Annotated in this window: 101 protein-coding genes and 3 pseudogenes (1 of these 104 running past the window's edge); 52 read left to right on the top strand and 52 right to left on the bottom strand. The window is 73.1% G+C overall.

What is annotated here, in order from left to right:
* The 4 genes from LG395_RS00505 to LG395_RS00490 all read left to right on the top strand — a co-directional run.
* Nucleotides 1–484 carry the 3' portion of a carbohydrate ABC transporter permease gene (locus LG395_RS00505; protein ID WP_171159541.1) on the top strand. It extends 356 nt beyond the left edge of the window, so only the last 484 of its 840 coding nucleotides appear in the window; the start codon falls outside the window, past its left edge; the stop codon is at nt 482–484.
* Between the two features lie 29 nt (nt 485–513).
* Entirely contained in the window at nt 514–1878 is a 1365-nt protein-coding gene (locus LG395_RS00500) for a GH1 family beta-glucosidase (protein WP_225808009.1), read from the top strand.
* A 127-nt stretch (nt 1879–2005) separates the two neighbouring features.
* On the top strand, nt 2006–3880 hold the full coding sequence (locus tag LG395_RS00495; protein ID WP_225808008.1) for a discoidin domain-containing protein: 1875 nt from the start codon (nt 2006–2008) through the stop codon (nt 3878–3880).
* Nucleotides 3881–3934: 54 nt separating this feature from the next.
* Nucleotides 3935–4429, top strand: a complete 495-nt coding sequence (locus tag LG395_RS00490; protein ID WP_225808007.1) for a hypothetical protein — start codon at nt 3935–3937, stop codon at nt 4427–4429.
* Here LG395_RS00490 and LG395_RS41595 read toward each other — a convergent pair.
* Nucleotides 4399–4605, bottom strand: a pseudogene (locus LG395_RS41595) (hypothetical protein); the annotation flags it as partial. The gene LG395_RS00490 and the pseudogene LG395_RS41595 overlap by 31 nt on opposite strands.
* A 90-nt stretch (nt 4606–4695) precedes the next feature.
* On the bottom strand, nt 4696–4917 hold the full coding sequence (locus tag LG395_RS00485) for a hypothetical protein (protein ID WP_171150005.1): 222 nt from the start codon (nt 4915–4917) through the stop codon (nt 4696–4698).
* A gap of 235 nt (nt 4918–5152) precedes the next feature.
* On the opposite strand from LG395_RS00485, the gene LG395_RS00480 reads away from it, so the two are divergent.
* Nucleotides 5153–5359 (top strand): DUF397 domain-containing protein, encoded by a 207-nt coding sequence (locus tag LG395_RS00480; RefSeq protein WP_171151004.1) that lies wholly within the window; start codon nt 5153–5155, stop codon nt 5357–5359.
* A 175-nt stretch (nt 5360–5534) separates the two neighbouring features.
* Here LG395_RS00480 and LG395_RS00475 read toward each other — a convergent pair whose 3' ends face one another.
* Together LG395_RS00475 and LG395_RS41085 are read right to left on the bottom strand one after the other, a co-directional pair.
* Complete coding sequence (locus tag LG395_RS00475) at nt 5535–6044, bottom strand: hypothetical protein (RefSeq protein ID WP_225808006.1); 510 nt, start codon at nt 6042–6044, stop codon at nt 5535–5537.
* A complete protein-coding gene (locus LG395_RS41085) occupies nt 6041–6169 on the bottom strand; it encodes a hypothetical protein (protein ID WP_263981965.1) in 129 nt (42 codons plus the stop codon). Before LG395_RS41085 ends, LG395_RS00475 begins: the two co-directional genes overlap by 4 nt.
* A gap of 27 nt (nt 6170–6196) precedes the next feature.
* On the opposite strand from LG395_RS41085, the gene LG395_RS00470 reads away from it, so the two are divergent.
* From LG395_RS00470 to LG395_RS00460, 3 genes are all read left to right on the top strand, one after another.
* Complete coding sequence (locus LG395_RS00470; protein WP_225808005.1) at nt 6197–6541, top strand: DUF8616 domain-containing protein; 345 nt, start codon at nt 6197–6199, stop codon at nt 6539–6541.
* Between the two features lie 22 nt (nt 6542–6563).
* A complete protein-coding gene (locus LG395_RS00465) occupies nt 6564–7553 on the top strand; it encodes a hypothetical protein (protein ID WP_225808004.1) in 990 nt (329 codons plus the stop codon).
* 292 nt (nt 7554–7845) lie between these two features.
* A complete protein-coding gene (locus LG395_RS00460; protein ID WP_225808003.1) occupies nt 7846–8262 on the top strand; it encodes a hypothetical protein in 417 nt (138 codons plus the stop codon).
* An 80-nt stretch (nt 8263–8342) separates the two neighbouring features.
* On the opposite strand, the gene LG395_RS00455 is transcribed toward LG395_RS00460, so the two are convergent.
* The 3 genes from LG395_RS00455 to LG395_RS00445 form a co-directional block, all read right to left on the bottom strand.
* Complete coding sequence (locus LG395_RS00455) at nt 8343–8945, bottom strand: HD domain-containing protein (protein WP_225808002.1); 603 nt, start codon at nt 8943–8945, stop codon at nt 8343–8345.
* 66 nt (nt 8946–9011) lie between these two features.
* A complete protein-coding gene (locus LG395_RS00450; protein ID WP_225808001.1) occupies nt 9012–11858 on the bottom strand; it encodes a type 1 periplasmic-binding domain-containing protein in 2847 nt (948 codons plus the stop codon).
* A gap of 683 nt (nt 11859–12541) precedes the next feature.
* A complete protein-coding gene (locus tag LG395_RS00445) occupies nt 12542–13306 on the bottom strand; it encodes a CDP-alcohol phosphatidyltransferase family protein (RefSeq protein WP_225808000.1) in 765 nt (254 codons plus the stop codon).
* A 107-nt stretch (nt 13307–13413) separates the two neighbouring features.
* Between LG395_RS00445 and LG395_RS00440 the strand changes: the two genes are divergently transcribed.
* The 5 genes and pseudogenes from LG395_RS00440 to LG395_RS41080 all read left to right on the top strand — a co-directional run.
* Nucleotides 13414–14397, top strand: a complete 984-nt coding sequence (locus LG395_RS00440; RefSeq protein ID WP_225807999.1) for a zinc-dependent alcohol dehydrogenase — start codon at nt 13414–13416, stop codon at nt 14395–14397.
* Nucleotides 14398–14511: 114 nt separating this feature from the next.
* Nucleotides 14512–14910, top strand: a complete 399-nt coding sequence (locus LG395_RS00435) for a 6-pyruvoyl trahydropterin synthase family protein (protein ID WP_225807998.1) — start codon at nt 14512–14514, stop codon at nt 14908–14910.
* Nucleotides 14907–16088, top strand: coding sequence for a glycosyltransferase family 4 protein (locus LG395_RS00430; protein ID WP_225807997.1), 1182 nt, complete (start codon nt 14907–14909; stop codon nt 16086–16088). Before LG395_RS00435 ends, LG395_RS00430 begins: the two co-directional genes overlap by 4 nt.
* Nucleotides 16089–16354: 266 nt before the next feature.
* On the top strand, nt 16355–17260 hold the full coding sequence (locus LG395_RS00425; protein WP_225808440.1) for a methyltransferase domain-containing protein: 906 nt from the start codon (nt 16355–16357) through the stop codon (nt 17258–17260).
* Nucleotides 17257–18300: pseudogene (locus LG395_RS41080) on the top strand (lysylphosphatidylglycerol synthase transmembrane domain-containing protein); the annotation flags it as partial. The gene LG395_RS00425 and the pseudogene LG395_RS41080, both read left to right, overlap by 4 nt.
* 212 nt (nt 18301–18512) lie before the next feature.
* Here the strand turns inward: LG395_RS41080 and LG395_RS00415 are convergent.
* Nucleotides 18513–19286, bottom strand: a complete 774-nt coding sequence (locus LG395_RS00415) for a creatininase family protein (protein ID WP_263981964.1) — start codon at nt 19284–19286, stop codon at nt 18513–18515.
* A gap of 38 nt (nt 19287–19324) precedes the next feature.
* Here LG395_RS00415 and ribA point away from each other — a divergent pair, with 38 nt between their 5' ends.
* From ribA to LG395_RS00395, 4 genes are all read left to right on the top strand, one after another.
* On the top strand, nt 19325–19996 hold the full coding sequence (gene ribA / locus LG395_RS00410; RefSeq protein WP_171150985.1) for a GTP cyclohydrolase II: 672 nt from the start codon (nt 19325–19327) through the stop codon (nt 19994–19996).
* Nucleotides 19997–20077: 81 nt separating this feature from the next.
* Nucleotides 20078–21223: an NAD(P)/FAD-dependent oxidoreductase gene (locus LG395_RS00405; protein ID WP_171150982.1), complete on the top strand. Its 1146-nt coding sequence runs from the start codon at nt 20078–20080 to the stop codon at nt 21221–21223.
* Entirely contained in the window at nt 21220–22278 is a 1059-nt protein-coding gene (locus tag LG395_RS00400) for a saccharopine dehydrogenase (RefSeq protein WP_225807996.1), read from the top strand. The genes LG395_RS00405 and LG395_RS00400 overlap by 4 nt, the downstream gene beginning before the upstream one ends.
* Nucleotides 22275–23432 carry a saccharopine dehydrogenase family protein gene (locus LG395_RS00395; protein WP_225807995.1) on the top strand — a complete coding sequence of 386 codons (1158 nt, stop codon included), beginning with the start codon at nt 22275–22277 and terminating at the stop codon, nt 23430–23432. The genes LG395_RS00400 and LG395_RS00395 overlap by 4 nt, the downstream gene beginning before the upstream one ends.
* Nucleotides 23433–23444: 12 nt before the next feature.
* On the opposite strand, the gene LG395_RS00390 is transcribed toward LG395_RS00395, so the two are convergent.
* From LG395_RS00390 to LG395_RS00380, 3 genes are all read right to left on the bottom strand, one after another.
* A complete protein-coding gene (locus tag LG395_RS00390; RefSeq protein WP_225807994.1) occupies nt 23445–24668 on the bottom strand; it encodes a serine hydrolase domain-containing protein in 1224 nt (407 codons plus the stop codon).
* A gap of 224 nt (nt 24669–24892) precedes the next feature.
* Nucleotides 24893–26248 (bottom strand): MFS transporter, encoded by a 1356-nt coding sequence (locus LG395_RS00385; protein WP_225807993.1) that lies wholly within the window; start codon nt 26246–26248, stop codon nt 24893–24895.
* Nucleotides 26245–26829: a TetR/AcrR family transcriptional regulator gene (locus tag LG395_RS00380; protein ID WP_171150975.1), complete on the bottom strand. Its 585-nt coding sequence runs from the start codon at nt 26827–26829 to the stop codon at nt 26245–26247. Before LG395_RS00380 ends, LG395_RS00385 begins: the two co-directional genes overlap by 4 nt.
* A gap of 94 nt (nt 26830–26923) precedes the next feature.
* On the opposite strand from LG395_RS00380, the gene LG395_RS00375 reads away from it, so the two are divergent.
* Nucleotides 26924–27361, top strand: coding sequence for a PPOX class F420-dependent oxidoreductase (locus tag LG395_RS00375; RefSeq protein WP_171150973.1), 438 nt, complete (start codon nt 26924–26926; stop codon nt 27359–27361).
* 31 nt (nt 27362–27392) lie between these two features.
* Here LG395_RS00375 and LG395_RS00370 read toward each other — a convergent pair whose 3' ends face one another.
* The gene (locus LG395_RS00370) at nt 27393–28271 is read right to left on the bottom strand and encodes an NAD(P)-dependent oxidoreductase (RefSeq protein ID WP_225807992.1); all 879 of its coding nucleotides are present in this window, start codon (nt 28269–28271) and stop codon (nt 27393–27395) included.
* A 102-nt stretch (nt 28272–28373) separates the two neighbouring features.
* Here LG395_RS00370 and LG395_RS00365 point away from each other — a divergent pair, with 102 nt between their 5' ends.
* Nucleotides 28374–28997 carry a TetR/AcrR family transcriptional regulator gene (locus LG395_RS00365; protein WP_225807991.1) on the top strand — a complete coding sequence of 208 codons (624 nt, stop codon included), beginning with the start codon at nt 28374–28376 and terminating at the stop codon, nt 28995–28997.
* A 12-nt stretch (nt 28998–29009) separates the two neighbouring features.
* Here LG395_RS00365 and LG395_RS00360 read toward each other — a convergent pair whose 3' ends face one another.
* From LG395_RS00360 to tkt, 9 genes are all read right to left on the bottom strand, one after another.
* Nucleotides 29010–29675 (bottom strand): TetR/AcrR family transcriptional regulator, encoded by a 666-nt coding sequence (locus LG395_RS00360; RefSeq protein WP_225807990.1) that lies wholly within the window; start codon nt 29673–29675, stop codon nt 29010–29012.
* 107 nt (nt 29676–29782) lie between these two features.
* Nucleotides 29783–31246, bottom strand: a complete 1464-nt coding sequence (locus tag LG395_RS00355; RefSeq protein ID WP_225807989.1) for a membrane-associated oxidoreductase — start codon at nt 31244–31246, stop codon at nt 29783–29785.
* Between the two features lie 122 nt (nt 31247–31368).
* Nucleotides 31369–31956 carry a histidine phosphatase family protein gene (locus tag LG395_RS00350; RefSeq protein ID WP_171150963.1) on the bottom strand — a complete coding sequence of 196 codons (588 nt, stop codon included), beginning with the start codon at nt 31954–31956 and terminating at the stop codon, nt 31369–31371.
* Between the two features lie 6 nt (nt 31957–31962).
* The gene (gnd, locus tag LG395_RS00345; protein ID WP_171150961.1) at nt 31963–32841 is read right to left on the bottom strand and encodes a phosphogluconate dehydrogenase (NAD(+)-dependent, decarboxylating); all 879 of its coding nucleotides are present in this window, start codon (nt 32839–32841) and stop codon (nt 31963–31965) included.
* Nucleotides 32842–32843: 2 nt separating this feature from the next.
* Nucleotides 32844–34496, bottom strand: a complete 1653-nt coding sequence (gene pgi / locus LG395_RS00340) for a glucose-6-phosphate isomerase (RefSeq protein WP_171150959.1) — start codon at nt 34494–34496, stop codon at nt 32844–32846.
* A gap of 1 nt (nt 34497) precedes the next feature.
* Complete coding sequence (gene opcA, locus LG395_RS00335) at nt 34498–35424, bottom strand: glucose-6-phosphate dehydrogenase assembly protein OpcA (RefSeq protein WP_171150956.1); 927 nt, start codon at nt 35422–35424, stop codon at nt 34498–34500.
* Nucleotides 35421–37010, bottom strand: a complete 1590-nt coding sequence (gene zwf / locus LG395_RS00330; RefSeq protein ID WP_171150954.1) for a glucose-6-phosphate dehydrogenase — start codon at nt 37008–37010, stop codon at nt 35421–35423. Before zwf ends, opcA begins: the two co-directional genes overlap by 4 nt.
* Complete coding sequence (gene tal, locus LG395_RS00325; RefSeq protein ID WP_225807988.1) at nt 37007–38152, bottom strand: transaldolase; 1146 nt, start codon at nt 38150–38152, stop codon at nt 37007–37009. Before tal ends, zwf begins: the two co-directional genes overlap by 4 nt.
* 61 nt (nt 38153–38213) lie before the next feature.
* Nucleotides 38214–40289 (bottom strand): transketolase, encoded by a 2076-nt coding sequence (tkt, locus tag LG395_RS00320; protein WP_225807987.1) that lies wholly within the window; start codon nt 40287–40289, stop codon nt 38214–38216.
* A 146-nt stretch (nt 40290–40435) separates the two neighbouring features.
* On the opposite strand from tkt, the gene LG395_RS00315 reads away from it, so the two are divergent.
* Entirely contained in the window at nt 40436–41326 is an 891-nt protein-coding gene (locus tag LG395_RS00315) for a helix-turn-helix domain-containing protein (RefSeq protein WP_171150949.1), read from the top strand.
* A gap of 142 nt (nt 41327–41468) precedes the next feature.
* Here LG395_RS00315 and LG395_RS00310 read toward each other — a convergent pair whose 3' ends face one another.
* The 3 genes from LG395_RS00310 to LG395_RS00300 all read right to left on the bottom strand — a co-directional run bounded on the left by LG395_RS00310 (nt 41469) and on the right by LG395_RS00300 (nt 46675).
* Entirely contained in the window at nt 41469–42863 is a 1395-nt protein-coding gene (locus LG395_RS00310; RefSeq protein ID WP_171150947.1) for a glycoside hydrolase family 16 protein, read from the bottom strand.
* Between the two features lie 871 nt (nt 42864–43734).
* Nucleotides 43735–45420 carry a carbohydrate binding domain-containing protein gene (locus LG395_RS00305; RefSeq protein ID WP_225807986.1) on the bottom strand — a complete coding sequence of 562 codons (1686 nt, stop codon included), beginning with the start codon at nt 45418–45420 and terminating at the stop codon, nt 43735–43737.
* 136 nt (nt 45421–45556) lie between these two features.
* Nucleotides 45557–46675 carry an ATP-grasp domain-containing protein gene (locus LG395_RS00300; protein WP_225807985.1) on the bottom strand — a complete coding sequence of 373 codons (1119 nt, stop codon included), beginning with the start codon at nt 46673–46675 and terminating at the stop codon, nt 45557–45559.
* Between the two features lie 349 nt (nt 46676–47024).
* Between LG395_RS00300 and LG395_RS00295 the strand changes: the two genes are divergently transcribed.
* Entirely contained in the window at nt 47025–47930 is a 906-nt protein-coding gene (locus tag LG395_RS00295) for a metallophosphoesterase family protein (RefSeq protein ID WP_171150941.1), read from the top strand.
* The gene (locus LG395_RS00290; RefSeq protein WP_171150939.1) at nt 47878–48570 is read left to right on the top strand and encodes a 4'-phosphopantetheinyl transferase family protein; all 693 of its coding nucleotides are present in this window, start codon (nt 47878–47880) and stop codon (nt 48568–48570) included. Before LG395_RS00295 ends, LG395_RS00290 begins: the two co-directional genes overlap by 53 nt.
* 74 nt (nt 48571–48644) lie before the next feature.
* On the opposite strand, the gene LG395_RS00285 is transcribed toward LG395_RS00290, so the two are convergent.
* From LG395_RS00285 to LG395_RS00275, 3 genes are all read right to left on the bottom strand, one after another.
* A complete protein-coding gene (locus tag LG395_RS00285; protein WP_225807984.1) occupies nt 48645–48872 on the bottom strand; it encodes a hypothetical protein in 228 nt (75 codons plus the stop codon).
* A gap of 313 nt (nt 48873–49185) precedes the next feature.
* Nucleotides 49186–49743 carry a toxin-antitoxin system, toxin component gene (locus LG395_RS00280; protein ID WP_225807983.1) on the bottom strand — a complete coding sequence of 186 codons (558 nt, stop codon included), beginning with the start codon at nt 49741–49743 and terminating at the stop codon, nt 49186–49188.
* A gap of 14 nt (nt 49744–49757) precedes the next feature.
* Nucleotides 49758–50414 (bottom strand): helix-turn-helix domain-containing protein, encoded by a 657-nt coding sequence (locus LG395_RS00275; protein ID WP_030643317.1) that lies wholly within the window; start codon nt 50412–50414, stop codon nt 49758–49760.
* 241 nt (nt 50415–50655) lie between these two features.
* Here LG395_RS00275 and LG395_RS00270 point away from each other — a divergent pair, with 241 nt between their 5' ends.
* From LG395_RS00270 to LG395_RS00230, 9 genes are all read left to right on the top strand, one after another.
* Nucleotides 50656–51327 (top strand): MmyB family transcriptional regulator, encoded by a 672-nt coding sequence (locus tag LG395_RS00270; protein WP_225807982.1) that lies wholly within the window; start codon nt 50656–50658, stop codon nt 51325–51327.
* 298 nt (nt 51328–51625) lie between these two features.
* Nucleotides 51626–52624, top strand: a complete 999-nt coding sequence (locus LG395_RS00265; RefSeq protein ID WP_171150930.1) for a LacI family DNA-binding transcriptional regulator — start codon at nt 51626–51628, stop codon at nt 52622–52624.
* A gap of 128 nt (nt 52625–52752) precedes the next feature.
* A complete protein-coding gene (locus tag LG395_RS00260; RefSeq protein WP_225807981.1) occupies nt 52753–54105 on the top strand; it encodes an ABC transporter substrate-binding protein in 1353 nt (450 codons plus the stop codon).
* A gap of 5 nt (nt 54106–54110) precedes the next feature.
* On the top strand, nt 54111–55064 hold the full coding sequence (locus tag LG395_RS00255; RefSeq protein ID WP_171150925.1) for a carbohydrate ABC transporter permease: 954 nt from the start codon (nt 54111–54113) through the stop codon (nt 55062–55064).
* A complete protein-coding gene (locus tag LG395_RS00250) occupies nt 55061–55942 on the top strand; it encodes a carbohydrate ABC transporter permease (protein WP_225807980.1) in 882 nt (293 codons plus the stop codon). The genes LG395_RS00255 and LG395_RS00250 overlap by 4 nt, the downstream gene beginning before the upstream one ends.
* Nucleotides 55943–55975: 33 nt before the next feature.
* Nucleotides 55976–57580 (top strand): glycoside hydrolase family 13 protein, encoded by a 1605-nt coding sequence (locus LG395_RS00245; protein ID WP_225807979.1) that lies wholly within the window; start codon nt 55976–55978, stop codon nt 57578–57580.
* A 114-nt stretch (nt 57581–57694) separates the two neighbouring features.
* Complete coding sequence (locus tag LG395_RS00240) at nt 57695–59872, top strand: discoidin domain-containing protein (protein WP_225807978.1); 2178 nt, start codon at nt 57695–57697, stop codon at nt 59870–59872.
* Between the two features lie 236 nt (nt 59873–60108).
* Nucleotides 60109–62157 carry a phosphocholine-specific phospholipase C gene (locus tag LG395_RS00235; RefSeq protein WP_225807977.1) on the top strand — a complete coding sequence of 683 codons (2049 nt, stop codon included), beginning with the start codon at nt 60109–60111 and terminating at the stop codon, nt 62155–62157.
* A 66-nt stretch (nt 62158–62223) separates the two neighbouring features.
* Complete coding sequence (locus LG395_RS00230) at nt 62224–63057, top strand: LURP-one-related family protein (protein ID WP_171150914.1); 834 nt, start codon at nt 62224–62226, stop codon at nt 63055–63057.
* Between the two features lie 91 nt (nt 63058–63148).
* Here LG395_RS00230 and LG395_RS00225 read toward each other — a convergent pair whose 3' ends face one another.
* Nucleotides 63149–64105 (bottom strand): DMT family protein, encoded by a 957-nt coding sequence (locus LG395_RS00225; RefSeq protein ID WP_225807976.1) that lies wholly within the window; start codon nt 64103–64105, stop codon nt 63149–63151.
* Complete coding sequence (locus LG395_RS00220; protein WP_225807975.1) at nt 64102–64902, bottom strand: phosphatase PAP2 family protein; 801 nt, start codon at nt 64900–64902, stop codon at nt 64102–64104. The genes LG395_RS00225 and LG395_RS00220 overlap by 4 nt, the downstream gene beginning before the upstream one ends.
* A gap of 228 nt (nt 64903–65130) precedes the next feature.
* Between LG395_RS00220 and LG395_RS00215 the strand changes: the two genes are divergently transcribed.
* Nucleotides 65131–65745 (top strand): TetR/AcrR family transcriptional regulator, encoded by a 615-nt coding sequence (locus LG395_RS00215; protein WP_171150908.1) that lies wholly within the window; start codon nt 65131–65133, stop codon nt 65743–65745.
* A gap of 137 nt (nt 65746–65882) precedes the next feature.
* On the opposite strand, the gene LG395_RS00210 is transcribed toward LG395_RS00215, so the two are convergent.
* Nucleotides 65883–67013 (bottom strand): DUF2510 domain-containing protein, encoded by a 1131-nt coding sequence (locus tag LG395_RS00210; RefSeq protein WP_225807974.1) that lies wholly within the window; start codon nt 67011–67013, stop codon nt 65883–65885.
* Between the two features lie 272 nt (nt 67014–67285).
* Here LG395_RS00210 and LG395_RS00205 point away from each other — a divergent pair, with 272 nt between their 5' ends.
* Nucleotides 67286–69967, top strand: a complete 2682-nt coding sequence (locus tag LG395_RS00205) for an ATP-binding protein (RefSeq protein WP_225807973.1) — start codon at nt 67286–67288, stop codon at nt 69965–69967.
* A gap of 46 nt (nt 69968–70013) precedes the next feature.
* On the opposite strand, the gene LG395_RS00200 is transcribed toward LG395_RS00205, so the two are convergent.
* The 5 genes from LG395_RS00200 to pcaH form a co-directional block, all read right to left on the bottom strand.
* Complete coding sequence (locus LG395_RS00200) at nt 70014–70805, bottom strand: SDR family NAD(P)-dependent oxidoreductase (RefSeq protein ID WP_225807972.1); 792 nt, start codon at nt 70803–70805, stop codon at nt 70014–70016.
* Nucleotides 70806–70882: 77 nt separating this feature from the next.
* The gene (pcaDC, locus tag LG395_RS00195; RefSeq protein ID WP_225807971.1) at nt 70883–72004 is read right to left on the bottom strand and encodes a bifunctional 3-oxoadipate enol-lactonase/4-carboxymuconolactone decarboxylase PcaDC; all 1122 of its coding nucleotides are present in this window, start codon (nt 72002–72004) and stop codon (nt 70883–70885) included.
* Entirely contained in the window at nt 72001–73341 is a 1341-nt protein-coding gene (gene pcaB / locus LG395_RS00190) for a 3-carboxy-cis,cis-muconate cycloisomerase (protein ID WP_225807970.1), read from the bottom strand. The genes pcaDC and pcaB overlap by 4 nt, the downstream gene beginning before the upstream one ends.
* The gene (pcaG, locus tag LG395_RS00185) at nt 73338–73940 is read right to left on the bottom strand and encodes a protocatechuate 3,4-dioxygenase subunit alpha (RefSeq protein ID WP_171150897.1); all 603 of its coding nucleotides are present in this window, start codon (nt 73938–73940) and stop codon (nt 73338–73340) included. The genes pcaB and pcaG overlap by 4 nt, the downstream gene beginning before the upstream one ends.
* A 5-nt stretch (nt 73941–73945) precedes the next feature.
* A complete protein-coding gene (gene pcaH / locus LG395_RS00180; protein WP_225807969.1) occupies nt 73946–74719 on the bottom strand; it encodes a protocatechuate 3,4-dioxygenase subunit beta in 774 nt (257 codons plus the stop codon).
* 226 nt (nt 74720–74945) lie between these two features.
* Here pcaH and LG395_RS00175 point away from each other — a divergent pair, with 226 nt between their 5' ends.
* Nucleotides 74946–75410, top strand: a complete 465-nt coding sequence (locus LG395_RS00175) for a MarR family winged helix-turn-helix transcriptional regulator (RefSeq protein ID WP_225807968.1) — start codon at nt 74946–74948, stop codon at nt 75408–75410.
* A gap of 40 nt (nt 75411–75450) precedes the next feature.
* Nucleotides 75451–75606, top strand: a complete 156-nt coding sequence (locus LG395_RS00170) for a hypothetical protein (RefSeq protein ID WP_225808463.1) — start codon at nt 75451–75453, stop codon at nt 75604–75606.
* Between the two features lie 14 nt (nt 75607–75620).
* Here the strand turns inward: LG395_RS00170 and LG395_RS00165 are convergent, their stop codons facing one another.
* Nucleotides 75621–76697, bottom strand: coding sequence for an ATP-dependent DNA ligase (locus LG395_RS00165; protein WP_171150891.1), 1077 nt, complete (start codon nt 76695–76697; stop codon nt 75621–75623).
* Between the two features lie 95 nt (nt 76698–76792).
* Between LG395_RS00165 and ligD the strand changes: the two genes are divergently transcribed.
* Together ligD and LG395_RS00155 are read left to right on the top strand one after the other, a co-directional pair.
* On the top strand, nt 76793–77812 hold the full coding sequence (ligD, locus tag LG395_RS00160; protein ID WP_171150889.1) for a non-homologous end-joining DNA ligase: 1020 nt from the start codon (nt 76793–76795) through the stop codon (nt 77810–77812).
* A 63-nt stretch (nt 77813–77875) separates the two neighbouring features.
* On the top strand, nt 77876–78952 hold the full coding sequence (locus LG395_RS00155; RefSeq protein WP_171150887.1) for a LacI family DNA-binding transcriptional regulator: 1077 nt from the start codon (nt 77876–77878) through the stop codon (nt 78950–78952).
* 167 nt (nt 78953–79119) lie between these two features.
* Here LG395_RS00155 and LG395_RS00150 read toward each other — a convergent pair whose 3' ends face one another.
* Complete coding sequence (locus LG395_RS00150; RefSeq protein ID WP_225807967.1) at nt 79120–79908, bottom strand: VOC family protein; 789 nt, start codon at nt 79906–79908, stop codon at nt 79120–79122.
* Between the two features lie 278 nt (nt 79909–80186).
* Here LG395_RS00150 and LG395_RS00145 point away from each other — a divergent pair, with 278 nt between their 5' ends.
* Nucleotides 80187–80432 carry a WhiB family transcriptional regulator gene (locus tag LG395_RS00145; protein WP_171150883.1) on the top strand — a complete coding sequence of 82 codons (246 nt, stop codon included), beginning with the start codon at nt 80187–80189 and terminating at the stop codon, nt 80430–80432.
* A 61-nt stretch (nt 80433–80493) separates the two neighbouring features.
* Here LG395_RS00145 and LG395_RS00140 read toward each other — a convergent pair whose 3' ends face one another.
* The 4 genes from LG395_RS00140 to ssgD all read right to left on the bottom strand — a co-directional run bounded on the left by LG395_RS00140 (nt 80494) and on the right by ssgD (nt 84991).
* Nucleotides 80494–81468 (bottom strand): acyl-ACP desaturase, encoded by a 975-nt coding sequence (locus tag LG395_RS00140; protein WP_225807966.1) that lies wholly within the window; start codon nt 81466–81468, stop codon nt 80494–80496.
* A 229-nt stretch (nt 81469–81697) separates the two neighbouring features.
* Nucleotides 81698–82474, bottom strand: a complete 777-nt coding sequence (gene ddaH, locus LG395_RS00135; protein ID WP_225807965.1) for a dimethylargininase — start codon at nt 82472–82474, stop codon at nt 81698–81700.
* 165 nt (nt 82475–82639) lie between these two features.
* Nucleotides 82640–84265, bottom strand: a complete 1626-nt coding sequence (locus LG395_RS00130; RefSeq protein WP_225807964.1) for an ABC-F family ATP-binding cassette domain-containing protein — start codon at nt 84263–84265, stop codon at nt 82640–82642.
* Between the two features lie 309 nt (nt 84266–84574).
* Entirely contained in the window at nt 84575–84991 is a 417-nt protein-coding gene (gene ssgD, locus LG395_RS00125; protein ID WP_171150879.1) for a spore wall synthesis regulator SsgD, read from the bottom strand.
* A gap of 218 nt (nt 84992–85209) precedes the next feature.
* On the opposite strand from ssgD, the gene LG395_RS00120 reads away from it, so the two are divergent.
* The gene (locus tag LG395_RS00120) at nt 85210–86463 is read left to right on the top strand and encodes a WD40/YVTN/BNR-like repeat-containing protein (RefSeq protein ID WP_225807963.1); all 1254 of its coding nucleotides are present in this window, start codon (nt 85210–85212) and stop codon (nt 86461–86463) included.
* Between the two features lie 75 nt (nt 86464–86538).
* Nucleotides 86539–86877, top strand: coding sequence for a plasmid stabilization protein (locus tag LG395_RS00115; RefSeq protein WP_225807962.1), 339 nt, complete (start codon nt 86539–86541; stop codon nt 86875–86877).
* A gap of 43 nt (nt 86878–86920) precedes the next feature.
* Here LG395_RS00115 and LG395_RS00110 read toward each other — a convergent pair whose 3' ends face one another.
* On the bottom strand, nt 86921–87217 hold the full coding sequence (locus tag LG395_RS00110) for a YciI family protein (RefSeq protein WP_171150876.1): 297 nt from the start codon (nt 87215–87217) through the stop codon (nt 86921–86923).
* A gap of 59 nt (nt 87218–87276) precedes the next feature.
* On the opposite strand from LG395_RS00110, the gene LG395_RS00105 reads away from it, so the two are divergent.
* Entirely contained in the window at nt 87277–87969 is a 693-nt protein-coding gene (locus LG395_RS00105; RefSeq protein ID WP_225807961.1) for an endonuclease V, read from the top strand.
* A gap of 126 nt (nt 87970–88095) precedes the next feature.
* On the opposite strand, the gene LG395_RS00100 is transcribed toward LG395_RS00105, so the two are convergent.
* Complete coding sequence (locus LG395_RS00100; protein ID WP_225807960.1) at nt 88096–89274, bottom strand: saccharopine dehydrogenase family protein; 1179 nt, start codon at nt 89272–89274, stop codon at nt 88096–88098.
* A gap of 370 nt (nt 89275–89644) precedes the next feature.
* Here LG395_RS00100 and LG395_RS00095 point away from each other — a divergent pair, with 370 nt between their 5' ends.
* The 3 genes from LG395_RS00095 to LG395_RS00085 all read left to right on the top strand — a co-directional run bounded on the left by LG395_RS00095 (nt 89645) and on the right by LG395_RS00085 (nt 94344).
* Nucleotides 89645–90808 (top strand): CaiB/BaiF CoA transferase family protein, encoded by a 1164-nt coding sequence (locus LG395_RS00095; RefSeq protein ID WP_225807959.1) that lies wholly within the window; start codon nt 89645–89647, stop codon nt 90806–90808.
* A gap of 94 nt (nt 90809–90902) precedes the next feature.
* On the top strand, nt 90903–92117 hold the full coding sequence (locus LG395_RS00090) for an acetyl-CoA C-acetyltransferase (RefSeq protein ID WP_171150871.1): 1215 nt from the start codon (nt 90903–90905) through the stop codon (nt 92115–92117).
* Between the two features lie 49 nt (nt 92118–92166).
* Nucleotides 92167–94344: a 3-hydroxyacyl-CoA dehydrogenase NAD-binding domain-containing protein gene (locus tag LG395_RS00085; protein WP_171150870.1), complete on the top strand. Its 2178-nt coding sequence runs from the start codon at nt 92167–92169 to the stop codon at nt 94342–94344.
* Nucleotides 94345–94350: 6 nt separating this feature from the next.
* Here the strand turns inward: LG395_RS00085 and LG395_RS00080 are convergent, their stop codons facing one another.
* Entirely contained in the window at nt 94351–95115 is a 765-nt protein-coding gene (locus tag LG395_RS00080; protein WP_171150868.1) for a MerR family transcriptional regulator, read from the bottom strand.
* 221 nt (nt 95116–95336) lie between these two features.
* Between LG395_RS00080 and LG395_RS00075 the strand changes: the two genes are divergently transcribed.
* Both LG395_RS00075 and LG395_RS00070 read left to right on the top strand, forming a co-directional pair.
* Nucleotides 95337–96803, top strand: coding sequence for an amino acid permease (locus LG395_RS00075; RefSeq protein ID WP_171150866.1), 1467 nt, complete (start codon nt 95337–95339; stop codon nt 96801–96803).
* A 115-nt stretch (nt 96804–96918) separates the two neighbouring features.
* Nucleotides 96919–97836, top strand: a complete 918-nt coding sequence (locus LG395_RS00070; protein ID WP_225807958.1) for an adenosine kinase — start codon at nt 96919–96921, stop codon at nt 97834–97836.
* Between the two features lie 31 nt (nt 97837–97867).
* Here LG395_RS00070 and LG395_RS00065 read toward each other — a convergent pair whose 3' ends face one another.
* Nucleotides 97868–99355, bottom strand: a complete 1488-nt coding sequence (locus tag LG395_RS00065; protein ID WP_171150862.1) for a M1 family metallopeptidase — start codon at nt 99353–99355, stop codon at nt 97868–97870.
* Nucleotides 99356–99530: 175 nt separating this feature from the next.
* Here LG395_RS00065 and LG395_RS00060 point away from each other — a divergent pair, with 175 nt between their 5' ends.
* Nucleotides 99531–101483 (top strand): Xaa-Pro dipeptidyl-peptidase, encoded by a 1953-nt coding sequence (locus LG395_RS00060; RefSeq protein WP_225807957.1) that lies wholly within the window; start codon nt 99531–99533, stop codon nt 101481–101483.
* A gap of 174 nt (nt 101484–101657) precedes the next feature.
* Here the strand turns inward: LG395_RS00060 and LG395_RS00055 are convergent, their stop codons facing one another.
* Nucleotides 101658–102572: an FAD-dependent oxidoreductase gene (locus LG395_RS00055; RefSeq protein WP_372463197.1), complete on the bottom strand. Its 915-nt coding sequence runs from the start codon at nt 102570–102572 to the stop codon at nt 101658–101660.
* Between the two features lie 139 nt (nt 102573–102711).
* Here LG395_RS00055 and LG395_RS00050 point away from each other — a divergent pair, with 139 nt between their 5' ends.
* Nucleotides 102712–104352 (top strand): ABC-F family ATP-binding cassette domain-containing protein, encoded by a 1641-nt coding sequence (locus LG395_RS00050; RefSeq protein ID WP_225807955.1) that lies wholly within the window; start codon nt 102712–102714, stop codon nt 104350–104352.
* Between the two features lie 153 nt (nt 104353–104505).
* On the opposite strand, the gene LG395_RS00045 is transcribed toward LG395_RS00050, so the two are convergent.
* Nucleotides 104506–106890 (bottom strand): Tex family protein, encoded by a 2385-nt coding sequence (locus tag LG395_RS00045; protein ID WP_225807954.1) that lies wholly within the window; start codon nt 106888–106890, stop codon nt 104506–104508.
* A 105-nt stretch (nt 106891–106995) separates the two neighbouring features.
* Nucleotides 106996–107123: pseudogene (locus tag LG395_RS41400) on the bottom strand (LPFR motif small protein); the annotation flags it as partial.
* A gap of 155 nt (nt 107124–107278) precedes the next feature.
* Here LG395_RS41400 and LG395_RS00040 point away from each other — a divergent pair.
* Nucleotides 107279–108238: a GlxA family transcriptional regulator gene (locus tag LG395_RS00040; protein ID WP_171150858.1), complete on the top strand. Its 960-nt coding sequence runs from the start codon at nt 107279–107281 to the stop codon at nt 108236–108238.
* Nucleotides 108239–108274: 36 nt separating this feature from the next.
* On the top strand, nt 108275–108925 hold the full coding sequence (locus LG395_RS00035; RefSeq protein ID WP_225807953.1) for a DJ-1/PfpI family protein: 651 nt from the start codon (nt 108275–108277) through the stop codon (nt 108923–108925).
* Here the strand turns inward: LG395_RS00035 and LG395_RS00030 are convergent.
* The gene (locus tag LG395_RS00030) at nt 108897–109652 is read right to left on the bottom strand and encodes an enoyl-CoA hydratase/isomerase family protein (protein WP_171150855.1); all 756 of its coding nucleotides are present in this window, start codon (nt 109650–109652) and stop codon (nt 108897–108899) included. The two genes, LG395_RS00035 and LG395_RS00030, sit on opposite strands and share 29 nt — an antisense overlap.
* Nucleotides 109653–109864: 212 nt before the next feature.
* Here LG395_RS00030 and LG395_RS00025 point away from each other — a divergent pair, with 212 nt between their 5' ends.
* A complete protein-coding gene (locus tag LG395_RS00025; RefSeq protein WP_225808438.1) occupies nt 109865–110362 on the top strand; it encodes an ATP-binding protein in 498 nt (165 codons plus the stop codon).
* 53 nt (nt 110363–110415) lie between these two features.
* Here the strand turns inward: LG395_RS00025 and idi are convergent, their stop codons facing one another.
* From idi to galE, 3 genes are all read right to left on the bottom strand, one after another.
* Nucleotides 110416–111009, bottom strand: coding sequence for an isopentenyl-diphosphate Delta-isomerase (gene idi / locus LG395_RS00020; protein WP_225807952.1), 594 nt, complete (start codon nt 111007–111009; stop codon nt 110416–110418).
* A 173-nt stretch (nt 111010–111182) separates the two neighbouring features.
* Nucleotides 111183–112124, bottom strand: coding sequence for a cation diffusion facilitator family transporter (locus LG395_RS00015; RefSeq protein ID WP_171150851.1), 942 nt, complete (start codon nt 112122–112124; stop codon nt 111183–111185).
* A 139-nt stretch (nt 112125–112263) separates the two neighbouring features.
* Nucleotides 112264–113235 carry a UDP-glucose 4-epimerase GalE gene (galE, locus tag LG395_RS00010; protein WP_171150849.1) on the bottom strand — a complete coding sequence of 324 codons (972 nt, stop codon included), beginning with the start codon at nt 113233–113235 and terminating at the stop codon, nt 112264–112266.
* Nucleotides 113236–113499: 264 nt separating this feature from the next.
* Between galE and LG395_RS00005 the strand changes: the two genes are divergently transcribed.
* Complete coding sequence (locus LG395_RS00005) at nt 113500–115332, top strand: DUF5941 domain-containing protein (protein ID WP_225807951.1); 1833 nt, start codon at nt 113500–113502, stop codon at nt 115330–115332.
* Nucleotides 115333–115343: the final 11 nt, after the last annotated feature.

The raw sequence follows: 115343 nt of genomic DNA, 5'->3' as shown, positions 1-115343 counted from the left end.
CTTCCTGCTCCCGCTCTTCCTCATCTACGTCAACATCGGCAACGCCACCGGCATCGCCCTGTTCGGCTCCCGCGGCGGGCTGATCCTGACCTACCTCACCTTCTCGCTGCCGTTCTCCATCTGGATGCTGATCGGCTACTTCGACTCGGTGCCGCGCGACCTGGACGAGGCGGCGCTCGTGGACGGCTGCGGCCCGTTCGGCGCGCTGTTCCGGATCGTCGTACCGGCCGCGATCCCGGGCATCGTCGCGGTCGCCGTCTACGCCTTCATGACCGCCTGGGGAGAGGTGCTCTTCGCCTCGGTCATGACCAACGACAACACCCGCACCCTCGCCGTCGGCCTCCAGGGCTACTCCACCCTGTACGACGTCTACTGGAACCAGATCATGGCCGCCTCACTGGTCGTCAGCGTGCCCGTGGTGGCCGGCTTCCTGCTGCTGCAGCGCTATCTCGTCGCGGGTCTGACGGCGGGCGCCGTCAAGTGACCCCCACCCCTGATCCCGAAGGGACTTCCGTGTCCAAAGCCATCGACCTCGCAGCCCTCCCGCACGACTTCCTGTGGGGAACGGCCACAGCGGCGTACCAGATCGAGGGGGCCGTCGCCGAGGACGGCCGTTCGCCCTCGATCTGGGACACCTTCTCCCACACCCCGGGGAAGATCGCGAACGGTGACAACGGCGACGTCGCCTGCGACCACTACCACCGCTGGCGCGAGGACATCGGCCTGATGCGGCAACTCGGCGTCAACGCCTACCGGTTGTCCGTGGCCTGGCCCCGGGTTGTCCCCGGCGGCACCGGCGCGGTGAACCCCAAGGGACTCGCCTTCTACGACGAACTGGTGGACGCGCTGCTGGAGGCGGGCATCACCCCGTCCGTCACGCTCTACCACTGGGACCTGCCGCAGGCGCTCCAGGACCGTGGCGGCTGGCCGGAGCGGGACACCGCCCTGGCCTTCGCGGAGTACGCCTCCGTGGTCGCCGAACGCCTCGGCGACCGCGTCAAGCTCTGGGCCACCCTCAACGAGCCGTCCTGCTCGGCCTGGATCGGCCACCTCGAGGGCACGATGGCGCCGGGCTGGACCGACCTCACCGCCGCCGTCCGCGCCTCCTGCCACCTGCTCCTCGGCCATGGCCTCGCCACCCAGGCGATCCGCGCCGCCGCCCCCGGCGCACAGGTCGGCATCGTCAACAACCTCTCCACCGTGCACCCGGCCGGCGACCGCCCCGAGGACCTGGCGGCGGCCCGCCGGCACGACGGCCACGTCAACCGCTGGTGGCTCGACCCGGTGCACGGCCGCGGCTTCCCCGCCGACATGGTGGAGACCTACGGCGTCGAACTCCCCGTCGACGAGGCCGACCTGGCCACCATCGCGGCCCCGCTCGACTGGCTCGGCCTGAACTACTACTTCCCCGCGTACGTCGCCGACGACCCCGAGGGGCCCGCTCCGTACGTCCTTTCCGTCCGCCGCGAGGGTGTCCCGCGCACCGGCATGGACTGGGAGATCGACGCCTCCGGCATCGAGACGCTGCTGCTGCGGCTCACCGAGGAGTACGGCGCCCGGAAGATCTACGTCACCGAGAACGGCTCCGCCTTCCCGGACGTGGTCCGCCCCGACGGCAGCGTCGACGACCCGGAGCGCCAGGACTACCTGGAGCGCCACCTCGCCGCCTGCGCCTCCGCCGCCCGCAAGGGCGCCCCGCTGGCGGGCTACTTCGCCTGGTCGCTGCTGGACAACTTCGAGTGGGCGTACGGCTACGACAAGCGGTTCGGCCTGGTCCACGTCGACTACCGCACCCAGGTCCGCACCATCAAGGGCAGCGGCCGCCGGTACGCGGACATCGTCCGCGTACACCGCGGCCAGACACGCCGGGCCGCCTGAGCCCCGGCCCGGACGGCCGGTGGACACGACTGGGGAGTTCGTGTCCACCGGCCGGCCCTCCCCGCGAATGTCATGTACCTGACAGCTTACGTCAGGAAGCGCACCTCCACCCCACAAGGAGAGCCGCATGCCCAGCCGCATCCCCCGCACCCTGCTCGCCGCCCTGGCCGCCACGGCCCTGCTCTGCTCCGGCCCGCTCCTGGCCGAGCCCGCCGCCGCGGCCCCCGCCGCCGCCGGCTGGGACACCGACCGCGCGGCCGCCGCCTACGCGGTGAACCCCGCGGCCGTCACCGCCTCCGGCAGCGAGAACGCCGGCACCGCGCCCGGCCTCGCCTTCGACGGCAACGGCGCCACTCGCTGGTCCAGCAACTTCGCCGACGACGCCTGGATCCGCGTCGACCTCGGCTCGGTGATCCGGGTCGACCGCGTCGTCCTCGACTGGGAAGCCGCCTACGGCAAGCGCTACGTACTGGAGGCGTCCCGCAACGGCACCGACTGGACGCCCTTCTACACCGAGACCGCGGGCACCGGCGGCTCGGTCACCGCGCACACCTACCCCCAGGAGGTCACCGGCCGCTACGTCCGCCTGCGCGGCCTCGAACGCGCCACGCCGTACGGCTACTCGCTGTGGGACTTCAAGGTCTACGGCGGCGAACCCGCGCCCGCGTCGACCACCCGCACCAACCTCGCCCTGAACCACCCCGCGTACTCCAACTTCTACCAGCACGCCGGGAACTCACCCGCGTTCGTCACCGACGGCGGCTGGCCCGCCAACCTCAAGGACGACGCGACCCGCTGGTCCAGCGACTGGAACGCGGACCGCTGGGTCTCGGTCGACCTCGGCGCCCCCTCGGTCATCTCCTCCGTCGACCTCTACTGGGAGGCGGCCTACGCCGTCGACTACCAGCTCCAGGTCTCCGACGACAACCGCACCTGGCGCACGGTCTACCAGCCCTCGGCCGCCGACGTGGCCGCCCGCCGCGCCAACGTGAAGTCCCCGGCCGATGCCGTGGGCCTGCACGACACCGTCACCCTGCCCGCACCGGTCACCGGCCGCTACGTCCGCATGCTCGGCAAGGAGCGCCGCTCCTTCTACAACCCCGCCCCCGCCACGGCCCAGTTCGGCTACTCGCTCTACGAGTTCCAGGTCTGGGGCACCGGCGGCAGCGCCTCCGCCGCCTACCCGGCCCTGCCCGCCGACCAGACGGGCACCTACCGCACCACCTTCTTCGACGACTTCACGAGCGCCTCGCTCGACCGCTCGAAGTGGCGTGTCGTGCGCACCGGCACCGAGATGGGCCCGGTCAACGGCGAGTCCCAGGCGTACGTCGACTCCCCGGACAACATCCGCACCGAGAACGGCGAGCTGATCCTCCGGGCGAAGTACTGCAAGGGCTGCACCCGGGCGGGCGGCGGCACCTACGACTTCACCTCCGGCCGCATCGACACCAACACCCACTTCGACTTCACCTACGGCAGGGTCAGCGCCCGGATGAAACTGCCCGTCGGCGACGGGTTCTGGCCGGCGTTCTGGCTGCTCGGCAGCAACGTGGACGACCCGTCCGTCTCCTGGCCGGCCTCCGGCGAGACCGACATCATGGAGAACATCGGCTACCCCGACTGGACCAGCACCGCCCTGCACGGCCCCGGCTACTCGGCCGACGGCAACATCGGCGCCCGCCAGACGTACCCGGGCGGCGGCACGGCCGACCAGTGGCACACCTACGCGGTGGAGTGGACCCCGACGGCGATGCGGTTCCTCGTCGACGACCGCCTGGTCCAGGAGACGACCCGCAACCAGGTGGAGTCCACCCGGGGCCAGTGGGTCTACGACCACAACCAGTACGTCATCCTGAACCTCGCCCTCGGCGGCGCCTACCCGGCCGGCTGGAACAAGGTCACCACCCCCTACTGGGGCCTGCCGCAGTCCAGCGTCGACCGGATCGCGGGCGGGGGAGTGCAGGCGGAGGTGGACTGGGTGCGGGTGGAGCAGAAGGGGTGACGGCGAACTGAGGCATCCTGGTACGACGAGCCGTGTAGGAGTGAAGGGCCGGCGATGGATCTGGTACTCGACCCGCCACGCGGAGTCGCGCCGGTCCTACTGGGCATGACGCTCGACGAGGCGCTCGCCGCGGTCCCCGACTGGGGCGAGCCCCGTGTGCTGCGACGCCCGAGCCGGAACTCGGCCAAGGCGTCCTGGACCCTCGACCACGTCGGCGTACAGGCCCTGGTCGAGGGTGGCACCCTCGTCACCGCGATCGAGCTTTGGTGGCCCGGCGAGGGCCGGACGTCCAGCACGCGCGTTCTGCTCCACGGGGACGAGGTCTTCACCACCCCCGCCGTTGACCTCTTCCGCCGTGCCGCCGGCCGGGGCTGGACGGTCGACACGTCGCGGCCGGAGTACCCGGTGATCGCCGGTGTGTCGCTCGGCTTCACCCGCCAGACCTCACAGGAGGTCGACCGGGACGCCGACGGTCTCCCGAGGTACGTCACCTCCGTGCTGGTGGGCGGGGAGGACTACTACGGCCACCGCTGCCCAGAGCGCCGTTGACCTCGCACGCCCGCCTCCGCGAGGAACCGGCTGGGCTTGCCGGACCGGGAGACGTACGGGCTGTCGCGGGCCCGGGTCCAGGCGAGGAAGAGCAGGCAGGGTTTGGACATCAGGTCCGTCTCGTGCTGCTTGGCGTCCAGCTCGGGCGGCGTGATCGCCTTCGGGAAGGGCAGTGCACGACAGGCCGGGGTGGGTAACGCTCAACAGGGGAAGGAGTGCAAGACCAACCGGTGCGAGGGGTGGAAGACTGGCGGCTGGGGGTCGCTTCAGTCCGTCCGCACGGCGCGGTAGCGGACCGGTCGATCCTCCACCTTCACCAGCAGCCCGTCGTTCGCGAGGCCGCGCAGGATCCGGCGGGTGTGCTTCTGTTGCGGCTCGTGCCCGGCGTCGCGCAGTGTGTGTAGGCCGCGCACGGTGTCCCAGTAGCCGCCGTACAGGCGCACGGCATTCTCCAGCGCGGCGCGCTGGCTGGAGGCCGATCCGGTCAACGCCCCGCTCCCCCGGCCTGCTCGGAGTTGGTGACTTCATAGAGTCAACGGTGTCGTACTCTGCGTAGCGTTGACCAGGAGTGATGCGCTGACGGGTACGGGCTGTAGACGCGGTCGGTGCGCTTGTACGTGGTCTTGGGCGTGGCCGGTTCCCGCGCCCCATGTTGGCTGACTGGTCGGTTGCACGAAAGGAGCTGCGGCGTGGACGACGAGGTTCGGCAGCCGGAGTACGAGGTTGGGGCGCGGGGAATGGGTTGGGTCGGGCTCCGATGGCCTGGCATGGTTCAAGAGCAGTCACAGCGCCGGTGATGGCGGCCAGTGCGTGGAAGTAGCCGCCACCCCCGACAGGGTCCACATCCGTGACTCGAAGGACACAACTCGCGCCGCACTCGCCGTGGACCCCACGGCCTGGACGGAGTTCGTCGCCTTCGCGGCACTCTGAACAGACGCGGGGCCCTCGGCAAGCGCACCGCTTGCCGAGGGCCCCGCGCACGTCCGCTCGCGCAACACCTTCAGTAGCCCAGGCGCCCTGCTCGCCGGATGCCCGGGCCGGCGCCGGCCGGTGCGGCGGTCAACGTCCGCCTCGGGCCCGGTGCCGTGCTCGGCTGAGACTGAGGTCAGAACGCCTTCAGATAGACCCTGGCCTGATCGTCCTTGAGCGCCTGGACGTAGATGTCGATCCACTGCACCTTCTTGCGGCGATCGTCCTTCACGCACGGAGGGCAGACACCAGCCGAGCGGGCTCCCTTCAGCGTCTGCGGCTCGGCCAGCCCAAGGTGCCGGAACAGCTCGCCATCCGGGGCGAAGTCGGCCTTCTTCAGCTTCAGCGGTTCTTCGGGCCGAAGGTCCGCCGCGATGCCCTCGGCGTTCTTCTCGCTGGTGACGAACGAGAGGAGGTAGATGTCCTCCTGCGGGTTGATCTGCACAGCTCCCTTGACCTCGGTTGCACCCTTGGGCGCCATCACGTGCATGAACGCCGACGCCTCGGGCGCGCCGGCGTTCTCGTCCCACCGCGAGGTGCGCCCGTCGGTCACACGGCGATCGTCCGTATCCGGGCTGGAGCAGGCGGAAAGCAGAAGAGTGGCTGCCACTGCCGCGATGAGGAGGGCACTTCGTTTGGTCGTCACCGGTTCTCCTCGTCGCCGCGCGAGACGTCGCCGCGGGTTCCTTCTCGTCCTTGGTCCGGCGGGTTCACTGTCGGTTTCGCATCGCTGTTCAGGTCGTAGGTGTACGTGGAGCTACTGCCTCGCATGTCGAACTCCTGAGCAAGTACGGTCTTGTGCAACCGTCCCATCTCGCGGACGAGGGGGTGTTCGTGCCCGGCCGCGTCAACGCCGCGGGAAAGACCCTCACGGACTTCGAAGTGCACCCCAATCACATCGCTGACGCCATCCGCAGCAATCCCAACTACCACGGCGAGCCGGTGCGCCTCATCTCCTGCTACTCGGGCGCGGACGCGAGACCGCCCGAGCTGCCTCTCGCGCAGTCCGTCGCCAACGAGCTCGGTGTGCCCGTGACGGCGCCGACGAGCAAGGTGGGAACGTCCCCCCAGCTCGGCCTCAACCAGACCCCCACCATCGGCAACAATGGCTACTGGCGCACCTACCTGCCCATGGCCCACTAGCGGCAAGCTCACAGGAGTAGAAATGATCAAGCGGGCGGGCTTCTACCGGGAGATCGGCGGTCAGGCCGCCACGGCGGACGATGCGCCGTCGCTGCGCGATGCCGTACAGGAGAATGGGCCCTGGGACGAGGACCGTATCCTCGCCTACCTGGAATCGGCCCTGGAGATCTACACCACGATGGGCGCCGAGCGTGACGTCCTCACCGGCGAAGAGTGGATCGTCGGCTCCGGATCTTTGATGACGGATGGCACCTGGCTCTGGCCCGTCGATCTCACGCACTACGTACGCCGTCACCACGCTGCTGTGCCACAGGAGTTCCTGGACCACATCCGGGCCAACAACTACACGGTCCCTGTGGTGCCCGACGAACGGGCCAGGAATATTTTCCAGGAGGAGTTCCCGGACCACGCTCCCGCTGCGGCCCCGTCCAAGGCTGAGGGCTTCTTCACCTGGTACATGCCGAAACTGGACAGCGCGCGTGCCCACCAGCTCCTCACGCATATGGAGGACGCCGGGCTCTCCGCCGTGCACCCGCTGACCAATGCTCTCTTCGGGTTCCGTGAGACGCCGGTCGGAAACCGTGAGCCGCTGATGGGGGATGGCGCAGCCCTGGCCGCCACCTTGGCCGCCGATCGATACGCGAAGGTTGAGTTCACCTGCTGGAAGGGCTACGACCAGCCCCTGACCGGTATCGTGCGACGCACGGACGAGACGACGCAGAGCATCACGCTGCGTCTCACCGACGTCCCCGTGTCCGACCGCGAGGAGGTGGTCGCGGCACTGGTGCGCACGCTCGATCAGGATGCGGCCGACTGCCGCGGGTTCGTCATCGACCGAGCCGGCGTTTCAGCTTCCCAGGACTGGGACCGCATCCTCGTCGGCAACGGTGGGCACTTCACCGTGTGGCCCGACACCGTCGGCATCCTCCGGGACCGCGTGGGCAGCCATCCCGAGCTGGACGACAGCGAGCCGACCGCTTATGGCCCGCTCGACGTGTTCCACCGCGTGTGAACCTTCGACTGCCCTACAGGTCCCAGGACTGGTCCGACGGTCCTGATCGGGGTTCCGTCCGTTCAGGGTGTGGGCGCCCGTCCGGTTCCCGGACGTCCCGGGCGCGGAAGTCGGCCTGCCGTCGCCGCCCGGAGCCGATGACCGGGGCAGACAGTGAGAACGAGCCACCGCTGTCCACGCTGCTCGCCGGTGCCGACTTCTCACCGCATGGATCTGTTCCGGCTCCACCGGCTCTGGCGTCACCGCTGATCCCGTTCATGCCGTCAGGCCTTCCCGCTCCGAGGAGTTCGTCATGCCGCCCCGCTTCGAGACCGCCCGCTTCCACGTCGACTCAGGCCCCGACTCCCTCTTCACACGAGTCCGGCACATCCTGAGCGAACCGGCACAGCTGAGGGCGCACGGCGCGCACGTGACCGAACGGCTCCAGCAACGAGACGCGCCCCTGCGGAGCCTCACGCGCTTCGATCCAGGCAGCTGGGAGTTGGTCTCGGCAGAGGTGCGCACGGACACCGGGAAGTGGGTGAAGTCGACCTGGCGGGTGCGGGCGGACGAGCGGTACTGGTGGGTGGTGATCGGACTGGGCAACGCGCTCGTCACCGTGATCGACGTCGATCCGTATCGCCGGGGTATGGGGGAGGGCATCATCACCGGAGGCGCCCTGTACGCACGTGTCGACGCCGTCAACGCGGAGCTGATGCGTGGCAAGTAGAAGCGGCCCGGCAGTCGCGGTTCCTGGCGAGTACCGGCCGGGTCTCCAGCGGCACCGCGCGGTGGCACGGCCCTACCCGGTCAGGCGCCGACGGACGTACCGCCGCACGGCACCGGCCCCGAGAGGTCCGGGTCGCCGAACTCCGCACGCAGCGCCTGGAACGCCGTGACCTTGTCCTCGCCGAAGCGGCGGACGTGGGTGGCGTACTCGGTGGCGGTGAGGAACGCCGACGGGCGGGACTTGGTGTGGAACTTGTCCGCGTACATCACCAGGCGTTCCTCCTCCGTCTCCGCCAGGTAGTCGGCGGGGGGCAGCGGGAGGCCCTGGCTGAGGATGTCGTGCCGGGTGAGGCCGACGCCGGTGTGGTGGGAGCAGAACCGGCGCAGGGGCTCGGGGTAGCCCTCCCGCTCCAGGATCGCGTGGCCGAGCAGTCCGTGCCGGATGTACTGCTTGTGGTCCAGCCGGCCGTCGGCGTCGTAGAGGCGGTAGACGCCGATGTCGTGGAGGAGGCAGCCGGCGCGGACCAGGCCGGCGTCGAGGTGGCTCAGGCGCGGGGCGGACAGGAGCTGTTCGGCGATGCTCCAGACGATCTCGCAGTGCGCGTGGACGAGGGCGAACGCCTCGGCGGTGGGCGCGTACTTCTCGTGCAGCGCACGGATCTCGTCGGGTCCCGGAATGCTCATCCGGCGAGCGTAACAACCACCCTGGGCCGGCCCGGGCCCGGCCCGTCCGGCCCGGGCCGGCTCCGCTCATCCGATCGAGCACTCCTTCGCGCTCAGCGGCTTGGTGCTGCCCGCCGGTCTGCTGCACAGCACCTTCGTCTCCGAGGTGCCCTGAGGGGTCCTGCGGACCCGCTTGATGACGATGCTGTGGCCGCGCCGTTCGCCGTACAGCGGCGCGTCGGTGAAGTCGATCGTCCCGGTGGCCATCCCGTCGAGCTTCACGCCCCTGAGGTTCACCCAGGTCGCCGCGCGGCTCTGGCGCACGTCGCCGAGGCTGGCCGCCCAGTAGAGGGCACGGGTGGCGTCGTGGGCGAGGGCCGTCTGGCCGCTGGCGAAGTCGGTGGAGTCGTACGTGACCGTCTTGCCCTCCAGCCAGGGCAGGTACTTGGCGGCTTCCTGGTAGAAGGCGGTGGCGGACGCCGCCTCCTTCAGCTCGGCCAGGGCGGCGTGGTAGAGCGTGATCCTCGGGGCCACGCCGTCGCGGCCGCCCGTGCCGGAGAACCTGGCCTTGCTCAGGTCGTCGCCGGTGAGGATGGAGATCTCCCGGTCCGCGCAGCCCGGTTCGGTGCCCAGCTGGGTCATCAGCGGACCGATGTCCTCGACCCGTCCGGCGAAGTAGATCACCGAGGGGACGTTCCCCGCCCGGCAGATGCTCTCCGCGCGCTGGCGCAGTTCGGGCTTGCCGTTCGCCACCCGGTAGCGCTGCTCGGGCAGCATCCGGAAGCCTTCCTTGAGCAGCATCTTCCCGCCGTAGGCGGCCTGTTCGCCGGTGTAGCGGTCCTGCGAGTCCTTGGTGTCGCGGGCCAGGACCAGCGCGTACGGGTCCTTCTGCCGGGTGCGCAGCTGCCGGGCGACGTAGCCGAGCGCCTCCGCCTGGTGCTCGTCGGGAGCCGCGAGGCTGAACCAGTTGGAGAACTGCTTCGGCAGGTAGGTCGCCGAGTTGGTGCCGGAGACGATGGGCAGTCCCACCGTGTGCAGCCGGCGCGTGACGTAGGTGCTGCTCTGCAGGTCGCGTCCGAAGCCGACCACCCCGACGACGGTCGGGTCCCGGTCGGCGTACCGGGCGATCGCGTCCGCCGCCACCCGCTGCTGTCCCATGTCCACACCCGCGTTGGCGAGCAGCACCCGGAGTTTCACCGTGTAGTTCTCGTTGACCACGCGCTGGGCGAGGTACACGCCGGCCAGCTCCTCGGCGCCCTTGACGAGGGAGGAGTCCGTCGCGGAGGAGCTCAGCGGTCCCGCGTACACGACGGTGACGTACGTGCCGGGGTGGTGCTGCAGCACGTCGGCGTTCTCGGCGCGCACCAGGTCCTCCAGCTCACGCATCCGCTTGCCGTCCCCGTCGGCCCCGCCCGTGAGGTACGCGCCGAACCGGACGTCCCCGGTGGCTATGCCGACGCACTCCGTACCGCCGCCGGGCGCGGGACGCCGTACGGTGTCGCGGTCGGCGCTCACCAGGCCCGCCGAGCAGTACGCACGGTGCAGTTCGAGGGAGTGGACGATCCCCGCGGTGCCGACGAGGACGAGGACGAGAGCGAGGCTGTACGCCGACCACACCACGCGGGCGAGCGGCGGACGGTGTCTGGCCCGCACGCACCGCCAGTCCGCCTGCCGCAGCTGCACCAGCTCGTCGCGGGGCAGCGGCACCCTGAGCACCCAGGGCAGGGCGTTGGTCCGGCTCGGCGACTGGTCGGCACGGAGGTTCCCCGCCCACTCGTCGTACCAGTGCCGCAACCGCTGCTCCAGGCGCCAGGGCGGGGGCTGCGGCGGGCCGGCCGGTGGCTCCGCGTCCGTACCGCGGTCGAGCAGCGCCGCGTCGCCCGTCGCCACGCCCGCCACGATCAGCAGCGGGTCCAGCTCGCTGCGCCGGCTGCGGACGTCGCTGACCGCCCTGATCAGTTCGACGCCGCCGTTCTCCCGGCTGATCCGGCGCAGGAACAGCACGGGCGGACGCGTCCGCTTGAGCCCCCGAAGGTCCCAGCTGCCGCGCCGGTGGTTGTCCCGCAGGTCCTCGAAGAGCGCCAGCACGTACAGCTGGAGCGGGAACGGGCCGCCCTCCCGCATCGCCTCGGCCACGTCGTAGGCGCGGGCGGCTATCGCCCTCCAGGAGTTGACGGGCCGCAGCAGCCGCACGCTGGTCGACCGGCGGCGGGCGGCGGACTGGAGGAACGTCGTGGTCAGGAACCACCGGCTCTCCCTGCGCAGCCACAGGAAGAGGGGTGCGCGTCCGGGTACGTGGTTGAGGCCGGCGAGCAGGATCATCAGCCCGATGCCCGCCAGAGCGGCGACGTACCACTCGGGGCGGGTGAGCAGCGCGGTGAACGCGCCCAGGATGCCCATGGGCAGGAACTGCTGCACGTCGTTGAGGAGCAACTGCCGGTGCCAGCGCGAGGGCCTGCGGGGCCGCCAGCGCTGCCGGGCCAGGATGCGCAGCAGGTGGGTCTGGGCCTGTTCCCGCTGCGCGTTGCCGTCCGGTGTGCCGGCGGGCGCGGCCGGCCAGTGCTCGCGCATCTCCGCGGCGTCGGTGGCCTCCTGGAGGGCGCGGACGAGGTTGAGGCGCGGAAAGGAGTACGGCCGGTAGGCGGCGGACCGGCCGCCCCACTTCCGCCAGTCGCCGAGGTCCCACAGCAGCCGCGTGGCCCTGGCCAGGGGGTCGACGTCCCCCGGCTGCGGCTCGGTCGGGGCGACGGCCAGGCGCGTCCCGTGGCGCTGCTGTCCCTCGCGCAGCTCGTCGACGAGTTCGGTCACGCGGTCGTCGTCCGCGGGGTCCTCGGCGTGCAGCACGATGACCGGCATCGGCCGGTCGCCGGTGCGGAAGTCCTGGATCAGGGACTCCAGCTGTCGCTGGACGTCGATTCCGGCCTCGGTCGACATGCCCGGGTGATCACCCGGGCAGTCCTGTGGGAAGCCGTGATCACGGCCTTGCATGGACACCCCCCGTGGTCTGAAGACACATGTGTCACAAGCGCTCTTGAGGATATCGCCCGGCAGTGACAATTCGTTCCCGGCGGAATGCTGCGCGGGCGGTGGCGGGGGGCTGTGCCTCTTCAGCGGGGGAGGGGTGCGCTCTTCTTGCGGGGGGTCGGAAGCCGCTGCCCCATGGACGCTGGTGCCGGGCGCATGCCTGAGCGGGGGCGTGCCCGGAGCACATCGGGGTGAGCGGTCGGGGGTCGGGGGGATCCGGGGAGAGCGGTGGTTCCGGCCGATGTGGGCCTGCGGGGGTGTCGGGCGCCGTCGGGGGCCCGGTGGGGGCGGTTCCGGGCAGGTGACGACCGTTCCTGGCGCAAGCCCGGGGGCCTCTTCCGCCGGGGAGGGGTGCGCTTTCTTACGGGGGTCAGGAGCCGCTGCCCCATGGACGCTGGTGCGGGCGCCTGTCCGGGGGAGCCGTGGGATCGGGGGAGACCGTTGGCCCCGGCCGGTGTCGTCGGCCTGCGCGGGTGCCGGGCGCCGTCAGCGGCCCGGCTGGGTCGGTACCCGGCGAGTGAAGACCGCTCCTGACGGAAGACCGGGGGCCGTACCTCCTCGACGAGGGGAGAGGCCCTCGGCGGTACCGCCGGTCAGCGGCCGGACGGGACGAGTTCCCGTGCCGGCCGCGTCGGTGCCGGACGCGGGGTCCGCGAGGTGCGCCACAGCCACAGCACGTCCCGTCCGAAGGACCACACCAGCGAACCGAGGGCGAGCAGGACGACGGCGAGGCTGGCCGCGGCCGGCAGCAGCTGCGCGCCCGCGACCAGCAGGCAGACGCCCTGGATCGCGGCCACGGTCTTGCGGGCGAACGACGGCGGCAGCGGGGCCGTCAGCCAGGGCGCGAGCCGGGCCGCGGCGACGAACGCGTACCGCATGCCGCCGATCAGCAGCACCCACGGGCCGAGCTGCGTCGACACGTACACGCTCAGCACCAGGATGAGGAACGCGTCCACCTCCATGTCGAAGCGCGCCCCGAGCGCGGAGCAGGTGCCGGTGCGGCGGGCGACCTTGCCGTCCACGCCGTCCAGCAGCAGGGCCACGGCGGTCAGCGCGACCAGCAGCGTCACCGGCGGCGCGCTCTCGAAGGAGTCCGCGACGAGCGCGGTCACCCCGCCTACCAGGGTGGCCCGGCCCAGCGTGACCCGGTTCGCGGGGCCGAAGGAGCGCAGCCGGGAGCGGTGCACGGCGCGGGAGAGGACCGCCCAGGTGGCGATCGCGAAGGCGAGCCCCGTCAGCCAGCCCACCGGCCCCATGCCGATCGCCGGGCCGAGCAGGGCCAGCAGCAGGATCTGCGCCCCGGCTCCCAGAGCGGTCTCCTGCTGGAGCCTCGCGTCGTACGTGTTGTTCAGGGCCACCGCACATCCTCCGGCCGAGTGACAGAGTCGATCAACGCCGCGTACTGTGCGCGGCCTGTGCACAACTCGGTACGTGAACAACTTCCCGATCGTTCAGGAGGATGCCGATGAACCGTTCGGCCCGCGCGTTCTGGCTCCGCTCGCCCGGCCACGGAGAGCTGCGCGACGTCACCCTCGCGGAGCCCGGCGAGGACGAGGTCCTGGTACGGGCGCTGTACTCCGGGGTCAGCCGGGGCACGGAGACCCTCGTCTTCCGGGGCGGCGTGCCGGAGAGCCAGCACACCGTGATGCGGGCGCCGTTCCAGGAGGGCGACTTCCCGGCACCGGTGAAGTACGGCTACCTCAGCGTCGGCGTGGTCGAGGAGGGACCGGCCGCGCTGACCGGCCGTACCGTCTTCTGCCTCTACCCGCACCAGAGCCGTTACGTCGTTCCGGTGAGCGCCGTCACCGTGGTGCCCGAGCGGGTGCCCGCCGGACGGGCCGTGCTCGCCGGGACCGTCGAGACCGCCGTCAACGCCGTGTGGGACGCCACCCCGCTGCTCGGCGACCGGATCGCGGTCGTCGGCGGCGGCATGGTCGGCTGCTCGGTCGCCGCGCTGCTCGCCCGCTTCCCGGGCGTCCGCCTCCAACTGGTCGACGCCGACCCGGCCCGCGCCAAGACCGCCGAGGCACTCGGTGTCGACTTCGCCGCACCGGCCGACGCCCTCGGCGACTGCGACCTCGTCGTCCACGCCAGCGCCACCGAGGCCGGCCTCACCCGGGCCCTGCAGCTCCTCGCCCCCGAGGGCACGGTCGTGGAACTGAGCTGGTACGGCGACCGGCGCGTGAGCCTGCCGCTCGGCGAGGCCTTCCACTCCCGCCGGCTCACCGTGCGCGGCAGCCAGGTCGGCACCGTCTCCCCGGCCGCCCGCTCCGGCCGCACCTACGCCGACCGGATGGCGCTCGCCCTCGACCTGCTCGCCGACCCGGCGCTGGACGCGCTCATCACCGGGGAGAGCGCCTTCGAGGAACTCCCGGACGTGATGCCCAAGCTGGTGTCCGGTGAGATCCCCGCCCTGTGCCACCGGGTCACGTACACGGGGACGGCCTGACCTGAGAAAAGAGTGAGCGACGGCTGAACAGGGGACGGCGGGGAGCCGTACTACACGGCATCCCCCGGCGGGCAAGGCGGGGGACCAGACGCGCCGCACCTGGAGGGTCGTCCGTTGTTCAGCATCACCGTCCGCGATCACATCATGATCGCCCACAGCTTCCACGGCGAGGTCTTCGGACCCGCGCAGCGCCTGCACGGCGCCACGTTCCTCGTGGACGCGACGTTCCGCCGCGAGCAGCTGGACGAGGACGACATCGTGGTCGACATCGGCCTGGCCACGCGGGAACTGCGCGCCATCACCGCGGAGCTGAACTACCGCAACCTGGACGACGAACCCGAGTTCGCCGGCGTCAACACCTCCACCGAGTTCCTGGCCAGGGTCATCGCCGACCGGCTCGCCGAGCGGATCGCGAAGGGCGCGCTCGGCCAGGGCGCCAAGGGCCTCGCCGGGATCACCGTCACGCTCCACGAGTCGCACATCGCCTGGGCGAGTTACGAGCGTGGCCTGTGACCGACCTGACCGTGGAGCGGGCCCGCCTCACGTACGTGCCCGCGCAGCCCACCGCCGCCCCGAACGCCGGAATCATCCCCATGTCCCTGCGCAGTGTGCACTTCGTGATGCCGGGCGGCGTCGACGACCCGGCCGCGCCCAGCGGCGGCAACGCCTACGACCGCCGGGTCTGCCTGGACCTGCCCGGCTTCGGCTGGCAGGTCACCCGGCACGCCGTGCCCGGCACCTGGCCGCGCCCGGACACCGCCGCCCGCGAAGCGCTCGCCCGTACGCTCCGGAGCCTCCCGGACGACTCCGTCGTCCTCCTGGACGGCCTGGTCGCCTGCGGGGTCCCGGAGACCGTCGTCCCCGAGGCGCGGCGCCTGCGCCTCGCGGTCCTCGTCCACCTCCCCCTCGGTGACGAGACCGGCCTGGACCCGGACGTCGCCGCCGGCCTGGACGCGCGCGAGCGGACGGTGCTGCGGGCGGTCCCCGCGGTCATCGCCACCAGCGACTGGGCGGTCCGCCGGCTCGTCTCCCACCACGGACTCGCCCCCGACCGGGCGCACGTGGCCGCGCCCGGCGCCGACATCGCGCCCCTCGCCCCCGGCACCGACGGCGTCTCCCGGCTGCTGTGCGTGGCCGCCGTGACCCCGCGCAAGGGCCAGCACCGCCTGGTGGAGGCGCTCGCGGCGGTGCGGGACCTGCCGTGGACCTGCGAGTGCGTCGGCGGCCTCGGCCACGACCCCGCGTACGTGGCCCGCCTGCGGGAGCTGATCGACGGGTACGGTCTCACCGACCGCCTGCGCCTCACCGGCCCCCGCTCCGGCGCCGACCTGGACGCCTCCTACGCCGCCGCCGACCTGATGGTCCTCACCTCCTACGCCGAGACCTACGGCATGGCGGTCACCGAGGCCCTCGCCCGGGGCATCCCCGTCCTCGCCACCGACGTCGGCGGACTGCCCGAGGCGGTCGGCCGCGCACCGGACGGCGGGGTGCCCGGCATCCTCGTCCCGCCGGAGGACCCCGCCGCGCTCGCCGCCGAACTGCGCGGCTGGTTCGGCGAACCCGACGTGCGCCGCCGCCTCAAGGCCGCGGCCCGCGGCCGCCGTGCCGCCCTCGACGGCTGGGCCGCCACCGCCCGCAGCCTGGCGGCGGTCCTCGGCCGTCTCCCGGAAGCACCGCGGAGGACGGCGTGAGCGGGCACCGGGACGCGGGCGAGGAGCGGGTGCAGGTCCGGGCGGAGACCAGTGGGCCGGGTGACGGAGAAGTGGCCGTCCGACCGGGTGCGGACGGCCTGATCCCGGCTCAGCCCGGGCCCCGGGCCGGGCAGTTCGTACGGGGAGCCGCGCGTGCGCGGAGCGAGGAGGTACCGGGCGTGGAGACCGTGGGCACGCGGGGGGACGCGCGGGAGCGCGCCGGGGACCCTGCCGGTCAGGGGGCGCCCGGCGCCGCCGGTCCGGTCATCGCCGGAGCCGGACCCGTGGCCGGCCCGGGCGAGCAGGCCACCGTACGGCTGCGGGACGGCGACCCGGAGGAGCCGGCGCGGTACGCGCCCGAGTGGCTCAGGCTGCGCGAAGGCGCCGACGCGGCGGCCCGCGCGCAGGAACTGCTCGACCCGCTGCGGATCCGGCTGGCCAACCTGCCGGGCCGCTCCGGCGGACTGGTCGTGCACGACCTGGGCTGCGGCACCGGCTCGATGGGCCGCTGGCTCGCACCCCGGCTCGACGGCGCCCAGCACTGGATCCTGCACGACCGCGACCCCTACCTGCTGCACTTCGCCGCCGTCGCCTCCCCGCGCGCCGCCGCCGACGGCAGCCGCGTCACGGTCGAGACCCGGCGCGGTGACGTCGCCCGGCTCACCCCGGACGCGCTGGCCGGGGCCTCGCTGGTGACCGCGTCCGCGTTGCTGGACGTGCTCACCCGGGAGGAGATCGAGGCCCTGGCGGACGCCGGCACGGGCGCAGGCTGCCCGGCGCTGCTCACCCTCTCCGTCGCGGGACGCGTCGAACTGACCCCCCAGGACCCCCTGGACGCCGAGATCACCGAGGCGTTCAACGCCCATCAGCGGCGCGCCGGGCTGCTCGGCCCGGACGCGGTCACCTTCGCCTGCGAGGCGTTCGCCGAGCGCGGGGCGACGGTCCGCGTGCACGCGAGCCCGTGGCGGCTCGGTGCCGCGGAGGCCGCGCTGACCGAGCAGTGGCTGCGCGGCTGGGTGGGCGCCGCCGTCGAACAGCGGCCGGAACTGGGCGACCGGGCCGAGGCGTACCTGAACGCCCGGCTCGCCGCCTGCGCGGCCGGCACGCTGCGGGTCACCGTCCACCACACCGACCTGCTGGCCCTGCCCCGGCCGAGGGGCGCGGCGACGTGAACGGGCGGACGACGGCCGCGGGCACCAGGGTGCCGGCGGGCGAGGTCACCGCCGCGGACGCGCGTACGGCGACGGCACGCGAGGACACCGGTACGCGCGCGCGTACGGCACCGGCGGAACCGGCGTGCGCGGTACCCGGCCCGGCTCCCGCGCACACGCGCGTGGCGCAGGCGCTCCGCGCGGACGCGACGCCCCCGCAAGCACCCCCCACCCCCCGGCGCCGTGACCCCCGAGCCCTCCGTACCCACGTCGGCACCCTCGTCGGGGCCGGCATCCTCGGCGCGCTCCTGTGGCGGCTCGGCACCGGTGCCCTGCTGGACGGGCTGCGGCGGATCGACACCGTGTCGGTGCTGGCTGCCCTGGTCATCGGCGGGGTCACCACCGTGTGCAGCGCGTGGCGTTGGCAACTGGTGGCCCGGGGCCTGCGGCTGCGGCTGCCGCTGGGACCGGCCGTGGCCGACTACTACCGGGCGCTCTTCCTGAACGCGGCACTGCCCGGCGGGATCCTGGGCGATGTGCACCGGGCGGTGCGGCACGGGCAGAGCGCGGGCGACGTACGGCGCGGGGTGAAGGCGGTCGTACTGGAGCGGGTCGCCGGACAGATCGCGCTGGCCGTGGCGGGCGCGGCGGTGCTGCTGACCCTGCCGTCGCCGGTGCGCGCCGAGGTCCGTGCCTTCGCCCCGCTCGCGGTGGCGGCCGCGGCCGGCGCGCTGGCCGTCGTCCTCGCCGTACGGATGAACCGCCCGCCGGCCCGCCGGCACGGCGCGCTGCGCCGGGCCCTCGGCGAGGCCCGCCGGGGACTGGCGTCCCGGCGCAGCGGGCCGGGTGTGGCGCTGTCCTCCGCCGTGGTCCTGGCCGGGCACCTGGTCATGTTCGTCGTGGCGGCCCGGGTGGCCGGCTCGGCCGCTCCGGTCGCGGTGCTGCTGCCGCTCGCGGTGCTGGCGCTGCTGGCCATGGGGCTGCCGCTGAACGTCGGCGGCTTCGGCCCCCGCGAGGGCGTCACCGCGTGGGCGTTCGGCGCGGCGGCGCTGGGCGCGGACACCGGTGTCGCCGTCGCCGTCGTCTACGGCGTACTGAGCTTCGTGGCGAGCCTGCCCGGCGCCGTGGTCCTCCTCCTGCGCTGGTACGAGACCCTGCGCACCGGGCCGGCCGCGCCGGCCCCCGCACCGTCCGCCACCGCCGCCCCCGACGACCGCCCGCCGACCGGGGCCGCCCCCACGGGTCCCGGTCGGCAGGCGGCCGCCGGCCGGGGTCAGTCCCGGTCCGGCGCCGGGCTGAGCAGCCTGACATACGAGTCGAAGGATTCCGCCAGGCTCGCCAGCAGTTCCTTCCCCTTTTCCGCCGAACCCAGGGAAGGACGGCCGATGACACCCGATTCGGTATAGGCGGACATTCCCACGGTGAGCAGATGACGACGATCGTCGGCGACGAAATCGGCGGACTCGTGACCAGGTCGGACGAATTCGGGGTGAGCGTGCAGCAGAATCGAGGTCTCGATTTCTCCCGCGTGCATGTCGGTGAGCAGCGAGGTGACCACCCCGGCCCGTTCCCGCGCCGTCTCCCAGTCCTCGGCGGCCGGGAACAGCGCCATCCGCTCACCGCGCGCGGAGGCCTCCTGGACGACGTTGCCCAGCACGTAGTTGCCGCCGTGCCCGTTGACGACGACCAGTGCGTCGACGCCCGAACGGCGCAGCGACGCCGCGATGTCCGAGACCACCGCGTGGAGGGTCACGGCGGAGATGCTGACGGTCCCCGGCCAGGCCGCGTGCTCGTGCGAGCAGGAGACCGTCACCGGAGGGAGGAGGTGCACCGGGTACGCGGCGGCGATCTCCCGTGCCACGGCGCAGGCGACCAGCGTGTCGGTCGCCAGCGGAAGGAACGGACCGTGCTGTTCGAAGCTCCCGACGGGAAGGACGGCGACCTGTGCTGACACGCCCGCCCCCCGGGTCCGTACGTCCTCGGTGGTGTCCGCCGGCAGCACGCCGCCCACCGCCCCGTACGCCGTCCGCGCGCCCGAACCACTCATCTTTTCACGGCCTTTCGTCTCTGTTGAGGAATCAGATCATGACAGAAAACACCGGCGTCAACATCGGCGTACTGGGCAAGAAGTCCCCGCGGCGTTCCGGCGCGGAACGTGTCGTGAATGCACCGCTGCCCACCGTGTACGGGAATTTCCAGGCGGTCGGTTACCTGGACCACGACCGCGGTGACGAACAGGTGGCCCTGGTGTACGGCGAGATCGGCACCGAGAACGTGCTGACCCGGCTGCACTCGGAATGCCTGACCGGGGACGCGTTCGGCTCCCGGCACTGCGAGTGCGGGGACCAGCTGGAGGCCGCCCTGCGCGCGGTGGCCGCCGAAGGCAGCGGCATCGTCGTCTACTTGAGGGGGCACGAGGGCCGCGGCATCGGTCTGCTCGCCAAGCTGCGCGCGATGGCGCTCCAGGCGGAGGGCCTGGACACGGTGGAGGCGAATCTCGCGCTGGGCCTGCCGGTCGACGCCCGCGACTACGGCGTGGCCGCCGAGATCCTGCGCGACCTCGGGGTCCGCTCGGTACGGCTGATGTCCAACAACCCGCGCAAGCGGGAGGCGCTGGTCCGGCACGGCGTCCAGGTCGCCGAGCAGGTGCCGCTGCTGATCGAGCCGTGCGAGAGCAACATCACGTACCTGCGGACCAAGCGGGAGCGGATGGACCACCACCTGCCCCACCTGGACGCCGTCGCCCACGGCTCCTGAGCGCCCGGTCGCCGGTTCGGCGGGCCGCGTTCCGGAAAGGATCAGACGACGGGCGTGCGGCGCGGTGGAGGAGGCGGCGGCGTGGACCTTCGGGCCGAGGTGGTCATCGTCGGCGGCGGGGTGATGGGCACGAGCATCGCCTGGCACCTGGCGCGCGCCGGAGTCCGCGACGTCGTCCTCGTCGAACGGGACGAGCTCGCCGCCGGCTCCACCTCGAAGGCCGCGGGCGGAGTGCGGGCGCAGTTCTCCGACGAGCTGAACATCCGGCTGGGGGCGCGCAGCCTGGAGGCGTTCGGCCGGTTCGAGCAGGAGGTCGGACAGGACATCGGGCTGCACCGGACCGGCTACCTGTTCCTGCTCACGACGCCCGGGCAGGTGGCCTCCTTCGAGGCGGGGGTGCGGCTGCAGAACTCCCTCGGGGTGCCCAGCCGCCTGCTCACCCCCGAGGAGGCCCGCCGCCTCTCCCCGCTGATCCGCACCGACGGCCTGCTGGCCGCGGCGTACTCCCCGGACGACGGCCACTGCACCCCCGAGGCGGTCGTCCACGGCTACGCGGCCGCCGCCCGCGCCCACGGCGCCCGCATCCTGCGCCACACCGAGGTCACCGGCATCGAGGTGCGCGGCGACACCATCACCGCGGTCGCCACGACCCTCGGCCGGATCGCGGCCGGCACGGTGATCTGCGCGGCCGGTGCCTGGTCTCGCGCGGTCGGCGCCATGGTGGGCGTGGAACTGCCGGTACGGCCGCTGCGCCGGCAGATCGCCGTCACCGGACCGGTGCCGGGCCTGCCGCCCACGCTGCCCATGACCATCGACTTCACCACCAGCCTGTACTTCCACCGCGAGGGCCCCGGCCTGCTGCTCGGGATGTCCGACCCCGACGAGCGGCCCGGATTCGCCACCGACACCCACGACCGGTGGATCCCGCGACTCGCCGAGGCGATGCGGCGGCGTGCCCCCGCCCTCCTCGATCTGCCCCGCACGGGCGGCTGGGCGGGCCTGTACGAGAACACCCCCGACCACAACGCCCTGATCGGCGAGGCGCCGCACGTGTCCCGGTTCCTGTACGCGACCGGCTTCTCCGGGCACGGCTTCCTCCAGGGCCCGGCCGTCGGCGAGGTGATCCGGGACCTGTACCTCGGCCGCGTACCCTTCCTGGACATCAGCCCGCTGAGCGCCGGCCGGTTCGCGGCCGACGCCCCGCGCCCGGAGGCCAACCTGGTATGACCGAGCTGCATTTGTGGCTGCGCCACGAGCCCCGTACGACCGAACGGCGCACGCCTGTCGTCCCCGCCGACGCCCGCCGCCTGGTCGACAGCGGGATCGCACTGACCGTCGAGGAGTCCCCGCAGCGGATCTTCCCGATCGAGGAGTACGAGGCGGCCGGCTGCCGCCGTGCCCCGGCGGGCTCCTGGGTGACGGCACCCCGCGACGCCGTGATCCTCGGCCTCAAGGAACTCCCCGACGAACCGGCCGAGTTGGTCCACCGGCACATCTTCTTCGGGCACGCCTACAAACAGCAGCCGGGCGCGGCCGGGCTGCTGCGCCGGTTCGCGGCCGGCGGCGGGGCGCTGCTCGACCTGGAGTACCTGGTGGACGACGAGGGCCGCCGGCTCGCCGCCTTCGGCTACTGGGCGGGATATCTGGGCGCCGCGCTCGCCGTGCTGCGGCACCGCGGCCGGCTGGCGGCACCGCTCACCCCCACGACGAAGGACGAGCTGGACGCCGTACTGCGCCCGGCGGCAGGGGACACGGAGTTCACGGCGCTGGTGATCGGCGCCCTCGGGCGCAGCGGGCGCGGCGCGTCGGCGGCCTTCGGCACGGCGGGTGTCGAGGCGACCCGCTGGGACCTCGCGGAGACCCGCGACCTGGACCGGCGGGCCCTGCTCGGGCACGACGTGATGGTGAACGCGGTCCTCGCCACCGGCCCGGTCCCGCCGTTCCTGCGCGAGGAGGACCTGGACTCCCCGGCCCGCCGGCTGCGCACCCTGTGCGACGTCACCTGTGACGTCGGCGGCCCGTTCAACGTCCTGCCGATCTACGACCGTACGACCGACTGGGCCGAGCCCGTGCGCCGCCTGCGCGCGGAGCCGCCGCTGGACCTGATCGCCATCGACAACCTGCCGTCGCTGCTGCCCCGGGAGTCCAGCGTCGACTTCTCGGCGGCCCTGCTGCCGCACCTGCTCGCCTTCGGCCCCGGCGGTGCCTGGGGCCGCAGTCTCGAACGGTTCCACCAGGCCTGCCGCGAACTCGGCGTCCACCAAGGGGAGTCGCACCCATGACCGACCGTGTCCCGGCGAGCGGAACCGTCCACTGGATCGGCGCAGGGCTGTCCACCGGCAGCGGGCTCGCCGCCCTGTGCCGTACGGCCGGCCGGGTGCTGCTGTGGCACCGCACCGAGGACCGCGCGGCCGAGGCGCTGGCCGGCCTCGGCCTGAGGGGACGGGCCGAGCCCCGCGCCCTCACCGCCCCGGCCGCCCTCGGCGCCGCGCTGGAGCCCGGCGACGTCGTGGTGTCGATGCTGCCGGCGCCGGAGCACGCCGGGCTGCTGGCCGTCTGTGTGCGGGCCGGGGCGCACTTCGCCTGCTCCAGCTACGTCTCACCGGAGCTGCTGGCGCACGCGCAGGCGGCGCGGACGGCGGGCCTGGTCGTGCTCACCGAGACCGGCCTCGACCCGGGCATCGACCACCTCTTCGCGCACAGCCTCATCGGCCGGGCCCGGGCGCGCGTCGGCGAGCACACCCCGGCCGCCTACCGGCTCACCTCGTACTGCGGCGGCGTCCCGGCCGTGCCGAACGACTTCCGCTACCGCTTCAGCTGGGCGCCGCTCGGCGTGCTGGGCGCGCTGCGCTCGCCCGCCCGGTACCTGGAGGACGGCGCCGAGACCACGGCCAACCGGCCCTGGGAGGCGACCCGGCCGCTCGTCCTGGACGGCGAGACCTTCGAGGCCTACCCCAACCGCGACAGCATCCCCTTCGTCGCCCAGTACGGGCTGCCCGCCGCCTGGACCCCGCGCACCTTCGTCCGGGGCACCCTCCGGCTGGACGGCTGGCTGAAGGCGTGGGAGCCGGTCTTCGCGGAGCTGACGGCGGGCGACGACGAGCGGATCGCCGCGCTGGCACGGCGGCTGGCGGCCGCCCACCCGACCACGGACGCCGACCGCGACCGGGTGGTGCTCTCCGTCGCCCTGACGGTCGAAACGGGCGGGGGCCGGCCCTGGACCGGCGCCTACCTGCTCGACCTGACCGGTGACGCCGAGGAGTCGGCGATGGCCCGCTGCGTCTCCCGCCCGCTCGCCCTCGGCGTCTGGCACATCCTGGACGGCAGCCTGCGGGCCGGACTGCACCGGGCTGCGGGGTCCGCCCAGCGCGCGGACCGGTGGCTGGCCGAACTCGCCGACGACGGACTGGAGTTCACCTTGACCCTGGGCCAGTAGCCGGCCGCCGGGTCAGTTCCTCACCGCCTCGTGCACCAGCCGCCGCAGCTCGGGGAAGACCTTCAGCCTCTTCGGGCGCACCTGGCTCATGAACTGCACGGTGAGGTCGTGGGCCGGGTCGACCCAGAACGCGGTGGTGGCCACGCCGGTCCAGCCGTACGTGCCCGGGTGGGACGGGGCCAGCGTGCGGGCCGGGTCGGTGACGACGGAGACGTTGAAGCCGAAGCCGAGGCCGTCCATGGCCGGTTCCCGGTGGACCGGAGCGCCGAAGGAGCGGATGGTGGCCCCGGCCGGCAACTGGTTGCGGGTCATCGGGGCGAGCGTCTCCGGGGCCAGCAGCCGTACGCCGTCCAGCTCGCCGCCGCGGCGCAGCATCTCCATGAACCGGTGGAAGTCGTACGCGGAGGAGACCAGGCCGCCGCTGCCGGACAGGAACCGCGGCCGGCCGCGCACCGGCAGGCCCGGCACCGGTTCGATCCCGCCCTCGTCCGTCTCGCCGTACAGCTCGGCCAGCCGGTCCGCCTGTCCGGGCGTGATGTGGAAGCCGGTGTCGGTCATGCCGAGCGGGCCGAGGATCCGCTCGGCGAAGAACGCGTCCAGCGGCTGCCCCGAGACCACCTCGACGACCCGGCCCAGCACGTTGGAGGCGACCGAGTAGTTCCACTGGGTGCCCGGGTCGGCCTGCAACGGCATGCGCGCGTAGACCTCGACGGTCTCCGCGAGGTCCTTGCCCGGCGGCACCGAGTACTCCAGGCCCGCCTCGCGGTAGAGCGCGTCCACCGGGTGGCGGTGGTAGAAGCCGAAGGTGAGACCCGCGGTGTGGGTGAGCAGATGCCGGATCAGGATCGGACCGGCGGCCGGGCGGGTGCGCACGCCGGCGCCCGAACCCTCGACGTACACACGGGGGTCGGCGAAGGCGGGCAGATGGCGTTCCAGCGGGTCGTCCAGGGACAGCCGGCCGTCCTGCACCAGCAGCAGCACCGCGACCGCGGTGACCGGCTTGGTCATCGAGTAGATCCGCCACAGCGTGTCCGGCTCGACCGGCAGCCCGGCGGCCACGTCCCGCAGACCGTACGTGGTCAGATGCGCGACCCGGCCGCCGCGGGCCACGGCCACCAGACAGCCGGGCAGGCGTCCGGCGTCGACGTGTTCGGCGAAGTGCCGGTCCAGGCGGTCCAGCGCCTCGGCGTCCAGCCCCGCCTCGGCCGGCTCCACGTCCTGTCGCAGCAGTCCCATCGCTCTCCTCCGGTCGCGTCGTCCCCGGTGCGTCCCGACTCCCGCGCGGGCCCGCACCCACCTCTCATCGTCGCGCAGGACCGCTGGTCGGGACGGGCCCGTCCGGGGTCTGTGTGATCGATTCGACGCCGGACCCGGGGCGGGGAGCGCCGGCCGGGGCGCTGCCCGTGGGCCGGTCGGCGCTGCGGACGGGGTGCCGGGCCCGCCTCTCGCGGCGGTCCTTGTCAGGGGGGCGGGGGAGCGCCGGCCGGGGCCGGTGTGCGCGGGGGCGTGTTCGCTGCCGGCGGGGTGGGGCGGGCGCGGGCGGGCAGCGCGAGGGCCGCCGGGACGGCGAGGGCGGCCAGGGCCGCCAGGGCGAGCAGGGCCGGGCCGGTGCCCGTGCCCAGCAGGGCGGTCGCACCGGCCACGCCCACGGCGGGGCCCACGTTCAGCACGGTCTGCTGCAACCCGCCCGCGACCCCGGCCACCGTCACCTCCGCCCGCCGCACGATCACCTGCGTGGCCGCCACCATGACCGTGCCGAACCCGGCGCCCAGCAGCGCGAACCCGCACCCGAGCGCGGGCGTGCCGCCGGCCCCGGACAGCACGAGGACGCCGAGCGTGAGCACCGCCGTCGCCCCCGCCGTCGTCGCCCGCGCCCCGCACCGGCGCAGCAGGGCCGGGCACAGCGAGGCCGAGGCCACCATGAGCACGGCCAGCGGCAGGCTGCGCAGGGCGCTGTCGAACGGTGCGAGGCCGAGACGGCGCTGGAGGACGTACGTGGCGACGAACAGCGTGCCGAACAGGGACGCGGAGACGGCGGTCAGGATGCCGAGCGCCGCCCCGACCGCACGGGAGCCGATCACCTCGGGCGGCAGCAGCGGGCTCGCCGTACGCCGCTCGTGCCGGACGAGGGCGGCGGCGGTCACCGCGGACAGGGCGAGGCCCACGCCGGAGACCGGTCGGGCGGTGACCGCGTACACCAGGCCGGCCAGGGTCACGGCGAGCAGGGCGGCCCCTGGCAGGTCCAGCGGGGTGCGGGCGGGTGCCGGGCGCCGCTCCGGGCGGAGCAGGGCGGGCAGCCCGAAGGCGAGCGCGGGCGGCACGTTGACGAAGAACACCGCCCGCCAGCCCAGGCCGGTCACGAGCGCCCCGCCCACCAGCGGTCCCGCTGCCGCCGCCAGCCCGATCGCGGCGGTCCGCACGGCCAGCGGCGACGCGAGCCGGTCCGGTGGCCAGGCGGCCCGCAGCATGCCCAGCGTGGCCGGTTGGAGCAGGGCCCCGAACACGCCTTGCACCGCCCGCAGTCCGATCACCCACCCCACCCCGGGCGCGAGGCCGATGCCGGCCGAGGCGGCGCCGAAGCCCAGCACGCCGAGCCCGAACACCCGCCGCTGCCCGTAGCGGTCACCGAGCCGCCCCGCGAACACCAGCAGGCTCGCCACCGCGACGAGATACGCGGTGCTGGTCCACTGCACCTCGGTGAACGACGCGTCCAGTTCCCGTTGCAGACTGGGCTGGGCGACGGTGAGGACCGTGCCGTCCAGCGCCACGACCACCGCACCCGCCACACTGCTCGCCAGTGTCCAGTGCCGGTTCACCGGCCGTTCCCGGCAGCACCCAGGTGCGCGGCGAGGACGGTGTCGAGCAGCGGGCCGATGTCCTCCTCGCCCAGCGCGAGTTGCAGGCTGCGCCAGCGCCACAGCTGGGCCGTTCCGTGCAGGTTCGCCCACAGGGCGCCCGCCACCCGACGGGCGTCGGCATCCGGGTCCGCCTCACCGATCAGCCGCGCCAGCAGGGTGAACAGCGGAAGGCTCGTGTCCCGCAGGCCCAGATGGCCGCTCTCCAGCAGGTCGTGACGGAACATCAGCTCGTACATGCCGGGGCGCTCCAGCGCGAACTCCAGGTACGTCCGCGCCAGCGCCGCCACTCGGGCGCGTGGCCCCGCGGGCTCCTGTTCCAGCGCCCCGTGCGCCCGTGCGCCCAGCTCGGTGAAGCCCCGCCGGGCGATGGCGGAGAGCAGTTCCAGGTGGGTGGGGAAGTGGCGGCGCGGCGCCCCGTGGGACACGCCCGCGCGCCGGGCGATCTCCCGCAGGGTCAGCGCCTGCGGGCCCTCGGCGGCCAGCAGTTCCACGCCCACGTCCACCAGCCGGGCCCGCAGGCCCGCGTCGGCATCGGTCATGGGCAGTGTCTACCAGGGGCGCGTAGACACTGTCTACTACGCCGTCGGTGGCGGGGAGGGAATGCACGGGGAACCGCCGTGGGTTGACCCGGGCATGACCCAGGACTCCTCGCAGGACGCGCTGCTCGGCCTCCTCTCCGCGGGACACGCCGGCGTACTGGTCACCCTCAGGCGCGACGGCCGCCCCCAGCTGTCCAACGTCAGCCACGCCTACTACCCCGACGAGCGGATCATCCGGATCTCGGTCACCGACGGCCGCGCCAAGACCCGCAACCTCCGCCGGGACCCGCGCGCCTCGTACCACGTCACCAGCGACGACCGCTGGGCGTACACCGTCGCCGAGGGCACGGCCGAGCTGACGCCGGTCGCCGCCGACCCGCACGACGAGACCGTCGAGGAACTGATCCGGCTCTACCGGGACGTCCTCGGCGAGCACCCGGACTGGGACGACTACCGGGCCGCGATGGTCCGCGACCGCCGGCTGGTGGTACGGCTGCGCGTCGAGCGGGCGTACGGCATCCCGAAGGGCTGACCCCGCGGCGGTCCCGAGGCCGCCCGCCCGCTCACGGCTCCTCGGCGGTCCGTGTCTCGATCGCCCGCAGGACGGCGACCATGTCCTCGCCGCCGTGCCCCTGTGCCACCGTCTCCTCGAACAGGGTGTGGCAGACGTCGAGGAGCGGCGAGGCGATACGGGCCTTGCGGGCGGCCTCGGCGATCAGCCGGTTGTTCTTGAGCACGTCCAGCGCCGCCGCCTGCACCGCGAAGTCCCGCTCACGCAGCTTGGGCGCCTTCATCCGGGACACCGCGCTGGCCATCGGGCCCGCGTCCAGGACGTCCAGGAACAGCCGGCGGTCCAGGCCCTGCCGCTCGGCGAAGTGGAACGCCTCGGTCAGCCCGGTCACCTGGGTGATCAGGAAGATGTTCACCGCCAGCTTCATCAGCAGCGCACCCGGCACCGCACCGCACGCGAACGCCTCCCGGTACACCGGTGCCAGCAGTGGCCGTACGGCCGCCACGGCGGCCTCCTCCCCGGCGAGCATGGCCACCAGTTGCCCCTGCTCCGCCGGCACCCGGGACCCGGAGACGGGTGCCTCGACGTACCGCCCGCCGGCGGCGCGGATCTCGGTCTCCAGGGCGTGGGAGTACTCCGACGAGGTCGTGCCCATGTGGACGACGGTCCGGTCCGCCACCCGCGCGGCCAGTTCGGGCGTGCCCCGGCCGAGCACCCCGTCCGTCGCCGCCTCGTCGGCGAGCATCAGCAGCACCACCTCGGCCCGCGCGAACACCTCCCCGGCGTCCGCGGCGACCTCGGCGCCGGCCGCGCGCAGCGGCTCCGCCCGCTCGGGGGTCCGGTTCCAGACCAGCAGGGGTGTGCCGGCCGACGCCAGGCGCAGGGCCATGGGCCGCCCCATCACTCCGAGACCGATGAATCCGACGTGCATGGCTGGCCGCCCTCCGCGCCAGGGGTCGACTATGACAGCGGTCATAGTAGCCGTTGCTATGACGCCGGTCATAGAGTGGCGGCGGAGGAACGGAGGTCGACGATGACGCAGGCCCGGCGCGGACCGCGGGAGCGGATGGTGTTCAGCGCGGCTCAGCTCATCCGGCGGCAGGGGGTCACCGCGACCGGCATGCGCGAGGTCGCCGCGCACGCGGACGCACCGCGCGGCTCCCTCCAGCACTACTTCCCGGGCGGCAAGGAGCAGTTGGTCAACGAGGCGGTCGCGTGGGCCGGCCGGTACGCGGCCAGGCGGGTCGCCCGCTTCCTCGCGGGGCTCGACCGGCCGACGCCGAGCGGCCTCTTCGCGGCCATGGCCGCGCAGTGGACCGACGAGTACGCGGCCGACGGCTTCACGGCGGGGTGCCCGGTCGCCGCCGCCACCGTCGACTGCGCCACGTCCGGCGACTCGACCCGCGAGGCGGCGGCCACCGCGTTCGCGACCTGGCGGGGCCCGGTCGCCGAGGCGTTGACCGGCATGGGCGTCCCCCCGGTCCGCGCGGACTCCCTGGCCACCCTCATGATCAGCACGCTGGAGGGGGCGATTCTGATGGCACGCGCCGAACGGGACGTACGCCCCCTCACGACGGTCGTGGAGGAACTGGGCCCCCTGCTGGACGCCGCCACGGGAGAGGGACGAGCGGGAGAAGCAATCGCGGCGGCCGACTGATCCGCCGGGCCGTCAGCCGGTCGCCCGCTCCGCCGTCAGATAGGCGATCACCATGTCCCCGAGCATGGTCCGGTAGTGCTCACGCCGCGCCGGGTCCACCAGGTCCCGGCCGAACAGGGCGCCGAACGTGTGCCGGTTGGCGACCCGGAAGAAACAGAACGAGCTGATCATCGCGTGCAGGTCGACCGCGTCCACGTCGGCCGTGAACAGCCCGGACTCCTGCCCGGCGGCGAGGACGCGGCGGATCACGTCCAGCGCCGGGGAGCCGCTCCCGCCCAGCTTCCCGGAGGCCGTGATGTGCTCGGCGCCGTGGATGTTCTCGATGCCGACCAGCCGGATGAAGTCCGGGTGCCGCTCGTGGTGGTCGAAGGTCAGCTCGGCCAGCCGCCGGATCGCGGCCACCGGGTCCAGGTGGTCCACGTCCAGCTCCCGCTCGGCGTCCCGGACCACCCCGTACGCCCGCTCCAGCACGGCCGTGAACAGCTGCTCCTTGCCGCCGAAGTAGTAGTAGATCATCCGCTTCGTGGTACGGGTGCGGGCGGCGATCTCGTCCACGCGGGCGCCGTCGTAGCCGGCCCGCGCGAACTCCTGCGTGGCCACGTCGAGGATCTCGGTCCTGGTGCGGGCGGCGTCGCGCGCCCGCCCGCCGGGTCGTACCGGTTCGTCGACGCTGGTCATCGCTGTCCTTCGGGCCGTGAGGCGCCGCAGCGGCGCGCTCGTTCGCGTGCCGGTGATTGTAGGAGCAGGGTCCCGGCGCGCGACGGGGTCCGCCCCGGTGCGCGACCTCACTGGCGGCTGACCGCGCGGGTGACGCCGGCGATCACCGTCGTCGCCAGGATCCAGCCGGTGAGGACGAGGACGTAGGCGAGCACCTGGTAGCCGCCGCGCGGCGCGAACGCGGAGTCCTGCCCGAAGGAGATCACCGGCAGCAGCAGGTCGAGCGTGTAGAACACCGGCTGGAACGGCGGTGCCTCGTCCGCCTTCAGCGGCAGGGGGTGGTGCAGCGCGAAGGCGACGGAACCGATCGCGAGCAGCGACAGCAGCCAGCCGGCGGCGCGCAGCGGCCGGAAGCCGTAGCCGACGGTGACGTCCTGGACCAGGCCCCACAGCCGGCCGTACCAGGGGAGCGTGCGGCGGTGCCGGCGCTGCTTGGCGAGCTGCACCAGGCGGGCCGCGTGGTCGTCGCCGACGCGGCGGTAGGCGGCCGTCAACTGCTCGTAGGCGTGCGGGATGTAGCCGTCGCGGTCCCGCTCCAGCACGGGCAGGCGGCGCTCGGCGCCCTCGTGCGGGACCAGGGAGGTGTACGACAGGTGGTTGAGGAGCACCTCGCCGGGCGCGCACTCCGGCTCCAGGAACAGCACGTCGATCTGTGCGCGGCGCAGGTTGAGGGCGCCGTCCATGGGCGGCCCCTTGCGCAGCCACAGCTCGCCGATGGCCGTGCTGCTGGCCCGCAGCGCCGAACCGCCCGGATGGGACAGGGCGGTGTACGACAGGTCGAGCCGCCCGGCTATACGGGCGCCGCGCAGGCCCATCGAGCCGCGCACCCGCGCGTACCGCACCAGCATGTCGCCGCCCACGGCGAACGTCTCCGCCTCCAGCGCGGCGTTGCCGGGGTTGTCGAGCCGCGCCTCGCCGAGGTTGACCGATCCGGCGACGGTCGCGCCGCTCAGCCGCGCCTGCCCGCGGGTGCGCAGCCCCGGCGCCCACAGGTCGGCGCCGATCACGGCCTGGTTGAGCTGGAGCACCGGCTCTTGCGCGTCCGGCGCGGCCACCTCGGCGCCCTCCAGGTACAGGCTGCCGGCGATCCGGGCACCGCCCAGCCGCACGATCCCCGTGCAGCGGGCCCGGGTCAGCCGCACGGCACCGTCGACCTGCATGGCGTGCGCGACCAGTCCGGGCAGGACGGACTCGCTGAGGTTGAGTTCGCGCAGCCGGGCGGCGTGGTACCGCGGGGCCTCCTCGAAGTGGCAGTGCCGCAGCCGCACCGGGTGGTCGACGGTCGCGTACTGCAGGTCCAGCCGGCCCGTGATCCGGGCGCCCGCCAGACTGAGCGCGGCCGTCTCGCCGTCCTGCCGCGGCCCGCCGAGGAGCAGGGCCCGCACCACCCGGGCCCGTACGGTCCGCGCGGCGCCCCAGTCCGCCCCGTCGGCGGGGTCCTCGTCGGGTGACTCCCGGAAGTCCACGGCCTCCCCGCGCGGGAAGGCCCGCCACAGCCGTTCCTCGGCCGCCGTCAGATCGCTGATGTCCACCGGCGGGACTCTCACCCGGGGGGCGGGCGGCTGTCAATCCGCCCGGACGGGCGGCGGGTTGAACGCGAGCGCCCCCGGTTCCGCCGTCGGCGGACCGGGGGCGCTCGGCCGTGCGGTGCCGGCTACGGCCGGACGTTCCACTCCGTGATCACCGGGCGGTCGTGTTCCGTCGACAGACGGCTGACCGTGCCGGTGGCCAGCTGGAACAGCCGGCCGTCGGCGGGCGGCAGGCCCAGCCGGCGCGCGGTGAGGACGCGCAGGAAGTGGGCGTGGGCGACGAGGACCACGTCGCCCCCGGCCAGGGCCGGGGCCAGGCGGGCCAGGACCCGGTCGGCGCGGGCGCCGATCGCCTCCGGCGACTCGCCGGGGTGCCCCTCGGGGCCGGGCGGCACGCCGTCGGTCCACAGGTCCCAGTCGGGGCGGGAACGGTGGATCTCGGCGGTGGTGATGCCCTCGTAGCCGCCGTAGTCCCACTCGTGCAGGTCGGGGTCGGGCACGACCCCGGGTATGCCCGCCAGTTCGGCGGTGCGCAGGGCGCGGCTCAGCGGGCTGGCGAGCGCCAGGGCGTAGGTCCGGCCGGTGAGGAGCGGGGCGAGGGACTTGGCCTGTTCCTCGCCGTGCTCCGTGAGGGGCAGGTCGGTCCAGCTGGTGTGCTGTCCCGACAGGCTCCACTCCGTCTCACCGTGGCGGACCAGCAGGAGGTCCCCCACGGCAGGTCAGTCCTTCTTCTCGACCGCGTGGCCGCCGAACTGGTTGCGCAGCGCGGCGATCATCTTCATCTGCGGGGAGTCGTCCTGCCGCGAGGCGAACCGGGCGAACAGGGACGCGGTGATCGCGGGCAGCGGCACGGCGTTGTCGATGGCCGCCTCGACGGTCCAGCGGCCCTCGCCGGAGTCCTCCGCGTAGCCGCGCAGCTTCTGGAGGTGCTCGTCCTCGTCCAGGGCGTTGACCGCGAGGTCCAGCAGCCAGGAGCGGATGACCGTGCCCTCCTGCCAGGAGCGGAACACCTCGCGGACGTTCTCCACCGAGTGCACCTTCTCCAGCAGCTCCCAGCCCTCGGCGTAGGCCTGCATCATCGCGTACTCGATGCCGTTGTGGACCATCTTGGAGAAGTGCCCGGCGCCGACCCGGCCCGCGTGGACGTAGCCGTAGGGGCCCTCCGGCTTGAGCGCGTCGAAGATCGGCTGGAGCCGGTCCACGTTCTCCTTGTCGCCGCCGACCATGAGCGCGTAGCCGTTCTCCAGGCCCCACACACCGCCGGAGACGCCGGCGTCGACGAAGCCGATGCCCTTGATGCCGAGCGCGGCGGCGTGCTTCTCGTCGTCCGTCCAGCGGGAGTTGCCGCCGTCGATCACGGTGTCGCCGGGGGACAGCAGGTCGCCGAGTTCGTCGATGACGGTCTGGGTGGCCGTGCCGGCCGGGACCATCACCCACACGTGGCGGGGCGCGTCGAGCTTCTCGACCAGTTCGGCGAGGCTCTTGACGTCGGAGACCTCAGGGTTGCGGTCGTAGCCGATGACGGTGTGGCCGGCGCGGCGGATCCGCTCGCGCATGTTGCCGCCCATCTTGCCGAGACCGATGAGACCGAGCTGCATGATCACTTCTCCGATGCGTTCTTGAGAGTGCGGTAGGCGGCGACGAGGGCCGTGGTGGACGGGTCGAGACCCGGCACGTCCGCGCCCTCGGTGAGGGCCGGTTCGACGCGCTTGGCGAGGACCTTGCCCAGCTCCACGCCCCACTGGTCGAAGGAGTCGATGTTCCACACCGCGCCCTGGACGAACACCTTGTGCTCGTAGAGGGCGATCAGCTGGCCGAGCACCGACGGGGTCAGCTCGGTGGCGAGGATGGTGGTGGTGGGGTGGTCGCCGCGGAAGGTGCGGTGCGCGACCTGCTCCTCGGCCACGCCCTCCGCGCGGACCTCCTCGGCGGTCTTGCCGAAGGCGAGCGCCTGGGTCTGGGCGAAGAAGTTGGCCATCAACAGGTCGTGCTGGGCCTTGAGTTCGTCACTCAGCTCGCCGATGGGGCGGGCGAAGCCGATGAAGTCGGCCGGGATGAGCTTGGTGCCCTGGTGGATCAACTGGTAGTAGGCGTGCTGGCCGTTGGTGCCCGGGGTGCCCCAGACGACCGGGCCGGTCTGCCACTCCACCGGGTTGCCGTCGCGCTGCACCGACTTGCCGTTGGACTCCATGTCCAGCTGCTGGAGGTACGCGGTGAACTTCGACAGGTAGTGCGAGTACGGCAGCACCGCGTGGGTCTGGGCGTCGAAGAAGTTGTCGTACCAGATGCCCAGCAGGCCCAGCAGCAGCGGCGCGTTGGCCTCGGCGGGCGCGGTGCGGAAGTGGTCGTCGACGGTCCGGAAGCCGTCCAGCATCTCGCGGAACCGGTCCGGGCCGATGGCGATCATCAGGGAGAGGCCGATGGCGGAGTCGTAGGAGTACCGGCCGCCGACCCAGTCCCAGAACTCGAACATGTTGTCCGGGTCGATGCCGAACTCGGTGACCTTCTCCGCGTTCGTGGACAGCGCCACGAAGTGCTTGGCCACGGCCTTCTCGTCGCCGTCGAAGGCCCTCAGCAGCCAGGAGCGGGCGGAGGTGGCGTTGGTGATCGTCTCGATCGTGGTGAACGTCTTGGACGCCACGATGAACAGCGTCTCGGCCGGGTCCAGGTCGCGGGTGGCCTCGTGCAGGTCGGAGCCGTCCACGTTCGACACGAACCGGAACGTCAACTCCCGTGCGGTGTACGGGCGCAGCGCCTCGTAGGCCATCGCGGGTCCGAGGTCGGAGCCGCCGATGCCGATGTTGACCACGTTCCTGATGCGCTTGCCGGTGTGGCCGGTCCACTCGCCGGAGCGGACGCGGTCGGCGAAGCCGGCCATCTTGTCGAGCACGGCGTGCACCTTCGGCACGACGTTCTCGCCGTCGACCTCGACCACCGCGTCCCGGGAGGCCCGCAGCGCGGTGTGCAGCACCGCCCGGTTCTCGGTGAGGTTGATCCTCTCGCCGCGGAACATGGCGTCCCGCAGCGCGAACACGCCGGTGGCGGTGGCGAGTTCCTGGAGCAGGGCCAGGGTCTCGTCGGTGATCAGCTGCTTGCTGTAGTCGATGTGCAGGTCGCCGACCCGCACGACGTACCGCTCGGCGCGGCCGGGGTCCGCCGCGAACAGCTCGCGCAGGTGCGGCTGGCCCTGGGCGCGGTGGTCGGCGAGGGCCGTCCACTCGGGCCGGTGGGTGAGCTTCGGGTACTCGGCCATCTCAGGCGTTCTCCTTGGTGCCCTCGCCCTGCAGGGCGATGGCGTACATCTCGTCCGCGTCGAGGCGGCGCAGTTCCTCGGCGATCAGTTCGGAGGTGGGGCGGACCTTCAGGGCGAGGGTGCGCGGCGGCTGGCCCGGCAGGGTCAGCGTGGCCAGCGGGCCCTCGGGGCGGTCGACGACGATCTCGCCGTTCGCGGTGCCGAGGCGTACGGCCGTCACGAACGGGCCGGCGCTGTGCACCCGGTCCACCGGGACGCCCAGGCGGACCTGGAGCCAGCGGGCGAGCAGCTCGGCGCTGGGGTTGTCGGCCTCGGCCTCGACGGCGGCCGAGGTCACCTTCACACGGGCCTGGTCCAGGGCGGCGGCCAGCATCGACCGCCACAGGGTCAGCCGGGTCCAGGCGAGGTCGGTGTCGCCGGGGGCGTAGGTGCGGGCCCGGGCGTCCAGGACCTCCAGCGGCCGCTCGACGGCGTACAGGTCGGTGATCCGGCGCTGGGCGAGCGCGCCCAGCGGGTCCTTGGACGGGGCCTCGGGCGCGTCCACCGGCCACCACACGACCACCGGGGCGTCCGGCAGCAGCAGCGGCAGCACCACCGAGTCGGCGTGGTCGGACACCTCGCCGTAGGTGCGCAGCACCACCGTCTCGCCGGTGCCGGCCTCGGAGCCGACCCGGACCTCGGCGTCCAGCCGGGAGTGGGTGCGGTCGCGCAGGGTGCGGGCCTGCCTGCGGATGACGACCAGGGTGCGCGAGGGGTGCTCGTGCGAGGCCTCCTCGGCCGCCTTGATCGAGTCGTAGGCGTTCTCCTCGTCCGTGACGATGACCATCGTCAGGACCATGCCCACGGCGGGCGTCCCGATGGCGCGGCGGCCCTGCACCAACGCCTTGTTGATCTTGCTTGCCGTGGTGTCGGTCAGGTCGATCTTCATGGCCTGCGCCAGCTCCGTCCGTCTCGTGCGAGCATCTCGTCGGCTTCCCTCGGTCCCCAGCTGCCCGACGCGTACTGCGCCGGCCTGCCGTGCGACGCCCAGTACTCCTCGATCGGGTCGAGGATCTTCCAGGACTCCTCCACCTCCTGGTGGCGGGGGAACAGGTTGGCGTCGCCGAGCAGTACGTCCAGGATGAGCCGCTCGTACGCCTCCGGGCTCGACTCGGTGAACGACTCGCCGTAGGCGAAGTCCATCGACACGTCCCGGATCTCCATCGACGTGCCCGGCACCTTCGAGCCGAACCGCACGGTCATGCCCTCGTCCGGCTGGACGCGGATGACGATCGCGTTCTGCCCCAGCTCCTCGGTGGCGGTGGAGTCGAACGGCGAGTGCGGGGCCCGCTTGAAGACCACCGCGATCTCGGTGACCCGGCGGCCCAGGCGCTTGCCGGTGCGCAGGTAGAAGGGGACGCCCGCCCAGCGGCGGTTGTCGATGCCCAGCTTGATCGCGGCGAAGGTGTCGGTCTTCGACTTGGGGTCGATGCCGTCCTCCTGGAGGTAGCCGACGACCTTCTCGCCGCCCTGCCAGCCGGCCGCGTACTGGCCGCGCACGGTGTGCCGGCCCAGGTCCTCCGGCAGCCGCACCGACTTCAGCACCTTCAGCTTCTCGGTGAGCAGCGCCTCGGCGTCGAACGCGATCGGCTCCTCCATGGCGGTCAGCGCCATGAGCTGGAGCAGGTGGTTCTGGATGACGTCGCGGGCGGCGCCGATGCCGTCGTAGTAGCCGGCCCGGCCGCCGATGCCGATGTCCTCGGCCATCGTGATCTGCACGTGGTCGACGTACGACCGGTTCCAGATCGGCTCGTACATCTGGTTGGCGAAGCGCAGCGCCAGGATGTTCTGGACGGTCTCCTTGCCGAGGTAGTGGTCGATGCGGAACACCTGGTCCGGCTCGAACACCTCGTGCACGATCGTGTTCAGCTCACGCGCGCTGTCCAGGTCGTGCCCGAACGGCTTCTCGATGACCGCGCGGCGCCAGGAACCCTCCGGCGGGCTGGCCAGGCCGTGCTTCTTCAGCTGCTGCACGACCTTCGGGAAGAACTTCGGCGGCACCGAGAGGTAGAAGGCGAAGTTGCCGCCGGTGCCCCGGGAGGAGTCCAGCTCGTCGACGGCGTCCTTCAGCTGCTTGAACGCGGTGTCGTCGTCGAAGTCACCGGGGATGAACCGCATGCCCTCGGCGAGCTGCTGCCACACCTCCTCGCGGAACGGGGTGCGGGCGTGCTCCTTCACGGCGTCGTGCACGACCTGCGCGAAGTCCTGGTCGGCCCAGTCCCGGCGGGCGAACCCGACGAGCGAGAAGCCCGGCGGCAGCAGACCGCGGTTGGCCAGGTCGTACACGGCCGGCATCAGCTTCTTGCGGGACAGGTCGCCGGTCACTCCGAAGATGACCAGGCCCGACGGCCCGGCGATGCGGGGGAGCCGGCGGTCCCGGGCGTCCCGCAGCGGGTTCTCCCAGTCGGCGGCCGGGGCCACCGGCACGCGCACCTCCTCGGGTGCGGGCGCCTGGGCGGGTGCGTTCTCGGTCATCGGGCGTCAACTCCCTTGCTCTTCAGGGACTTCGCTACGGCGTCCAGGAGGTCCTGCCAGGCCACCTCGAACTTGGCGACACCCTCGTTCTCCAGCTGCCCGACGACCTCGTCGTAGGAGATGCCGAGCCGCTCGACGGCGGCCAGGTCGGCGCGGGCCTGCGCGTAGCCGCCGGTCACGGTGTCACCGGTGATCTCGCCGTGGTCGGCGACCGCCTTGAGCGTGGCCTCCGGCATGGTGTTGACGGTGCCCGGCGCGACCAGCTCGTCCACGTACAGGGTGTCCTTGTACGCGGGGTCCTTCACACCGGTGGACGCCCACAGCGGGCGCTGCTTGTTCGCCCCGTCCGCGGCGAGTGCCGTCCAGCGGCCGGACGTGAAGACCTCCTCGTACGCCTCGTAGGCGAGGCGGGCGTTGGCGAGGGCCGCGCGGCCCTTGAGGGCGAGGGCCTCGTCGGTGCCGAGGGCGGTCAGCCGCTTGTCGATCTCGCTGTCCACGCGGGAGACGAAGAAGGACGCCACGGAGTGGATCGTGGCGAGGTCAACGCCCCGCTCGCGGGCCTTCTCCAGGCCGGCCAGGTAGGCGGCCATGACCTCGCGGTAGCGCTCCAGGGAGAAGATCAGGGTCACGTTGACGCTGATGCCGAGCCCGATGACCTCGGTGATCGCCGGCAGGCCCGCCTTGGTCGCCGGTATCTTGATCATCACATTGGGCCGGTCGACCAGCCAGGCCAGCTGCTTGGCCTCGGCGACGGTGGCCTCGGTCTCGTGGGCGAGACGGGGATCGACCTCGATGGAGACCCGGCCGTCACGGCCGGCGGAGGCGTCGTACACCGGACGCAGGATGTCGGCGGCGTCCCGCACGTCGGCGGTCGTCATCATCCGTACGGCCTCGTCGACCGTCACCCCGCGTACGGCGAGGTCGGTCAGCTGCTCCTCGTAGCCCTCACCGGAGCCGATGGCGGCCTGGAAGATGGACGGGTTGGTGGTGACACCGACGGCGCTTCCGCTCGCCACCAGCTCGGCGAGGCTGCCCGAGGTGATCCGCTTGCGGGACAGGTCGTCCAGCCAGATCGACACGCCCTCGTCGGCGAGGCGCTTGAGGGCTCCCGGGGTCGGGATTGCTTCGGTCACTGTGCTCATCTCTCTTTTTGTGCGTCTGCGGTGCGTCGGTGTGCTTGGTGTGCTTGGTGGTGCGTCGGTGTCAGGCGCGCGTGGCGGCGAGCGACTCGCGGGCCGCGGCGGCGACGTTCTCGGGGGTGAAGCCGAACTCGGCGAACAGGGTCTTGGCGTCGGCGGAGGCGCCGAAGTGCTCGAGCGAGACGATGCGTCCGGCGTCACCGACGAACCGGTACCAGGTCAGGCCGATGCCGGCCTCGACGGCGACCCGGGCCTTCACGGCCGGCGGCAGCACCCGCTCGCGGTACTCGCGCGGCTGCTCCTCGAACCACTCCACGGACGGCATGGACACCACGCGCGTGCCGGTTCCCTCGGCCTCCAGCCGCTCCCGCGCGGCCACGGCCAGCTGCACCTCGGAGCCCGTCGCGATGATGATCACCTCCGGGACCTCCGTCGAGGACTCGCGCAGCACGTAGCCGCCCTTGGCCGCGTCCGCGTTCGGCGCGTACACCGGCACGCCCTGGCGGGTGAGCGCGAGCCCGTGCGGGGCGGGGTGCGTGGCGTGCCTCTTCAGGATCTCGGCCCAGGCGACCGCGGTCTCGTTGGCGTCCGCCGGGCGGACGACGTTCAGGCCCGGGATGGCGCGCAGTGCGGCCAGGTGCTCGACCGGCTGGTGGGTGGGGCCGTCCTCGCCGAGGCCGATGGAATCGTGCGTCCACACGTACGTCACCGGCAGCTGCATCAGCGCCGACATCCTGACGGCGTTGCGCATGTAGTCGGAGAACACCAGGAAGGTGCCGCCGTAGATCCGGGTGTTGCCGTGCAGGGCGATGCCGTTCATCTCCGCGGCCATGGAGAACTCGCGGATGCCGAAGTGCACGGTACGGCCGTACGGGTCGGCACCGGGCAGCGGGTTGCCCTCCGGCAGGAAGGAGCTGGTCTTGTCGATGGTGGTGTTGTTCGACCCGGCGAGGTCGGCGGAACCGCCCCACAGCTCGGGGAGGACCGGGCCGAGCGCCTGGAGCACCTTGCCGGAGGCGGCGCGGGTGGCGACGGACTTGCCCTCCTCGAAGACCGGGATGCTCTCCTCCCAGCCCTCGGGCAGCTCGCCCTTGCTGACGCGGTCGAACAGCGCGGCCCGCTCGGGGCTCGCGGCACGCCACTCGGCGAGCCGCTTGTCCCAGGCCGCGTGCGCCTCGGCACCCCGGTCCAGGGCCCGCCGGGTGTGCTTCAGGACGTCGTCGGCCACCTCGAAGGTCTGCTCCGGGTCGAACCCGAGGAGGCGCTTGGTGGCGGCGATCTCGTCCTCGCCGAGCGCGGAACCGTGGGAGGCCTCGGTGTTCCGGGCGTTCGGGGCCGGCCAGGCGATGATCGTGCGCATCGCGATGATCGAGGGCCGCTCGGTCTCGGCCTGGGCGGCCTTCAGCGCGGCGTGGAGGGCGGGGACGTCGATGTCGCCCTCGGCGGTGGGCGCGACGCGCTGGGTGTGCCAGCCGTAGGCCTCGTACCGGCCCAGCACGTCCTCGGAGAAGGCGGTCGCGGTGTCGCCCTCGATGGAGATGTGGTTGTCGTCGTAGAGGAAGACCAGGTTGCCGAGCTTCTGGTGGCCGGCGAGCGAGGAGGCCTCGGCGGAGACGCCCTCCTCCAGGTCGCCGTCGGAGACGATGGCCCAGACGGTGTGGTCGAAGGGGGAGGTGCCGGCGGGGGCCTCCGGGTCGAACAGGCCGCGCTCGTAGCGGGCGGCCATCGCCATGCCGACGGCGTTGGCGACGCCCTGGCCGAGCGGGCCGGTGGTGGTCTCCACGCCCGCGGTGTGCCCGTACTCGGGGTGGCCCGGGGTCTTCGAGCCGTGCGTGCGGAAGGCCTTCAGGTCGTCCAGCTCCAGCTCGTAGCCGGCGAGGAACAGCTGCGTGTAGAGGGTCAGCGAGGTGTGGCCGGGGGAGAGGACGAACCGGTCACGGCCGGTCCACTCCGGGTCGGCCGGGTCGTGTCGCATCACCTTCTGAAAGATCGTGTACGCGGCAGGCGCCAGGCTCATCGCGGTGCCCGGGTGTCCGTTGCCCACCTTCTGCACCGCGTCGGCCGCCAGAAGTCGGGCGGTGTCCACGGCACGCCGGTCGAGGTCGGTCCACTCGAAGCTCTCGGAAGTCTGCGTAGTCATCTTCAAGAAGTCCTCGTTCAGTGCGGGATGGCTGGCCGGACGCGTTCAAACTTAAAAGTCTGACTTTTTCTGGGAAAGGTCGGGGTGTGTCAGCCTGTGGTGAATCTGGGACAGTGATCACGCGACAGAGATAGGACGAACCGGGCATGACGGGCATAGGACACCAAGCTGAGGGTGACGTGATCAGAACGTTCCCCTTCCCGGCCGATCTGGCCGTCGGCGGCGTCGGCATGCAGATCGGCCCGATGGGCACCGACCACCGCTGGCACGTCGACGCCCCCCTGCACCGCGTCCACCGTATCGACTTCCACGTCGTCATGCTCTTCACCGGCGGCCCGGTACGGCACATGATCGACTTCGCCGAGTACGAGGCCACGGCCGGCGACCTCCTGTGGATCCGCCCCGGACAGGTCCACCGCTTCTCCCGGGAATCCGTGTACCGCGGAACCGTCCTGACCATGCAGCCGGGCTTCCTGCCCCGCGCCACCGTCGAGGCCGCCGGTCTGTACCGCTACGACCTGCCGCCGCTGCTGCACCCCGATCCCGCGCAGCTGGCCGCGCTCCACGCGGCCCTCGACCAGCTGCGCCGCGAGTACGAGGACACCGAGACGCTCCCGTCCGGCCTGCACACGGCCGTCCTGAGACACAGCCTCACCGCCTGCCTGCTGCGCCTGTCCCATCTCGCCGCCAGCGCGGCCGAGACCTCCCGGCAGCACGCCGACAGCACCTTCACCCGCTTCCGAGACGCCGTCGAGCGGGGCTTTCCCACCAACCACAGCGTCAGCGCCTACGCCGACTCCCTCGGTTACTCCCGCCGCACCCTCGTCCGCGCCGTCCGCGCGGCCACCGGCGAGACACCCAAGGGCTTCATCGACAAGCGCGTCGTCCTGGAGGCCAAGCGCCTCCTCGCCCACACGGACCTGCCGATCGGCCGCGTCGGGGTGGCCGTGGGCTTCCCCGACGCGGCGAACTTCTCCAAGTTCTTCCACCTGCACACCGGCCAGACGCCGGTGGCGTTCCGGGCGGAGCTGCGCTGAGCGCCCGCGTGGGCGGCGGCCCCGGCTGGTGCCGGACCAGGTGCCGTCTTGTGCGGGCACGGCCGGCGGGGCCCTCATGACGGCGGCGCCGGGGGCCGACGTCCACGTGCACGTCGGCCCCCGGCGCCGCGGGCCCGCCCGGTCAGTGACCGAAGTCGAACCAGTTCACGTTCACGAAGTCGGCCGGCTGGCCGCTGGTGAAGGTGAGGTAGACGTCGTGGGTGCCGGTCACCGCGCCGATGTTGGCCGGGACCGTACGCCAGGACTGCCAGCCGCCCGTGTCGCCCACGGCGAAACTGCCGACGGGCGCGTTGCCGCGGCTGTCCAGGCGCACCTCGACCAGGCCGCTGACCCCGCCGGCCGCACCGCTCGCGACCCGGGCGTAGAACTGCCTGGCCGCCGTGGAACCGAAGTTCACGCCCTTGTACAGCGCCCAGTCGCCGTTCGCCAGGCTCCCGATGTCCTGGCCTCCGCCGGTGTCCGTGGTGGTCTCCGTGACGACGCCGGACTGACTGTCGTAGGACTCGGCCTGCACGGGGCTGTAGGCGTCCCGGTTGCCGGTCGGCGGGGGAGTGGTGCCGCCGCCCGAGGACCGCAGGACCTGGACGTAGTCGACGGCCATCGGGTGGCCGGGCTCGGTGCCGCCGTCCGGGCCGCCGCCGAACGCGGCCGGGAAGCCGCCTCCCATCGCGACGTTGAGGATGAGGAAGTAGCCGTGGTTCGTGGCGTTCGCCCACGTCGTCGCGTCGACCTGGTTCGCCCGCACCGTGTGGAAGTTGACGCCGTCGAGGTAGAAGCGGATCTCCTCGGGGCTGGTGGAGCGGTCCCACTCCATCGCGTAGGTGTGGAAGCCGGCCTGACAGGTGGTGCCGGCGCAGGAGGTGGAGTTGCCGATGCCGGAGGTCTCGTTGCAGGGGCCGCCCGGGTTCGTGCCACAGTGCATCGTGGCCCAGTCGGTGTTCAGGCCCTGGACGTTCTCCATGATGTCCAGCTCGCCGATGCCCGGCCAGTTCCAGTAGTTGCCGCGGAACGGGGCGCCGAGCATCCAGAACGCCGGCCAGTAGCCCTTCGCGGCGGCTCCGGTGACGTTCGGCATCTGGATGCGCGCCTGGACGCGCAGCTTCCCGCCGGCCGGGGGCTGGAAGTCGCTGCGGGTGGTCTCGATCCGGCCGGAGGTCCAGTGGCCGGAGGCGTCACGGCGCGGGGTGATGAGCAGGTTGCCGTTCCCGTCGAGCGCGACGTTGCTCGTGCTCGACGTCATCGTCTCGACCTCGCCTGTGCCCCAGTTGGCGGCCCCGCCGGGGTAGGAGGTTCCGGTGTCGTACTGCCAGTCGGCCGTGTTGACGCCCGAGCCGGCCGCGCCGTTGAAGTCGTCCACGAAGACCTGCGTCCAGCCCGAGGGCGGGGTGGGCGCGGAGGCGTCGGCGGGTGCGGTGGCGGCCGTGGCGAGGGCCGCGGCCAGGCCGAGCGTGGCGACGGCGGCGGTGAACGCGCGCCGCAGCGGGCGGGGTCTGGGGATGCCGGAGGATGCGCTCATGGGGAGCCTCTCGGTACGGGGAGTGTGCGGGGATTTCGTGAGAGCGCTCTCACGCAGACTTCCCTGCGCTGCTTGAGAGCGCTCTCACGGTGCCGCCAATGTGCTCCCCGGCCCGAGGACCGTCAAGAGTTGAAGCAAGGAAAGTCCTTGCCGCGCACGGCAGTTCACGGGGTGAAGCCACCCGTACCGGCGCAGACCGCGCCGCCCGCCACTCGGCGCCGGGCCCCTTCCCGGGCCGGCTCGTGCGAGGTCCGCCGCACGGCCGGGCCCCGCTGCCGCCGGGCCGGCGGAGCGGGCCGCCACCGGAAGGCGACCGGCATCGGTCTCCGGCTCGGCTCGCGCACCGCCCGCCGCGGTTCGCGTACCGCCGCCCGCAGGGGCGCGCGGCGCACACCTCTCCGTACCGAACGATGCTCCCGGCCGGTCCTCGCCGTCACCGCGCGCGGTGTCAGCCGGGCCGGACCGCTGCCCCGCTGCGGTCCCACGGCAGGGGGACGGCCGTGATCCCGTCCGGGCGCGGATGCGCAAGCCCGGCGGCGGGCCGACAGCCGTTCGCCGGGGCCGGCTCCCGGGTGGCCGCCGGCCACGCGGGGTGCCGTACCGGGCGTCGCAGCGGGCGTGACCCTCCACGGCCGGCGCACCGCTGCCCGTCGAGGCGAACCACGCGCCGGGTGATGCCGGGGGCCGTCCGTTCGCCGGCGGGCCGGGTCCCCCGGGCGGTCGCCGTGGCGGACTACGTGCCGCACGCGACTCAGGTCACCGTCGCCCGTGGACCGGTCGGCGCTGCGCCGAGGCCCTGCGGCCCGGCGTACCGCACACGACAACGGAGGGTCGCTCCGCCGAGCGGCCCTCCGTGTCGCTCACCGGCGCGTCAGCCGGTGAAGCCGGCCGTGATCGAGGTGAACTGCCAGTTGTTCTGGCTGATCCCGGAGCAGTTCTCGGCGACACCGCCGCCCGGGCAGGGCCGGTCGCGGTTGACCGACCAGAACGCAAGGCGCGCGATGTGGTGCGCGTTCGCCCAGTCCCGGATCTGCGTCCAGATCGCCGTGGTCGTGGTCTCCTGCTGGTCGGACAGGCCGTTCATGCCGGAGATGCCGATGTGCGCGTAGGCGGTGGCGTCGTCCCAGCCGAAGGTGGACTTCAGCTTGTTCTTCAGCCCCTCCGCCGCGTTCACCGTGTTGCCGTACATGTCCGAGCCGCCGCCGAAGTCGAACGGCATGATGGTGAACACATCGATGTTCGCGCCCAGCGCCTGCGCCTGCTCGATGAGCCGGTTGCCGTAGTACGTCGGCCCGGTGGTGGACGTGCCGAAGGTGACGATGGTCTTCAGGCCGGGGTTGTTGGCCTTGACCGTCTTCAGCGCGGTGAGGATCTTCGCCTGGACGGCCTCGTTCTCGAACTCGTCGGTGTTCTCGATGTCGAAGTCGATTGCCTTCAGGCCGTAGGCGTCGACGACCTTCTGGATCGCCCCGGCGAGCGCGCTCGCGGAGGAGCAGTTGGCGCCCAGCTTGCTGCCCGACCAGCCGCCGAACGACGGCACGATGTCGCCACCGGCGGACCGGATCTGGTTGATCGCCGACTGGTCCACGCCGCCGGTCAGCGGCCGGCTGCCGTCCCACGCCGGGGTGCAGCCGCCCGAGTCCAGCACGAACGCCATCGTGAACCACTTGGCGCCGGTCGCGTTCATCACCGTGGCCGGGTTCGGCGGATCGCCCCAGCCCTCGTACAGGTAGGGCGCCGCCTGCTTGAAGCCGGTGCCGCCGCCGGTGCCCGCGTCGGTCGTCACGGTGACGGAGTTGGAGGCGGGCGAGGTGTTCCCGGCCGCGTCCCGCGCCTTCACGGTGAAGGTGTAGCTCGTGCTCGGCGACAGCCCGCTGACCGTGGCCGACGTCCCGGAGACGCTCAGGAGCTGGTTGGCCCCGCTGTAGATGTCGTACGCCGTCACGCCCGTGTTGTCCGTGGCCGCGTTCCACTTCAGCGACACGCTGGAGGACGTCTTGCCGGTGGAGGTGAGCCCGCTGGGCGCGGTCGGCGCCTGGGTGTCCCCGCCGCCTCCGCCGCCCGGGCCGTCCAGGCTGATGTCGTCGGCGTAGTAGGTGCCCTGGCCGTACCAGCCGTGCACGTAGATGGTGGCGCTGGTCTGCGAGGCGCCGGTGGTGAAGGAGACGCTGAGCTGGCTGTACGCCGACGGGGACGACGTCCAGGTGGAGGCACCGCCGTTGACGCCCAGGTACACGTAACTGCCGCGCACCCAGCCGCTCAGGCTGTACGTCGTGTTCGGCTGCACGGCGACCGTCTGGCTGCACTGCGCGTTGTCGCTGGACGTCACCGCGCCCTGGAGCGCCTTGGCGCCGCCGTGCACGGGGGAGGAGACGACCGAGCCGAGGTTGCCGGTGCAGGACCAGGGGGAGAGGCCGCCGGACTCGAAGCCGGGGTTGGTGAGGATGTTGGCCGCCTGGGCCGTGCCGGGGAGGGCGATGGCCCCGCCGACCGCCAGGGCGGCGGTGCCGAGCAGGGCGAGGAGCCGGCGTCTGGGACGCCCGAGTGTGTCGCGCACGCGATCTCCCTGTCAGGGGTGGGGTGTTCGGGAGTGCTGGGGAGTGCGGAAGCGTTGCGTCAACGAATTTGGTATGGACCAATCGCCCTGTCAAGGAGAAGAGCGGAATTGGTCCATACCGGTGGCCGTGCGCGCCTCAGAGGGGGAGCACCTCACCCGCCGGGGCGGCCCGCACGGGCGCCGGCACGGCGGGCAGCAGGACCTCGGAGTCCACCCGCTGCCGCGGCAGGGTCGCGGGCGCCAGCGGACGCGGCCCCGACACCACCGTGTAGTCCTGTCCCAGGAACGGCGGCTCGATCACCCCCGGGTCCTCGCCCAGCGCCACCTGCACGGCGGCCCACGGCGCGTTGACCCCGCAGAGCGACAGCTGGTGCAGGCCCCCGGCGGGCCTGGTGTTGACGTCCAGCAGCACCGGCCGGTCGCCGAGCATCCGGAACTGGATGTTGGACAGGTGGTGCAGTCCGAAGCCCTCCGCGATCAGCCGGGCCGGGGCCAGCCACCGCTCGTCCAGGGTGAAGCCCCGGCGGCGGCCGTTCTTGGTGCGGCCCACCGCGAGCCGGACCCGGTTGTCCGGCCCGGTCAGGCAGTCGACGGACACCTCGGGCTGCTCCAGACGCGGCATCACCAGCCAGTCCACCGGCTCCTCGGCCCGCCGCAGCGCCTCCACGACCAGGTCCAGCTGGACGTACGGGCCCGGGAAGCCGGTCAGGTCCGCGAGCGAGAACGGGGCGCGAGTGATCATCCGGAAGCCGACCCCGCCGGCGCCGGCGGCCGGCTTGAAGCACGGGCGGTGCCCGGCCGCCTCCAACTCCTCGACCGCGGCGAGGAGTTCGTCCGCCGTGTGGACCCGGTGCCACGGCGGCACCGGGACACCCACCGAGCGGACCGCCTCGTACGCGACCGCCTTGTCCTCGAACACGGCGACCGCCTCGGGCGTCGGCGCCAGCAGCGCCGTGCCGGCCGCCGCGAACTCGGCCCGGTGCGCCACGATCGCGGCCTGGTGCAGCCGGGGCACGAACACGTCGATGCCGCGCCGGGCGCACTGGTCGAGGGCGTACTCGACGTACGCCGCCGGGGACAGGCCCTCCGGCTCCAGCTCGGCGGTGTCGGCGGCGGCCAGCACGGGGGAGTCCGGGTCGCCGTGCGTGGCGTGGATCTCCACCGCGCGGTCGCTGGGATTCCTCCGCAGCTGATCCATGAAGAACACGTTCTCCGCGTACGTGCGGTTGAGCCAGACGCGTACGCGAGAGGGCATGCAGGCCGCCTTTCGGGTGTGCGGGCAGGGCGGAGCGGCCCGTGCCCGGGCAGGAGGGAGGAAGGGTCACCAAACAGCCCCGGAAAAAGGGGGGTTGAGGGCGCTGGTGTCGGGGCGATCATACGGCTTTCCCAGGGTCCCTCGTGCAACGCGGGTGTTACGGATTCGCGGCCCGTCCGGTCGCGGATCCACGGGCCGCCCGGTCGCGGACGCGCGCGAGGCGGACCGGTCACGGACGCGCGAGGCGGACCGGGTCCTGATCGCGACACGCGGCGGGGGGAACCTCTTGTCCGGTGCCCGCGGCATGTGGTCTCGTTGTGCCATCGGATGATCGGAAGGGGTGTGCGGGGTGGAGTCGACGGCCGGGGCCGGACAGCTGCTGGCCATCAGCGACCTCCACATCGGTTATCCGGACAACCGCGCCCTGATCGACGGCATGCGCCCCGGGAGCGACGACGACTGGCTGATCGTGGCCGGCGACGTCGCGGAGACCGTCGCCGACATCCGCTGGGCCCTCGGCACGCTCGCGGGCCGCTTCAGCAAGGTGCTGTGGGCACCCGGCAACCACGAGCTGTGGACACATCCGAGCGACCCGGTCACGCTGCGTGGCGTCGCCCGCTACGAGCACCTGGTCGAGGTGTGCCGCGAGCTGGGCGTCGTCACCCCCGAGGACCCCTACCCCGTGTGGCGCGGCGCCGGCGGCCCGGTCGCCGTGGCCCCCCTCTTCCTGCTCTACGACTACTCGTACCTGCCGGCCGGCTCCGCCACCAAGGCGGAGGGCCTGGCCTACGCGGAGAGCACGGGCATCGTCTGCAACGACGAGTTCCTGCTGCACCCCGACCCCTACCCGACCCGTGAGGCCTGGTGCCGGGCCCGGGTCGCCGAGACCGAGCGCAGGCTGGCCGAGCTGCCCGAGGACCTGCCGACCGTGCTGGCCGGGCACTGGCCGCTGGACCGGCACCCCACCGAGGTCCTGTGGCACCCCGAGTTCGCCATGTGGTGCGGCACCACGCTGACCGCCGACTGGCACCGCCGGTTCCGGGTCGCCACCATGGTCTACGGCCATCTGCACATCCCCCGCACCACCTGGCACGACGGAGTCCGCTTCATGGAGGTCTCCGTGGGATACCCCCGTGAGTGGCGCAAGCGTCCGGATCCGCCGGGAAGGCTGCGCCGCGTCCTGCCGATGGAGGTCGAAGCAGGTGATCGAGGAGCTGCTCCCGGAGTCGGTCGTGGCCGTGGAGGCGCGCGCTGACGACCCCCTGTGGGACTCCCCGCTCCACCCGGCGGAGGAGGCGCTCGTCGTGCGCGCGGTGGCCAAGCGGCGCCGTGAGTTCGCGGCCGTCCGGGGCTGTGCCCGGCGCGCCATGGAGAAGCTCGGCGTGCCGCCGCAGCCGGTGCTCACCGGCGAGCGGGGTGCTCCGAGCTGGCCGGACGGGCTGCTCGGCAGCATGACCCACTGCGACGGCTACTGCGCCGCCGCGCTGGTCCGCGCCACCGACCTCGCCTCCCTGGGCATCGACGCCGAACCGCACGGCCCGCTGCCGGAAGGGGTGGGCCCCTCCGTCTTCCTGCCCGCCGAGACCGAGCGGCTCGACCGGCTGGCCGCGCGGTGGCCCGCCGTGCACTGGGACCGGCTGCTGTTCAGCGCGAAGGAGTCCGTCTACAAGGCGTGGTTCCCGCTCACCCGCCAGTGGCTGGACTTCTCCGAGGCCGACATCACCGTACGGCCGGACGCCGAGAGTGGAACCTCCGGCACCCTGCACGCCGAGCTGCTCGTCCCCGGCCCCCTGGTCGGCGGCACCCGGCTCCAGACCTTCGAGGGCCGGTGGGCCGTGCGCCACGGCGTCGTGGCCACCGCGGTGGTCATACCCCGCCCCGCCCCGCACCCCTGACGGCGATCCCGCCGGCCCCCACCGCCGCCGCCCGTCGTCCGGGTGACGGCGGCGGCACCGCGCCGGCACGGCGCTCAGCCGGGCCGGCACCAGTCGCGCAGGAGCCGGAAGAACTCCGCCTCGTTGCCCGCGAGCCCCGCCAGGGCCAGTGCCTGTTCCGCCTCCGCGAGCACGACGGGCGGGACGACGGCGGGCCGGTCCTCGCCCGGCGGTCCGTCGAAGGCGGCGCGCACCGTGTGCAGCAGACGCAGGTAGGCCTGTACGGCGGTGCGCTCGCGGTCGGTCAGTACGGCGGTGGGCATCGGTCGGCTCTCCCCGAGTAGGCGTCACGGTCACGCGCCCTGCGGCGCCGTGCACCGCGTCGTACGGCGCACACTCCCAGCTTGCCGCCCACCACTGACAACGCCGCCCGGCTCCGCGCCGGTTAGCCCGCTTAGCCGAGGCGGAACCGCCCCGACCACCGCACCCGACATGTCGCCTGACCTCGGGTGAAACGTTTCTCAACTTCCCTGCCCCGTACCCCGTTCCGGCGCCGCCGGTACGGCCTCCCGGCGTGCGCGGGCGTCGAGCGCGCCCCGGTGGCACGGACCGCCCGTCCGGCGAGCCCGGTCCGGTTCAGCCCTGCGGGCCCGGATACCCCAGCGACGCCTCGATGCGGCCGGCCACCCCGTCCCGCTGCACCGGCCCGCGCAGAGCCGAACCGGCCAGCCAGGTCCGGCACTTGCTGGCCAGGAGCAGCCCGAACGTCTCGGCGTCCCGCTCCTCGGCGACGTCGAAGCGGCTGCGGGCCGCGACGCGTTGCACCGCCGCCTGGAGCGCCTCCCGGTCGGTGTGGTCGCTCAGCAGCCGGGTGGCGGCGCCGACGCCGTCCATGTGGAGCCCGCAGTGGTCGGCCTGCATGTGCCACAGCTCGTGCCCGAGGATCACCAACTGGTGGTCGGGCGCGGTGCGTTCCTCCACCACGACGACGTCCCGGTCGGTCAGGTCCAGCCACAGTCCGCTGGCCGTGCCGGGCGGGAAGGCGGCCGTACGGAAGTGCACCGGACGCCCCCGCCGGCGGCCCATCGCCTGGCACAGCGCGCGGTACAGCTCGTCCGGGGGTGCGGGCACGGGCAGCGTGAGCCCGCCCACCAGTTCGTTGCACAGCCGGCGCATGTCCCTGCCGATGCCCACAGTTCTCCCCCGGCTCACGACTCGGGCCGCTTGACGCTCTCCAGGAGCATGTCGAGCCACTCGGCGACCTTGTCCCGGTGCTGGTCGGTGGGCAACTGCGCGGCACGCCACGCGATCCCGCGCACGCCGTGGTCCTGCAGCAGCCGCTCCAGCGGGTCCTCCGGGTCCTCGGCGGCGGCCCGCTCCCGGTCCGCGAGCTTCTGCAGCAGCTCCTGCTCCGTGCGTTGCAGCGCGCCCGCCAGTGCCTCGGGGTCCTCCGCGGTGAGGAAGCCCGCGTGCACGCGGAAGAAGCGCTGGAGGGCGTCGCAGTGCTCCATGGTGGGCCGCCGGTCGCCGTTGATGAGGGCGCCGGCCTGCTGCCGGGACATGCCCGCGCCGTCGGCGATCTCCTGCTGGGTGTACCGGCGTCCGCCCGGCTTCAGCCGGGTGCGGCGCAGCAGGTCCAGGCGCTGCAGGAAGCGGGCCTGTACGTCCGGCTCGCCCGCGGGCCGACCGCTGAGCAGGGCCTTGACCACCGGCTCCGGCACCCCGCAGGCGATCGAGAGCCGGCCCACGTCGAAGACCTCGGCGTGCGGGACACCGAGGCGGTCGGCGAGCGCGGTGACGCGGGCGACGACGGCCGGCAGCTGGGCGGTCGCCGAGGCGCCCGGATCCTCGTAGCCATCCGTCACCGACAGAACTCCTACGTCTCTAGAGGGCTTCAGATGCGTCCGTGCTTCTCACGAGCGGTCGCCGTGAACTTCCCGGAGAGTAGCCGGTGTCTCGAACTCACATCCAGGTGTCGCCACAACTGTGGCGAATTTCAGCCGTCGACCGGCACGAAATGCCACGATAGTTGACATGGCTCTTGCCTGGGCACCAGGATCGCATCGCCGCGAGAAAGGCCGCAGAGGCAAGAGGGGTGACCTCCCGATGGCACATCAGGCAGGAGGGCAGCGGCCGGCACCGCGGCCCGTCCCCGACACCTGCGAGATCCAGGCGTACCTCCAGGACTACGGAGCGCTGCTGGAGTCACAGTCCTGCCCGTCCCTGGTCGTCGACCACCACTGGAACGTGGTCATGGCCAACAGCGCGTTCGAGACACTTTTCCACGGTGTGCGCCCCCACCCCACGGCCATGCCGGGGGAGAACTTCCTCCGGTTCGTGCTCTTCCACCCCGACGCCGGCGAGGTCCTCGGCGAACACGAGCCCGGCTGGTGCCTGCCGATGCTGGCCCAGCTCCGCACCGCCCTGGAGACCCACGGGCACGACCACGAACTGCAGTCCGTGCGCCGGGAGATCGCCCAGGACCCGATCATGGAGGCCGCCTACCGGCAGGGCCTGCCGCACTGGATACGGGCCGTCGGCGAGGCCGCGACCCGCCTCGACGGCGCCGTACGCCTCCTGCACCACCCGGACCCGCGGCGCGGGCGCACCGAGTGCCGCATCGTCGAGGAGATCCCGCAGCCGCTGCGGGAGCTGGGCTACCGGCGGCTGACGATGATCCTGCGCGATCCCCGCCGGCCCGCCGTACCGGTGCGCCGTCCGCGCCGCCCGCGGGACGCCGCCTCGCACCTGACGGTCGTCCCGCCCACGCAGGACTGACCCGGCACCGCCGGCGTTCAGGTCGCCGACGGCGCCGGGCCGGCACGGCGTTCCCCGCGGGGCCGGGCGGTGTCTACCCCGGACGCACCACGGAGCCCCTGCGCGCACCCCGCCGCGTCCGGCAGCCACCGACTGCTTGCGCATCCCTCGACGCGTCCGGCACGCCACCGGCTGCTCGCGCACCCCCACTTCTCCGACTGCTCGCGCACCCCCACTGCTCCGGCACGCCACCGAGTCCGCCGGTCCCACTGGGACCGCTACGCAAGCCGCTTGCATGGTTTGCGATACGCTTGCGTCCATGACGCGACGACTTGCGGAAGTGGCGAAGAAGGTCGGGGTCAGCGAGGCCACGGTCAGCCGGGTCCTCAACGGCAAGCCCGGAGTCTCCGAGGCCACCCGGCAGGCGGTGCTGACCGCTCTCGACGTCCTCGGCTACGAGCGCCCGACCCAGCTGCGCGGCGAGCGCGCCCGGCTCGTCGGTCTCGTGCTGCCCGAGCTGCAGAATCCCATCTTCCCGGCGTTCGCCGAGGTCATCGGCGGCGCACTGGCCCAGCTGGGGCTCACCCCGGTGCTGTGCACCCAGACCAAGGGCGGGGTGTCGGAGGCGGACTACGTTGAGCTGCTGCTCCAGCAGCAGGTCTCCGGTGTCGTCTTCGCCGGCGGCCTGTACGCCCAGGCCGACGCGCCGCACGACCACTACCGGCTGCTCGCCGAGCGCAACATCCCGGTCGTGCTGGTCAACGCGGCCATCGAAGACCTCGGTTTCCCCGGTGTGTCCTGCGACGACGCCGTGGCCGTCGAGCAGGCCTGGCGGCACCTGGCCTCCCTCGGCCACGAGCGCATCGGACTGGTGCTCGGCCCCGGCGACCACGTGCCGTCGGCGCGCAAGCTGGCGGCCGCCCGGGCGATCGCCGGCGAGCTGCCGGACGAGTTCGTCGCGCGGGCCATCTTCTCCCTCGAGGGCGGCCACGCCGCCGCCGCACGCCTGATCGACCGGGGCGTCACCGGCATCATCTGCGCCTCCGACCCGCTGGCGCTCGGCGCCGTCCGGGCGGCGCGCCGCAAGGGCCACGACGTCCCGGGCCGGATCTCGGTCGTCGGCTACGACGACTCGGCGTTCATGAACTGCACCGAGCCCCCGCTGACCACCGTCCGCCAGCCCATCGAGGCCATGGGACGCGCGGCCGTGGAGCTGCTGAACGCGCGGATCGGGGGCACCGCCGTACCCGCCGAGGAGCTGCTGTTCGAGCCGGAACTGGTGGTGCGCGGCTCCACCGCGCAAGCTCCGCGCGACTGAACTCCGGAAGATCCAGCCTCCTGTCGAACAATTGCAGATTCCGCGCGACATCTTGCGCGCCGATGTCCACGGTGCTTGAGTGTGCGACGCCCACCGCTCCTGCCATGAGTGCCATGAGGGGTCCACCGATGAGACACACCGGGTTCCGCCGTACCGTCCTCGCGATCGGCGTCTGTTCCTCCCTCGCCCTCGCCGCCACCGCCTGCGGGTCCGGTGACGACGATTCGGCGAGCGGCAAGACCCGCATCACCGTCAACTGCGAACCGCCGAGGAGCGCCAAGCTCGACCGCTCCTTCTTCGAGGCGGACACCGCGGCCTTCGAGGAGGCCAACCCGGACATCGACGTCGTCGCGCACGACGCCTTCCCCTGCCAGGACCCCAAGACCTTCGACGCCAAGCTCGCCGGCGGCCAGATGGAGGACGTGTTCTACACGTACTTCACGGACGCGCGGCACGTCGTCGACGTCCGCCAGGCCGCCGACCTCACCCCGTACCTGAAGGAACTCAAGAGCTACGACAGCATCCAGAAGCAGCTGCGGGACATCTACACCGTCGACGGAAAGGTCTACGGCATCCCGCGCACCGGATACTCCATGGGGCTGATCTACAACCGCGCGCTCTTCCGGAAGGCCGGCCTGGACCCCGACAAGCCCCCGGTGACCTGGGACGAGGTCCGCGCCGCCGCCAAGAGGATCGCCGCCCTCGGCGACGGCACCGTCGGCTACGCCGACTACAGCGCGCAGAACCAGGGCGGCTGGCACTTCACCTCCGAGCTGTACTCCCAGGGCGGCGACGTCGTCAGCGCGGACGGCAAGAAGGCCACCGTCGACACCCCCGAGGGCCGCGCCGTCCTGGAGAACCTGCACGACATGCGGTGGACCGACGACTCGATGGGCAGCAAGCAGCTCCTCGTCATCAACGACGTGCAGCAGATGATGGGTTCGGGCAAGCTCGGCATGTACCTCGCCGCCCCCGACAACATCCCGATCCTCGTCAAGGAGAAGGGCGGCAACTACAAGGACCTCGCCCTGGCTCCCATGCCGGGCGGCAAGGGCACCCTCATCGGCGGCGACGGCTACATGTTCAACAAGAAGGCCACGCCCGCCCAGATCCGGGCCGGCCTGAAGTGGCTCGACCACATGTTCCTCACCCCCGGCAAGGGCTTCCTCGGCGACTACGCGCGCGCCAAGAAGCACGACGCACCCGTCGGCCTGCCCGAGCCGCGCCTGTTCACCGGTGCCGCCGACGCCACCGACCAGCGGGTGAAGAAGGCCAACGCCAACGTCCCGGTGGAGAACTACCAGGCGTTCCTCGACGGCAACCACCAGCTCCAGCTGAAGATCGAGCCGCCGCACGCCCAGCAGATCTACTCCGTCCTCGACGGCACCGTCTCCGCCGTGCTGACCAAGAAGGACGCCGACATCGACCAGCTCCTCAAGGAGGCGTCCGGCAAGATCGACAGCATTCTGGCCCGGAGCTGACCGCCATGACGAAGACGGCCGAGCGACGGCCGGCGGCACACGCCGCCGTCCCCCCGGTCCCGGCGCCGCCCCCGGCAGGGGACCGGAGGCGGCGCCGCCTGGCCGACCAGGTCCGCGCCTACGGCTTCCTCCTCGGCGGCCTGCTCTGCTTCGCCCTGTTCTCCTGGTACCCGGCGATCCGCGCGGTCGTCATCGCCTTCCAGAAGTACACCCCGGGCTCCCCGCCCGAGTGGGTCGGCACCGCCAACTTCACCCGGGTCCTGCACGACCCCGAGTTCACGGCCGCCTGGCGCAACACCCTCACGTTCACCCTGCTGGCCCTCCTGATCGGCTTCGCGATCCCCTTCGTCCTCGCCCTCGTGCTCAACGAACTGCGGCACGCCAAGGCCTTCTTCCGGGTCGTGGTCTACCTGCCGGTGATGATCCCGCCGGTGGTCAGCGCCCTGCTGTGGAAGTGGTTCTACGATCCCGGGGCCGGCCTCGCCAACGAGACGCTGCGCCTGCTGCACCTGCCCACCTCGAACTGGTCCAACGGCACCGACACCGCGCTGGTCTCCCTGGTCATCGTCGCCACGTGGGCCAACATGGGCGGCACCGTCCTCATCTACCTGGCGGCCCTGCAGTCCATCCCCGGCGAGCTGTACGAGGCGGCCGAACTGGACGGCGCCAGCCTCCTCCAGCGCGTCCGGCACGTCACGGTCCCGCAGACCCGCTTCGTGATTCTGATGCTGATGCTGCTCCAGATCATCGCCACCATGCAGGTGTTCACGGAACCGTTCGTCATCACCGGCGGCGGCCCCGAGAACGCCACCGTCACCGTCCTCTACCTCATCTACAAGTACGCCTTCCTCTACAACGACTTCGGCGGCGCCTGCGCCCTCAGCGTGATGCTCCTGCTGCTGCTCGGCGCCTTCTCCGCGGTCTACCTGCGGCTCACCCGCTCCGAGGGGGACGCATGACCACCGGCACCCGCACCCTGATCTCCCCGGCCACCCTCGCCCGCCCCCGCGGCAAGGCCCTGTACTGGACGGTGTTCACGGCCGTCGTGGTCCTGTTCACCCTCGCCTTCCTCTTCCCGGTGTACTGGATGGTGACCGGCGCCCTGAAGTCCCCGGACGAGGTGGCCCGCACCCCGCCGACGCTCCTCCCCGAGCACTGGCACCTCAGCGGCTACACCGACGCCTGGGACCTCATGGAGCTCCCGCGGCACCTGGGGAACACGCTCGTCCAGGCGGCCGGCGCCTGGGCCTTCCAGCTGGTGTTCTGCACGGCCGCCGCCTACTCCCTGTCCAAGCTGAGGCCCGCCTTCGGCAAGGTGGTCCTCGGCGGCATCCTCGCCACCCTCATGGTCCCGGCGCAGGCGCTGGTCGTCCCGAAGTACCTGACCGTCGCCGACCTGCCGCTGATCCACACCAGCCTGCTCAACGACCCCCTCGCCGTCTGGCTGCCGGCCGTCGCCAACGCCTTCAACCTCTACCTGCTCAAACGCTTCTTCGATCAGCTGCCGCGCGATGTCCTGGAGGCCGCCGAGATCGACGGCGCCGGCAAGCTCCGCATCCTGTGGTCCGTCGTCCTGCCCATGTCCCGGCCGGTGCTCGGCGTGGTGTCGATCTTCGCGCTGGTCGCCGTGTGGCAGGACTTCCTGTGGCCGCTGATGGTCTTCTCCGACACCGGCAAGCAGCCGATCAGCGTCGCCCTGGTCCAGCTGTCGCAGAACATCCAGCTCACCGTGCTCATCGCCGCGATGGTGATCGCCAGCATCCCGATGGTGGCGCTGTTCCTCGTCTTCCAGCGGCACATCATCGCCGGGATCAGCGCGGGCAGCACCAAGGGCTGACGCCGCCGACCCGTCTACAGAAAGGCAAGCCCAGTGGGACAGCCCAGCCATGCCCGGAAGGACCCTGACTGGTGGCGCTCGGCCGTCATCTACCAGGTGTACGTCCGCAGCTTCGCGGACGGCGACGGCGACGGCACCGGCGACCTCGCGGGCGTCCGCGCCCGGCTGCCGTACCTCGCCGGACTCGGCGTGGACGCCCTGTGGTTCACGCCGTGGTACGTGTCCCCGCTGAAGGACGGCGGCTACGACGTCGCCGACTACCGGGCCATCGACCCCGCCTTCGGCACCCTCGCCGAGGCCGAGAAACTCATCGCCGAAGCCCGTGAGCTGGGCATCCGTACCATCGTCGACATCGTGCCCAACCACGTCTCCGACCAGCACCCCTGGTTCCGGGCCGCGGTCGCCGCCGGACCGGGCAGCCCCGAGCGCGAGCTGTTCCACTTCCGGCCCGGACGCGGCGCGCACGGCGAACTCCCGCCGAACGACTGGCCGTCCCAGTTCGTCGGCTCCACCGACCCGGTGTGGACCCGGCTGCCCGACGGCGACTGGTACCTGCACCTGTTCACCCCCGAACAGCCCGACCTCAACTGGGCGCACCCGGTGGTCCGCCAGGAGCACGAGGACATCCTGCGCTTCTGGTTCGAGCGGGGTGTCGCCGGCGTCCGCATCGACTCCGCCGCCCTCCTCGCCAAGGACCCGGACCTCCCGGACCTCGCCGCGCACCCGCGGCCGCACCCGTTCGTCGACCGCGACGAGCTCCACGACATCTACCGCTCCTGGCGCCGGGTCGCCGACGAGTACGGCGGTGTGTTCGTCGGCGAGGTCTGGCTCCCCGATCCCGAACGCTTCGCCCGCTACCTGCGCCCCGACGAACTCCACACCGCCTTCAACTTCTCCTTCCTGTCCTGCCCGTGGGACGCCGGCCGGCTGCGCGCCTCCATCGACACCACCCTCGCCGAGCACGCCCCCGTCGGCGCCCCGGCGACCTGGGTGCTGTGCAACCACGACGTCACCCGCACGGTCACCCGGTACGGCCGCGAGGACACCGCCTTCGACTTCGCCACCAAGGCCTTCGGCACCCCCACGGACCTGGCGCTCGGCACCCGGCGGGCGCGGGCCGCCGCCCTGCTGTCCCTGGCGCTGCCCGGGTCGGTGTACCTGTACCAGGGCGAGGAACTGGGCCTGCCGGAGGCCGACATCCCGGCCGACCGCGTCCAGGACCCGATGTACTTCCGCTCCGGGGGCGCCGACCCCGGCCGTGACGGCTGCCGGGTGCCGCTGCCGTGGGCCGCCGGTCTGCCGTACGCCGGATTCGGTTCCCGCGAGGAGCCCTGGCTGCCGCAGCCGGCCGACTGGCCCTCGTACGCGGTCGACCGCCAGGAGCGCGAGCCCCACTCGATGCTCTCCCTCTACCGCGAGGCCATCGCACTGCGCCCACAGTTCGGCGACGGCCCCCTGACCTGGCTGCCCGCCCCCGACGGCGTGCTGGCCTTCTCCCGCGCGGACGCGCTGTGCGTGGCCAACCTCGCGGCCACGCCCGCCGTACTGCCCGCGCACTCGCAGCTCCTGCTCAGCAGCGGCCCGCTGGACGACGCGGGACGGCTGCCGCGGGACACGGCGGCCTGGCTGCGCGCCTGAGCCGCACGGCGGCCCGGCGGCGCGGCCCAGCAGCACGGCGGCCGGCCGCGCGTCCGAGCCGCGCCCGTACGCACCTTGCTATCCCACGCACCCCCACCACGAAGGGATCAGCACATGCACAGCAGCACCGCAGGACACCTCCGGCGCATGCCGGCCATCGGGGCGGTCGTCGCCCTCGCCGCGGGCATGCTCGTCAGCATCGCCCCGGCCGCCCACGCGGCCGCGGGCGCCACCCTCCCCTTCACCTCCGTGGAGGCCGAGTCGGCGGCCGGCAACGGCACCAAGATCGGTCCGGACTACACGCAGGGCAGCCTCGCCTCGGAGGCCTCCGGCCGGCAGGCCGTCCGGCTGTCCGCCGGGCAGCGGGTGGAGTTCACCGTGCCGCGCGCCGCCAACGCGGTGAACATCGCCTACAGCGTGCCGGACGGCCAGTCCGGCGCCCTGAACGTGTACGTCAACGGCACCAGGCTCGCCAAGACCCTCCCGGTGACCTCCAAGTACTCGTACATCGACACCGGCTGGATCCCCGGCGCCAAGACGCACCACTTCTTCGACAACACCCGGATGCTGCTCGGGCAGAACGTCCAGGCCGGCGACAAGGTCGCCGTGGAGGCGGCGGGCGTCCAGGTCACCGTCGACGTCGCCGACTTCGAACAGGTCGCCCCGGCCGCGGGCCAGCCCGCCGGTTCGGTGTCCGTCGTCTCCAAGGGCGCCGACCCCAGCGGCAACGGCGACTCCACCCAGGCCTTCCGGGACGCCATCGCCGCCGCCCAGGGCGGCACCGTGTGGATACCGCCGGGCGACTACCGCCTCACCTCCTCGCTCAGCGGCGTGCAGAACGTGACCCTCCAGGGCGCGGGCAGCTGGTACTCGGTCGTGCACACCTCCCGCTTCATCGACCAGTCCGGCTCGGCGGGCAACGTCCGCGTCAAGGACTTCGCGGTCATCGGCGAGGTGACCGAACGGGTCGACTCCAGCCCGGACAACTTCGTCAACGGCTCGCTGGGGCCGAACAGCTCCGTGTCCGGGATGTGGATCCAGCACCTGAAGGTCGGCCTGTGGCTCACGGGCAACAACGACAACCTGGTGGTGGAGAACAACCGCATCCTCGACACCACCGCCGACGGACTCAACCTCAACGGCACGGCGAAGGGCGTCCGCGTCCGCAACAACTTCCTGCGCAACCAGGGCGACGACTCCCTCGCCATGTGGTCGCTGTACTCCCCGGACACCGACTCCAGCTTCGAGAACAACACGATCTCGCAGCCCAACCTCGCCAACGGCATCGCCATCTACGGCGGCACCGACATCGCCGTACGCAACAACCTCATCTCCGACACCAACGCCCTCGGCAGCGGTATCGCCATCTCCAACCAGAAGTTCCTCGATCCGTTCAACCCCCTCGCCGGCACCATCACGGTCGACGGCAACACCCTGGTGCGCACCGGTGCGATGAACCCCAACTGGAACCACCCCATGGGCGCGTTGCGCGTCGACTCCTACGACAGCACGATCAACGCGACCGTCAACATCACCAACACGACGATCACCGACAGCCCCTACAGCGCCTTCGAGTTCGTCTCCGGCGGCGGGCAGGGCTACCCGGTGCGGAACGTCAACGTCACCGGCGCGACCGTGCGGAACACCGGCACGGTCGTGGTCCAGGCCGAGGCGCAGGGCGCGGCGACCTTCAAGAACGTCACCGCCACCCAGGTCGGCGCGGCCGGCGTCTACAACTGCCCCTACCCGGCGAACTCCGGTTCCTTCAGCCTCACCGACGGCGGCGGCAACTCCGGCTGGTCGAGCACCTGGTCGGACTGCTCCACCTGGCCGCAGCCCGGCCAGGGCAACCCGGATCCCGACCCGAACCGCAACCTCGCCAAGGGCCGCCCGGCCACCGCGACCGGCTCCCAGGACGTCTACACCCCCGGCAAGGCGGTCGACGGCGACGCGAACTCGTACTGGGAGTCCACCAACAACGCCTTCCCGCAGTCCCTCACGGTCGACCTCGGCTCCTCCTACGCCGTGCGCCGCCTGGTGCTGAAGCTGCCGCCGTCCTCGGCCTGGGGCGCCCGCACCCAGACCGTCACGGTGCTCGGCAGCACCGACGGCTCCGGCTACTCGACCGTACTGGGAGCGCAGGGCTACCGCTTCGACCCGGCCACCGGCAACACCGCGACCGTGACCCTGCCGAGCGGCACGAACCTGCGCTACCTGCGCCTGACCGTCACCGCCAACACGGGCTGGCCGGCCGGCCAGTTCAGCGAGGTGGAGGCCTACCAGACCCCCTGACCGACCCGTCCCGCACCCAGGACCGGGCGCCCCGGCACCACGACGGGCCGGGGCGCCCGCGCGCCCCACGGGGCTGGTGAGGGTGCGGACGGCACCCGGTTTCCTCCCGTACCCACGACTTCATGTGCGCGCCACCGCACCCTTCCCTGACGTTCGCTGCTCTTGGAACACTCGCTCCGCGCGGATTCCGTCATCTGGCGGGTATCGCGTACGTCAGGACGAGAGGACCCTCACCCATGCCCGAAGTCAACCGGCGGCGCTTCCTCCAGATCGCGGGCGCCACCACGGCGTTCACGGCGCTGTCCAGCAGCATCCAGCGCGCGGCCGCCCTGCCCGCCCACCACCGCACCGGATCGGTGGAGGACGTCGAGCACATCGTCGTCCTGATGCAGGAGAACCGTTCTTTCGACCACTACTTCGGTTCGCTCCGAGGAGTCCGCGGCTTCGGCGACCCCCGTCCGGTCACCCAGAACGGCAGGTCCGTCTGGAAGCAGTCCGACGGCACGAAGGACGTCCTGCCCTTCCACCCGGACGCCGACGACCTCGGCCTGGCCTTCATCCAGGACCTCCCGCACGGCTGGAACGACGGACACGCCGCCTTCAACGGCGGAAAGTACGACAAGTGGGTACCCGCCAAGTCCGCCACGACGATGGCGTACCTCACCCGCGACGACATCCCCTTCCACTACGCGCTCGCCGACTCCTTCACCATCTGCGACGCCTACCACTGCTCCTTCATCGGCTCCACGGACCCGAACCGCTATTACATGTGGACCGGGTACACCGGCAACGACGGCAAGGGCGGCGGCCCGGTCCTCGGCAACGACGAGGCGGGCTACGGCTGGACCACGTACCCCGAGCGCCTGGAGCGGGCCGGGGTCTCCTGGAAGATCTACCAGGACGTCGGCGACGGCCTCGACGCGAACGGCGGCTGGGGCTGGATCGACGACGCCTACCGCGGCAACTACGGCGACAACTCGCTGCTGTACTTCAACCAGTACCGTGACGCCAAGCCCGGCGACCCGCTGTACGACAAGGCCCGCACCGGCACCGACGCCCGCAAGGGCGAGGGCTTCTTCGACCAGCTGAAGGCGGACGTCCGGGCCGGCAAGCTGCCCCAGGTCTCCTGGATCGTCGCCCCCGAGGCCTTCACCGAGCACCCGAACTGGCCCGCCAACTACGGCGCCTGGTACGTCTCCCAGGTCCTGGACGCGCTCACCTCCGACCCCGACGTGTGGGGGAAGACCGCGCTGTTCATCACCTACGACGAGAACGACGGCTTCTTCGACCACGTCGTCCCGCCCTTCCCGCCGGCCTCGGCCGCCCAGGGCAAGTCGACGGTCGACCCCGCGCCGGACCTGTTCAAGGGCGACGCCGGCCACCCGGCCGGCCCCTACGGGCTCGGCCAGCGGGTGCCGATGCTGGTGGTCTCCCCCTGGAGCAAGGGCGGGTACGTCTGCTCGGAGACCCTCGACCACACCTCGATCATCCGGTTCATCGAGCGTCGTTTCGGTGTCCAGGAGCCGAACATCTCGCCCTGGCGGCGGGCCGTGTGCGGCGACCTGACGAGCGCCTTCGACTTCTCCCGCAAGGACACCGCGCGGGTCGTGCTGCCTTCCACGGCCGGCTACCTGCCCAAGGATCACGACCGCCACCCCGACTACGTGCCCAAGCCTCCCGCGAACGGCACCCTTCCCCGGCAGGAGCGGGGCAGCCGGCCCACCCGCCCGCTAAGGTACGCCCCGGTGGTCGACGGTTCGGCGGACACCGCGGCCGGCAAGTTCACGCTCACCTTCGCCTCGGGCGCGCACGCGGGTGCGGTCTTCCTCGTCACGTCCAACAGCCGTACCGACGGCCCCTGGACGTACACCACGGAGGCCGGCAAGACGCTCTCGGACACCTGGAACTCGGCGTACTCCGGCGGCGACTACGACCTCTCCGTGCACGGCCCCAACGGCTTCCTGCGCGTCTTCAAGGGCCGCAACAAGGTCGCCGGCCCCGAGGTCACCGCGCGGCACAAGGGCGACGACGTCGAGCTCACCTTCACCAACCAGGGCTCCGGCACGGCGAAGCTGAAGCTGGCCAACGGCTACGGCGGCAAGCCGGTGACGGTGTCGGTCCGGCCCGGAGCGACCGTGCGGCACACCGTGGCGCTCGCGGGCAGCAAGCGCTGGTACGACCTGACCGTGACCTCCGAGGCCGACCCGGCCTTCGTGCGCCGCTTCACCGGGCACGTGGAGAACGGGCGGCCCGGCGTCAGCGACCCGGCCATCGTCACGGGGTGAGCGGGCGATGAGCACCGCTCCGTGCGGACTGGTCAGGTACCGGTCATATCAGGGTAGTGTGCCCCGGTGACCACGCAATCGAACACTCCTGCTGGCTGGTACCCGGATCCGCACGGAGCGGCGCAGACGCTCCGTTACTGGGACGGCACGCAATGGACCGAGCACACCAACCCGGCCCAGCAGCAGGCCGGGCAGGTTCCGCCGCCGCAGGCGGCCTTCCCGCAGCAGCAGGCCGGTGACGCCAGGGTGCAGCGCCAGGTGCAGCAGCAGGCCGGCGTCGCGGGCGGCGGGCCCGGTGGGGGCACCCTCTTCACCGAGCCCGTCCTGGTCGTGAACCAGAAGGCCAAGCTGATCGAGCTGACCAACGAGTACAAGGTCATGGATCAGAACGGCCGGGAGATCGGCTCGGTCACCCAGGTCGGTCAGGGCGTACTGCGCAAGATCCTGCGCTTCGTCTCCAGCCTGGACCAGTTCCTCACCCACAAGCTGGAGATCCGCGACGCCCACGGCCGGCCGCAGCTGCTGCTGACCCGGCCCGCGAAGATCTTCAAGTCGCGGGTGGTCGTGACCCGCCCGGACGGCTCGCCGGTCGGTGAGATCGTCCAGAAGAACATGATCGGGAAGATCAACTTCGCGATGACGGCGGACGGCCGGCAGGTCGGCGCCATCAAGGCGGAGAACTGGCGGGCCTGGAACTTCGCGATCGTCGACCACGCCGACAACGAGGTCGCCCGGATCACCAAGACCTGGGAGGGCCTCGCCAAGACGCTGTTCACCACGGCGGACAACTACGTCCTGCAGATCCACTACCAGCTGCCCGAACCGCTGCTGAGCCTCGTGGTGGCCACGGCGCTGACGGTGGACACCGCGCTCAAGCAGGACGCGCGCGGCTGGGGCTGACCGGCGCGAGCGGACGGGGCGCGAACAGCACGGCGACGGCGGCCGGTGCCCGCGGAAGGTTCCGCGCACCGGCCGCCGCCGTACGCCCCGGTCACAGTGCCGTGAGGTGCCCCGGCTGCTCCGGCTGCCGGGGCAGCAGCACCGGTTCCGCGGTCGCCGTACCCGGCTCCAGCGCCAGCACGGCCGCCACCGGGTGCTCGTCGCCGGCCTCGTCCTCGCCGGCGGGCGCGGGTGCCACCCGGGTCAGCAGCACCACGCCCCAGGAGGCCAGTCCCGCCCCGGCGAGGGCCAGCAGCACCCCGGCGGCGCCGCCCCGCAGGCCCTGCCCCAGCAGGGTCAGCCCGATCACCGCCGCGGCCACCGGGTTGGTCAGGGTGACCACGGCCAGCGGGGCGCCGAGGCCGCCGCGATAGGCCGTCTGGGACAGCAGCAGCCCGCCGACGGCGAACGCGGCGACGAGCACCGCGACCACGATCACCTCGGTGCTCAGCGCCGGGCCCGAGCGGTCCGTCGCCGCCACCGTCACCGTCTGGGTGAGCGCGGAGGCGACCCCGGAGGCGAAGCCGGACGCGGTGGCGTGCCGCAGGCCCGGCCGGGCGCCGGGCCGGGACAGCACACCGATCGCGGAGGCGGTCGTACCGGCGACCACGAGGGCCTCGGTCAGCGACAGCACCCGGGCGGGCGCCGGGCCGGAGGCGGTGACCAGCAGCGCGGCGAGCCCGAGCAGCGTGAGCGCCGTACCGCGCCACTCCGCCGCGCTGACCCGCCGTCCCGCCGCCCGCGCGCCCAGGGGTACGGCGGCGACCAGGGTGAGCGCGCCCAGCGGCTGTACGACGGTCAGCGGGCCGTACTTCAGGGCGACGACGTGCAGCAGCGCGGCGGCGGCGTTCAGCCCGACCGCCGACCACCAGGCCCCGGTGCCCAGCAGCCGCAGCAGGCCGGTGCCGGCGCTGCGCGCGGCGAGCCGTTCCTGGGCGACGGCGGCGAGCGCGTAGGCGACGGCCGACACCAGCGACAGGCCGAGGGCGGCCAGGGCGGCGGCGCTCATCGGCCCGCTCCCGCCAGGACGGCCTCGCGCGGCTTCGGCAGGCCGCTGCCGCGACCCGCCGTACGGGCCGTGCGATGCGGCGCGGGGACGACGGCGAGGGCGAGGCCGAGCATGGCCGTGGCGACGATCGCGTCGAGCCAGTAGTGGTTCGCCGTGCCCACGATCACCAGCAGGGTGACCAGCGGGTGCAGCAGCCACAGCCCGCGCCATCGGGACCGGGTGGCGGCCATCAGGCCGATCGCCACCATCAGCGCCCAGCCGAAGTGCAGCGAGGGCATCGCCGCGAACTGGTTGGAGAGGTGGTCGCTGGTCGGCGGGCCGTACACGGACGGGCCGTAGACCCGGGCGGTGTCGACCAGGCCCGTCCCGCTCAGCATGCGCGGCGGGGCCAGCGGGAACGTGAACGGCAGCACGAGGGCGGCCGTGGTGAGGACCGCGAGGACCCGGCGGGCCCAGACATAGTGCGCGGGCTGCCTCAGGTACAGCCAGACCAGGAAGGCGAGCGTGGCCGGGAAGTGGACGGTCGCGTAGTACGTGTTCGCCAGGTGGACGAAGGTGCCGTCGTGCAGCAGGGCGGACTGCACGGCGGTCTCGTGGGGGAGGTGGACGCCGCGCTCCAGGTGCCAGACGTGCCGGGCGTTGCGGAAGGCCTCCGCGGTGTGCCCGGTGGCCAGTTGGCGGCCCAGTTTGTAGACCAGGAAGAGCCCGGCGACCAGCAGGAACTCACGTATCAGAGACGGACGGGCCGGAGTCTCCGGTTCTCCGTCCGCCTCCGCAGGCTCGGTTCGGGAATTCATCCCCCGGCCCCCTCGCTGACGGTGGTGCGTGTGGTGGTGCGAGCCCCGGTCCGCACCGGAACTCATCGATACGTCGCCGTACCGATACGCCAGTGTACCGATACGGTCGGGTACCGGTACACTGGCGTATCGATTGATGTGCGCCACACTGGAAACAGCACGGGACACACGCGGGCACCAGGCACCGCACGAGCACGGCAGACAGACACGAGTGAAGGGAAGCACCGCATGACGTCGCAGGCCGCGGACGCACCGGACACGGTCGTCGCCTCGCGCCGCTCCAAGATCACGCCGGAGCGTGAGCGGGAGTTCTTCGACGCCGTGCTGGAACAGATCCGCCAGTGCGGCTATGACTCCGTCACCATGGAGGGCATCGCCGCCAGCACCCGGTGCAGCAAGTCCACGCTCTACCGGCAGTGGAAGACCAAGCCGCAGTTCGTCGCTGCGGCGCTGCGCGCCAGCCGCCAGGTGAAGTTCGCCGGCATCGACACCGGATCGCTCGCCGGGGACCTGCGCCGGGCCGCGCGGGCCGCGGGCGACTGGTCCGGCAAGGACACCCGACTGCTCCAGGCGCTGGGGCACGCGGTGACGACGGACCAGGAGCTGGCCCAGGCGCTGCGCGAGGCGCTGGTGGACCCGGAGATCGCCGCGCTCCAGGAGATCCTGGCCCGGGGCGTGGCCCGGGGCGAGGTCCGGGCGGGCCACCCCGCGCTGGAGTACATCCCGGCCATGATGTTCGGCGTCCTGCGCGTGCGCCCGATGCTCGACGGCCAGTACGCCGACTCCGACTACCTCGTCCGCTTCGTGGAGGCCGCCGTGCTGCCCTCGCTCGGACTGACATGAGAACCAGGCCGCCGTTCACGGGATGACTGGACGGTGACCTGCCCGCGCCGCACCGTGGGGACGGGGGCGGCGCGCACCCCCCGGCCGGGTGGGGTTCCCCTTGAGCGGAGGGGAATCCCACCCGGCCGATCCGTCTCTCAGACGTCCTGGCCGCTTCCGCCGCCGGACGAGACCTTGATCCCCTCGAGTATCTCGTCGATCACGGACAGCTTCTGCCCGACGTCCACGCCGAAGCGGACCACCACGATCTGCCGGGCGTTGTCGGGGGAGGGGAAGGCGACCGACTCGACATAGCCGTCGGACCCCTTGCTGGTGACGGCCTTCCAGCGCACCAGGTAGCCCTTCTGCCCGGCCACCGTCACCGCCCGGGAGGCCAGCACCTCGTGCGAGGTGATGCTGCCGTAGGTGGTGCCGCCGTACGACTGCTTGGCGTTGGCGGCGATGTCCGCCTTCGCGACCGCCTCCGCCGTGTCGGCCTCGATGCCCAGCGCCACCGCCGGGGCCGTGTAGGCGCCGCCCGCGGTGCACGTCTGGGCCGAGTTGCCCGGGCACTTGTAGGCGTCGTCGGAGGTCACCTGCGCCCCGACGCTGATCGTCTGCCCGGTCCAGCCCTTCGGCACCGGCAGGCTGATGCCGTTGACCGGGTCCGTCACGGTGCCGCCGCCCTTGACCTTCGGCGCGTCCGACCGGCCCGGGGACGGCGAGGCCCCACCGGAGCCGCCGGACCCGCCCGGGCCGCCGCTGCCGCCCGAGCCGCCGCCGGGCCCGCCGAACGTGCCGCCCTGGCCGCCGTCCTGCCCGCCGCTCGGTGCCTGCCGCGACCCGGCGCGGTCGCCGCCGCCACCGCCGTCGTCGGTGAGGGCGTACACGCCGACCCCGATGCTCGCCAGTACCGCGGCCGTCACCGCGACGGCTATGCCCGTGCGCAGCCGCCGCCGGGAGGGGGCGGGCGCCTGGGCGGGATAGACCGGGTAACCGGGCCGGCCCGGATACCCCCGCTGCGCCGGATACCCCGGGTAGGCGCCGAACCCGGCGGGAGCCGAGGGCGCCGGGCCCGCCGGGTGGGGCGGGCCGGCCGGGTGGGGCGGGCCGGCCGGCTGCGGTCCGCCGTCCGCCGCCGGGCCCCCCGGGGGACCCCACGCGGCGGCCGTGCCGGCGGGGCGGGTCTGGTCCGTCCAGGCCTTGCCGTCCCACCAGCGCTCGGTGGGCGGACCGTCGTTCGTCTGCCCGGGGTCGGGGTACCACCCGGGAGGAGTCACCTGCGTCATGCCCCCACCGTATGAGGCGAGCGTGAAAGCGGGATGAGAGCATCCGCCGCCAAGGGGGCGAAGCGCAATATTTCTCCCCGGATTTCTCGGTGGCCGCCTCGGGCGGGCGCCGTTGACACCCCGTCCGCTGGTGGCGCGGGCGGCGGCGTCGTCCGCCGGCCCCTCACTTCACCCGGCCGGGCAACAGCTGCCGCGAGGCGCCACCAGAGGCTCCGTCCGACGGCTACGCTCGGGTTCCGTACGTCATTCGGGCGACCTGGGGAGGTAACGGGATGACGGAGGGACGGCCGGCGGCGGCCGGCTCGGCTCCCCTGTGGGAGCGGGACGCCGAGCTCGCCACCGTCGCACAGGCGCTCGACGTCCTGTGCGCGGACCAGTCGTCCGCCGGCAGCCTGCTGGTCATCCGGGGCGAGGCGGGACTCGGCAAGACCGCGCTGCTGGCCGAGATCCGGCGCGTCGCCGAACGCCGCGGCTGCGCCGTCTGGTCCGCGCGCGGCGCGGAGACGCTGCGGTCCGTGCCGTTCCACGTCGTACGGCAGCTGCTCCAGCCCGCGCTGCTGTCCCTGCTGCCCGAGGAGGCCCGCGAGTACCTCGGCGACTGGTACGACATCGCCGGTCCCGCCCTCGGCATAGCGGAGCCGCAGGCCGACAACGCCGACCCGCAGTACGTCTGCGACGGACTCGTCGCCGCCGTGCGCCGGCTCTCCCGCCGCCAGTGGCCGCTGGTCCTGCTCCTCGACGACGCGCACTGGGCCGACCAGGAGACCCTGCGCTGGCTCGCGGCCTTCGCCGAGCGCCTCGACGACCTGTCCGTCCTCGTCGTGGTCGCGCGCCGGCCCGGCGAGGCCGGCGGGGACAGCGCCCGCCTGCTCGACGCGGTGGCCGCCGCGGGCCGCCCCGCCCACAACCTCAGCGCCCTCACCCCGGACGCCACCGCCGGGCTCACCCGCGCCACCGTCGGCCGGCACGCCGACGACGCGTTCTGCCGCGAGGTCTGGGCCGTCACCGGCGGCAACCCGTACGACACCGTCGAACTCCTCGCCAAGGTCCAGGACAGCGAACTCCAGCCCGTCGAGGCGCGGGCGGGCGAGCTGCGCGCCCTCAACCGCGCCGCCCGCGGCGGCGGACTGGTCGACCGGCTCAAGGGCCTCGGCCTGGAGGCCACCCGGTTCGCCTGGGCCGCCGCCATCCTCGGCACCGGCATCACCGTCGACATGGTCGCCGAACTCGCCACCATGGACGGCGAACTGGCCCGGACGTGCGCCGACCTCCTGTGCAGCGCCCGTATCCTCACCGAACCCCGGCCGCCCGCCGGCACCGGACGCGGCGACGGCGAGCTGGAGTTCGTCCACCCCCTCATCGCCACCGCCGTCTACCACTCCATCCCGCCCGGGGTGTGCACCGCCATGCACGGCGTCGCCGCGCAGATGATCACCGAACGCGGCCGCGGCGCCGCCGAGGCCGCCCGGCACCTGCTGAAGGTGCATCCGGACGACGACGAGGAACTGGTCGAGCAGCTGCGCGCGGCCGCCCGCGAGCACCTCGCCGTCGGCGCGCCCGATGCGGCCCGCCGCTGCCTGGAGCGCGCCCTGGCCGAGCCGCCCCTCCCCGAGGTGCGCGCGCACGTCCTGTACGAACTCGGCTGCGCCACCCTGCTGACCAACCCCGGGGTCACGATCGACCATCTGCAGAGCGCCCTCGGCATGCCCGGCCTCGGAGGCGACGACCGGGTCGACGCCGTCGTCCGCCTCTCCCAGGCGCTGCTCCACAACGACCAGCTGGAGGAGGCCGTCCGCACGGTCGAGGCCGAGGCCGCCCGGCACGAGGCGGGCCCCGTCCGGATGCGGCTGCAGGCCTTCCAGTTCATGTGGGAGGGCATCCACGGCGAGACCGTCTCCCCGGCCCGCTCCCGGCGCCTGGCCGAGCTGGCGAGCACCTGCACGGGCCGCGACAACGCCGAACGCGCCCTGCTGATCCTGCGCGGCTTCGACGCGATGACCCACGGCGAGAGCGCCGACGAGGTCATCGACCTGTGCGACCGCGCCCTCGTCAACGGCCGCCTCGCGCCCGGCCTCGGCTGGACCGACACCGAGTGGGGCATGGAACTGCTGATGATGCTCGGCAGCGCCTACACCTACGCCGACCGGCTCGACCGCGCCGAGAGCCTGTTCGCCGAGGCCCGGCGCGTCTACACCACGGCCGGCTGGCACGGCGGCCACCTCTCCCTGGCCAACGCCTTCCTCGGGCTCGCCTACCGCAGGCAGGGCCGGCTGCGCGACGCCGAGGCCACCCTGCGCGAGGCCCTGGTCCTCGCCGAGCGCGTCGGCCGGCGACTGCCGCTGTACTGGTCGGCCACCTGCGGTCTGGTCGACACCCTGCTGGCCCGGGGCCGCATCGAGGAGGCCTGGTCGGCCGCCGAACGGTACGGTTTCGCGCCGCCGTACCCGTCCACCATCGTGCTGCCCGACATCCGCTCCGTGCGCGGCCGGCTGCTGCTCGCCGTCGGCCGCACCGAGGACGGCATCAACGAACTGGAGGCCGCCGAGAAGACCGCCGCCTCCCGCGGCGGCCACAACCCGGTCCTCGCGCCCTGGTCCATCGACCTCGCCAAGGCGCTCGCCGGGCAGGACCCCGACCGCGCCGCGCAGCTCGCGGCCGACGCCCGCCGGCAGGCCGAGCGGTTCGGCACGGACACCGCCATCGGCGAGGCCCTGCGCTGCGCCGCCGCCCTGGCGACGGGACAGCGGGCGGTCCAGCTCGCCGCGCGGGCCGTCACCTACCTGGAGGCCTCGCCCTGCCAGTACGAGCACGCGGCGGCCCGCGTCGAGTACGGCATCGCCGCCCGCTCGGTCGCGGAACTGGGCCGGGGCCTGGACCTGGCCCGGGCGTGCGGCGCGGAGCACCTGGTGGCCCAGGCACGGGAGGTGCTGGAGACGGGGCGGGGGCTGCACTGAGCCGAGCCGGAGGCGGGGCGCCCGCGCCGGCCCGGCGTTCCCGGTGTCAGCTGCCCAGCAGCTGCTCCGTCACCGCCGTCAGCCGCTCGCGGACGTCCCCGTCGTACGTCGCCTCGTGGGCCCGCGCCGGCCGTGTCCCGTCGAAGTACCTACCGCTGCCCGTCTCCCGGGTGGCCAGCGCCAGCACGCCCGGGGCCCCGTCGGCGACGGAGTTCCACGGGGTGATGCCGCCCTCGCGGACCATCGCCGTGTCCATGTAGGTCGCGGGGTGCAGCACGTTCACGCACACCCCGCTGCCCGCCAGCTCCTCGGCCAGGGTGAACGTGTACGCGGCGAGCGCGAACTTGCTGCGGCGGTAGGCCGACATGCCGCTGTAGCCGCGGGTGAACCCGGGGTCGGCGCAGTCGACGGGCTCCTGGCCGCCCGAACCGACGTTGACGATCCGGGCCGGCGCGTTCGTCCGCAGCACCGGCAGCAGGGCGCGGGTCAGCACCACGGGCGCGAGGTAGTTCACGGCGAGTCGCAGCTCGTGCCCGTCGGCGCTCAGCTCGCGCCCGGAGCCGGGTGTCCCGGCACCCACGCCCGCGTTGTTGATCAGCACGTCGAGGCCGGGATGCGCCTCGGCCACCCGCGCGCCCAGCTCCCGCACCTCGGCCAGCCGGGCCAGATCGGCGACGAACCCCTCGGCCGCGCCCTCCGTGCGCAGCTCCGCGACCAGTTGCCCGGTACGCGCCCGGTCACGGCCGTGCGCCAGGACCAGATGACCGGAGCGGACCAGCTCGAAGGCGACGTACCGGCCGAGCCCGGAGGTGGCACCGGTGATCAGAACAGTGGACATGCCGTCAGCCTACGCAGGCCCGGGCGCCGTCGACGAGCCGTTGCCGGGCGTACGTCCGGCGGGGTCACCCTCGCCGTTCAGCCCGCCTCCTCCTCGGCGAGGACCCGCTGGGCCGTCGTGAACGCCGCGTTGGCGGCCGGCACCCCGCAGTACACGGCGGTCTGGAGCAGCACCGCGCCGATCTCCTGCGGGCTCAGCCCGTTGCGCCGCGCCGCCCGGACGTGCAGCGCCAGCTCGTCGAGGTGGCCGTGCGCGACCAGCGCCGTCAGCGTGATCATGCTGCGCTCGCGGCGGGAGAGCGTCGGGTCGGTCCACACCTCCCCCCAGGCGTAGCGGGAGATGAAGTCCTGGAAGCGGGCCGTGAACGGGGTCTGCCGGGCCTGCGCGCGATCCACCTGGGCGTCGCCCAGTACGTCCCGGCGCACCGCCATGCCGTCGGCCGGCGGCCCGCCGAGGTGGGTGCGCAGCGCGCCCACCACGGCCCGCGGGCACTGCGCCGGCGCCAGGTGGGAGGCCCCGGGCAGCTCCACCAGCGTCGCCGCCGGCACCGCGTCGGCGATCTCCCGCAGATGGGCGGGCGGGGTCGCGGGATCCTGCCGGCCCGCCACCAGCAGCGTCGGCGCGGTGATGTCGCCGAGCCGGTCGCGCAGGTCGAACGCGGCGAGCGCGTCGCAGCAGGCGGCGTACGCCTCCGGATCGGCCTCCCGGTGGTCGCGGACCAGTCCCGGCACGCTGAACCCGGGCGTGAACCAGCGTGCCCCGGCGCTGTCCGCCAGCCCGTCCAGGCCCTCGCGGCGCACCCGCTCCGCCCGCTCCCGCCAGGGCGCCTCCCCGCCGAAGTGGGCGGAGGAGCACAGCACCGCCAGCGAGGTCAGCCGCTCGGGGTGGTGGACGGCCAGGTGCAGGCCGACGGCGCCGCCCAGGGACACGCCCGCGTACGCGAACCGGTCGACGCCGAGGGCGTCGGCCAGATCCAGCACCAGCGCGGCGAGGTCGTCGACGGTCGCGCCCGGCCCGATCAGGTCCGCCGCCGAACGCCCGTGCCCGGGCAGGTCCCAGCGGACGACCCGGTGGGCGGCGGACAGTTCGGGCGCGACCCGGTCCCACAGGGCGAGGGAGGTGCCGAGCGAGGGACCGAGCAGCAGCGCGGGAGCGGAAGCCGGGCCTTCCGCGCGGTGGTTGAGAAGGTGCACGGTCAAGGTCGCTCCAGGGCGCGGTCGGTGAGGGGACCGGCGAAGCCGGTGTAGTGGGCGGGGTCGAGCAGCTCGTCGAGATCGACGCCCTCCAGCCCGCGGGTCTCCGCCAGCAGTTCGGACAGCGGACGGTCCTCGGTGTGGGCGCGGCGGGCCAGTTCGGTCAGCAGTTCCTTGGCACGCGCCCGGCCGAGGACGGGCGCGAGGGCGGCCGACAGCCGCTCGGAGACGATCAGGCCCCGGGTGACGCCGAGGTTGCGGCGCATCGCGGCCGGGTGCACCCGCAGCCCCTCGGCCAGCTCCGCCGCGTGGGAGGCCGCGCCGCCCACCAGCCGGAGCAGGTCGCGCAGCGGCTCCCACTCGGCGTGCCAGGCACCGGCCGGCCGCTCGTCCTCGGCGGCGAGGCAGCCGTACAGCGTGGCCGCGAGCTGCGGGGCCCGCCGGGCGGCGGCTGCGAGGAGCGTGGCGCGCACCGGGTTCGCCTTGTGCGGCATGGCCGACGAGCCGCCGCCGCTGCCCTCGCTCACCTCACCGGTCTCGGTGCGCGACAGCGTCAGGACGTCCACGGCGAGCTTGCCCAGCGCGCCCGCCGTGAACGCCAGGCACCCCGCGAGGTCGGCCACCGGGGTGCGCAGGGTGTGCCAGGGCAACGCCGGGGCGGCCAGCCCGGCTTCGCGGGCGTACGCCCGCGTCAGAGCGGTCACGTCCCCGGTGCCGTACGCCCGGAAGGCCGCCAGGGTCCCGGCGGCGCCGCCGAGTTGGGCGGGGAGCGCGTCCCGGACCCGGGTGACGCGGTCGCGCGCGTCCAGGACCAGCGAGCGCCAGCCGGCCGCCTTCAGCCCGAACGTCGTCGGTACGGCGTGCTGGGTGAGCGTCCGCCCCGGCAGCACCGTGTCCCGGTGCTCGGCGGCGAGCCGGGCCAGCGCGCGTTCGGTGCGGCCGAGGTCGGCCAGGACCGGGGCGAGGGTGCGCGCGGCGACCAGCATCGTCGCGGTGTCCATGATGTCCTGGCTGGTGGCGCCGCGGTGGACGTAGGGGCCGTACTCCGCGCCGACCGCCGCGGTCAGATCGGCGACCAGCGGGATCACCGGGTTGCCGCCGTCCGCGGTCCGCGCCGCCAGGGAGCGGATGCCGAACCGTTCCGGGACGGCTGCCTCGGTCACCGCCGTCGCGGCGCCGGCCGGGGCGAGGCCCAGCGCGGCCTGCGCCCGGGTCAGCGCGGCCTCCGCGTCGAGCAGGGCCCGCAGGTACGCGTGGTCGCTCGTCTCGGACGCGGCGCCCGTCAGCGCCCACTCCGGGGCGAGCAGGCCGGTGTCGGCGCAGGGAGGGGAGGGGGATGTCACTCGAACTCCAGGAAGACCGTCTCGCCTTCGCCCTGAAGGCGGATGTCGAAACGGTAGGCGCCGTCCGCCTCCTCGGCCGCGATCAGCGTGTCGCGCCGGTCGCCCACCCGGGTCAGCAGTGGGTCGGCGGCCAGTGCGGCCTCGTCCCCCGGCAGGTAGATCCGGGTGAACAGGTGCACGAGCAGGCCGCGCGCGAAGACGCAGACGCTGAGGTAGGGCGCGTTGCGGCCGCGTGCGCCGGGCCGGAGGGTGCGGGCATACCAGTGGCCGTCCGCGTCGGTCTGTACGCGGCCCCAGCCGGTGAACTCCACGCCGTTGCGGCCCAGGTGACCGCCGGTGGCCGGGTCGCGCCGCCGGGAGCCGTCCACGTGCGGGACGGTGCCGTCGGGACGCGGACCCCACAGCTCGATCAGCGCGTCGGGCAGCGGGGCGCCCTCGCCGTCGAGGACGTACCCGTGCACGGTGATCGTGTCCGGGTGGCCGAGCGGCGCGATCTCCTCGCCGCCGCGGAACGGCAGCGCGTAGCCGTAGAACGGGCCGACGGTGTGGGACGGGGTGGGGGGCACCCGGTCCGGGGCGCTCGGGTCGGTGATCGTCATGGCGGTCAGCGTCCTTCTTCCGTCCAGGTGGCGGCCGGGCCGTCCAGCACGATGTCCCAGTGGTAGCCGAGGGAGAACTCCGGCACCGACAGGCTGTGGTCGTAGGTGGCGACCAGCCGCTGGCGGGCCGCGTCGTCCGTCACGGACTGAAGGATCGGGTCGTACGGGAAGAGCGGGTCGTTCGGGAAGTACATCTGCGTCACCAGCCGCTGCGTGAACGCCGAGCCGAACACCGAGAAGTGGATGTGCGCCGGGCGCCAGGCACCCACGTGGTTGCGCCACGGGTAGGGGCCGGGCTGGACGGTGGTGAAGTGGTAGCGGCCCTCGGCGTCGGTGAGGGCGCGGCCGGCACCGGTGAAGTTCGGGTCGAGCGGGGCGTCGTGCTGCTCGCGCCGGTGGGCGTAGCGGCCGGCCGAGTTGGCCTGCCAGATCTCGATCAGCTGGCCGCGGACCGGGCGCCCGTGCCGGTCCAGCAGCCGTCCGGAGACGGTGATCCGCTCGCCGATGGGCTCCCCGGTGTGCTGCCGGGTGAGGTCGTTGTCGGCTTCGGCGAGGTCGCGCTCGCCGAAGGCGGGGGAGTGCAGTTCCACCAGATCGGGGTCCCGGCTGGTGTCGATCGCCACCAGGGGCCGTTTCGGGTGGCGCAGCACGGAGGAGCGGTACGGCGCGTAGTCGCGGCGCGGGTGGTGTTCGACGGGGGCGCCGTCGGCGACACGCTTCTCGTAGGCGGCGTGCGCCGCGGCGATCTCCCGGTCGACGTCGGCTTGGGTGAGAGGCATGGGCACCTGACGCTTCCTTGACGTTCGAGGAGGAAGTCTCTCCGGTTCCTCAGGGGGGAGTCCCCAAACAGTCAGGGCACTGACTGTTTCGGCGAGGTGCCGCTCACGCTGCCACCGGAGAAGGTGACCGTCAAGGGTGGGAATCGGACCGGCCGGCAGGGCGAGACGCAGGAGGCCGGCGCCGGGTATCGTTCAGTGCACCAACGAATCGACCAGGGGAGCGCGCATGGCCGCGGTGGACCTCGCCACCCATCCCGGGCATCTGGCCCGGCGGCTCCAGCAGGCGCACCACCTGCTGTGGAACACGATGGTGTCCGAGGAGATCACCTCGCCGCAGTTCGCGGTCATGAACGCCCTCGTCGCCGAACCCGGGCTGGACCAGCGGACCGTGGGGGAGCGGGTGGGCCTCGACCGCTCCACCATCGCCGAGGTCATCAGCCGGCTCGACCGCCGGGGACTGCTGCACAAGACGCGCGACCCCCAGGACGGCCGGCGCTTCCTGCTCCGCCTCACCGACGACGGCCTGCGCACCCACCGCAGACTGACCGTGCGGACGGCCCGGATGAACCAGGTCTTCCTCGCCCCGCTGTCCGCCGGGGAACAGACCGTGTTCTTCGACCTGCTCCGCCGGGTCGCGGACGCGGCCGAGGAACTGCGCCACCCGGCCGGGCCGCCGGCCGCCCGAAGCTGACGACGGCCCTGCCGGTGCGCACGGCACCGGCCGCCTCACGGTGCCGGTACGTACACCAGCCACGCACCGGCTGCCGCTGACGAAGGCGCCGCACGCGTACGAGATGTTCCGGCGCGAGCGGGACGGCGCGGTGAAGATCCTCATATGGCCGTGGCCGTGGCCGTGGCGGTGGCTGCGGCTGTGGCTCGGCGGCTGAGCGGGCCGGCCCGCTCAGCCGCCGCCCTTCTCCCCGAGGATCTCCGCGAGGTCGTACCGGACCGGTTCCTCCAGCTGGTCGTACGTGCAGCTCCGCGGGGTGCGGTCCGGGCGCCAGCGGCGGAAGCGGGCCGTGTGCCGGAACCGCCGGCCGTTCTCCATGTGGTCGTACGCCACCTCGGCCACCCGTTCCGGCCGCAGCGGCACCCAGGACAGGTCCTTCTTGCCCGACCAGCGGCTCGGTGCGCCCGGCAGCCGTGCCGTCTCGTGCGCGGTCTCGTCCGTCCAGGCGGCCCACGGGTGCCCGGAGACGTCCTCCATGCGCAGCGGCTGGAGCTCCTCGACCAGCTCGGCGCGCCTCTTCATGGAGAACGCGGCCGACACGCCCACGTGCTGGAGCCGGCCCTGCTCGTCGTACAGCCCCAGCAGCAGCGAGCCCACCACCGGGCCGCTCTTGTGGAACCGGTACCCGGCGACGACGACGTCCGCCGTGCGCTCGTGCTTGATCTTGAACATGGCCCGCTCGTCCTGGAGGTAGTGCAGGGTGAGCGGCTTGGCGACGATCCCGTCGAGACCGGCGCCCTCGAACTGCTCGAACCACTGCCGGGCCACCTCGATGTCGGTCGTCGACGGCGCCACGTGCACCGGCGGGCCCGCGCCGGCCAGGGCCCGGTCCAGCAGGGCGCGGCGGTCGGTGAGCGGCACGTCGAGCAGGGCGTGGTCGTCCAGGGCGAGCAGGTCGAAGGCGACGAAGGAGGCCGGGGTCTTCTCCGCCAGCATCCGCACCCGGGAGGCCGCCGGGTGGATGCGCTCGGTCAGCGCGTCGAAGTCCAGCCGCCCGCCCCGCGCGACGACGATCTCCCCGTCCAGCACGCACCGCTCGGGCAGCCGCTCCCGCAGCGCCGCGACCAGCTCGGGGAAGTACCTGGTCAGCGGCTTTCCGGTCCGGCTGCCCAGCTCGACCTCGGCCCCGTCCCGGAACACGATCGACCGGAAGCCGTCCCACTTGGCCTCGTAGTGCATCCCCGGCGGGATCTTCGCCACGGACTTGGCGAGCATCGGCTTCACGGGCGGCATGACGGGCAGATCCATGACTCCGATTCTGCTCGTGTACATCCGTTTCCGCTCGGATGCGTACCCCTTTGCCCCGGTATGCGAGTGGCGTGAGGTGCGCCTACCGTGGCCGCATGGGCGATGCGGTGGAACTGGAGGTGGCGGGCCGGACCGTACGGCTGTCCAGCCCGGACAAGGTGTTCTTCCCGGAGCGGGGCTTCACCAAGCTGGACCTCGCCCGGTACTACGCCGCCGTCGGCCCCGGCATCCTGCGCGCCCTGCGCAACCGCCCCACGACCCTGGAGCGCTACCCGGACGGCGTAGGCGGCGAGTGGTTCTACCAGAAGCGGGCGCCGAAGGGCATGCCGGGCTGGATCCCGACCGCCCACATCACCTTCCCCAGCGGGCGCAGCGCCGACGAGATGTGCCCCACCGAGGAGGCCGCCGTGGTGTGGGCCGCCCAGTACGGCACCCTCACCTTCCACCCCTGGCCGGTACGCGCCACCGACGTCGACCATCCCGACGAACTCCGCATCGACCTCGACCCGCAGCCCGGCACCGACTACGCCGACGCGGCCCGCGCCGCCCAGGAACTACGGGCCGTGCTGGACGAGTTCGGCGGGCTGCGCGGCTGGCCGAAGACCTCCGGCGGCCGGGGCCTGCACGTCTTCGTCCCCATCGAACCGCGCTGGACCTTCACCCAGGTGCGCCGCGCGGCGATCGCCGTCGGCCGGGAGATGGAGCGCCGGATGCCGGACCGGGTGACCATCAAGTGGTGGAAGGAGGAACGCGGGAGCCGCATCTTCCTCGACTACAACCAGACGGCCAGGGACCGCACCATCGCCTCCGCCTATTCGGTACGTCCCCGCCCGCACGCCCCCGTCTCCGCACCGCTGCGCTGGGAGGAGGTGGGGGTCGCCGAGCCCCGCGACTTCGACCTCGCCACCATGCCGGCCCGGTTCGCCGAACTCGGTGACGTGCACGCCGGCATGGACGACCACGCCCACTCCCTGGACGCGCTGCTGGAACTGGCCCGCCAGGACGAGCACGACCACGGCCTGGGCGACCTGCCGTACCCGCCGGAGTACCCGAAGATGCCCGGCGAACCGAAACGGGTGCAGCCGAGCCGCGCCCGCCGGGAGCCCTCGCCCTGAGACCAGGCCGGTCCCGTGTCCCGCGGCTATCCTGATCGGCAGCCGCCGATGAGGAGTCCCGAAGTGACCGAGGCAGTGTCGCGCCCCACGCTGGAGGCCGTGGCCGCGCGGGCCGGGGTGTCCCGGGCCACCGTGTCCCGCGTGGTCAACGGCGGCGACGGGGTCCGTGAGCCGCTGGCCGAGCGGGTCCGCCGGGCCGTGGAGGAGCTGGGCTACGTCCCCAACCAGGCGGCGCGCAGCCTCGTCACCCGGCGGCACGACGCCGTCGCGGTCGTCATCGCAGAACCCGAGACCCGCGTCTTCGCCGACCCCTTCTTCGCCCTCCAGCTGCGCGGCATCAGCAAGGAACTGACCGCCCACGACAACCAGCTCGTGCTGCTGCTCACCGAGGGCCGAGCCGACCACGCGCGCGTGGCCCGTTACCTCGCCGGCGGCCATGTCGACGGCGCGCTCGTCTTCTCGCTGCACCTGGACGACCCGCTGCCCGGCCTCATCCACGACGCCGGCGTGCCCACCGTGTTCGGCGGGCGCCCCGGCTGGGGCGCGGACACCCGCGCGTCCGGCCCTGGCGTGGTCTACGTCGACTGCGACAACCGGGGCGGTGCCCGCGCGGCCGTCCGGCACCTGCTCGACCTCGGCCGCCGGCGCGTCGCCCACATCACCGGGGCGCTGGACCAGACCTCGGCGGTGGACCGGCTCGACGGCTACCGGGACGTCATGAGCGACGCCCTGGGCGGACACGATCCCCGGCTGGTCGAGGAGAGCGACTTCACCCCGTCCGGCGGCGAACGCGCCATGCGCGAACTCCTCGACCGCTGCCCGGACGTCGACGCCGTGTTCGCCGCCAACGACCTCACCGCGCTCGGTGCCCTCAGGGTGCTGCGCGCGAGCGGCCGGCGCGTGCCCGAGGACGTGGCCGTGGTCGGCTTCGACGACATGGTGCCGGTCACCGAACAGGCCGACCCCCCGCTGACGACGGTCCGTCAGGACATCGAGGAGATGGGCCGGCTGATGGCTCGCCTGCTGCTGCGCGGGCTGTCCGGCGCCCGCGAGGGGACGGACAGCAAGGCGGGCGCCCACCGGGCACCGCCGTCGGAAGTGATCCTGCCGACCACCCTGATACGCCGCGCCTCGGCCTAGGCCGCTCGTTCGGATCATGCCGGGCTCGCGGGCCCTGGTGCCGCGCCTCGCCGCGTTGGTCGGCTGCCGTGGCTCCGCCATGGCGCCCTCCTCCGCCTCGCGACGCACGGCACCGGACCCCGCTCCCGCTGCCTGGTCCGGCCTGGTCCGAACGGAAGACCCCGGGGTCAGTCCTGGGGCCGCTCACTCGTGATCACCGCGAAGCGGACCCCGTACGGGTCGGCGAGCCGGGCCGTGCGGCCCACGCCCTCCAGGGTCGTCGCGGGCACCCGCACCGTCCCGCCCAGGCGCTGCGCCTGTTCCACCACGGCGTCGGTGTCCTCCACCTCGAAGTACGGCAGCCAGTACGGACCCGCCTCGGCCTCGATGGGATCGTCGGCCAGCGGCACCATCCCGCCGAACATCGCGTCCTCCCCGGCGCCGTCCGGGTTGAAACAGGTGTACGTCCCGCCCGGGAACGGCGCGGAGGTCTCCAGGCCCAGCACGCGGCGGTAGAAGGCGGCGGCCGCCGCGATGTCCGGGGTGTACAGCTCCACCCAGCGCAGGGAGCCCGGCTCGCCCGCGACTTCCACGCCCTTGGTCCGGCCCGGCTGCCAGATCCCGAACCGTACGCCCGCCCGGTCGGCGAGGACCGCCATGCGGCCCTGGCCCATCACGTCGACGGGCTGGAACAGCACTCTGCCGTGGGCCTGTTCGGCCGCCTCGGCGGTGGCCTGCGCGTCCTCGCTCTGGAAGTACACCGTCCAGGCCGCAGGCCCCTGGCCGGGCCCGGTCTGCATGCCGCCGGCGACGGTCCTGCCGTCCAGCTGGAAGAAGCCGTAACCGCCGGCGTCCGGCCCCGCCGACCTGAACCGCCAGCCGAACAGACCGCCGTAGAAAGCGGCGGCGCCGTCGATGTCGGGACTGCCGACGTCGATCCAGTTGGGCGCGCCGTCGACGAAACGGGTGGTGAGCATCTCGCCCTCCTCGCAAGGGGCTCCGTCCTGTGCACTGCCGAGTCTGGCACCGCCCACCGGCAATCGCTGCCGGAGCCCCGGGACGCGCCGGGAGACGCCGGCACGGTCCACCCTCACCACGCGTGACGGCACGCGTTCTCCCGGTTTTCCCGCCGCCGGGCGCGCCGCCGTGCGCGCGCCGGGCCGCGGGGAGCATCATCGGGGCGGCCGGAGGGACCGGGCGCGCCGTTTCGCCGCCGTTGATCGAACGTTTTTCGCCGTGGGGCAGGCTCCTGGCCATGCACTACGAAACCATCACGCCGGCCGACGACGCCTGGCAGGCGCAGGCGCTGTGCGCGCAGACCGGGCCGGACTTCTTCTTCCCCGAGCCGGGCAGCTCGGTGCGCGAGGCGAAGCGCATCTGCGCCCTGTGCGAGCTGCGCCCGGCCTGTCTGGACTACGCGCTGGCCAACGACGAGCGGTTCGGTGTCTGGGGCGGCCTGTCGGAGAAGGAGCGCCTCGCCCTGCGCCGCGCCGCCCGCTGACACGTCGTGAAACCGTGGGCCGCCCGCCGGCCCGGGCGCCGGGCCGGGCCCGCGCGGGGCGTCAGCCTCCGGCGCGCGACGTCATACGGGCCTTGCGCGCGGCCAGCTTCTCGTCGAACTTCGTGGCCTCGGCGTTCAGCCCGCCCATGAACAGGGCGAGTTCCTCCTGCGCCTGGCGTCCCTCGGGGCCGAGGCCGTCGATCTCCAGGACCTTCAGGAAGCGCAGCACCGGCTGCAGCACGTCGTCGTGGTGGATGCGCAGGTTGTACACCTCGCCGATCGCCATCTGCGCGGCGGCCCGCTCGAAGCCGGGGATGCCGTGACCGGGCATCCGGAAGTTCACGACGACGTCCCGGACCGCCTGCATGGTCAGGTCGGGCGCCAGCTCGAACGCGGCCTTCAGCAGGTTGCGGTAGAACACCATGTGCAGGTTCTCGTCGGTCGCGATGCGGGCCAGCATGCGGTCGCAGACCGGGTCCCCCGACTGGTGGCCGGTGTTGCGGTGCGAGATCCGCGTGGCCAGCTCCTGGAAGGCGACGTAGGCCACCGAGTGCAGCATCGAGTGCCGGTTGTCGGACTCGAAGCCCTCGCTCATGTGCGCCATACGGAAACGTTCCAGCTTGTCCGGGTCCACCGCCCGCGAGGTCAGCAGGTAGTCCCGCATCACGATGCCGTGCCGGCCCTCCTCGGCCGTCCAGCGGTGCACCCAGGTGCCCCAGGCGCCGTCGCGGCCGAAGAGCGAGGCGATCTCGTGGTGGTAGCTCGGCAGGTTGTCCTCGGTCAGCAGGTTCACCACGAGGGCGATCCGGCCGATCTCCGTCACCCGGGACTGCTCCTTGTCCCAGGCCTCCCCGTCCTCGAACAGGCCCGGGAAGTTGCGGCCGTCGCTCCACGGCACGTACTCGTGCGGCATCCAGTCCTTGGCGACGCTCAGGTGCCGGTTCAGCTCCTTCTCGACCACTTCCTCCAGTGCGAACAGCAGTCGCGCGTCGGTCCAGACGGACGGGCTGCCGAGGTGGGGGGAGGTGATCGTCACAGGAACTCCAGGGGGACGGCGAACAACGGGGGGAGAAAGGGGGACGGCCCGGCGAGCGGTGCCGGAAACCTACGTGATCGTAGGCTACGAACCCGTAGGTTACGAAGCCGTAGGTTAAGGGGGCTGTAAACAACCCGCTGATCAGCCCGCCCGAGGGCCGCGCCCGGACACGCCCGGCGGCTCCGGGACCCGCAGGTCCCGCAGCCGCCGGGGCGAGGGGATCACCCGGTCAGGCGTACAGTTCCCGCAGGCGCACCGAGAGGCAGGTCACACAGCCCTCCAGCTTCTCGAACTCGCTGATGTCGACCGTCACCACGTCGTGGCCCAGATCGGTCAGCAGCTCCGCGGTCTTCGGGGCGCTCGCCGCCATCAGCAGCTTGCCGCCGCCGAGCAGCACCACGTGCGCGCCGGACTCCTCCGGCACCGACAGGAAGCCCGGGAACAGCGACGGCCGGTCGATCTTCGGGATGTGACCGATCACCGTGCCGTCGGGCAGCGCGGTCACCGCCGACTTCAGGTGCAGCACCTTGCTGACGGGAACGGCGACCACGCGGGCGCCCAGCGGTTCGAAGGCCGCCCGCAGTTGCTGGACACCGGCCGCGTTGGTCCGCCCGCCGCGGCCGACGTACACGGTGTCGCCGACCTTGAGGACGTCACCGCCGTCCAGCGTGCCCGGTTCCCATATCCAGTTCACCGAGCAGCCGAGCCGGGCCACCGCCTCCTCGACGCCGGCGGTCTCCGCCCGCCGCGACTCGGCGCCCGGCCGGGTGATCAACGCCACGTTCCGGTACATGACGACGGTGTCCTCGACGAACACCGAGTCCGGGCAGTCGTCGGCCGGTTCGACCTCGATGATCTCCCAGCCGTGCGCGCGCAGGGCCTCGACGTACGCCTCCCACTGCTCGCCGGCGAGTCCCGCGTCGACCTTCTCCCGCTGGATGTGCGTCACCAGGCCGTCGGCGAGGAGGGGGCTGGGGCGGCGGACGAGGGCCTTCTTGCTGGGCACGAGGGGCCTTTCGAATCGGTCGGTGCGGTGGTGCGGTCCGGCGCCGCTCACACGGCGCCGGTCCGTCATCATGCAGCGCGCTCCCGTCAGGGCCAAACCCCCCGGGTGCCCGGCGCGTCCCCGCCGGGACCGGGCCGTCCGGCCGGGACGCGCCCCCGCCGCCGGTCAGGCCGGGTCCTCGAGCGCCTCGGGTGTCGTCTCGGTCAGCTCCCCTCCCTCCATCAGCAGCCACCGGGTGATCCCGATCGACTCCAGGAACGGCAGGTCGTGGCTGGCGACGATCAGCGCGCCCTCGTACGACTCCAGGGCCGTGGTCAGCTGCCGGACGCTGGCCATGTCGAGGTTGTTGGTGGGCTCGTCCAGCAGCAGCAGTTGCGGCGCGGGCTCGGCGAGCATCAGCGCGGCCAGGGCCGCCCGGAAGCGTTCACCACCCGACAGGGTGGCCGCCTTCTGGTCGGCCCGCGCGCCCCGGAACAGGAAGCGGGCGAGCCGGGCCCGGATCCGGTTGTTGGTGGCGCCCGGCGCGAACCGGGCGACGTTCTCGGCCACCGACCGGTCGTCGTCCAGCACGTCCAGCCGCTGGGGCAGGAACCGCAGCGGCACATGGGCCGTCGCCGTGCCCGACACCGGCGCCAGTTCCCCGGCGACGGTCCGCAGCAGCGTCGTCTTGCCGGAGCCGTTGCGGCCGACGAGCGCGATCCGCTCCGGGCCCCGCAGATCGAGGATGCCCGGCACGCGCGCGTGGCAGGCCGTCCGGAGCTTCTCCAGGGTGAGCACCTGCCGGCCCGGCGGCACGGCCGTGTACGGCAGGTCGATCCGGATCTCGTCGTCGTCCCGTACGGCCTCCACCGCCTCGTCCAGCCGTTCCCTGGCCTCGGCGAGCCGCTCCTCGTGCATGATGCGGTGCTTGCCCGCCGACTCCTGCGCGGCCCGCTTGCGCGCCCCCATGACGATCTTCGGCTCGCGCTTCTGTTCGTACATCTTCTGCCCGTACCGCTTGCGGCGGGCCAGTTTGACCTGGGCGTCGGCCAGTTCCCGCTTCTGCTTGCGCACATCGGCCTCGGCCACGCGCAGCATCCGCTCGGCCGCCTCCTGCTCGACGGCCAGCGCCTCCTCGTAGGCCGAGAAGTTGCCGCCGAACCAGGCCACCTCCCCGGAGCGCAGCTCGGCGATCTGGTCGACCAGGTCGAGCAGTTCCCGGTCGTGGCTGACCACCACCAGCACGCCCGGCCAGGACGCCACCGTCTGGTACAGCCGCCGGCGCGCGTACAGGTCCAGGTTGTTGGTGGGCTCGTCCAGCAGCAGGATGTCGGGGCGGCGCAGCAGCAGCGCGGCGAGCCGCAGCAGCACCGACTCGCCCCCGGACACCTCGCCGACGGTGCGGTCCAGGCCGATGTGGCCGAGACCGAGTTCGCCGAGGGTGGCCAGGGCCCGTTCCTCGACGTCCCAGTCGTCGCCGACGGTCTCGAAGTGCTCCTCGGCGACGTCGCCCGCCTCGATGGCGTGCAGGGCGGCCCGCCGGGCGTCGATGCCGAGGGCCTGGTCGACGCGGAGCGCGGTGTCGAGGGTGACGTTCTGCGGGAGGTAGCCGATCTCGCCGGCCGACTTGAGGGTGCCGTCGGCCGGCGCGAGCTCTCCGGCCATCAGCTTGAGCAGGGTGGACTTGCCCGATCCGTTGACGCCGACGAGCCCGGTCCTGCCGGGGCCGAAGGCGATGTCCAGGCCGTCGAAGACGGCGGTGCCGTCGGGCCAGGTGAAGGTCAGGGACGTGCAGGTGAGGGAAGCAGACATGGGCGCCTCGCGAGGGACGGGTGCGTTCGGGTGGACGCGTGTCGAGACACCGCGAGGCGGAAACCGAAAGGTCTGGGCACGCAGAGGGCCCGGGGAAAAGGGCCTGTGCCGGAGGACGGCTCGGACACCGAGGTCGTACGCCACGCACACCTGACCGGTGCGACGCGGTGTCTCAGGACCTCAGACGAGCAACGTCCTTCTCCAATCGACGGCAACAGAACCGCTGTACACCGTAGGAAGGACGGGAGGGGCTGTCAACGTGATTAAACGCCGCGCGGCCCCGCGCGCGTGGCGTTCACCGCCCGGCACTCAGCAGGCGTCCCGCATCAGCTCGGCCAGGTCGTGGTCCAGGTCCAGCTGGAGGTGCTCCAGGCCGACGGGGACCAGGTCGTTGGCCGCCTCCAGGAACCGCCGGATCTCACCCGAGCGCACGTGCACGATCGCGGTGCCCTCCGGGGCGTGGAACTCCAGCACCGTGCGGTCGTACCCGTACGGCCGCACGCGGACGTCACCGTGGCCCTCGGCGTCCTGCAGTCCGGCCGTGAGCAGCTCGCGGGAGAAGGTCCAGCACACGTCGACGCCCTCCAGCGTGGCCGGGGCCGGGAACGTCATGCGGACGGCGAACGGGTCGCGCCGGTCGTAGCACAGCGTGGCGGGAATGCTCGGCATGCGCGGTGCGGCGGCGACGAGACGGGCCTCTACGGGCTGCTCGATGACGGTGGACAACGCCTTGCTCCCTCGTGACGGATGGACTGCGCCCGGGTGTGCGGCACCCGGCACTGGAAGAGACGACGGAAACGGCCGATGCGTGCACACGGGGAACGAGTGACCTCGGTCACCGCGTTCATGCACGGGGAACGCACGGCCGTTTCCGCTCGTCGGCGGCGCGGAGCGCGGCCGGCCCTCTGGACGAAGCCGGGGGAGTGGGGCTAGCTTCGCCCGCCATGAGGCGCTTGGGGAGCACGCGACGCAGGGGACGGACGAGCCGGCTGGTGGCGGCGGGAGTGGTGTGCGGGGCGGCGCTCGCCGCCCTGACGGTCCCGGCGGCCGAGGCCCGTCCGCTCGCCCACGACACCACCGGCGGGGCGAGCTCGGGGCAGCCGGGTCCGGGTGCGGAAGCGGGGAGCCGGGCCGCCGAGAACTCCCGTCCCCAGAAAGCGAACCCGGCGGCGAGCCCCCGTAGGCGCGAGGCGGCCCCGGTGGCCGGGGGCTCCCGCACCGCAGGCGTGCACTGGGCGGCGAAGGACCCCGGCACGCCGGGCGTCCGTTTCCGGGGTCTCGCGCCCGTCGGCCGGCGCACCGCCTGGCTGGCCGGCACCGAAGGCACGGTGCTGCGCACCACGGACGGCGGCGCGAGCTGGCGGAACGTCTCCCCGCCGGGGGCGTCCGGGCTGCAGTTCCGGGACGTGACGGCGTTCGACGCCCGGCGCGCGGTGGTGCTCGCCATCGGCGAGGGCGAGGCCTCCCGCGTCTACCGCACCGACGACGGCGGTACGACCTGGACGGAGTCCTTCCGCAACACCGACCCCAGGGCCTTCTACGACTGCCTCTCCTTCTTCGACCGCCGCCACGGCCTCGCCCTGGGCGACCCCGTGGACGGCAGGTTCCGGATCCTGTCCACCGCCGACGGCGGGCGCTCCTGGCGCGTGCTGCCCGCGGACGGCATGCCGCCCGCGCTGGACGGCGAGGCGGGCTTCGCCGCGAGCGGCCAGTGCCTCGTCACCGCCGGCCCGAAGGACGTCTGGCTGGCCACCGGCGGCGGTGCCCGCGCGCGCGTGCTGCACTCCGCCGACCGCGGGCTCACCTGGACGGCCGCCGACACGCCGGTTCCCGCGGGCGATCCGGCCAAGGGCGTCTTCGCGCTGGCCTTCCGCGACCGCACCCACGGCATCGCGGTCGGCGGTGACTACCGCCCCGGTCAGCCCTCCCCGCAGGCCGCCGCGGTCACCGCCGACGGCGGCCGCACCTGGCGGCCCGCCACCACCCCGCCCCCCGCCTACCGCTCCGGCGCCGCCTGGCTCCCGCACAGCCGCACCGCCGCGCTGGCAGTGGGGCCGACCGGCACCGACCTGACCACCGACGGCGGCCGCAGCTGGCGCACGATCGACCCCGGCTCGTACGACACCGTCGCCTGCACCCCCGACCTGAGCTGCTGGGCGGCGGGCGAACAGGGGCGGGTGGCACGGCTCGAACGATGAGGCGCGGCCGGACCGGTGAGGTAAGCGCGTCCGAACGCGGGTACTCGTTCCCCGTCGCAAAGGAAGGGAGCGATCATGCCAGCCGGTTCCAGCCCCAAGCGTGAGCGTCAGTACGAGCACATCAAGAAGAGCGCGCAGGACCGGGGCGAGAGCACCGGGCGCGCCAAGGAGATCGCCGCGCGGACGGTGAACAAGGAACGCGCCCGCTCCGGCGAGTCCAAGACCGCCAGCCGCAGTTCGACGCAGGACATGTCGTCCGGCAAGCGCGGCGGTCAGCGGTCGGGCAACCGGGTCGGCTCGCACGGCCCGACCCGCGACCAGCTCTACAACGAGGCGAAGCAGCGCGGCATCGAGGGCCGTTCACACATGAACAAGGAAGAACTGCAGCGCGCGCTGAACGCGAAGAAGGGCTGACGGCCCGCCCGGCCCGGCGCCCGAAGAGCGCGGCGGGCCGGCGTCAGCCGGGAGTCTGCCGGTGGCGCGCCAGTTCCGGTGCCGTCTTCGTGGCGATGAACTCCGTGACACGGTAGGCGCACACACCGGCGACGGTGAACGGGTCGCCCGCGACGATCTCGTCGACAAGGGCACGATCCCCCGCGACGGCCAGGATCACCCCGCCGTCGCGGGGGTTCTTGCGTCCCGAGGCCAGGAAGAGGCCCTTGGCGTACTGCTCCTCCAGCCAGGCCACATGGTCCGGCAGAACGGCGTCCACGGCTTCGAGCGGCGCGGTGTAGGTCAGCTCCAGGACGAACATGATCATGAGCCTACCCCGCCCGCCCGGCGGCCCGCGGCGGGACCGTACAGTCACCCGGCATGACGATCGTTGACGTACCCGCGGACTGGCCCGCGACCGAGGACGAGGCCCGCGCCGTACAGGACGAGCTGCGCGGGCGGGTGGTGTCGGACGAGCCGGGACCGCCGCCCGGGACGGGCCGCGTCACGGGGGTCGACGTCGCCTACGACGACCGCCTGGACCTGGTCGCGGCGGCGGCCGTGGTGCTGGACGCCGCGACCCTGGACGTCGTGGCACAGGCGACGGCCGTCGGCCGGGTCTCCTTCCCCTACGTGCCCGGCCTCCTCGCCTTCCGTGAGATCCCCACCGTCCGCGCCGCCCTGGACCGGCTGCCGTGCCCGCCGGGGCTGGTCGTGTGCGACGGCTACGGCCTGGCCCACCCGCGCCGCTTCGGCCTGGCGAGCCACCTGGGCGTGCTCACGGACCTGCCGACCGTCGGCGTCGCCAAGAACCCGTTCACCTTCGCGTACGACGACCCGGAGCCGGCCCGGGGGAGCTGGGCACCGCTGCTCGCCGGGACCGAGGAGGTCGGGCGCGCCCTGCGCACCCGCGACGGCGTCAAGCCGGTGTTCGTCTCGGCCGGCCACCGGGTCACCCTCGACAACGCCGTGGCGCACACCCTGGCCCTGACCCCGCGGTACCGGCTGCCGGAGACCACCCGCCGGGCGGACGCCTTGTGCCGGCGCGCGCTGCGCGAGGCGGCGCGGGGCTGACCGGCGGCGGGCCCGGGGCTCGGCGACGTGCCGGGCACCGGCCGCCTGACCGCGCGTGCCCGCCGCGCGCCAACTCCACGACGGTCCCGTCTCCTTGGCCCCGCCCGGCATGATCCGGACGAGGCCCTAGCGCTCCGCCGCCACCCGGAAGGTGATCCCCGCCGCGCGCAGCCGCCCGGTCAGGGCGTCGCCCATCGCCTGGGCCGTGGTGACCTGGCCCGCCGTCGGCGGCAGGTCGTCGAACGCCAGGCACAGGGCCGCCTCGGCGAACATCTTCGCCGTCTCGTCGTACCCGGGGTCGCCGCCCGCGACCTCGGTGAACACGCGCCGGCCGCCGCCCTCGCCGACGAACCGCACCGAGAACCGGCTCCTCGCCCGCTTCTCGGCGCTCGGTCCGTCACCCGGCTTGAGCCGGTCCGACAGCCAGCGCCGGGCGGGCGGCAGCTGGGCGGCGGCCGCCACCGCGCCGACGGCCGCGATTCCGCCGAGGGCGACCGGCAGGCGCCGCACCGCCGCGTAGTGCCGGTAGCGGAAGTCCGGGCCGTACCGCTCCAGCGCCCGTGCCGAACGGCGCACGATCTGCGGGTCGATGGTGGGCAGCGGCAGCGCCCACGCGCCGACCTCCGCCGCGTACCCCGGCGTACCCGACGGCGCCGTCACCCGGCGGCCCGGCAGCCGTGGCTCGTGCCGGGCGCGTTCCCGCGCGGCGGCCCACATCCGCCGGCCGCGGGCCATCTGGTTCAGCGCGGAGGCGAGGGTGCCGCCGGAGAAGGCCGCGTCGACGGTCACATAGCCGTCCACGGTCAGCGGCACGCCCTCGGGGAGCCGCCGGACCGTGAAGTACGCGCCCAGGTCGTGCGGCACCGAGTCGAAACCGCAGGCGTGCACCAGGCGCGCGCCCGTCTCCCGCGCGCGTGCGTCGTGCCGGACGTACATCAGGTCCACGAACTCGGGTTCGCCGGTGAGGTCCAGGTAGTCGGCGCCGGTGTCGGCGCAGGCGGCGACGAGATCCTCGCCGTACAGGACGTACGGCCCGACGGTCGTGGCGACCACGCGCGCGTGCTCGGCGAGGGCGCGCAGGGTGGCCGGTTCGGACACGTCGGCCCGCAGCACACCGACGTCCGCGCCCCCGGGCAGCTCCTCGCGCAGCCGCTCCAGCCGCCCCTCGTCGCGCCCGGCGACCGCCCAGCGCAGGTCCTCCGGCGCGTGCGCCGCGAGGTAGTGGGCCGTGAGCGTGCCGACGAAGCCCGTGGCCCCGAAGAGCACGAGGTCGTACGGCCGGTCCGCCCTGCTTATCCTGCTCATGACACCCCTTGGTCCGTGTGGCCCGTCGCGCAGCCCGCGCCGCTGTCGGTGGCCGAGGCTAGCGTGAGGAGTGCGGAGCCCGACGACCAGCCCGGAGGCAGCGGTGGCCGTAGCCAGGAACGCGGTGAAGAAGCGGGTGAAACCGCCCCGTCCCCGGGTCCGGGGACCGGGTGCGCGGACCACGTGACGGTACCGGGCGCCCCTCGCCGAAGGGTCCCGGCGGAGCGTCGGTCACTCTCCCGGGTGATCGTCGGCCGGACGGGCACTTTGGCTAAGCGCTTGCTCGTTCAGGTCTTGTGTCCGGTGGAACGCGTTCCTAGCATCACCGGTGTTACATCAGTTGTGTCACACACGCCTGGGGGCTGGACGGATGACAACGGCAGGGACGCCGAGGCCGGGCGACGGCCCGCTCTCCGGCGTGCGCGTCGTCGAACTGGCCGGCATCGGGCCGGGCCCGTTCGCCGCCATGCTGCTGGCCGACCTGGGTGCCGACGTGGTCCGGGTGGACCGTCCCGGCGGTCCGGGCCTCGCCATCGACCCGGCGTTCGACGTCACCAACCGCAACAAGCGCTCGATCGTGGTCGACCTGAAGGCACCGGACGGCCCCGCGCGCGTCCTGGACCTCGCCGAGCGGGCCGACATCCTCGTCGAGGGGTACCGCCCCGGCGTCGCCGAACGCCTCGGCATCGGCCCCGGGCACTGCCACGCCCGCAACCCCCGCCTGGTGTACGGCCGCATGACCGGCTGGGGCCAGGACGGCCCGCTCGCCCAGCGCGCCGGCCACGACATCGCCTACATCGCGCTCACCGGCACCCTCGGCATGATCGGCCGTCCGGACGAACCCCCGGCGGTGCCCGCCAACCTCCTCGGGGACTACGCGGGCGGCTCCCTCTACCTGGTCGTCGGCGTCCTCGCCGCCCTGCACCACGCGCGCGCGACCGGCACCGGCCAGGTGGTCGACGCGGCCATCGTGGACGGCACGGCCCACCTGTCCGCGATGATCCACGGCATGCTCGCCGCCGGCGGCTGGCAGGACCGCCGCGCCGCCAACCTCCTGGACGGCGGCTGTCCCTACTACGGCACCTACGAGACCGCCGACGGCGGGTACATGGCGGTAGGCGCCCTGGAGAACAGGTTCTACGACGAGTTCCTGCGCCTGCTCGGCGTGGAGGACCCGGCGTCGGCCCGCGAGGACTGGACCCGCTGGGGCGAGCTGCGCGAACGGATCGCCGCCGCCTTCAAGTCCCGCACCCGGGCGCAGTGGACGGCCGTCTTCGCGGACTCCGACGCCTGTGTGGCGCCCGTGCTGAGCCTGCGGGAGGCCCCCGCCCACCCGCACCTGGCCGCGCGCGGCACCTTCACGGACCACGGCGGCATCACCCAGCCCGCCCCCGCCCCCCGCTTCTCCGCGACCCCCACCGCCGTCCGCACCGGCCCCGCCCGCCCGGGCGCGGACACCGCCGCGGTCGCCCGGGACTGGGGCATACCGGCACCCCCGACCGACGGCCCCGACGGTCCCGACGGCCGGGTCTGACGACCGGCCCCCACGGCCGGCCCCGACGACCCGGTCACCGACGCCGGCCGACCCCGCCCACCCCGCTCGGCCCACCCTCCCGAAAGGCACACCAGTGAGCACCGAAGCGTACGTGTACGACGCGATCCGCACCCCGCGCGGCCGCGGCAAGGCGAACGGCGCCCTGCACGGCACGAAGCCCATCGACCTGGTCGTCGGCCTCATCCACGAGATCCGCGCCCGCTTCCCCGGCCTGGACCCGGCCGCGATCGACGACATCGTGCTCGGCGTGGTCGGCCCCGTCGGCGACCAGGGCTCGGACATCGCCCGGATCGCCGCCCTCGCCGCCGGACTGCCCGACACGGTCGCGGGCGTGCAGGAGAACCGCTTCTGTGCCTCCGGTCTCGAGGCCGTCAACCTGGCCGCCGCGAAGGTCCGAGCCGGCTGGGAGGACCTGGTCCTCGCGGGCGGTGTCGAGTCCATGTCCCGGGTCCCGATGGCCTCGGACGGCGGCGCCTGGTTCAACGACCCGATGACCAACCTCGCCGTCAACTTCGTGCCGCAGGGCATCGGCGCCGACCTCATCGCCACCATCGAGGGCTTCTCCCGCCGGGACGTCGACGAGTACGCGGCCCTGTCCCAGGAGCGCGCCGCCACCGCCTGGAAGGAGGGCCGCTTCGACAAGTCGGTGGTCCCCGTCAGGGACCGCAACGGCCTGGTCGTCCTCGACCACGACGAGCACATGCGCCCCGGCACCACCGCCGACTCCCTGGCCAAGCTGAAGCCGTCCTTCGCGGATATCGGCGACCTGGGCGGCTTCGACGCCGTGGCCCTGCAGAAGTACCACTGGGTGGAGAGGATCGACCACGTCCACCACGCCGGCAACTCCTCCGGCATCGTGGACGGCGCCTCGCTCGTCGCGATCGGGTCCCGTGAGGTCGGCGAGCGCCACGGCCTCACCCCCCGCGCGCGGATCGTCGCCGCGGCCGTCTCCGGCTCCGAGCCGACCATCATGCTCACCGGCCCCGCCCCCGCCACCCGCAAGGCCCTGGCGAAGGCCGGCCTCACCATCGACGACATCGACCTGGTCGAGATCAACGAGGCGTTCGCCGCCGTCGTGCTGCGCTTCGTGAAGGACATGGGACTGTCGCTGGACAAGGTCAACGTCAACGGCGGAGCCATCGCCCTCGGCCACCCGCTCGGCGCCACGGGTGCCATGATCCTGGGCTCGCTCATCGACGAACTGGAGCGCCAGGACAAGCGCTACGGCCTCGCCACCCTCTGCGTCGGCGGCGGCATGGGCATCGCCACCATCGTCGAGCGCTTGTGAACTCCCCGCGGAACCAAGCGCCCTGAAGACTTCTACGGAGACGACTGCCATGACCGAGAGCACCACCATCCGCTGGGAGCAGGACGACACCGGTGTCGTCACGCTCGTCCTGGACGACCCCAACCAGTCCGCGAACACCATGAACCAGGCGTTCCGCGACTCCCTCGCCGTGATCGCCGACCGCCTGGAGGCGGAGCGGGAGAACATCCGCGGCATCATCCTCACCTCCGCGAAGAAGACCTTCTTCGCGGGCGGCGACCTGCGCGACCTGATCCGGGTCACGCCCGAGACCGCGCAGGACCTGTTCGACGGCGGCCTCGCCATCAAGCGGAACCTGCGCCGCATCGAGACCCTCGGCAAGCCGGTCGTCGCCGCCATCAACGGCGCGGCGCTCGGCGGCGGGTACGAACTGGCCCTCGCCTGCCACCACCGCGTCGCCCTCGACACCCCCGGCACCAGGATCGGCTGCCCGGAGGTCACCCTCGGCCTGCTCCCCGGCGGCGGCGGGGTCGTGCGCACCGTGCGGCTGCTCGGCATCACGGACGCCCTGCTGAAGGTGCTCCTCCAGGGACAGCAGTACAACGCGCGGCGCGCCCAGGAGAACGGCCTCGTCCACGAGGTCGCCGCCACCCCCGAGGAACTGCTCGCCAAGGCCCGGGCCTTCATCGACGCCAACCCCGAGTCCCAGCAGCCCTGGGACAAGCCGGGGTACCGGATCCCCGGCGGCACCCCGGCCAGCCCGAAGTTCGCCGCCAACCTGCCCGCCTTCCCGGCCAACCTGCGCAAGCAGACGGGCGGCGCCCCCTACCCGGCGCCGCGCAACATCCTCGCCGCCGCCGTCGAGGGCTCCCAGGTCGACTTCGAGACCGCTCAGGTCATCGAGGCCCGCTACTTCGTGGAACTGGCCGCCGGGCAGACCTCGAAGAACATGATCCAGGCCTTCTTCTTCGACCTCCAGGCGGTCAACTCCGGCGTCAACCGCCCCCAGGGCGTCGAGCCCCGCCAGGTCCGCAAGGTGGCCGTCCTCGGCGCCGGCATGATGGGCGCCGGCATCGCCTACGCGTGCGCCCGCGCGGGCATCGACGTCGTCCTCAAGGACGTCTCCCTGGAAGCGGCCGTCAAGGGCAAGGGCTACTCCGAGAAGCTGTGCGCCAAGGCCGTCGCCAGGGGCCGTACCAGCCAGGAGAAGGCGGACGCGCTGCTCGCCCGCATCACCCCCACCGCCGAGGCGGCCGACCTCGCCGGCTGTGACGCGGTCATCGAGGCCGTGTTCGAGGACACCGCCCTCAAGCACAAGGTGTTCCAGGAGATCGAGGCCGTCGTCGCCCCCGACGCTCTGCTGTGCTCCAACACCTCCACGCTGCCCATCACCACCCTCGCCGAGGGCGTGCAGCGCCAGGCCGACTTCATCGGACTGCACTTCTTCTCGCCGGTCGACAAGATGCCGCTGGTCGAGATCATCAAGGGCGAGCGCACCGGCGAGGAGGCCCTCGCGCGCGCCTTCGACCTGGTCCGGCAGATCAACAAGACGCCGATCGTCGTGAACGACTCCCGGGGCTTCTTCACCTCCCGGGTGATCGGCCACTTCATCAACGAGGGCGTCGCCATGGTCGGCGAGGGCGTCGAGCCCGCCTCCGTGGAGCAGGCCGCCGCCCAGGCCGGCTACCCGGCCAAGGTGCTGTCCCTCATGGACGAGCTGACCCTCACCCTCCCGCGCAAGATCCGGGGCGAGACGAAGCGTGCCGTGGAGGAGGCCGGCGGCACCTGGACGGCGCACCCGGCGGAGGAGGTCGTCGACCGCATGGTCGACGAGTTCGGCCGCACCGGGCGCAGCGGTGGCGCCGGCTTCTACGACTACACCGAGGACGGCAAGCGGGCGGGGCTCTGGCCGGGTCTGCGCGAGCACTTCACCAAGCCCGGGTACGAGATCCCGTTCCGGGACATGCAGGAGCGCATGCTCTTCGCCGAGGCGCTCGACACCGTACGCCTCCTCGAAGAGGGCGTCCTGACCTCCGTCGCCGACGCCAACATCGGCTCGATCCTCGGCATCGGCTTCCCCGGCTGGACCGGCGGTGTGCTCCAGTACATCAACGGTTACGAAGGGGGCCTGCCCGGATTCGTGGCCCGCGCGCGCGAGCTGGCCGAGCGGTACGGCGAGCGGTTCACCCCGCCCGCGCTGCTCGTGGCCAAGGCCGGGAGCGGGGAGACGTTCACCGACGCCCGCTGACGCCTCTCAGCCGGACGGCGTGCCCCGGGACCCCGCTCCCGGGGCCGCCGTGCCCCCCGGCGGGGTCTTCGGGGCCGCCGCGCCGTCCAGCCACTGGCGCAGCTCCTCCTTCAGCGACCGCTGGAAGGTGGTGAGCAGCGCCTGCACCACGAGCGGGTGCATATGGGCCGACAACGACTTCACGTCCCGTGTGTCGCGCTCGGCGACGGCGTCCCGCAGCAGGTCCGACAGCTCGTGGGCCGCCGCGCGGGCGTGGCCGGTCAGGACGGTACGGGCGGCCAGGATGGTCTCCTGCGACAGCGGTACGTCGAGGAGCCGGGCCGCGAGCCGCAGCAGGCCGCAGTCCACGCGGAAGGAGTCCCCCTCCCGCGTCACCACGTTCATCGCGGTCAGCCGGTCCACGTCCTCCTCGGTCAGTCTGCGCCCCGCCCGCCGCTCCAGCTCCGCGCGGGAGACCGTCTCGACGGTGTCCGGCGCCCAGGAGGCGACCACCGCCCGGTGGATCGCCAGGTCGTGCGGGCCGAGGTCGGCCGGCAACTGCCGCAGATGGCGTTCGATCGCCGCGAGGGTCATGCCCTGGTGCTGCATCTCCTCGATCAGCTCCAGCCGGGCCAGGTGCTCCCGGCCGTAGTGGCCCACCCGGCGGGGGCCGATGACCGGCGGCGGCAGCAGTCCCCTGGTGCCGTAGAAGCGGACCGTGCGCACCGTGACGCCCGCCCGCGCGGCCAGCTCGTCGATCGTCAGGGTGGGCTCGCCGGCGTCGGTCGTCATGTGCAGCAGTATCGCTGTCTCACCGATGGTGTGAAACCCGGGGCGGTGGCGTGTGGACCGTGTGAGAAGAACCGCTCTGTGACCTGGACCATCGCATCCCGGACCCTCTCCCTGGGAAGCTGCTGCCTTGGTCTGTACCGCGACACGAGGGTGGTGCGGGCCAGAACCTGCACGAACCCCGGGCCCATGAGGTCCGGGCGCACCAGGAAGTGGAACCACCCGTGAGCAAGGAAGCCGTGGAACCGGCACAGGCCACCCCCCACCCCCGGGTGGCCCGGACGCCCGAGGACGCGGGCGACGCCGGTTACAGCAAGGACCTCAAGGCCCGCCACGTCAACATGATCGCCATCGGCGGCGCCATCGGCACCGGCCTCTTCCTGGGCGCCGGCGGACGCCTGCACAACGCGGGCCCGGCGCTCGCCCTGGCCTACCTGGTCTGCGGCGTCTTCGCGTTCTTCGTCGTCCGGGCCCTGGGCGAGCTCGTCCTGTACCGGCCGTCCTCCGGCTCCTTCGTGTCGTACGCGCGCGAGTTCCTCGGCGAGAAGGGCGCCTATGTCGCCGGCTGGATGTACTTCCTGAACTGGTCGACCACCGGCATCGCCGACATCACCGCGATCGCGCTCTACACGCACTACTGGAGCATGTTCACGTCGATTCCGCAGTGGGTGCTGGCGCTGATCGCCCTCGCGGTCGTCCTCGCCGTGAACCTGATCTCGGTGAAGATCTTCGGCGAGATGGAGTTCTGGTTCGCGATCATCAAGGTCGCCACGCTCGTGGGCTTCATGCTGATCGGCATCTTCCTGCTGGCGACCCGGCACGACGTGGGCGGCAGCAAGCCGGGCCTCGATGTCATCACCGGCAACGGCGGTGTCTTCCCGCACGGCCTGATGCCGGTCGTCCTGGTCATGCAGGGCGTGATCTTCGCGTACGCCGCCCTGGAGCTGGTCGGCGTGGCCGCCGGCGAGACCGCCGCGCCGGAGAAGGTCGTCCCGCGCGCGGTGAACTCGATCATGTGGCGCGTGGCCCTGTTCTACGTCGGCTCGGTCGTGCTCCTCGCCCTGCTGCTGCCCGGCTCGGTGTACTCCGCCGACCAGAGCCCGTTCGTGACCGTGCTGTCCAGGATCGGCGTGCCGGCGGCCGGTGACGTGATGAACCTGGTCGTGCTGACCGCCGCCATGTCCTCGCTGAACTCCGGCCTGTACTCCACCGGGCGCATCCTGCGCTCCATGGCCACGGCCGGCTCGGCGCCGAAGTTCACCGCCCGCATGAACCGCAGCCAGGTGCCCTACGGCGGCATCCTGCTGACCTGCGCGGTCTGTGTCCTCGGCGTCGGCCTGAACTACCTGGTCCCCAGCCAGGCCTTCGAGATCGTGCTGAACGTCGCCTCGCTCGGCATCATCAGCACCTGGGTGATCATCATGGTCTGCCACCTGGTCTTCGTCCGCCGGGCCCGCGCGGGCCTGGTGACCCGGCCGCACTTCCAGCTGAGGTTCAGCCCGGTCACGGAGATCGCCACCGTGGTGTTCCTGCTGGTCTGCCTCGGCATGATGTGGAACGACGCCGAGGTCGGGCGCAAGACCCTGCTGCTCATCCCGGTGATCGCCGTGATGCTGGTCGCCGGCTGGTTCGGCGTCCGCCGGCGGGTGGCGCACACCACCGGCCAGGAGCCGGCCGAGCCGGCGCGGTAGCGGTCCGGCGCCCCTGCCGGTGCCGTCGCGTACGGTGGCGTCACACCGGAGATCACCTGGCTCCGGCAGGACGCCACCCGCGCCGTCGGCAGGCGCGGAGGGGGGAGGACGCGGGATGACGGGGCGAACGGACACGACCGACGTACTGGTGCTGGGCGGGGCCGGGGTGGACACGGTCATCCCGGTCCCCGAGCTCCCCCTGCCGTACGCCGACAGCTACATGATCGACTCGGGGATCCGCACCCGCGCCGGCCAGACCGGTGACTTCGTCGCCCTCGGACTGGCCGCGCTGGGACTGCGCACCCACCACCTCGACCTGCTCGGCGACGACCCCGAGGGCGACCTCGTGCGCGCCCTGCACCGCGAGCACGGCATCGCCCTCACCGCCCTGCCCCAGCCGGCCGGCACCAAGCGCGCGGTCAATCTCGTCGGCCCGGACGGCCGCCGGCTGTCCTTGTACGACACCAGCCGCGCCCACCCGGACGACCGCTTCCCCGAGGCCCGTCTGCGCGAGCTGGCCGCCGCGAGCCGGCATGTGCACGTGACCATCACCCAGCCCTGCGCCCACGCCCTGCCGGTCCTGCGCGGGACGGGTGTGCCGCTCTCCACCGACCTGCACGACTGGGACGGCGAGAACCCGTACCACGAGCCGTTCGCGTTCACGGCCGACGTCGTCTTCCTGTCGGCCGCCGCGCTGACCGACCCCGAACGGACCGTACGGCGCATCGCCGAGCGCGGGCGGGCCCGGACCGTCGTCGCCACCGCCGGAGCGGAGGGCGCCCTCCTGCTGGCCGACGGCGAGCTGACCCGGGTGCCGGCGGCGATCCCGCCCGCGCCTGTCGTGGACTCCAACGGCGCGGGCGACGCCTTCGCCGCCGCGTTCCTCTACGGCCGGCTGAGCGGCGAGCCGCCCGAGCGGTGCGCCCGGTACGGCGCGGTCGCCGGCGCCCACGCGTGCACCGTCCCGGCCACCCGCGCGGAGGCGATAGGCCGGGACGCGCTGCTGCGCCGGGCGTCGGAACCGGGCCGCTGAGGCGCCGGGGTGCCGGGCCCCCGGGCCCGGATCAGTGCCCGTGGACGGCGTTCGTCGCCTCGATCCTCTTCCAGGACTTCGGCCGCTCCACCGCCGTACCCGACTTCGCCAGACCCCGGACCGCCGGCGACGCCGGCTTCTCCGGCTGGAACAGCCAGGTGTCGAACAGCGCCGCCAGCGGCTTGCCGGACACCCGCTCTGCGTACTTCTGGAAGTCGGCGACCGAGGCGTTGCCGTAGGCGTGCTCCTGCGGCCAGCCCTTCAGGACCGCGAAGAACGCGTCGTCACCGATCTCGTTGCGCAGCGCCTGGATGGCGAGGGCGCCCCGGTCGTACACGGCGGCACCGAACTGCTCGTCCGGGCCCGGGTCGCCGGGCTTGACCGTCCAGAAGGCGTCGTCGGCCGGGTGCGAGGCGTACACGTAGTCGGCGAGTTCCTGCGTGGTGCCCTCGCCCTCGTGCTCGGACCACAGCCACTGCGCGTACCGGGCGAAGCCCTCGTTGATCCAGATGTCCTTCCAGCCCTTGACCGACACGTCGTCGCCGTACCACTGGTGGGCCAGCTCGTGCACGACCACCGAGGTGTTGGAGCCGTTCGCGAACTGACGCGGGCTGTAGTAGACGCGGGTCTGCGTCTCCAGCGCGTAGCCGGTGGTGGTGTTCGGCACGTAGCCGCCCGCCGAGGCGAACGGGTACGGCCCGAAGTAGCCGCTCAGCCAGTCCACGATCTCACCGGTGCGCTCGACGCTGGCCCGGGCGGCCCCGTCGTTGTCGCCGAGGTCCTTGCTGTAGGCGTTGACGACGGGCACCCCGCCGTCGGAGGTGCCGGTGGTGATGTCGAACCTGCCGAGCGCGAGCGTGGCCAGATAGGTCGCCTGCGGCTTGTTCTGCCGCCAGTTGTAGCGGGTCCAGCCCAGCTTCGAAGTGGTCGACTGGAGCGTGCCGTTGGAGATGGCCTGGGTGCCGTCCGGCACCGCCACCGACACGTCGTAGGTGGCCTTGTCGCTCGGGTGGTCGTTGCTCGGGAACCACCACCAGGCGGACTCGGGCTCGTCGGCGGCGACGGCGCCGTCCGGGGTGCGGTGCCAGGTGGTGAAGCCGTAGGCGCTCTTCGTCGACGGCACCCCGCTGTAGCGGACCACCACCGTGAGGGCGCTGCCCTTGGCCAGCGGCGTCCTCGGGGTGACGACCAGTTCGTGCTGGCCGGACGTCGCGAAGGACGCCTTGGCGCCGTTGACCCGCACCTCGCTCACGTCCAGCAGGAAGTCCAGGTCGAAACTGGACAGGTCCTGGGTGGTCTTCGCCAGGATCGTCGCCGTGCCCTGCAACTCGTCCGTCTTCGGCTGGTACTGCAGCCTCAGGTCGTAGTGCGAGACGTCGTAGCCGCCGTTGCCGTAGTACGGGTAGTAGGGGTCGCCGATGCCCGGTGCGCCGGGGGAGTAGCTCGCGGCCGATGCCGGGATCGCCAGCAGGAGGGAGGCCGCCGCGAGCGCGCCCGGTGCGATGATTCTGCGGTGCACGTCAGCTCCAAGTCGTAGGGACGGTGCGTCCGTTCGAAGATCTGTCCGGAGCCTATTCAGTCCCTGTGGCCACCGGCCTGTCCATGGCCCCGACTGTCACACGATCGCCATTCGGCCGTCACGCGCACCGGAAAGCCTTCTTCTGTACGGGCGTTGACCGCAGTACCGTCCGCGCATGCCGAAACGCACGCGCTCCACGATCCGGAGAACGCTCGTCACCGTCGCCGTCGCCGCGCTGACGGCCGCCTTCCTCACCCCGGCCGCCGCCGCCGGGCCCGCCGCGCCCCGGGAGAGCAGACCCGTCTACTCCTACGCCGACGCCGTGCGCGAGTCGGTGTGGGTGGACACCGGCCTCGACGAGGACGGCGACGGACGGACCGACCGCGTCGCCGCCGACATCGTCCGGCCCGCCGAACCCGCCCGCCAGGGCCGCAAGGTGCCCGTCATCATGGACGCCAGCCCCTACTACTCCTGCTGCGGACGCGGCAACGAGAGCCAGCGCAAGACGTACGACGCCCAGGGCCACGTCGTCCAGATGCCGCTGTTCTACGACAACTACTTCGTGCCCCGCGGCTACGCCTTCGTCGGCGTCGACCTCGCCGGCACCAACCGCTCCGACGGCTGCGTCGACGTCGGCGGCCGGTCCGACATCCTCTCCGCGAAGGCCGTGGTCGACTGGCTGAACGGCCGCGCCCGGGCCTACACCAGCCGCACCGGCGGCACCCCGGTGACGGCCGGCTGGACCAACGGCACAACCGGCATGATCGGCAAGAGCTGGGACGGCACCATCGCCAACGGCGTCGCCGCCACCGGCGTCAAGGGCCTGAGGACGATCGTCCCGATCAGCGCGATCTCCTCCTGGTACGACTATTACTTCGCGCAAGGCGCCCCGCTCTACGAAGGGGGCCCCGACGAGCTGGCCGGCTACGTCCAGAGCGGCGACGCGCGGGCCCACTGCGCGGCCGTGCTCAAGAAGCTCGCCGACGGCAGCCCGCGCAGCGGCGACTGGACCCCGCTGTGGACCGAGCGGGACTACGTGAGGGACGCGGCGAAGGTGCGCGCCAGCGTGTTCCTGGTGCACGGCATGCAGGACCTCAACGTCCGCACCAAGCACTTCGGCCAGTGGTGGGACGCCCTCGCCCGGCACGGCGTGCAGCGCAAGATCTGGCTCTCCCAGACCGGACACGTCGACCCCTTCGACTACCGGCGCGGCGCCTGGGTCGACACCCTGCACCGCTGGTTCGACCACGAACTCCTCGGCTACGACAACGGCATCGACCGCGAGCCGACGGCCGACATCGAACGCCACCCCGACCAGTGGGTCACCTCCGCCGCCTGGCCCCCGCGCGGCACCCGCGCCGCCGTCCTGCACCCGGCCGCCGGCAGCCGGGCCGGCGTCGGCACCCTCGGCCGGCACCGGGGCACCGGCACCGAGAGCTTCACGGACGACCCGGCGCTGAGCGAGGCCGACTGGGCCGCGCACCTGACCACGGCCACCCCCGAGAAGGCCGGCTTCCTCACGGCACCGCTCACCCGGGACCTGCGCGTGTCCGGCTCCTCCACGGTCACGGTCACCGCGACCCCGACGACCGGCTCCGCCCATCTGTCCGCCGTGCTGGTCGACGTCGGCCCGGACACCATCCGCGACTACGCCGACCCCGGCGAGGGCATCACCACCCGCACCGAGCGCAGCTGCTGGGGCGGGAGCACGGCCGGGGACAGCGCCTGCTTCAGGGAGACGGCGGCGAAGACGGCCGCCGTCGACCACACCGTGGTCAGCCGGGGCTGGGCCGACCTCGGCCACCACGCCTGGCCGGCCCCGGGCGTCCCGCTCACGCCGGGCAGGGCCTACACCATCACCCTGGACCTCGCGGCCACCGACCACGTCGTCCCCGCGGGGCACCGGCTCGCGCTGATCATCGCCGGCACGGACAAGCACCTCATCGACCCCCCGTCCAGCCGGCCGACGCTCACCGTGGACCTGTCCCGTACGACGGCGAGGGTGCCGGTGGTGGGTGGCGCGGAAGCGTTGGCCCGGGCCACGTCGGGCAGCGCCGGGGCGCCCGCGCCGAGGGTCCTGGACGGTGTCGGGGCACCCCGTACGGTGCGGCACGTTCCGGTGGGCTGACGTTCCCGCCGTCGCGGCCCACCGCGGCGCCGGTCCAAGGCGGCCGGCCGGCGAGTCCGGCTGCGGGTCGCCGTGGGCCGGTCGCGCGGTTCCCCGCGCCCCTTGGGGTGCGGTGCCGCGCCTTCGCGCGAGCGGGGGCCGGGGACGCCATCCCGGCCCCCGCCGGCCGGCGGCTCAGGGCGTCGGGAACGCCAGGGCGGCCGCCTTTCTCGCGCAGCCCCACGCCACCGTGACACCGGCGCCGCCGTGGCCGTAGTCGTGCACCAGGACGCGGCCGTCCGGGAGGAGCCGGCGCTCCAGCCGCACCGCCTCCCGGGCCGGCCGCAGTCCCACCCGGTGCGCGAGGACGCGCGCGCCGGCGATCTCCGGCCGGACGGCCGCGCAGCGGGCGACGATCGCCTCGGCCGTCACCGGGTCCGGCTCCAGGGACCAGTCGTCCTCCTCCGCCGTGCCGCCCAGGAGCAGCCGGCCCGGCTGCGGGATGAAGTAGGTGGACGCGGCCGAGACGTGGTCGACGGAGGTGAACCAGCCGGTGACGCCCGGGTTCTCCACCACGACCAGCTGACCGCGCACCGGCCGCACCGCCGGGTCCGGCGTCAGAGAACGGGCCCCGAGTCCCGTGCAGTTGATCACCACCGGGGCGGGCACGGCGGCCAGTCCGGTCACCTCGCGGACCTCCACCGTGCCGCCCGCCTTCTCAAGGCGCCGCCGCAGCCAGGCCAGATGCACCGGCATGTCGATCACCGGCAGCCGAGCCGCCAGCCCTCCGGCCACCGCCCGCAGCCCCGGCACCCGGCCCGCCCACGTGCCCAGCTCGTCCAGCCGGGCCCCGTGGTGCACCCCGTCGACCAGACGCACCCCCGTCTCCTCCGGCCGGTCCGCCAGCTCCTCGTAGACCGTCAGGGACTCCAGCGCCCACGCGCCCACCTGCGGCTCCGGTTCGATGCGGTACGGCCACCACAGACCGCCGGCGACCGCCGACGTCGTCCGCTCGGCCGGCTCCCGCGCCCACACCCGCACCCGCCGGCCGGACTCGGCCAGCAGCACGGCCGTCGTCAGTCCGGCGATCCCGCTCCCGACCACGATCACTTCGTCACTCGGCTCACTGTCCACGCCAGGACGATAGGTCCTGGGCGGCCGGCTCCGTCAGCCTGGGACGCGAGCCGCCGGTGCCCGGCGCGGAACGTGGCGGAGCCGCGCGCGTGCCGCCACTAGGATCGGCGTCCTGATGACTGCCACCCTCGTTGCCAAGAACCTCGCCGCCGGACATGGCGACCGCTCCCTGTTCGCCGGGCTCGACCTGGTCGTCGCGCCAGGCGACGTGATCGGGCTCGTCGGTGCCAACGGCGCGGGGAAGTCGACCCTGCTGCGGATGCTCGTCGGACTCACCCCGCCCGAGCAGGGCGAACTGCGGCTGTCCCCGCCGGCCGCGACCGTCGGCCACCTGCCGCAGGAGCCGGAACGCCGGCCGGGGGAGACCGTCCGGGAGTTCCTGGCGCGCCGCACCGGGGTCGCCGAGGCCCAGCGGGTGATGGACGAGGCCACCCAGGCGCTGGTCGACGGCGCTCCCGGCGCCGACGACGCCTACGCCGCCGCCCTGGAGCGCTGGCTCGGCCTCGGCGGCGCCGACCTGGAGGAGCGCGCGGAGGAGGTCGTCGACTCCCTCGGTCTGGCGGTGGACCTGGACCAGCCGATGACCGCCCTCTCCGGCGGCCAGGCGGCCCGCGCCGGTCTCGCCTCCCTGCTGCTGTCCCGCTACGACGTCTTCCTCCTGGACGAGCCCACCAACGACCTGGACCTCGACGGCCTGGAACGTCTGGAGCGGTTCGTCACCGGACTGCGCGCGGGCACGGTCGTCGTCAGCCACGACCGCGAGTTCCTCACCCGCACGGTCACCAAGGTGCTCGAACTCGACCTCGCCCAGGGGCGGATCAACCTCTACGGCGGCGGTTACGCCGGCTACCTGGAGGAGCGCGAGGTGGCCCGCCGGCACGCCCGCGAGGAGTACGAGGAGTACGCCGACAAGAAGGCGGCGCTGCAGGACCGCGCCCAGATGCAGCGCGCCTGGATGGACAAGGGCGTGAAGAACGCCCGCCGCAAGGCCGGCGGCGACAACGACAAGATCGGCCGCAAGTTCCGCAGCGAGGCCAGCGAGAAGCAGGCGGCCAAGGCCCGGCAGACCCAGCGCATGATCGAGCGCCTGGACGTGGTGGAGGAGCCGCGCAAGGAGTGGGAGCTGCGGATGGAGATCGCGTCCGCGCCCCGCTCGGGCGCGGTCGTGGCGACGCTGCGGGACGCCGAGGTCCGGCGCGGCGACTTCACCTTCGGCCCGGTCTCGTTGCAGATCGACTGGGCGGACCGGATCGCCGTGACGGGGGCCAACGGATCCGGGAAGTCCACGCTGCTCGGCGCGCTGCTGGGCCGGGTCCCGCTCGACTCCGGGCACGCGGCCCTCGGCTCCGGGGTCCTGGTCGGCGAGGTCGACCAGGCCCGGGGGCTGTTCCACGGCCCCGAGACCCTGCTCGAGGCGTTCTGCGCCGCCGTACCCGACACCGAACCGGCGGAGGTCCGCACCCTCCTGGCCAAGTTCGGTCTGAAGTCCGCGCACGTGCTGCGCCCGGCCGCGACCCTCTCCCCGGGCGAACGCACCCGCGCCGCGCTCGCCCTGCTCCAGGGCCGGGGCGTCAACCTCCTCGTCCTCGACGAGCCGACGAACCACCTCGACCTGCCGGCGATCGAGCAGCTGGAGTCGGCCCTCGACGGCTACCCGGGCACCCTCCTGCTGGTGACGCACGACCGCCGCATGCTGGACGCGGTCCGGGTGACCCGCCGCCTGGAGGTCGCCGACGGCAAGGTCACGGAACGCTAGGGCCTCTCGTTCGGATCACGCCGGGCTCGCGGACCCTGGCGCCCGGTCCGGCCTGATCCGAACGGACGCCCCCGGGCCGGTCCGCCGTTCCTCCCCTCCCGACGTCCGGGCCGGGGCCGGGCGACTGGCTGCGCCCGGCCCGGCCCCCGGCCGTCAGCGCTTCTTCGGGTCCAGCAGGCCCGCGCGGCGCAGCGCGTCCACCATCGCGCTGTTGGCCGGTGCCGGCGCCTGCCGGCCGCCGCGGTCACCGCCGCCCCGGCCCTGCCGCTGGCCGCCGCCGCCCTGACGCTGCTGCGGCGGACGGGCGCCGCCGCGCTGCTGCCGGCCACCGCCCTGCCCCTGCGGGGCGGCCTCGTCGTCCAGGCGCAGCGTCAGCGCGATCCGCTTGCGCGGGATGTCGACGTCCAGGACCTTCACCTTGACGATGTCGCCGGGCTTCACGACATCGCGCGGGTCCTTGACGAACGACTTCGACATCGCCGACACGTGCACCAGGCCGTCCTGGTGGACACCGACGTCCACGAACGCGCCGAAGGCGGCCACGTTGGTGACCACGCCCTCCAGGACCATCCCGGCGGACAGGTCGGCGATCTTCTCCACGCCCTCCTTGAAGGTGGCCGTCCGGAACGCGGGACGCGGGTCGCGGCCCGGCTTCTCCAGCTCCTTGAGGATGTCCGTGACCGTGGGCAGGCCGAAGGTGTCGTCCACGAAGTCGGCGGGCCGCAGCGAGCGCAGCACACCCGTGTTGCCGATGAGGGACGCCACCTCCTGGCCCGTGGTCTTCACCATGCGGCGCACCACCGGGTACGCCTCGGGGTGCACGCTGGAGGCGTCCAACGGGTCGGCGCCGCCGCGGATGCGCAGGAAGCCCGCGCACTGCTCGTACGCCTTGGGGCCGAGCCGCGCCACCTTCTTCAGCTCGGAACGGGACGTGAAGGGGCCGTTCTGGTCGCGGTGCGCGACGATGTTCTCGGCGAGCCCGGCGGAGATGCCCGACACTCGTGCGAGGAGCGGCACGGACGCCGTGTTGACGTCCACGCCGACGCCGTTCACACAGTCCTCCACGACCGCGTCCAGCGACCGGGACAGCTTCACCTCGGACAGGTCGTGCTGGTACTGGCCGACACCGATCGACTTCGGGTCGATCTTCACCAGCTCGGCCAGCGGGTCCTGCAGCCGGCGGGCGATGGAGACCGCGCCGCGCAGCGACACGTCCATGTCCGGCAGCTCCTGCGAGGCGTAGCTCGACGCGGAGTACACCGACGCGCCCGCCTCGGACACCATCACCTTGGTGAGCTTCAGCTCCGGGTGCCGGGCGATGAGTTCACCGGCGAGCTTGTCGGTCTCGCGGGACGCCGTGCCGTTGCCGATCGCGACCAGCTCGACCGCGTGCTCCTTGGCCAGCCGCGCCAGCTTGGCGAGCGCCTCGTCCCACTTGTTGGCCGGGACGTGCGGGTAGATCACGTCCGTGGCGACGGCCTTGCCGGTCGCGTCGACCACGGCGACCTTCACGCCCGTGCGGAAACCGGGGTCCAGGCCGAGCGTCGCGCGGGTGCCCGCCGGGGCGGCCAGCAGCAGGTCCCGCAGGTTCGCCGCGAACACGTTGACCGCCTCGTCCTCGGCTGCCGTCCGCAGCCTCAGGCGCAGGTCGATCCCCAGGTGGACCAGGACGCGGGTGCGCCAGGCCCAGCGGACCGTGTCCGTCAGCCACTTGTCGGCCGGGCGGCCGCGGTCGGCGATGCCGAACCTCGAGGCGATGATGCCCTCGTACGAGGACGGGCCCTCCGTGGCCTCCTCCGGCTCCAGGACGAGGTCCAGCACCTCCTCCTTCTCCCCGCGCAGCATCGCCAGGATCCGGTGCGAGGGCAGCTCGGTGAACGGCTCGGCGAAGTCGAAGTAGTCGGCGAACTTGGCACCGGCCTCCTCCTTGCCCTCCCGCACCTTCGCGGCCAGCCGCCCGCGTACCCACATGCGCTCGCGCAGCTCGCCGATCAGGTCGGCGTCCTCGGAGAACCGCTCCGTGAGGATGGCCCGCGCCCCCTCCAGGGCGGCCTGCGGGTCGGCGACGCCCTTGCCGGCGTCCACGAACGCGGCGGCGGCCGCCAGTGGTTCCACGGTCGGGTCGCCCAGCAGCCCCTCCGCGAGCGGCTCCAGGCCCGCCTCGCGCGCGATCTGCGCCTTGGTGCGCCGCTTGGGCTTGTAGGGGAGGTAGACGTCCTCCAGCCGCGCCTTCGTCTCGGCGCCCCGGATGCGCGCCTCGAGCTCCTCGGTGAGCTTGCCCTGCTCCCGCACCGAGTCGAGGATCGCGGTCCGCCGCTCCTCCAGCTCCCGCAGGTAGCGCAGCCGCTCCTCGATGGTGCGCAGCTGCGCGTCGTCGAGCATCTCGGTCGCTTCCTTACGGTAGCGAGCGATGAAGGGCACGGTCGAACCGCCGTCGAGCAGTTCCACCGCGGCCCTCACCTGCCGCTCCCGTACGCCGAGCTCCTCGGCGATCCTGCCTTCGATGGACCCTGCTCCGAGGGACCCGGGTGTCGTCACGATCCCGTACCGCCTTCTCCACTGAGGTTGCGCGGCAATTGTGGCAGGTGACACCGGCGACCGGGGATCAGGGCGGCTCCCGGCGAGGCGCCGGGCCCGGCGTCGGGCCCGGCGCCCCCGCGTGGAGGACGAGCCCCGCCGGACAGCCGGGCGAGCGCCCGGAACGGCAGCGTGACCACCGCGGCGAGGGCGCCGCCGATCTGCCGCGGTACGTCCGCGATGGCACGGAACACGGGACGATCTGCTTTCGTCGCGGGCTCTCCTCCTCCGGGCACCTCCGGACGGCGCGGGAACCCCGGGCCGGTGGCCGGAAGCCCGCGACGGCGTGGCAGAAAAGGTGGGAAATCCGTCGTTGCTGCCGCGCGCGGGGCCACCCAGAATCGAGGCCATGACGCAGCGAACCGTCCTCGTCACCGTCTTCGACGGCGTGCAGAGCCTCGACGTGACCGGCCCCGTGGAGGTCTTCACCGGCGCGGAGAAGCACACCCCGGGCTCGTACCGGATCCGCACGGCCTCCGTGGACGGCGGACCGGTGCGCACCTCCAGCGGGCTGACCGTCGTACCGGACGGGTCCCTGGCGGACGCGGCCGGTCCGCACACCCTGCTGGTCCCCGGCGGGGAGGGCACCCGCGACCCCGATCCCCGGCTGGTGGAGTGGCTGCGCGCACACGGCCCGCGGGCCCCGCGCCTGGTCTCCGTGTGCACCGGCGCGATCCCGCTGGCGCGGGCCGGACTCCTGGACGGCCGGCGCGTCACGACGCACTGGGCGTACTGCGACAAGCTCGCCCGGGACCACCCCGCCGTCCGGGTCGACCCCGACCCGGTCTTCGTCCGGGACGGGCACGTGGCCACCTCCGCCGGGGTCACCGCGGGCATCGACCTCGCTCTGGCGCTGGTGGAGGAGGACCTCGGCCGGCAGGTGGCGCTGACCGTCGCCCGCCATCTCGTCGTGTTCCTGCGCAGGCCGGGCAACCAGGCCCAGTTCAGCGCCCAGCTGGCCGTGCAGACGGCCCGCCGCGAGCCCCTGCGGGACGTGCAGCAGTGGATCACCGAACACCCGGACGGCGACCTGGGCGTCGAGGCGCTGGCCGCCCGCGCGGCCCTCTCCCCGCGCCACTTCGCCCGCGCCTTCCAGGCGGAGACCGGCATGACACCGGGGCGGTACGTCGACCGGGTCCGCCTCGAACACGCGCGCCGCCTGCTGGAGGACACCACCGACGGCATCGAACGGATCTCCCGCGCCAGCGGCTACGGCACACCGGAGGCGATGCGCCGCGCCTTCCTGCGCACCCTCGGGGCGTCCCCGGCCGAGTACCGCCGCCGCTTCCGCCCCGCCCCCGTCGTCTGACGGCCCGTCACCCGCCCCACGAGACAAGGGAACCCCATGCAGATCGCCATCGTGCTCTACGACCGTTTCACCGCCCTCGACGCCGTCGGCCCCTACGAGACCCTCGGCCGGCTGCCCGGCTCCGAGACCGTGTTCATCGCCGAGCGCACCGGCCCCGTGCGCACCGACACCGGGAACCTGGCGCTCACCGCCGACCGGACCCTCGCCGAGGTGCCGTCCCCGGACCTCGTGATCGTGCCGGGCGGTCCCGGGCAGAGCGAGCAGATGGAGAACACCGCCCTGCTGGACTGGCTGCGCGCGGCGGACGCCACCAGCACCTGGACCACCTCGGTGTGCACGGGCTCGCTGCTGCTGGCCGCCGCCGGGCTGCTGCGCGGCCGCCGCGCCACCTCGCACTGGCTGGCGCTGGACCTGCTGCGCGGCTTCGGGGCCGAGCCGACGGGGGAGCGGGTGGTCGTGGACGGCAAGTACGTCACCGCGGCCGGTGTGTCCTCCGGCATCGACATGGGCCTGGCCCTCCTCGGCACCATCGCCGGTGACGAACACGCCCAGTCCGTCCAGCTGCTGACCGAGTACGATCCCCAGCCGCCCTACGACGCCGGTTCGCCGCAGAAGGCGCCCGCGCACCTCGTCGAGAAGTGGCGGGCCGCGAGCCGCTTCACCCCGACGCGGACACGCTCCAGGTGAAGCGCGGCGGCCGGCGTTCCAGGAACGCGGCGGCCCCCTCCGCGACGTCGCCGCTGCCGCGCGCCTCGGCGGCCCAGTGGGCGTCACGGTCGGTGCGGCCGGCGGCGAACTCCTTGGCGGCGGCCTGGGTGAGCTGCGAACGGGACACCAGGACCCGGGTCAGTTCCGCGACCCGCTTGTCCAGGACCCCCTCGGGCAGCACCTCGTCCACCAGGCCGGTGCGCAGCGCCCGAGCGGTGTCGATCAACTCGGCCGTGAACAGCAGGTACTTGGCCGTGGCCGGGCCGACCAGAGAGACCAGCCGGCGGGTCGAGGAGGCCGGATAGACGACACCGAGCCGCGCCGGCGTCACCCCGAACAGCGCTCCCTCCTCCGCCAGCCGCAGGTCACAGGCCGCCGCGAGCTGTACCCCGCCGCCCACGCAGTGGCCGCGCACCGCGGCGACGGTCGGCTTGGGGAACGCGGCCAGGGCGTCCTCGGCGGCCACCGCGAGGGCCGGTGCCTCCTCCGGTGCGTCCCGGAGCGTGGAGATGTCGGCCCCCGCGCAGAAGGTCCCGCCCTCACCGGTCAGCACCAGCGCCCGCACCCCGGGGTCACGGGCCAGCGCGTCCAGCAGCGGGGGCAGGGCCCGCCACATCGCGGTGGTCATGGCGTTGCGCTTGGCGGGATGGCGGATCACCACGGTGGCGACGGAGTCGGTGACCTGGTGGGACAGCTGGGGAACCATGCGGGGATCGTAGCGTCGGCCTCTTACAACCCGACTAGTTCGGGAACCGGCGGCCGGGGAGCAGGAACAGTCCCGACCACGACCAGGTCATGCGGAGTCGGTCAAAAACCGTTCGATACCTGCCGACTTCTGTTCAGGCATCCGGACCGGAGCGGATCGTTACCAACACTCGACGTGTGGTGACAATCGAGCGCGAGGGTGGCGACCGGACGATGGACAACCACGGGCGCGAGGACGGTCCGCGCCCAGCGGGGGGCGGCGGGGACAGGCCGCCGGGCCCACTGCCGTACGAAGGCGTCTGGCGCTTCACCGCGGCCGCGGTGGACGCCTCGGTCCCGCAGGCCCGGCACGCGGTGCGGGACCTGCTGCTGCGCCAGGGGGTGCCGGTCTCCGACGACCTGGTGCACGGGCTGCTGCTGATCGTCTCCGAGCTGGTCACCAACGCGGTCCGGCACGCGGCGCTGCTGTCGCCGGTGCTGGCCGTGGAGGTGGCCGTGGGAGCCGAGTGGGTGCGGGTGTCCGTGGAGGACAACCACCCCTACCGGCCGACGGCCCTGGAGGCCGACCACGGCCAGACCGGCGGCCGGGGACTCCTCCTGGTCCGCGAGGTGGCACGGGAGGCCGGCGGGGTGGTCGACGTGGAGCACACCGCGAGCGGCGGCAAGGTGATCTGGGCCGCGCTCCCGCTCAAGCCCCCCTCACTGCCGTAACGCCCGCCGGCCGCCCCCTGCCGGCCACGGGACCGCCGCACCCGCCGTGGCGGTCACCAGCCGGCGGACGGACCCGTCAGCTCCCTGATCGCCGGGCGGGCGGCGTCCAGGACGGTCATGAACCAGGCCGAGAACGGGTCCCGGGCGTGCCGCTCGGCCAGCTCGGCCGCCGTCACGAAGGCGACCTCGGCGACCTCCTCCGGGTCCGGTCCGAGCGGCGCCTGCACCAGGCCGACGAACAGGTGGTTGAACTCCTGCTCCACCAGACCGGAGGCCGGGTCCGGGTGGTTGTAACGGACCGTGCCGGCCTCCCCGAGCAGCGACGGCGACACGCCCAGCTCCTCGTACGTGCGCCGGGCCGCCGCCGCGAACGGCGCCTCACCCGGGTAGGGGTGACCGCAGCAGGTGTTGGACCACACACCGGGGGAGTGGTACTTGCCGAGGGCCCGCTGCTGGAGCAGCAGCCGGCCCTGCTCGTCGAAGAGGAACACCGAGAACGCCCGGTGCAGCTGTCCCGGCGGCTGGTGGGCGGCGAGCTTCTCCGCCGTGCCGACCGTCACACCCTTCTCGTCGACCAGTTCCAGCAAAATCGCCTCTGCGGTGCCCTCCGACGAGCTGTGCGTCGCGGTGGCAGGTGTGATCGGCATACCCATCCTTCGCCTCGGTCTTCGCACCCCAAGTCTGCCGTACGAATCCGGCACTCCCGGCACGTCCGCACGTCCGCGCGCGGCGCGGCACCGGGAGCCGGACCCGGTGATCATCGTGCCCGGAGCCGGCCGCGGGGAACCGTCCGAGGGTGCGCGAACGGCAGTGCGTACGGTCAGTGGCACAGCCGCGCTTCGTGCTCCGCGTGCCCGCCCGGCTCCAGCTGGAAGGTGCAGTGCTCCACGTCGAAGTGATCGCCCAGGCACCCCTGGAGTTCGTGCAGGATCTTCTCGTGCCCGATGGCGTTCAGCACCTCGGAGCTGACCACCACGTGCGCCGACAGCACCGGCATGCCCGAGGTGATCGTCCAGGCGTGCAGGTCGTGGACGTCCTCCACGCCGTCGAGGGCCAGGATGTGCGCCCGGACGTCCGCCATGTCGACGCCCTTGGGAGCCGCCTCCAGCAGCACGTCCAGCGTCTCGCGCAGCAGCTTCAGCGTCCGCGGCACGATCATCAGCCCGATGACCAGCGAGGCGACCGGGTCCGCCGCCTGCCAGCCGGTGGTCAGGATCACCGCGGCCGAGATCAGCACCGCGACCGAGCCCAGCGCGTCCGCGGCCACCTCCAGGAAGGCGCCGCGCACGTTCAGGCTCTCCTTCTGCCCGCGCATCAGCAGCACCAGCGACACGGAGTTCGCCACCAGGCCGATCAGACCGAACACGACCATCAGGCCGCCCCGGGTCGGCGCGGGCTCCACGAACCGCTGGACCGCCTCGTACAGGACGTATCCGCCCACCCCGAGCAGCAGCAGACAGTTGGCCAGGGCCGCGAGGATCTCGGCACGGGCGTAGCCGTAGGTGCGGTTGGTGCTCGCCGGACGGTTCGCGAAGTGCACGGCGAGCAGGGCCATGCCGAGGCCCACCGCGTCGGTCGCCATGTGCGCCGCGTCCGCGATCAGCGCGAGCGAGTCCGCGACCAGGCCGCCGACGATCTCGACGACCATCACCATGAGCGTGATGCCCAGCGCGATCCGCAGCCGGCCCCGGTATGCCGCCGTGGCCGTACCCGTGGCCGGCACGTGGGAGTGCGCGTGCCCGTGGTCGTGCCCTGCCCCCATGACTACCACCTTCCGTAGGGCTGCCCGGAGAGCCCAGTCAACTACGGGGAGGGGGTATGGGGCAACGCGGCACTGAACACCGTTGTCATGTGCCGTGACCTGCGGAAACGTTCCGCAGGTCACGGCACCGGAGGCTGGGTCAGCCCCCGTGGTGCAGCCGCCAGCCCGCCCACGCCGACTCGATCATCTCCCGCACCCCGCGCCGGGCCCGCCAGCCCAGCGCCTGGGCGGCCCGCTCCGCCGAGGCCACCGCGCGCGGGGCGTCACCGGGGCGGCGCTCCTCCACCACGGGCGCCCGGCGGTCGCCGCTGACCTCCCCGACGACCGTGATCAGCTCACGCACCGAGACCCCCTCGCCCCGGCCGATGTTCAGCGTCAGATCACCGGTGAGGTCCCCGGCGGCCAGCCTGCGGGCCGCCGCGAGGTGGGCGTCCGCCAGGTCGGCGACGTGGATGTAGTCCCTGACGCAGGTGCCGTCCGGCGTCGGGTAGTCGTCGCCGAAGATGCGCGGGGCCTCGCCCCGGGTGAGCCGGTCGAAGACCATCGGCACGATGTTGAAGACGCCCGTGTCCGCCAGCTCGGGCGCCGCGGCGCCGGCCACGTTGAAATAGCGCAGGCACACGGTGGAGATCCCGTGCGCCCGCCCCGCCGCCCGTACCAGCCACTCACCGGCCAGCTTGGTCTCGCCGTACGGGTTCACCGGGACGCACGGGGTGTCCTCGGTGATCAGGTCCACGTCCGGGTTGCCGTACACCGCCGCCGACGACGAGAACAGCAGACGGCCGATGCCCGCCTCGGCCACCGCGTCCAGCAGCGTGGCCAGACCGCCCACGTTCTCCCGGTAGTAGCGGGCCGGCTGGGCCACCGACTCCGCGACCTGCTTGCGCGCCGCGAGATGGACGACACCCGTCACGCCGTACTCCGCGAAGACCCGCTTCAGCAGCGCCCCGTCCAGGGTCGACCCCTGGACCAGCGGCACCTCGGCCGGGAGTCGCGCGGGCACGGCCGCCGACAGGTCGTCCAGCGCCACGACGCTCTCCCCGGCGCCCGCCAGGGCCCGGGCCACATGCGCTCCGATGTATCCGGCTCCGCCGGTGATCAGCCACGTCATGGTCGTCCACCCTATGCCGAACGCCCCGGTGTCCCGGTTGCCCGGGTCTGCCCCACGGGTTTGTGGGCCGGCCCCCGCATCCCCGATGATGATCGCGGCGAAGGCCGGGGCAGCCCCCGTGGGCCGGACCGTGAACGGCCGGTGAACACCGGCTCCGGACCATCCGATACCCTCTGCCGACATGCCGCCCGGGTGCCGCAGGCAGGGCGCCCCACCATGCGAGAGTCCGGCGCCCGCGCGCCGGCACCCAGGGAGTGAGTTCGGTTGCCGACCGCCATCGTCACCGGTCAGCCGGTCCCCGGATCGTCACTGGAGAACGATCTGCGGTCCCTCGGCTTCGACGTGCGCGTGGCCGCCGACGCCGCCGAGACGGAGTCCGTGCTCGCGAACGTGCCGGCCGACCGGCGGGTGGCCCTGGTCGACGCCCGTTTCGTCGGCCACCTCCACGCGCTGCGCCTCGGCCTGACCGACCCGCGCTTCCCGCTCGCCGCCGTACCCGGTGCCGTCACCGCCCAGCCGGCCGCCCGGCAGGCCCTCGCCGGGGCCGTGGCCCGCGAGACCGCCGCGCCCGGCGGTACGGCCACCGCGCACGCGGCCGGCGGCGGCGCCCCCGCGCTCGCCCTGGACAGCCTCGCCGACCGCGTCGCCGACACCCTCGACGCCGACGGCGACGCGCTGCACCGGCCCGAGCTGGGCAGCCTGGTCGCCGCCGTGCCCGCCGACCCGCAGGCCCGCAACGAGGCCCGTCAGGCCGTCTCCGCCGTCGACGACGAGGCCGTCCGCCTGAAGTCGGCCGTGAAGTCCCGGGACGGCTTCTTCACCACGTTCTTCATCAGCCCCTACTCGCGCTACCTCGCCCGCTGGTGCGCCCGTCGTGGCCTGACCCCGAACCAGGTCACCACGGCCTCGCTGCTCACCGCCCTGATAGCGGCCGGCTGCGCGGCGACCGGCACCCGGGGCGGCTTCGTGGCGGCCGGGGTGCTGCTGATCGCCTCCTTCGTGCTGGACTGCACCGACGGCCAGCTCGCCCGCTACGCCCTGAAGTACTCCACCCTCGGCGCCTGGCTGGACGCCACCTTCGACCGGGCCAAGGAGTACGCCTACTACGCCGGCCTCGCCCTCGGGGCGGCCCGGGGCGGCGACGACGTGTGGGCCCTCGCCCTCGGCGCGATGATCCTCCAGACCTGCCGGCACGTGGTCGACTTCTCCTTCAACGAGGCCAATCACGACGCCACCGCCAACACCAGCCCCACCGCCGCCCTCTCCGACAAGCTCGACAGCGTCGGCTGGACCGTGTGGCTGCGGCGGATGATCGTGCTGCCGATCGGCGAGCGCTGGGCGATGATCGCGGTCCTCACCGCGGTCACCACCCCCCGGATCACCTTCTACGTCCTGCTCGCCGGCTGCGCCTTCGCGGCGGCGTACACCACGGCGGGCCGGGTGCTGCGCTCGGTGACCCGCACGGCGCGGCGCACCGACCGGGCGGCGCAGGCCCTCGCCGACCTCGCCGACCCGGGCCCGCTCGCCGGGGTGCTGCGGCGCGTGACCGGCAAGGGGCTGCCCGGGTTCGCCGTTCCCGCCGTCGCCCTGCTCGGCGGTGCCGTGGTCGTGGCCTGCTCGGCCCTCACGGACTTCGGCGGGCCGCTGCCCGTCGCCGGCGCCGTCGTGTACGTCCTCACCTCGGCCCTCGCCGTCGCCCGCCCCCTCAAGGGCGCCCTCGACTGGCTCGTCCCGCCCTTCTTCCGGGCCGCCGAGTACGGAACCGTCCTCGCCCTGGCCGGTGAAGCGGACGTGAACGGGGCCCTTCCCGCGGCTTTCGGCCTGGTGGCGGCCGTCGCCTACCATCACTACGACACGGTGTACCGCATCCGCGGCAACGCCGGAGCGCCCCCGGCCTGGCTGGTGCGCTCCATCGGGGGGCACGACGGGCGGACGCTGCTCGTCACCGTTCTGGCCGCGGTACTCACCGGTGCGCAGTTCAAGGTCGCGCTCACCGTCCTCGCCGTGGCCGTCGCCCTGGTGGTGCTCGTCGAGAGCATCCGCTTCTGGGTGTCCGCCGGGGCGCCCGCCGTACACGACGAAGGAGAAACCGCATGATCGGCCTCGTG

The sequence above is a fragment of the Streptomyces spinosus genome, from assembly GCF_020400655.1.
Classification (GTDB): Bacteria; Actinomycetota; Actinomycetes; order Streptomycetales; family Streptomycetaceae; genus Streptomyces; species Streptomyces argyrophylli.
This window is presented reverse-complemented; position numbering and strand designations above follow the sequence as displayed.

Coding starts and splice junctions, on each gene's coding strand:
- LG395_RS00150 (WP_225807967.1), bottom strand. CDS start 79,908: ATGCTCACCACCCGTTTCGTCGACGGCGCGCCCAACTGGATCGACGTC.
- opcA (WP_171150956.1), bottom strand. CDS start 35,424: ATGAAGATCGACCTGACCGACACCACGGCAAGCAAGATCAACAAGGCG.
- LG395_RS00070 (WP_225807958.1), top strand. CDS start 96,919: ATGACGGGGCGAACGGACACGACCGACGTACTGGTGCTGGGCGGGGCC.
- LG395_RS00365 (WP_225807991.1), top strand. CDS start 28,374: ATGACGCAGGCCCGGCGCGGACCGCGGGAGCGGATGGTGTTCAGCGCG.
- LG395_RS00080 (WP_171150868.1), bottom strand. CDS start 95,115: ATGACGACCGACGCCGGCGAGCCCACCCTGACGATCGACGAGCTGGCC.
- LG395_RS00115 (WP_225807962.1), top strand. CDS start 86,539: ATGCCAGCCGGTTCCAGCCCCAAGCGTGAGCGTCAGTACGAGCACATC.
- LG395_RS00250 (WP_225807980.1), top strand. CDS start 55,061: ATGACCACCGGCACCCGCACCCTGATCTCCCCGGCCACCCTCGCCCGC.
- LG395_RS00390 (WP_225807994.1), bottom strand. CDS start 24,668: ATGGGACTGCTGCGACAGGACGTGGAGCCGGCCGAGGCGGGGCTGGAC.
- LG395_RS00265 (WP_171150930.1), top strand. CDS start 51,626: ATGACGCGACGACTTGCGGAAGTGGCGAAGAAGGTCGGGGTCAGCGAG.
- LG395_RS00050 (WP_225807955.1), top strand. CDS start 102,712: ATGACTGCCACCCTCGTTGCCAAGAACCTCGCCGCCGGACATGGCGAC.
- LG395_RS00165 (WP_171150891.1), bottom strand. CDS start 76,697: ATGGATCTGCCCGTCATGCCGCCCGTGAAGCCGATGCTCGCCAAGTCC.
- tkt (WP_225807987.1), bottom strand. CDS start 40,289: ATGACTACGCAGACTTCCGAGAGCTTCGAGTGGACCGACCTCGACCGG.
- LG395_RS00060 (WP_225807957.1), top strand. CDS start 99,531: ATGCCGAAACGCACGCGCTCCACGATCCGGAGAACGCTCGTCACCGTC.
- pcaG (WP_171150897.1), bottom strand. CDS start 73,940: ATGACGATCACCGACCCGAGCGCCCCGGACCGGGTGCCCCCCACCCCG.
- ligD (WP_171150889.1), top strand. CDS start 76,793: ATGGGCGATGCGGTGGAACTGGAGGTGGCGGGCCGGACCGTACGGCTG.
- LG395_RS00450 (WP_225808001.1), bottom strand. CDS start 11,858: ATGTCGACCGAGGCCGGAATCGACGTCCAGCGACAGCTGGAGTCCCTG.
- LG395_RS00025 (WP_225808438.1), top strand. CDS start 109,865: ATGGACAACCACGGGCGCGAGGACGGTCCGCGCCCAGCGGGGGGCGGC.
- LG395_RS00240 (WP_225807978.1), top strand. CDS start 57,695: ATGCACAGCAGCACCGCAGGACACCTCCGGCGCATGCCGGCCATCGGG.
- LG395_RS00030 (WP_171150855.1), bottom strand. CDS start 109,652: ATGGTTCCCCAGCTGTCCCACCAGGTCACCGACTCCGTCGCCACCGTG.
- LG395_RS00175 (WP_225807968.1), top strand. CDS start 74,946: ATGGCCGCGGTGGACCTCGCCACCCATCCCGGGCATCTGGCCCGGCGG.
- LG395_RS00375 (WP_171150973.1), top strand. CDS start 26,924: ATGACCCAGGACTCCTCGCAGGACGCGCTGCTCGGCCTCCTCTCCGCG.
- LG395_RS00200 (WP_225807972.1), bottom strand. CDS start 70,805: ATGTCCACTGTTCTGATCACCGGTGCCACCTCCGGGCTCGGCCGGTAC.
- LG395_RS00310 (WP_171150947.1), bottom strand. CDS start 42,863: ATGAGCGCATCCTCCGGCATCCCCAGACCCCGCCCGCTGCGGCGCGCG.
- LG395_RS00465 (WP_225808004.1), top strand. CDS start 6,564: ATGATCAAGCGGGCGGGCTTCTACCGGGAGATCGGCGGTCAGGCCGCC.
- galE (WP_171150849.1), bottom strand. CDS start 113,235: ATGACGTGGCTGATCACCGGCGGAGCCGGATACATCGGAGCGCATGTG.
- LG395_RS00100 (WP_225807960.1), bottom strand. CDS start 89,274: ATGAGCAGGATAAGCAGGGCGGACCGGCCGTACGACCTCGTGCTCTTC.
- LG395_RS00400 (WP_225807996.1), top strand. CDS start 21,220: ATGACCGAGCTGCATTTGTGGCTGCGCCACGAGCCCCGTACGACCGAA.
- LG395_RS00300 (WP_225807985.1), bottom strand. CDS start 46,675: ATGCCCTCTCGCGTACGCGTCTGGCTCAACCGCACGTACGCGGAGAAC.
- LG395_RS00015 (WP_171150851.1), bottom strand. CDS start 112,124: ATGGGGGCAGGGCACGACCACGGGCACGCGCACTCCCACGTGCCGGCC.
- LG395_RS41085 (WP_263981965.1), bottom strand. CDS start 6,169: ATGCGAGGCAGTAGCTCCACGTACACCTACGACCTGAACAGCGATGCG.
- idi (WP_225807952.1), bottom strand. CDS start 111,009: ATGCCGATCACACCTGCCACCGCGACGCACAGCTCGTCGGAGGGCACC.
- LG395_RS00085 (WP_171150870.1), top strand. CDS start 92,167: ATGACCGAGAGCACCACCATCCGCTGGGAGCAGGACGACACCGGTGTC.
- LG395_RS00130 (WP_225807964.1), bottom strand. CDS start 84,265: ATGTCTGCTTCCCTCACCTGCACGTCCCTGACCTTCACCTGGCCCGAC.
- LG395_RS00110 (WP_171150876.1), bottom strand. CDS start 87,217: ATGTTCGTCCTGGAGCTGACCTACACCGCGCCGCTCGAAGCCGTGGAC.
- ribA (WP_171150985.1), top strand. CDS start 19,325: ATGACAGAAAACACCGGCGTCAACATCGGCGTACTGGGCAAGAAGTCC.
- LG395_RS00215 (WP_171150908.1), top strand. CDS start 65,131: ATGACGTCGCAGGCCGCGGACGCACCGGACACGGTCGTCGCCTCGCGC.
- LG395_RS00035 (WP_225807953.1), top strand. CDS start 108,275: ATGCAGATCGCCATCGTGCTCTACGACCGTTTCACCGCCCTCGACGCC.
- pcaH (WP_225807969.1), bottom strand. CDS start 74,719: ATGCCTCTCACCCAAGCCGACGTCGACCGGGAGATCGCCGCGGCGCAC.
- LG395_RS00360 (WP_225807990.1), bottom strand. CDS start 29,675: ATGACCAGCGTCGACGAACCGGTACGACCCGGCGGGCGGGCGCGCGAC.
- tal (WP_225807988.1), bottom strand. CDS start 38,152: ATGAGCACAGTGACCGAAGCAATCCCGACCCCGGGAGCCCTCAAGCGC.
- LG395_RS00145 (WP_171150883.1), top strand. CDS start 80,187: ATGCACTACGAAACCATCACGCCGGCCGACGACGCCTGGCAGGCGCAG.
- LG395_RS00205 (WP_225807973.1), top strand. CDS start 67,286: ATGACGGAGGGACGGCCGGCGGCGGCCGGCTCGGCTCCCCTGTGGGAG.
- LG395_RS00490 (WP_225808007.1), top strand. CDS start 3,935: ATGGATCTGGTACTCGACCCGCCACGCGGAGTCGCGCCGGTCCTACTG.
- LG395_RS00380 (WP_171150975.1), bottom strand. CDS start 26,829: ATGACCGATGCCGACGCGGGCCTGCGGGCCCGGCTGGTGGACGTGGGC.
- LG395_RS00415 (WP_263981964.1), bottom strand. CDS start 19,286: ATGAGTGGTTCGGGCGCGCGGACGGCGTACGGGGCGGTGGGCGGCGTG.
- LG395_RS00370 (WP_225807992.1), bottom strand. CDS start 28,271: ATGCACGTCGGATTCATCGGTCTCGGAGTGATGGGGCGGCCCATGGCC.
- LG395_RS00095 (WP_225807959.1), top strand. CDS start 89,645: ATGACAACGGCAGGGACGCCGAGGCCGGGCGACGGCCCGCTCTCCGGC.
- LG395_RS00210 (WP_225807974.1), bottom strand. CDS start 67,013: ATGACGCAGGTGACTCCTCCCGGGTGGTACCCCGACCCCGGGCAGACG.
- LG395_RS00040 (WP_171150858.1), top strand. CDS start 107,279: ATGACGCAGCGAACCGTCCTCGTCACCGTCTTCGACGGCGTGCAGAGC.
- LG395_RS00225 (WP_225807976.1), bottom strand. CDS start 64,105: ATGAGCGCCGCCGCCCTGGCCGCCCTCGGCCTGTCGCTGGTGTCGGCC.
- LG395_RS00220 (WP_225807975.1), bottom strand. CDS start 64,902: ATGAATTCCCGAACCGAGCCTGCGGAGGCGGACGGAGAACCGGAGACT.
- LG395_RS00255 (WP_171150925.1), top strand. CDS start 54,111: ATGACGAAGACGGCCGAGCGACGGCCGGCGGCACACGCCGCCGTCCCC.
- zwf (WP_171150954.1), bottom strand. CDS start 37,010: ATGACCGAGAACGCACCCGCCCAGGCGCCCGCACCCGAGGAGGTGCGC.
- LG395_RS00315 (WP_171150949.1), top strand. CDS start 40,436: ATGACGGGCATAGGACACCAAGCTGAGGGTGACGTGATCAGAACGTTC.
- LG395_RS00460 (WP_225808003.1), top strand. CDS start 7,846: ATGCCGCCCCGCTTCGAGACCGCCCGCTTCCACGTCGACTCAGGCCCC.
- pgi (WP_171150959.1), bottom strand. CDS start 34,496: ATGGCCGAGTACCCGAAGCTCACCCACCGGCCCGAGTGGACGGCCCTC.
- LG395_RS00235 (WP_225807977.1), top strand. CDS start 60,109: ATGCCCGAAGTCAACCGGCGGCGCTTCCTCCAGATCGCGGGCGCCACC.
- LG395_RS00270 (WP_225807982.1), top strand. CDS start 50,656: ATGGCACATCAGGCAGGAGGGCAGCGGCCGGCACCGCGGCCCGTCCCC.
- LG395_RS00120 (WP_225807963.1), top strand. CDS start 85,210: ATGAGGCGCTTGGGGAGCACGCGACGCAGGGGACGGACGAGCCGGCTG.
- LG395_RS00455 (WP_225808002.1), bottom strand. CDS start 8,945: ATGAGCATTCCGGGACCCGACGAGATCCGTGCGCTGCACGAGAAGTAC.
- LG395_RS00440 (WP_225807999.1), top strand. CDS start 13,414: ATGAACCGTTCGGCCCGCGCGTTCTGGCTCCGCTCGCCCGGCCACGGA.
- LG395_RS00260 (WP_225807981.1), top strand. CDS start 52,753: ATGAGACACACCGGGTTCCGCCGTACCGTCCTCGCGATCGGCGTCTGT.
- gnd (WP_171150961.1), bottom strand. CDS start 32,841: ATGCAGCTCGGTCTCATCGGTCTCGGCAAGATGGGCGGCAACATGCGC.
- LG395_RS00285 (WP_225807984.1), bottom strand. CDS start 48,872: ATGCCCACCGCCGTACTGACCGACCGCGAGCGCACCGCCGTACAGGCC.
- LG395_RS00495 (WP_225808008.1), top strand. CDS start 2,006: ATGCCCAGCCGCATCCCCCGCACCCTGCTCGCCGCCCTGGCCGCCACG.
- LG395_RS00395 (WP_225807995.1), top strand. CDS start 22,275: ATGACCGACCGTGTCCCGGCGAGCGGAACCGTCCACTGGATCGGCGCA.
- LG395_RS00105 (WP_225807961.1), top strand. CDS start 87,277: ATGACGATCGTTGACGTACCCGCGGACTGGCCCGCGACCGAGGACGAG.